The organism is Paenibacillus sp. P2(2022) (assembly GCF_029522175.1).
Lineage (GTDB): Bacteria > Bacillota > Bacilli > Paenibacillales > Paenibacillaceae > Paenibacillus > Paenibacillus polymyxa.
This window is the reverse complement of record NZ_JAKWFI010000001.1, coordinates 403,700-519,042: the sequence shown is the minus strand read 5'-3', so window position 1 is coordinate 519,042 and position 115,343 is coordinate 403,700. Positions and strand designations below refer to the sequence as shown.

The following is a 115,343-nucleotide window of genomic DNA, read 5'->3' as shown; positions in this document are numbered from 1 at the left end:
ATGCTTGCGTTTCTTCACCTCAGCCAATACGCCATCCTTAGCAATGGAGCGTTTAAAGCGACGAAGTGCAGCATCAATTGTCTCGTTTTTGCGAACTTTAGTTTCAGACACCAGTTTTCCCTCCCTCCGACCAGACCGTCCAAGAGCAATAACACGGTTCATCAAATTTTATTATAGGTGAAACGGAAACCAGGTGTCAACCTATAAGAAAAAATGAGTACATAGAAGGAACTTTTTTTCCCGTCACTTCCGCATTACTGAAAAGACTAGCTCTGTCATTTTTAAGAATGCGAGTCCGAAATACCTGTCAGGGCACCTAATTTGGCGCCGCCCAGCAAGTGATAATGCAGATGGCCTACCGCTTGTCCACTATCCGGTCCACAGTTGTTAATCAACCGATAACCAGACTCAGCGATTCCCAACTTTTTCGCAACCTCAACCGCAACACGATGAATCTCCGCGATAAGAGGAAGATCCTCCTCCGTTACAGCATTCATTGAAGGAATGTATTTTTTTGGAATAATGAGCACGTGTACTGGCGCCGCAGGCTGGATGTCATGAAATGCGAGCACATTGTCGGTTTCCAACACCTTTTTGCTGGGGATGCTTCCATCCACAATTTTCAAAAACAGATCGTCCATTCAAAACCCTCCTTTGGCAGTGAGCCGATCATAAGCAATTAAACATCAGCAGTCCTTGCTCTCGGCATTCAAAGTTATGTATTTTCCACACCAAACAGAAACATAACCAATCATGATTGGTTATGCCTTTGTTTCTATATGTATCATAACGGAAAATGGGGCTTAATACCAGTTTCCCTTACTAACTTCCTCTACTATAGATTTAACTCCTTTATCAATTAGATCCGGCTGTGCACGCGAAATACTTATGCGCAAAAATTTTTCTTGTTCCCTGTAGCTTGATAAATAAAAGCCTTTTCCAGCTACAACTTGGATGCTTCTCGCGTTAAGACTGTGTACCAAACGTTCCAAATTCACCGTCCTCGGCAGCTTAAACTGCGTATAAACACCTGAGGTTGCAGCTGGAGTTTGAATGTACCCGGACTGATTGTATCGTTCCACCGCCTTGTTCAGAATACGAACGCGCTCCGAATACAGTTTGGATATCGTGTGTTTATGGCGTTCATACATTCCATTTTTAATATAGATATCAAGTGCTGCCTGAGACAAAATGGATGTGTCAACATATCTTTTATAGGTACTGAACGTCTTTAATAAGTTTTCTGGCAGTACCGCAACCCCTAATCGCAAGCCAGGGAAAATGATTTTTGAGAAGCTTTTCAAGTAAATAGTGTGCTCTGTCTGATCGTATGCATAAATAGGATCAACAAGATGATCAACTCCCAAATCAGCCATATAGTCATCTTCTACGATGTACACATCATATTTCGCAGCCAAGGCAGCTATCGTTTTTCGTTCCTCCGTGTTATATGAGATACCAAGAGGATTATGATGCCTTGACATGGTATAAAAAAATTTGATGTTACCCTGCTTAAATTGGTTCTCCAACTCATAAAAATCTAGACCTTCCGCTGTCCGTGCAATCGCATTGACGGGTATGCTCTCTTCCTCCAAAAAACGCAAATAAATATCGTAGCTGGGCTGCTCGACCAAAATCTTTTCTTTGCCATTGGGAAACGGCATTTTCGCGAGTATTTCTAATGCTTGTTGAACACCTGAAGTAACGATAATCCGATCTGTTTTTGCAAACACCTGAGTATCAGCCAAATGAGAGACGAGCGTATGTCGCAATGTTTCCAATCCTTGCGAATCCCCATATGTGAACAGATGATATTTGTAAGTGTCAATAGCCTGATTTAGACAATGCTGAAAATCTAGATATGGAAATACATTTAAATCCGGGGATGCTGAAGCAAAATCAACGTAGTCGGAAATATGGCTATGGTGTACGTCACTGGGGTTTTCCACTACATAGTATCCGCTTTGCGGTATGGAATAAATGGCATGCTTCCTTTCAAGTTCAGCATAGGCTCGCAGAATTGTGCTTTTGCTGCACTTGTATAGCTCCGAAGCATCACGGACCGATGGCAGCTTGTAACCAGATCTATATTGTCCCTCGCGAATTTTAAGCTCTATATCTAATAAAACCGAAACATATTTTTTCACGATATCCTCCTGCCTGTTCAGTACATCCTCTTTATATGCTTATTCCTTCTTATGTTTCTGTACACGCTTGATGTTAACATGGTTTTTAATTAAACAGGATACCTCTTTTCACTAAACTGTACCCATACAGTCTCCATTCATAAATCATTGTAACCTCGATAAAGGCAGTAAGCGTTATAGCTCATTAACATATTGAGACGGTAGATGTGAAAAAGAGGCTGTTTCTTCATGCTGGAAGAAACAGCCTTACTTAGTGATGATGTATGGATACGCCTATATAGCCACTTATACTGTACAAGGGCTGTAGGCGGGAGAGAGTAGAACGATGGTCAGGCAACGAAGAAGATCGGATTAGTAGTAAGGCAGTAAACTAATCGCTGTCAACGCAGCAAGTGGCAGAATCAAGCGATTAAAGCGGCGACGGCCGTATGGGAATCCATACGCATAGGCGGGTACTGGGACCGGGTAAGGGTACGGATAAGGGTACGGAGGATAAGATGCATAGCCACTATAAGCACGGGAGCCGCATCCACAATTGTTGGGCGGATAGGGGAGATTAACATTCTCCATTTCTTCTCCACCCATAGGAACGGCTAAGTATATCTTTTCATCATCCACATGCTCTACAATTCCGTCATACATTGTCCCGTCCTTCACCCATACGCATACATAACGATGCATATGCTGTTGACATAGTGTTTTAGCATCCATCTGTTGCGATGCTGTAACATTTTCGGTTATCATGCTTTTTTCCATGGTTGTTTCCTCCTAGACTCTTGCATGTATACCGTATGTTATTCAAAAACGGGCTATGTGCTACATCAAATTGGGCGAATTCCGGCTACAAAAAAAAGAAGCACCCCGGGAGCTCTTGGCAGAGCCCCTCTGAACGGACGTATGACGGGAAGACTTCTTCCGCAGCATACGTCCGCCGGGGTGCTGTATGATTAACTTGTCGGCTTAGCTGTATTATAACAACAGTTTGAAACTGTATCTGTGATCCGTATCACATTGTTTCAAAATGTTTCCATAACTACACGAGAGCCTCCACCAGCCTGCTCTGCGGGAAGAACAACCAGCTTGCGTGGGAGCCGGGCCCGCAATTCAGGCACATGGCTAATCACACCAACAGATAATTGATCGTGATGCAGCTTTTCTAGCGAGGTAATTACTGTGTCAAGCAGTTCGGGGTCCAACGTTCCAAATCCTTCATCCAGAAAGAAAAATTGTAGAGGGTATTGGCCCCGCAATTGAATTTGAGCCGACAGCGCAAGCGCAAGCGACAAAGAGGTCAGGAACGTTTCGCCGCCGGACAAGGTCGATACCGGACGTTTGACCCCACCGTTGGCATCATCACTAATAACAAAACCACCGCTGGAATCTACTTCTAGCGCATAACGCTGCTTAGTCAGAAAACGCAGGCGGCGTGAAGCGGATTGGCTGACCTGCATGAGCTGCTCTTCGGCAATATATTCAACGAAGGCATTGCCTCGAAAAACAGACTGGAGCTTGGACATTTTTTCCGCCTCGCTACGCAGATGTAAACGATTGGACTCCAGCTCCATCCAGCGGACGTGCCGACGCTGCAAGTCCTCTAAATCACGTTCAGCCTTGGCGCGATTCTGAAGCGCCTCTTCGTCGCGTGCACGGCAATCACGCAGCCTCGCAGTGGTCGTTTCCCACTGTTCCTCTGTTACTGTTGCTCCATTCAACTGCTCTTCGACATGTTTTAAGCGGGAAGACAGCTCCTTCTCCCGTTCTCGGTGCAAATTCACTTCACGCTCATAGCGTGTGGCTTCTTCCGGTCCCAAGCAGCATTCCAAGACCTCTGCTTCCGTAGCAAAAGAGGAAGCTTCCAGACGGATGCCCCAACGGGATGCTGCCGTCTGCCGTCTTTCTTCTGCCGAGTCGGAGGCCTGCCGCGCTATCAGTGAAGCATGAACAGCCTGCTGCTTGCGTTCTTCCGCTTCGGTACGGCGGCGGGCAGCGGCTTCGGCTCCGTTTTTCAGTCCCAACAAGCGTGAGGTCGCTTCTTCCAGCAATGAGGCTGCTTGGCCTTCTCCAACCCACTTTCGGAGCTGTTCTTGCTTTTCACGCAGCAAATCATCTTTACTTTGCAGCCCTGTACGACGGGCAATAATGATTTTGTCCTCCTCGATGATGCTTTGCTGTATCTGCTGTACACGCGCTGCCTTTTCTTCGAGGAAAGTCACGCTCGTCTCCAGTCGGGATCGCAGCTCCTCCGCACGCCGGTCGCGCTCCTGCATGGCGCGATAACGCTCCGCAGCTTGGTCGGGGCCGACATCCGGCAGCTGCGCTGCCCATTCGGCGCGCAGCCCCTCGCTGCGCGTGGTACATGCCTCGCGCTTGCTCCGCGCCTGCGCCAGGGCTGCAACCGCCGCTTCCTGCTCGGCGGCTGCACGGATACGCCGCTGCTGTCCGGCGGCGTCCGCCTCACGCAGTGCCTGTGCCTCGGCAGGCAGCGTATGCGCACGCGCTGCCAGCTCAGCCGCTGTACGCTCCAGCGCTGCACAGCGCTCCGCCCATACGGCGACACCACGAGGCACAGCAGCCGCAGGCGTAAAAGGCTCGCCCGTGGCGGCAGCGCCGCTGTCTGCGGCGGCGGGCTGCGTCAGCAGGCTGCGCTGCTCGTGCAACTGCTGGCGCAGTGTGAGACGCAGCTCCTGTAAGCCGAGCCGCAGGCGGTGCAGCTCATCCGGCGCAGCGGAATCCGCGCCATGGGCCGCAACAGCGGCAGGCGCGGGGTGATGCAGAGAGCCACACACTGCGCATGGCTCTCCTTCGCGCAGCTCGGCAGCGAGATGTTGCGCGAGACGCGCTAGCTCCTCGGCACGGAGCTCGTGACGCAGCTGCTCCTCCTCGGTAACCAGTGCCGACACATCGGCTGTAATTTCCGCATCCAGCGCCAGCAACGCCTCAATGCCTTCAGCCACCTGTGCAGCAAGGACAGAACGCCGTGCCTCCGTCTCCTGTGTCTCCTGCTCCATTAGCTTTAGACGTTCGTCTGCTAGTGTAAGCCGTTTCTCCTGAGCTAAATACTCCTGTTCAGCTTCACGCCATTGCTCATGCGCTGTCTCCAGCTGTTGTAGCCGCTGCACAGCCTCTTGCAGCATACGCCGCTCATCTGCCCGCACTTCATTTTGCTTCAACTCCTGCTGAAGCTCCTGCTGCCGCTTTAAACCTCGTGTCTGTAACTCTTGTTCCTTTGCGAGACCTGCAGCATGCTCCGCAAGGGTTTGTTCGCTATGCACCAATTCGGCTGCCAAACGTTCTCTTTCGGTCCGCAGCACCTCCGTATCACGTTCCAGTTGAAGCGCCTGCTCCAGTTGGTCGATCCGAAGCAATAGCTTTGGTTCTTCGGCACTGAGTGCTTGCCGCGCCTGCTCATCTGCTTGCACAGATACAAGCGCCGCCTCCGCTGCGGAGGCAGCCTGGACTGCCATCTGTTCAGCATTCTTTTGCCGTTTTTCTGCTTCGGCAACGGCTTCCTTCCAATCTGTCAGTGCAGGCAGCAACGCCTCCGCTGCAGATGCTTGTCGCAGCTTGCGCTCCAGCAAAGCAATGCCTGGTTCCTGCCTTGCCATATCCTCCAGCTCATTCACTCTTTGGCTAAGCTCGATGACCAGTTCCCGTGTTTTGTTCAGCGCCTCCGCTTCCCGTGAAACACGCTCTAGTTCGCGGCGTGAAGCCTCTGCATGGTCAATCGCTTCTTTGAGGCGCAGCTTTACAAGCTCAAGCGCTTCAGCACTCGCATCCCCCAGCCCTTGCTGCTCCGCTTCCAACGACTTCAAGGCGATGTCGTTATCCTTCACACGACGGCTCAGCTTCTGAGCAAGTTGATCTCCGTACTTCTCCAGATGGAACAAACGCTGAAGCATCTGTCTACGTTCACTGCCCTTTAAGGATAAAAATTCCGCAAACTTCCCCTGCGGTAATACGACAGCGCGCGTAAAATCGTCCATTTTCAGGCCGATGTACTCCTCCACACAGCGTGTCACATCCTGTACTTTGTCAGCAAGTACTTCCTCGCCGTCTTCTGTATATGCAATAAAACGGCTAAGCGTATTATTAACCGATACGCCTCCTGCACGTTTGAAACGTCGTTCTACACGGTAACGGCGAGGTCCTTGAGCTGACATTAATTCAAATGTAAATGCTACAGACAGCGTATCCTCGGCATGATTCATGATGCCTTGTGTACCATTCACCGCCCGCTCCACTTTACCGTACATGGCCAACGTAATGGCATCCAGCAATGTTGATTTACCACTACCCGTTGGACCAAAAATTCCGAACAGCCCCGTTTCGGTCAAATCGTCAAAGCGAATTTCCTGGGACTCCCGGTAGCTTTGCAACCCCGCCAGTTTCAGAAGGATCGGTTTCATACTTCATCCTCCTCAGCGTGGTCTCTTGCATCATCCTGTTCTACCAGTTCCAGAAACAACTGTACTAATCCGTCATCCGGCTGTGCTCCGCCCGTCTGTCGTTGATAGAACGCCCGGAACAGCTCATGAACCGGCAATTCTGAACGTTGCTGTTCCAACTGTGCCGCAGCCATTTCTGGGTACACGGGGCGAATATGAATGATGCCTTCACGGCTTTTGCGCAACCGTTGAATATCTCCCATTGACATTGCTTCATCCAGCGTAATTTCCAGGTCAATAAAGGCATCAGCATCCAGTCCTTCATCCAGCCAGCGATATACTTCCTCCAGACCTCCCCGTGCTCGCCACCTCACTAATGGGCGTCCACTGGTAATATACAGTTCCTCAACCTGTGCTGGCTTGCCGGCAATCACGTCAATTAACGTAACTGATTTGGCTTGTCCAGCTTCGGAAAAGCTATAAGCCAGCGGAGAACCACTGTAACGCATCAGCCCATCGCCCTTCACATATTGGGGACGATGCAAATGCCCCAGAGCCGTATACTGCGCTCCAATGCTCAAAGCAGACGGATCTACGGTATAGGCTCCCCCGACCTGAATCGGACGTTCCGAATCCGACTCCAGCCCGCCAAGCACATATATATGGCTCATCGACAAATTAACAGTATCGGGCCGAAACGCTGTACCCAGCTGTGACATCAGCATCCCTACACGACGGCTATATGCCTCGCGTAATATGGTTTCATCCCCGTCTTCAGACAATAGCTCATTCAGACGAGACTCAGACGGATATGGCAAGGCCGCAATACATGCCATTTCGCCCGTTCGCGGTGTACGAACGTGCACTGCTTCCCCATGAGGCAGTCCCAGCAATGTAATTCCACGCCCGCTCACCAGCGGGGTGACCGAGGATACTCTTTCCGGCTGATCATGATTGCCGGCAATGACGACTAGCGGTCTTCCTCCAGCCGTAAGACGAGCAGATGCTTCATAAAACAATTGCTCTGCGGCGGCCGAAGGATTGACTGAGTCGTACACATCCCCAGCCATCATAATCAAATCAGCCTGCTGGTCGTCAGCCATTTTCACCAATTCTTCCAAAAACGCCTCCTGCTCCTTCAGACGGCTTCGACCTTCCAACGTGCGACCCAAATGCCAATCCCCTGTATGCAAAATCCGCATGCTATTCCCCCTCTCCCTATCTATATCACTACAGCCGCACACTCTCTCCAGCTTCTATAAAATACAACCATTTCTCAGCAACCTTTTTGCCTGTAATCTCTTCAATCACACGGGCATACAGCTCCAATTGAAAACGATATTGGTCTGTTAAATGTGACAGCGTACGATATTCGGTTATCCGGTCTGTTTTATAATCCAGCAGCACAAGCCCTTCGGGAGTTTCAAACAAACAGTCAATGATCCCGTTCATCAGCACTTTATCGTCCTGCCCGCTTTCCGTAACTGTCTTCTGTTCTGGCAACACCGCAGGTAAACTGTGGTTCCAGTAATCGGTTGCCCGCATGGTATAAGTAAACGGAAGCTCACGCTGAATACAGGATGAACCCAGCATTCTCTCCCCTAGCTCACTAGAGAAAAACCGTAATATTTTATTCGTATCCAGCGCCTTTGCATGAACATCCAGTAAGATACGTTGATTCAGCAAACGAGCTTTGGTTTCCTCAATAACCTCAGCGCTCATGACTCCATCTAGGGGCACATGCAGCATCAACGTATGATAGACCGTCCCTCGTTCTGTAGGAGTCAGTCGCTGATTTCCCATAAACTTAGGTCTGCGCAAGTGTAATTGACTGCCCCTAGTGTCAGAATCTTCGCGATCCTCTGGTAAGTCTGCTTGTTGGGAGATAGAAGATAGATTCAGCCAATCATCAGATCCTATCTCCTGCATCTCCAGCCATCTTTTCATCTCTGTGACCGATGTATTCGCTGCTGTCTTGCCCGCCCGTTCATACGGGTAGGTCCAGGAAAGAGCCGCAGCAATATCCGTTTCACTTTCTTCGTCTAATTCGATTAGCTCAACATTTCTCAGTGCTTCTGTTTTCTTTTGGCGTTCTTCGGCCGATACCTCTTCTCCACGATCCGAGTTCACACGAGAGCCAGAAAGTGTTTCTGAGGCTACGATTTTAAATAACCAGTCTGCCCCCGGCATGTGTTCCAGTCTGTGATAGTACCCCTCCTGATCCCCTGCCGCTTCCCTCAGCGAAGTTGCAGAAGGATGCCGAATCAATGCAGGACCTACCCAGTCCAGATAGCTGCGACCTGCCGCCAGCATATAGTCTGGTAGTACTGTTTCCGCATGTTCCTTGGCACGTGCCCAACCTGCTGCGCGGGAAGCGAGATCCTTCACGGTTCCGGTCATAATCAGCTTTTCACGCGGACGCGTAAGCGCTACGTATAGCACACGCATTTCTTCAGCCAAAAGCTCCAGCTGTGAGCGTCGACGGATCGCTAAATTAGGCAGCGTAGGGTAGCTAACGCGGTTTTGTTCCTCCACATATTTAGGACCAAATCCCAACTCCTTGTGCATAAGAAACGGCGCATTCAGATCCTGCTGATTGAACATTTTTGCCGTCCCGGCAATAAACACGACAGGAAATTCAAGTCCTTTACTTTTATGAATAGTCATAATGCGGACAGCTTGATCGGGTTCAGTCCCCCCGCTGATGGATCCTAAATCACCGCCTCGCTCCCGCAGACGGGAAATAAAGGTCAGGAATCGAAACAAGCCTCGGTTGGACGTAGAAGTCTCATACTGTCTCGCTCGGTCATATAAAGCCCGTAGGTTGCTTTGACGCTGTGAGCCGCCAGGGAGTCCACCCACCCAATCCAGATATCCTGTTTCCTCCAGCACATTCCAAATCAATACACTTAAGCTACCTTGTCTGGCTTCCTGCCGCCATGCGTCCAAATTACGCAAAAATGAACGTAGTCGGGTAGACAACGTATTCCCGTCATTCCTATGGACTGGGTCAGGTGGAGATAGCGGGTCCTCAGTGAAAAGATCCATCTCCATAACATCAGCAGAGGTCTCTTTTAAACTCTCCTCAACTTGTTCAGTCTGTGCCGCCGCCAGCAATGCATCATAAAACATTCCATCCGGCTTCTCTAGACGAATTTGTGCCAGTTCATCTTCGGTCAAGCCGACAATTGGCGAACGAAGCACGGATGCAAGCGGGATGTCCTGCTGCGGATTATCAATAATGTGCAGCAGGGACAACATTACCTCAACTTCCGTTGCTTTAAAAAAGCCTGTCGTCTGCTCTCCAGAGGCTGGGATGCCCTCAAGCCGCAATTCTTCCACAATTAAGGGAGCCCATACGCTTGATGAACGAAGCAATATGACAATATCACCGTAGACTGCTGGACGCATCGCTTTTAATCCCCTGTCATAAATCAACAGTGGCTGTCCAGTATCTCCAGTCAGCTCCTTAATCCGTTGAGCGATTACACGAGCCTCCAACTGAGCCGTTTCAAGCTCCGCAAGCTCGGCCAGCTCACTTTCCTGTAAAGCCGATTCGTCCCCCGTTTCATACAACTCCGAAACCTCAGAAAGACCACGCCCGCCTTTATCAACTAACAGCAGTTCAGGCGCGTATGCAGAAGCAGCGTCCTCCTCTGTCTTCTCTGGATAGGACGCGCCGTGTACGAGCCAGGCTCGTTCATCGTACTCAATTTCCGCCACATCCACACTCATAATCTGGCGGAACACCAAATTAACCGCATCGACAACTTCCTCCCGACTGCGGAAATTACGCGCCAGATCAATCAAAAAGCCATCTTCCTGCTCCTGTATGCCGTACCGTTGATACTTATTCAAAAACAGCCCTGGCTCTGCCAGCCGAAACCGATAAATACTCTGTTTCACGTCTCCCACCATAAAACGGTTACCCGGTTCCTCGCGCGATACCAGTCTAACGATATCTTCCTGTACGGTATTCGTATCTTGATACTCATCCAGCAGCACCTCGTCGAACTGCGCCTTGTATTCAAGTGCAGCATCGGAAGGTAACAGCTTGTACGGAGTAGAGTCGGGGTGTCTTAATATTTTCAAACAATAATGCTCCAAATCCCCGAAATCCACCAGTCCTTTTGACTGCTTGTGCTGTTGAAATCGTTCCCCGAAAGCAATCACAGTCTCCACCAGTTCGTCCATCAGAGGAGCGGTCGCATGCAGTTCCTCCAAATAAGCTTCTGCTCTCCGACCGAACAGGGAAGCCTTCATATCCGTAATCATTTTTTTGGCAGCCTCGCGCAGCGTCTTAACCCGTTCCTGCAATGCAGGCTCGGTTTGATCTTTTTTGACTGGCTTGAGCTTGCCAAAGGATGCTGCCTGAAATTGATCATACAAGGATGCCCACGGCTGTGTCTCGAGCTCTTGCAGTAATTCCTTCACCATCGCCGTATCCTCTTGCAATGTCATGGCATAGGGTGCAGGACCGCCAGGCTGCATAGCTGTCTCATGCGCCTGTTCCAGCAAACTCGCTGCTCCGCGCAACGAAAGGGCAGCATCCGTCAAAATACTACGAACCCAAGGAGTCTCCCCCAAAGCTGCTACATCCTGTACACGAAATGCTGCTGCCGTCTCGCGCAGCCAATGCTCCGGCCAAGGATGACTTTGAGAAAAATCATACAAACGCTGAACAAGCACATACATGGCATCATCGGTGCGTTCTCCACTAAACCAGTCGACCAGTCTGCGGAATGTGCTGCCTTCATCATGAAGCTCATATTTCTCCTCAAACAGTTCTTCTAAAAGCTCTTGGCGCAGCAATTCTGTTTCATGCTCATTCATAATCCGAAAGCCGGGATCAAGAGGAATGGCCTGATAATGCCTGCGGATGACCTCCATACAAAAAGAGTGAAGCGTCGTAATCGAGGCTCGATTCAACAACGATAGCTGGCGACGTACATGTTCACTTTCCGGTTCCTGTTCCAGCACACGTTCCAGCGCTTCGCGTATCCGTTGACGCATTTCTGCGGCTGCAGCCTTCGTAAAGGTCGCCACCAGTAACCGATCTACACTGAAGCCGAGCTGAGGATCAACAATTTTGCGAATAATACGCTCTACGAGCACCGCTGTTTTACCAGACCCCGCCGCTGCCGCAACCAGCATGTTGTTACCGGATTCCGAAATGGCACGCCACTGATCATCGCTCCACATGCTTCCTTCCGGCTTCGGCAAGCCTTTAGCATTTGACGTGCTTATCATTGCTTCATTCCTCCTTTCCCTTCCTGTGTATGACCCAGCAGATCCCAGACCTGATCCTTGCCCGGTTTCCCCCATTGGTTGTAACCACTGCCTTCCAGACTGTCGTCAAATTGACAAACAGGCTTAAAAGAACAGAAGGTACATGCCGTTTCTTGCTGGATGCGATAAGGTTCAATGGCAACATCGCCTTCCGTCATCCGTGTGCCAATCGTCCGAATATTGTTGCGCACCGACGCTAACAGGCTATCCCACTGTTCAGGCGAAGCAACGGAAGCACTGCTATAAAAACTGCCGTCTGCTTTCACTGCAACAGGTAAAATAGAGGAATATCCTTTGTCCAATGCTGTATCCATTTGCCCAACTACATCCCGATCCGCGAGCAATAATCCCTTCATCTTAAAACGTTTCAAGAGCTCCTGACGCGCCTGTTCTGCGCTAAGACCGTTAGGCGATTGCAGCATCGGATTGTGGACGTGAAAATACAGTGTACCCGCCGGATAAGCAGTCTCGCCCAACCATTCCTCCGCCGCATTCAGCAGCACGTCCAGGTAGGTGAGCATTTGCAGGGATAAGCCATAATACACCTCATGCAGCTTAAGATCCTTTTGGCTAGACTTATAATCAATGACACGCAAAAGCAATCCTTTTTCTCCTTCTGCCACATCCACACGGTCAATCCGTCCGACAATTTCCATCACCACGCCGTTATCTAACCGGAAGCTTAAGGGAGGAAGCGGCTGACCCGGTCCGAAGTCCAACTCCAGCCCAATCGGCTCAAAGCTACCTCTCCGTGCATGTTCACCCAAAATTAATGAAGCACGGCTCACAATGTCTTTTAACTTGCGCAAAATATAGCCATACCGCTTGGAGCTCATTAAAATCTCGCCTTGCAGGCGAGGAGCAAGACGCTCCACCGTACTTTCCGCCTCTTGGCGACATTCCTCGGTAGTGAGGCTTCCCCAACTGACATTACGTTCACGCAGATTGATCGCCATCTCACCAAGCGCTGCATGGAATAATTGTCCGATATCCGGAGCCTTCAGACGATACATTTGACGTTCCTTCAAACGAAGACCATGAGAGGCAAAGTGAGAAAATGGACATGCGACAAAACGTTCCATCCGAGATACACTGGTACGCAGCTTGCTGCCATACAGACGGCGGCTCGTTTCCTTCTGCATTTCGGCATGATTCTCGTAAAAAATTGAGGTCAACAGCTGACGCAACTTGTCCTTCTCACGTCCCTGCTGGCTGGCATACCAGTTATATACCTCCCACCAGGGAGATAAAATATCACCGCCACGCCGCCAATGCCGTAATTGCGCAATGAGCTGCGGCAATGCCTCAGACGGATGGGAAGCATACTCCCATTGCGTCGTCCAAGCGTCTTCAGGCAGAGGGTATCCAGCCAGTGGACGTTCGTTCAGGCCAGGAAACAGTTGCCGCACATGTCGCACTAACTCTGACGGCAGCAATGGCTTGCCTTCTTCATCAGTCACTGCATAGCTCATCCACAGGCTTTTACCAGCAGAGGTCAGGGCTGTATAAGCGAGAAACCGTTCGTCCAACAGACGTCTTGTCATATCTGGCGCCAGCTCTACGCCTTGTTCGTTTAATGCTGTACGTTCCTGCTCATTGAGCACCCCATCCTCATGGAACACAGCCGGCATTACTCCTTCGTTCACCCCTAGCACAAAGGCATGTTGAATGCCGGATACACGTGTACGGTCCGTATTTCCGACCAGCACCTGATCCAGAGCCGGTGGAACAAGCCCCATACGGAACTCAGCTAATCCCGTTTCCAGCACTCCCGCAAACAAAGCAGTATCCAGTCTCTCATCACCCATCATTTCGACGATTTGATCAAGCAGTTCAAGCACCGCATCCCATACCTGACGGTGCTCCTTCGCCTGCTCGGGATTTCCAGCTTCTTCTGCCTGATGAATGAAGGCGTCCAGCTTGTGACCGATTTCTGCATCCTCCAGCAACAGATATACGGCTTCGCTCTTCTCAAGCGCCGTTCGTGCCTTACCTATACGCTTCTCAAACGCATGCAAAGGCGTCACAATCACATCTCGGCACAACTCCATCAAATCCAGCGTTTCATCCCGTTGACGGTTCCGTTCCTGTTCCTCCAGCTCCAGCGACAAACTGGGCACAGCCTGCCATGCCCGGCCATCTGTCCAACGGCTACCTTGTATGCCGCAGGCCAGCACATAGTTTTCCAGACGGTCCATCTGCTCGCGGCTCACTCGACCGTCCAGCGGCAATAGAAGGTCTGTTTTGACCGCACGAAATACATCCTCGTATCGCCAGCGTCGCTGCACGATATCCAGTGAAGCCCGAATCAATTCCACCAAGGGATGATGAAGTATACTTCTCCGCTGATCCAAAAATACCGGAACTTCATATTGCTTGAATATCGGTTCCACCCACGGCTCATAATCTTCAATATGACGCACAAACAGAGCCATCTCCCGATAACGCGCGCCCTCTTCGCGGGCCAGGCGGCGCATTTCGCGTACGGCTCCTTCCAGCTCGGCGCGGCGATTTGCCGCAGCATACAGTTTTATGCCCTCCGGTTGTGTATCTGTCCATTGTTCTCGCAGTTGCTGTAGCCGCAACCGTTGTTCCTGATTCCGCAGCCCTGTGCGATGTTCGAAATAAGCCTCCAAATACGCCAACGCTGGACGTTCTTTAAACCTAGGCATTGGATCGGGGCGTAATAACTGTGTCTGCGTTTCAATCATCAGCTCCTCTGCCATTCCTTTAAGCTTGACGTAGGTAGCCGCTGAAGGATGAAACAAATCCAGCTCATGCGGAAGCTGTCCACTTTCGTAGCTGCGGTTACAGGTCAGCGCCACTGTCAACGAAGAGGCGTGCAGCATAAGCTGCTCCACCACCTTGTATTCATGTGGTGTAAACCTCCGGTAGCCATCCATCCAAATGTCTGCTCCGCGCACGAGGGAAGACTGTGCAATCTGTTCTGTCAGCATGCGAAGCGTATCTTCACCATCGATATATTTAAGCGTCAGCTCCCGTTCAAAATCCTCATAGATTAGACTGATATCCTTGAGCTTGCCTCTTAATATCGGAGTGGACTCCCCCGCAGCATGCATTCTATCCAGTTGCTCCGGTACAGACCGAGCATCATTTCCGTACTGCTTTAGCTCTGTGAACAACGTATTCAACCGATCCACAAAACCGAGTTGGTCTCCCGAATCTTTAAATAAACTCAGTTCATCCTTGCGACGACGAATAATTTTATATAAAAGCATCTTCTTGCCTTCTTCTGTTACAGGCACCAGTGCTGAACCCCCTGTTTCCTGCATGACTAAATAGGCAAGACGATGGAATCCCATCACTTGGGCGCGCACCGACCCCTGAATACCGTTTCCGACTTCGGTGAGCAACGCATGCTCTGAAGCAAATGACGATTGCTCAGGCACAAGTAACAGCATAGGCTTACCTAGCGGCTCCTCGCGTAACATAGAGGTCATTTCATTACGGATTAACGTGCTTTTACCACTACCAGAGCGGCCAATCAATAAGCGGACCGACATGATGCCGCCTCCTTTCTAACCAACAACATTCTATTAAACAGTATAGCATATCAGGCAAAGGAGAAAAGAACGTACGTTTGCCATGTTGTAGCAATTGGGCTCTTCTCAAAAACAAACAGTCCCGCAGGATGGCTTGGTGCAAGCCTTCTCTACAGGACTGATTTATACTAAAAATGAGTTTGTTTTCACCTATTTATCTTTATCGCCTAATAGTAGTTTAACTTTGACAAGGGTATGAAATCTACAGCTGTGTCCGGCTGCGCACCTCAAAGATGGCAAATTTCAAATAATGACCTTCCTCCACACCTAAAATTTGGGGATGGTCCTTCCCTGCCGCTCTCCAATCTACCAGTCGGAGGATTTTGCCAGCATCTGCAGCCGCTTCCTTAATCGTGTCCAAAAACAGCTCCGGCCGCATATGGAACGAACAACTCGCTGTTACCAAATAACCGCCCTCATTGACGAGCTTCATTCCGTGAAGGTTGATATCTTTATATCCACGTGTAGCTCCTTTGACAGCACTCTTCGTTTTGGCAAAAGCCGGCGGATCCAGAATAACTACGTCAAAGGTACGTCCGCCACCCGCAGTCAGCGGCTTAGATGTATCTCCTTTGCCGCCCGCTCGCGCGGTGCGTTCCTCTACACCTTTAACCTGATTACGTAAATATTGAAAAGCATCGTCGACGACAAACTCGACGCGATCCTCAAAACCGTTCAGCTTCACATTATCCCGAGCACTTTCAATCGCATGTTCAGAAATATCCAGACAAGTTACTTTTTTCGCACCATGTTTACACGCATTGAGCGTAAAGCTACCTGTATGTGAAAAACATTCCAATACAGTTGCACCGTCCCAGAATGGGAATTCAACAACCTTACCACTTTTATTCACAGGCTTTATGACCGTTGTGCCGTCATCCCCTGGGTTTGCAGCTACTTCTTGCAACGTAATTCCGCTACGCGCTCCCCAACCTGTCATCAACGGCGCGATGGCCGCACGATTTTCACGCTGGTCAAAGAAATACCCCGTCTTTTGTCCCTCTTCGATATCGACCTTGATTTGTAAGCCATTTTCCGTCACCACCACATGGCGCGGGCAATCGCCGTACAAAGGACCCTTCGTCTGTTCCAACCCTTCCAGCTCACGGATGGATACATCACTACGCTCATATATACCAACTGGTCCCATTACTTCAACAAGTGCATCTCTGATTTCTTCCCTGCGCCGATCCATGCCAAGCGTTAACAGCTGAACGACCAATACATCACCAAAACGGTCTACAATCAGCCCAGGCAAAAAATCAGCCTCGCCGTACACCAAACGATAAGCGTTTCCTCCGGTCACAAAGCGTTCACGGTGCTCCAAGCAATTGCGGAAACGTTGGGCAAAGAAGCTTTGGTCCATCACTTCTAGCGGCTCATAGGACATCACACGCACTGTAATTTGTGAAGCAGGATTATAGTAACCTGTCGCCAAATAACGCCCCTGATGGTTCAGGATGCTGACCAAATCACCGGCTTCTGGATCACCCTCAATCTTGGCTATTTCATTTTTAAACACCCAAGGGTGTGCTTGCTCCAGCCTTTTTTTACGGCTACGCTCTAATATTACTGAAGGCAAAATCCTTCACTCCTATTCTTGGATTACTCAAAGTGTTAAAACATTTTGTTCGATAGGGGCGCGGCTCCGCCGATTCATTTGGTCTTACGATCGCTGGCGCTTCTCCAGCTTCAAATGAACCGCTTCGCTACTGCCCGCCTGTATGTCGACGTCACGCTTTAAAAGCTTGTGAAGATACTACAAAATGTTCGTTCCATAAAAAACTGCTCGGCCATGCTTGTCATGGCTGTCCTAGGTAGATCATAGGCTGTTACATAAGTATTCTCATTTTCGCCTAGAAAAGGGGGGGCTAAAGCCGTGTTTATACATGTTATATTGCCGCTGTGCGGTGGGCTGCTTATTTTTTTAGGTGGAATGAAGCTGATGGAAGCTGCCCTCCGGCATTTGGCCGGCCCCTTCCTTACTCGCTGGCTAAACCGGGCTACGGTTTCCCCTTGGCGGGGTATGTTGTTTAGCTCAGGCATTACCGCCCTACTGCAAAGCAGCACCGCCGTAACGGTGCTGACGATCGGACTGGTCAATGCCGGGCTGTTGACCTACGGCCGCACGCTCGGCATCATTCTTGGTACCAATATTGGTACCTGCCTGACGACCGAGCTGATGGGCCTCCAGCTCGGCAAGCTGGCTGCTCCACTGCTATGTGGATCACTGCTATGCTGGGGCACTGCTGTTCTGCGGGGGGAAACGGTCACTGGCCGTCAGTATGCAGCTGCCGGAGCTTCAGCCACCTCCAATGGGCTTAGCCGCCCACAGGCTGTACAATTTATCAGCCTCGTCTTCGCCGGATTTTCGCTGATTCTCGCAGGTATCCGCGTGATGCAAGCCGTTGGCCCCTGGATTGAGCAGGCCGGACTATTCCGCTGGTTTCTTGATCATGCTGCAGCCAACATGTGGTGGGCCTTCGCTGCTGGAGCCTGCCTAACCGCGCTGGTTCACAGCAGCGCAGCTGTCATTGGTATGGCGATTAGCCTGGCTGCTGCGGGTGCCTTGCCAGTTGATGTAGGAATCGCCATCGTCATCGGCTCCAATGTGGGCACCTGCGTGACTGCCCTGATTGCCGCTGTTGGCGGCAGCGTGTCTGGCAAATTTGTGGCCTGGTCCCACGTGCTGCTGAACGTAGGCGGGGCATTGCTCTTTATGCCGTTAATCCCCGGGCTGGATATGGCCGCTTCTTGGATATCTACTGAGCCCGGAGCCCAGGTAGCGCATGCCCAAACCCTGTTTAACGTCATCAGTTCTCTGCTTGCCTTGCCCCTCTGCTATTTACCTGCATGGACTCGTATAGAGGAGCAAGTGTCTTCCCATAGGGTTAAACGTTAATTCCTAGCATAGACAGCGCCTTGCTCAGAATGACATCATTGTTGTCATATCCACCCTGACGCTGGAGACGCCATGCTTCTTCGGGCGTATGCCACGCGACGCCTTTGATTTCTTCTATCTGTGCCTGCAAATTCCCATCCAGTGCCTCTACGAGATAATAATGAACTTCCTTGTCCACTTCCCCATATTCAGGGTGCTGGTACGTATAAGCAATCATATCCACATGCTGAATAATCCGCCCGTTCAGCCCTGTTTCCTCACGAATTTCACGTAGAGCAGTTTGTTCGATTGTTTCACCTGGCTCCATTTTGCCTTTAGCCAGAGATGTCTTGCCATATCGGTCGGTGATCAGCTGAATTTCAAGCTGCTCCCCCTGTTTGCGAAACACTACGCCACCTGCGGAAATTTCCTTTTTTGCTGCCATCCTGTAATCTCCTTTCCTTGCGCAACAAGGATTCCGTCCTTTCTGTAGGGAAAGGCGAAATCCTTGTTGGCCATCGCTATTGCCTGTTCAGGCTCTTTTTATTTTACAAAGCTGTTTGCAGCCCGTTCTCCAATACGCGGACCAATTGGCCTTCACTTTCATTAACGCCCGCCTTCGTCAGCTTCACGCGGCACACCTTGCCAACCAGATCCTTATTACCTTCAAACACCAGTTGAATGTAATTGTCACTATAACCATAAAGTATACCGCTATCTTCCGTCCCTTTAGGGGCTACTTCAGGAATAACCTCCAGCACCTGACCAACAAACTTTTCAGCATATGCCAGCTGCATTTGCTCTGACAATGCAATCAGGTCACGCACACGCGCATTTTTCACGTCCTCGTCCACCTGATCCTCCATACGTGCCGCAGGCGTGCCAGTACGCTTGGAATACGGAAACACGTGCATTTCCGAGAAGCCGATTTTTTTCATCAGCTCATAGCCATTACGGAACATTTCGTCCGTTTCTCCAGGGAAGCCGACAATTACGTCTGTTGTAATTGCTACATCTGGCATCGCTTTACGAATCATGAGCATTTTGTTATAAAACTCTTCTGTCGTGTACTTGCGGCGCATCCGTTTCAGCACGGTATCGTCCCCTGCTTGAAGCGGTATGTGGAAATGGCGAACCAGCTTATTGGAGCGTTTCAGTACATCCAGCATTTTTTCATCAATCTGACTGGCTTCAATCGAGCTGATACGGATACGTTCCAGCCCTTCCACTTTCTCCAGATCCCACAGCAGATCGGACAGGTCATAATTATCCATATCGTCGCCATAACCACCAGTATGGATACCCGTGAGTACGATTTCCTTGTAGCCTGCGTGCACCAGTTGACGCGCCTGTGTAATAATGCTCGCGGCATCACGGCTGCGGGATAAGCCCCGCGACCACGGGATAATGCAGAAGGTACAGAAGTTATTGCAGCCATCCTGAATTTTTAGAAACGCACGGGTATGATGAGCAAAATCAGGCACATCCATTTCCTCAAACACACGGGTCTTCATTATATTACGCACAGCGTTTACAGGTTGACGCGACTCTTGGATCTCCTTCACAAACGGAATAATCTTATCTCGATCCTGCGTACCAATAACAAGATCAACACCTGGAATATCCATAATTTCGGCCGGAGAAGTTTGAGCGTAACAGCCCGTCACTGCCACAATGGCATCTGGATTTCGGCGAATCGCACGACGAATGATCTGACGGCTCTTCTTATCACCGGTATTCGTAACCGTACATGTATTAATTAAATAGACATCAGCAGTCTGCTCGTCAAAATCCACCTGCTCATAACCTTCTTTTTTGAACAGCTGCCAGATCGCTTCTGTATCATAAAAGTTTACTTTACAACCTAATGTGTAAAATGCCACTGATGGCATATTAAACCCCTCCCATTTCTCCTGTCTCATATAAAATGCATGCCAATGCAACCATACCTGCGGTTTCCGCACGTAAAATACGTCTTCCCAGTCCTGTAGACTGTGCCCCGGCCTGCTCAGCCTCTAGGCTTTCCGCTTCAGTAAAGCCGCCTTCCGGGCCCACCACCACCAGCACACGCGGCTTGTCTGTGGACACCCATTGTCCTGCGAAAGGCTGGATTACATCCCGTAGCTGCCGCCCCTGCTCTTTTTCATAACAATAACATATCAAATCATACCCAGCAAAAGAAGCCAGAAGTTCTTTCCACGTCAGGGGTGCGCTAATTTCCGGAATCCGATTGCGATGGCTTTGCTCAGCCGCTTCCTTCACAATCTTGCGCCAACGCTCCAGTCGCTTGCCTTCCTTTTTGGCATCATACTGTACGACCGTACGCTCGGATAAAAACGGTACGAACCCGGTGGCTCCGATTTCCGTACATTTTTGCATCACCGTCTCCATCTTGTCCCCTTTAGGAAGACTCTGCGCGATGGTGATCTGAACATGCGGTTCAGAGGTCATCTCCAGCGGTTCGATAATCGTCGCCTTCACATGGTCCTGCTCAATCGTATCCAATGCAGCTAGCGCTTCCCTGGATACCCCGTCACTGACTATAATTTTGTCACCACTACGGCCTCGCATGACTTTGGCGATATGTCGTGCGTCCTCACCCGTAACAATTGCGTGATCTTCTAGAAATTGCTCTGCCGGAATAAAATAACGCTGCATTCTCTCACACCTATTCTAAAAATAACTATTATCCACTAACGTTCCGTACAAAATCCGATGAAATCACCAAGCACCATCATATCATCTTTTGCGCCTGTATGACCAGTCTGTTCCCTTTTCCGTTTATGTTATACCAATTCTCGTAAAAAAAAGGAGCCCTTAGGCTCCAAACAATCCGGTAATGTAAAAAGAGAACTGTAAAAACTGTATATAAATCATCTGAGACAGCGTGTAAAGAGGTTCAATCGTTACAGCTCGTACTTGCGGAATTACCAGTATAAGCAGAAAAATAAAGATCGACCATTGCTCAAAGTGCTGAAGCTTGCGGCGCACAGGAGTCGGAGCCACGTCCTCCACAATCCGGTAGCCATCGAGTGGAGGCAGTGGGATCAGATTAAAGATAAACAAAAACAAATTTAAATTGATTAGCGCATTGATAAACAAATAGATTGCCTGAGCCACCCGCTGGTTCTCCATTCCCGGCAATACTTGAAAATGAAGAAGCACAGCATAGATCAGTGTAGTCACAAATGCAAGCAGCAGATTGCTCAGCGGACCAGCAGCCGATACAATAATGCCCATAAGGCGCGGGCGGCTAAAATTGTCACGATTGACCGGGACTGGCTTGGCCCAACCAAAGCCTCCGATCAACAGTAACAGCGTACCCAGCAGATCAATATGCACTGCCGGATTTAAAGTCACGCGCCCCAGTAGCTTGGCCGTAGGGTCGCCAAATTTATTGGCATAATACGCATGCGCAAATTCATGCACCGTAAACGATATGATCACAGCCAACAAGTAAAATGGAAGGACATTTAAATTTACACGAAAAATACTTTGTAAAAAATCCATGCTTACCTCTTTCTCGCCACAAACGCCAGCCAATCTTCATCCCGGTTGATTTCGGTAATCTCAAAGCCAGCAGCTTTCAATGCGGTTTCGACAGCCTCTTCTTTGTTCTTCCAAATTCCTGATGCAATATAAATACCGCCTGGCTGTAGGGCATTATATACATCATCAATGAACAACAAAATGATCTCGGCTAAAATATTAGCTACCACCAGCTTGACTGGCAGTTGAATACCCAGCGTTGGATCGCTTGCATTAAGCACGGAGAGCAAATCGCTTTCTTTAATGGTGATGCGCTCCTCCAGTTCGTTCAAACGCGTATTTTCACGCGCACTGGATACCGCTACCGGGTCAAGATCCAAGGCAAGTACATGCTTTGCTCCCAGCTTTACAGCTCCAATCGCTAAGATACCAGAGCCCGTACCAACATCAATCACTTCTTCTCCACCCTGAATCACGGATTCCAGCGTTCTCAGACAAAGGGACGTCGTCGGATGTGTTCCAGTGCCGAAGGCCATACCCGGATCAAGCTCAATAATTTTTTCATCTTCACTCGCAGGCTCATACTCTTCCCAAGTCGGTTTGATGGTCAAACGATCCGATACACGTAAAGGCTTAAAATATTGCTTCCAGGCATTAGCCCAGTCATCCTCGTGGACCGTTTTCAGCTCATACCGAACCTCGCCAGGGTCAATATCAAAAGTTCTCAATTGTTCAACCCGCGGCTCAATTTGTGCACGCACGCTGTCCATGTCTACTTCTTCGGCAAAATAGCCCTTGATGATCGCTTGTCCTTCAGGGATGTCGTTCAAAGGACGATCGTACCATTGTCCATAAGACGTGTCCCGGGGCTTATTAAGCGAACCGGATTCTTCAATGGAAACCCCTCCCGCACCTGCTTCGTGCAGAAAATTCGAAATCATTTCGATGGCTTCTTCACTTGTATGTATTGTAATTTCATTCCACAACATGGTTTACATTTCCTCCTCATTTCACATGCATACATTACATTGTACTATATACTCGCATAGGAGTTCAAAAAAGCCAGTATGACAAAGACAATATTAGATTATAATGCTAGTTATTGTTACGGCTATCATCTGGTATAAATCTACTAATGAATAGCACAAAGGAGAAACATAAATAAGACGGGCTATCCCACAAATCACCTTTTTAGGTGGGATACCCGCCTTATTGTATTCTACTCGTTGTCGTTTATGATCCGTTGCTGACGGCGGTCAGCTACTTCACTACGTCGGATCGCTTCCAGATCCTCAGCATCTGCCTGCTCTGCCGAGAACTCAACATCTTCGTTTTTGGCAGATTGCATGCGTTTGATTTTCTCGGTTTTGGTCAGCACTTTATCGAACCGTTTGTTTTTAGACATCGGTCATTGCTCCTTCCAAACTTGTCACAGCATTCCACCCGCTTGTTCCACAATCGACATCGCCTGATGATGGATGGATTCATCTACCACCGCAGTCAACAAAATATCGCGGCCTGTCGGTCCACCTTGTCCTCCATCACTCATGCCACTGGCAGCAGGATCAGCCGCAGCCAGTATCGCTGGAGAAGCATCTGTAAAATCCACGCCCTGTGTGAGTGAGGACAAGCTGCTAATCTGTCCTGAAAACACAGGCAGTCCGGCGTTGCCTGTAGACTGCCGCGGATACCGGCTAAAACGATCTATCGACATATCCGTTACCCGAAGAGCTTCCAGTTTTCTCGCGGCTCCCTGTGCTTCCTCAGGACTTTTGAAATACGCCAAAATATTTTTTTCGCCCATCCCAAAATCTCCCTGTGTAGTATTGAGCGCAACTCGTGTTTGAGAACATAGATCGTTACGCTTTGTTATATCCTGCTCATTGGCAAGACTTTATATTCTCCACGAAAGCTTAACGGATACAGACATTGCATTGTCATGAACAGCAGGACAAGACGGTGAACTAAAGTTTGTGAAGAACATAACTTTTACGGACGTAAAGTAGCAGCCGGAGCTTCACCTGACATGGCTACTCCTGTCTCCCAGGCTGCGTGAATAACAGCATCCCGTACCTTTTGCACCACCTTTGGATTAAAAACATCCGGTATGATATAAGTTTCACTTAGCTCCTCAGGGCAAATTGCATCAGCGATGGCAAGCCCGGCAGCCAGTTTCATCTCCTCGTTAATCGTCTTCGCATGGCAATCCAGAGCGCCCCGGAAAATTCCCGGAAAGCACAACACGTTATTAATCTGATTAGGAAAATCGGAGCGACCGGTAGCAAGCACACGTACATAAGGTGAAGCTATTGCCGGATCAATTTCTGGCTTCGGATTCGCCATGGCGAACACTATAGGATCAGTTGCCATGCTCTGTATGTCTTCCACAGTCAGTATATCTGGACCCGACACACCGATGAACACATCAGCTCCCACAATTACCTCAGATAAGCTACCACTTAGATTATGCGGGTTAGTCATGTTCGCATACTCTGTCCAATGTGGGTTACTGTATTCCACATCGCGGTGAATGGCTCCTTGCCGATCGACCCCAATCAGATTACGTACCCCTGCCTTGAGCAGCATGCGCGAGCAAGCCATACCCGCCGCACCGATACCGGCAAAAACTACTTTGACATCTTCCATTTTTTTGCCGCATACCTTTAATGCATTGACCAAACCCGCTAATACCACGACTGCCGTACCATGCTGATCATCATGAAATACTGGAATGTCGAGTTCCTGCTTCAACCGTCTCTCGATCTCAAAACAGCGTGGTGAAGATATATCTTCCAAGTTAATGCCGCCAAAGGCAGGAGCGATCATTTTGACAATTTGAACAATCTCATCTGGGTCCTTCGTATTGAGACAGATTGGGAATGCGTCGACACCTGCAAATTGTTTGAACAGTACTGCCTTCCCCTCCATCACAGGCATAGCTGCCTCCGGCCCGATATCTCCTAATCCAAGTACCGCTGTTCCATCTGAAACGACTGCTACTGTATTTTTTTTGATCGTTAATTGAAACGCTTTGGCTGGATCATTGGCAATTTCCATGCAAATTTGAGCCACACCTGGCGTATAAACTTTGGACAACCCCTCCATCGTTTCAATTCGCTTCTTGGGTAAGGTCTCCATTTTGCCACCTTCGTGTAATTCTCTGATTTCATCTCTTAAACTGCCCATATATTTCTCCATCCTTTCATGACTGTATATGATATGAATTTTATAGCTTGGTCTAAAACTCATCAGCTCCATAATTGTAGTAACAAGGTGGCTAAAATGACGGTGCCTGCTCCACCAATCCGTGTTGCAATTTGGGCAAAAGGCATCAGTTCCATCCGATTGGATGCAGACAGAATGGCTACATCGCCCGTGCCCCCCAATCCGCCGCGACAACTGGTCACCAAGGCAGCTTCTACGGGATACATATGAATCCATTTTCCTGTGAAGTATCCAGTAATAATCAATGCAACCACTACAGATGCACAGGTGATCGCATAAGGAACCGTTAGAATCCCAACTACACTATTTAATGGCACATACAAAATGCCTAACCCCACCATCAAGGGCCACGTCAAACTAGCAGTTATACATTTGTACAAATGAAAAGCTCCCTGCTCCAATGTGTTCGGCATGATCTGAATACACTTTATTAATGCGGCCGCCAGAATCATGAGAATCGGCCCTGGAATATGGAGATAAGGCTCTAGCAGCTTACCCACAATAAAGAAAGTACAGGCCAACAGCAGACCACCACCCATTAATGGAAAAGAAACGGATTGTCCCAAGTTTACCGGAGCTAGCTCCCCTTTGCTTTTTTCTAGTTTTAACAACCTTCCGTTACCAGAAGTTTTTGGTTTTTTCTCCGCTAATCTCTTCAAGACGCCTGCACCTATAATTGCAACAATGTTACCGATAATGGCAGCCGGGATAAACTGGGATACGAATTCCGCAGAATCCTTGCCCAGTACCATTCCATACGAAATGGACAACGGTAAAATACCTTCTCCAATCCCACCGGAAATAATCGGAATGATGATGAAAAAAAATGTATGATAAGCACTGTAGCCCAAAGCCATACCCACCACCATACCGACAGCAACAGCAGCAATAGATCCTATGATAATGGGGGCAAAAATTTTGACAATTCCATTCATCAGCATTTTGCGATCCATGCCAAGAATGCTTCCTGTTACTAGACATGCGATGTAAAAATAAAGAAAATTCGAGGTTTTCATAAGCGTGTGCACAGCCCCCATTGCAGATGGACTGAACATATTCCAAAATACCATTAACGATGGAACCATAAGGGATAAAATGGCTGGCCCGCCTATATGTTTGAGCAGTGGAAGTTTGGCCCCCAGATCACTGAGCAGTATACCCAAAATCATGATGACGGCAAACCCGCCCAATAGATCGTTCGGAAGTCTTTCTGTAATTGCAGCCGCATAAACAATTAGCGCAATCACGGCATATAGCGGAAGAGGAATAACTCCCACCTTTATCCTGCCCAGCATCCTAAACCCATCTACAGTATTTTTACTCCATCTTTGCCCCTTTTGCATGACAGGCTGGTTCGTAGCATTTTCCATAAATCTCCCTCCATAAAGTGAAGAATGATGATCATGTTCCCATTCTACACCTTGGAAAACGCTTTATTTGGTTTTAAAACTAAGAACTAACTTTAGTAACTAAAGTAATCAGAAATAGGGCTAAATATAACTATTCATGATTCCTTCTGCCTGCGGCAACACCTGGTATTGGTAAACAGGACGTCCAATGGTACCATATATAGTTTCCATAGAAAGCACTTCAATCTCTGTCATAAAAGCCAGATACTTGCGCATAGACACCCTGGAGATCCCTGCACTCTCCGCAATATCCTCGGTGGAAAACAGAACCTTATGATGCTGCTGGATACAATTCCATATCATAGCCAGCGTGGATTTCGTTATCCCCTTAGGCAACCGTGCCAAGTCTTTAGTCAAGCTTTTATGATAAATCAGTCGGTCCAGCTCCTCCTGCGACAGTAGACTACACTCACGAACAATACTAATGTGTTCTCGGTACCCGGTAAGGGCCTCTAAAAAACGGTTAAAGTGGAAAGGCTTGATTAAATAATCCACCGCGCCAAAGTTCATCGCTTTTTTGATGCTACTCATGTCACTTGCAGCTGAGATGACAATAACGTCCACATTCACTCCAGCCTCCCGTATAAATGACAGTAAATCAAGGCCATTACTTTCTTGCATATACACATCCAGCAATATCAGATCAATGGCTTGTTCAGCTATATATTTCTTAGCCTCTTCCACCGAAGAAGCCCAACCACCACATTGGAAACCCTCTACCTGCTCCGTATATTTGCGGTTGAATTCCGCAACCATCGGATCATCTTCTACAATCAGGACATTAATCAAGTTCATCATTCCCCGCTATAATGTATGGAATCTTAATCTGAAAACAGCACCCCTGCTCGACTGGGATCAACTTTACACTACCTTGTAGCCTTTTCACACTTTGCGACACTAGGTAAAGTCCCATCCCTCGCGACTCTCCCTTGGTCGAAAAACCTTTTTCAAAAATGGCCTTCCCAAGGCCCTCCGGTATACCTGGACCATTGTCGCACATGATACAGGTCAGACAGCCATTTTTCTGGTTTTCTTCATAATAAAGTGAAAGGGTAATCCGCTTGTGCTCCAGAGATTCCATCGCCTCCACTGCATTATCAAACAGATTGCCAAGAATAGTAATCAGTTCATGAGTCGTTTGAGTTTGACTGGATTCAGGCAAGTAACTACCCGGAGTCAGTTCAAAATTTACCCCTGCCTCTCTGGCCCGGCTTAATTTCCCTAACACAAACCCCGCCATCACTGGGTCCTTAAGCTGCCGAGTAATGGAGCCAATCTCTACTTGATGATGCTCGACAGCATCCATAATATAGTGCTCCAGTTTATCATACATTCGCAAATGCACCATCCCCATAATGACATGCAACTTGTTCATAAATTCATGAGCCTGCGCGCGTAGTGCTTCCGTGTACAGAGAAACTCCTGTCAAACGTTCAGCAAGCTGTTTCATCTCCGTCTTATCCCGAAAGGTTACAATGGCTCCGACAATTTTTCCTTTGACCCGTATCGGAACACTGGTGGTCAGCAAGGTGATCCCACCCAGCTCCATTTCCTCATCCATCAGTGGAGTGCTTACTTCCAAGACCTCTTGTAATCGGAAAGCAGATAAATAAACAGTAATTTCCTGTCCAGAGAATGAGAAATCTTCAATCCCCGCTTGCCTCAGTAGACGGATCGCTTCTGCATTCATCAGCATGATACGACCGCATTCATCCACCGCAATGACGCCTTCCTTGATGGACTGTAACATCGCGCTGCGTTCCTCCAGCAAACGTGCGATTTCCGGCGGCTCCAGACCGACCAGCATATTTTTGATTTTACGAGCCAGCACAACCGCTCCTCCTGTGCCAATCAACATTCCGATCCCAATGGCGATAGCAATAAGACGGGTGTTGCCTTCCTGGGCCCGCTGTACATCCTGCATGGATATACCGACAACAATTGCACCTACCTGTTTTCCCGTCCCACTAAAGACGGGGGAGAAGGCCCGCATGGACATGCCCAATGTCCCCTTTGCAACGGACACGCTCTCCTGACCATGAAGTGCAGTATACTCGTCCCCTCCGACAAAGGCTTTGCCGATCCTCCTAGCATCCGGGTGGGTTTTACGAATTCCCTTCATATCCATAACCACGACAAATTGGATATGATTCGCCGTTGAGACCTTCTTCACATACTCCTGCATGGAAGGAGAAGAACCTGTCTGTTGCAATTGCTCAATAATAAGCGGTGTATGGGCTAGTGTACGCGCAATGGACATTGCCTTTTCCTCGAGTCCCTTCTCCGTTTCATGCTCAACTCTCTCGGCAAATAACAGTGTTACTGGCAGGAGCACAAGTGCCATAACCAGACATACGAGCAGCGTTATTAGACCTCTAAGCTTTAATAGCGGCTTACCTCGACGCAGACTTGCCCGTATTTTTTCGATGGAACTCACCCCTTTCTAGTTGATAGAAGCTCAATTGTTAACTCTGGTTATACAAAAATGGCTATGTATGTGTTTACGTGAATATAAAAAAAGGGACTATCCCGCAATTGCGGAATAGTCCCTCGGATTCATAATTGAAGCTCCGCGATTTCGACTTTGGCTTAGTCGCCTCGGAAAGCCCGCTTCACACGGTCAAAAAAGGACTGCTCATTCTCATGTGTCTGCTCTCCACTAAGCGAAGAGAACTGACGCAGCAAATCCTTCTGTTCCTCACTCAGCTTGCTAGGCGTTACCACGACTACTTTAATATGCTGGTCACCTTGACCTACGCCGCGCAGTTTTGGCACACCCTTTCCTTTAAGACGGAAATAAGTCCCTGTTTGCGTGCCTGCTGGAACTTTCAGCTTCACTTTCTCGGTCAACGTCGGGATCTCCACCTCATCTCCCAACGCTGCCTGTGAGAACGTCAGCGGAATTTCACAGTAGATATCGTCTCCTTCACGCTCAAAGAAGTCGTGCGACTTCACGCGGAATACGACGTACAGGTCACCTGCCGGTCCTCCGTTGACACCGCCTTCGCCTTCACCGTTGATACGCATTTGTGCGCCGTCATCCACACCCGCCGGAATGCGAATATGAATTTTACGTTTCTTGCGGACACGGCCTGATCCGCTACAAGTCGTACATTTTTCTTTGATGATTTTACCGGAACCGCCGCAATTGGAGCAGGCGCGTCGGTTAACCATGCGGCCAAACGGTGTATTCTGCACCACTTCTTCCTGTCCACTGCCGTGGCAGACGGAACAGGTCTGTGGTTGAGTGCCCGCTTTGGCTCCTGTACCATGACACGTATCACATGTTTCCGTACGTTCAATTTGAATGTCGGTTTCTTTACCAAACACCGCTTCTTTGAATTCGATTGTCATCGTATATTGAAGATCGTTCCCTCGTTGCGGTGCATTCGGGTCACGTCGACCATTACCGCCACCAAAGAACATATCAAAAATATCACCAAATCCGCCACCGAAGTCGGCACCACCGAAGCCGCCTCCCATGCCCTGATTCGGGTCTACATGACCGTATTGGTCGTATCTTGCCCGCTTCTGACCATCACTGAGGACATCGTAAGCTTCTTTAACTTCTTTGAATTTAGTTTCTGCGTCCGCAGCCTTGTTCACGTCCGGATGATACTGACGCGCAAGCTTACGGTAAGCCTTTTTGACTTCTTCATCCGAAGCGCCTTTTGCGACACCCAGCACTTCATAATAATCACGCTTATCAGCCAATGTTCCACCCCCATGCCTACAACGTGTCTGCACTACATATAAAAGGAAAGCCAAAGGCGCGGGATGACCCGGCTTTGACCTTCCCATCATTTCAAGGCAGTACAACCCGTAATATGCTTATTTATCTTGGAAATAACAGTTACCCTTAGGCTAATTGTTATTTATCAAGGCAGCTACGCTGCTAATTATTGTTCAGTATATCATAACGTACCGGTATACCGTAAAGTTGCCACTACCCGATTCGTTGCTTAGTCTTTCTTCTGATCTTCGTCAACAACTTCATAGTCCGCATCAACTACATTGTCACGGCCTTTGCTGTCTGCTGCTCCGTCTTGAGCTTGCGCTGCTTGAGCAGCTTGCTCATACAATTTCACAGACAATTGCTGAACAATCTCAGTCAGCTCTTCAGTAGCTTTTTTGATGTCTTCCAGGTTGTCAGTTTCCAGTGCTTTTTGCAGATTTTCTTTAGCTGCATTTGCTTTTTCGACTTCACCTGCATCCGCTTTTTCGCCCAGATCTTTAATCGTTTTGTCTACGGAGTAGATCAGTTGGTCTGCAGCGTTTTTCGCTTCTACCAACTCTTTACGTTTCTTATCTTCTTCCGCATGCAACTCGGCATCCTTCATCATACGTTCTACTTCTTCGTCACTCAAGCCGCTAGAAGAAGTGATCGTAATTTTTTGGCTTTTACCTGTGCCTTTATCTGTAGCAGATACGTTCACGATACCGTTCGCATCCAGATCGAAAGTAACTTCGATTTGCGGTACACCACGTGGTGCTGGAGGGATATCTCCCAATTGGAAACGGCCCAGTGTTTTGTTGCCTGCTGCCATTTCGCGTTCACCTTGCAGCACGTGAATTTCTACGCTAGGCTGATTGTCGGCATACGTCGAGAATACCTGCGATTTGCTCGTAGGGATTGTCGTGTTACGATCAATCATTTTAGTGAATACGCCACCTGCGGTTTCAATACCGAGGGACAGTGGAGTTACGTCAAGGAGAACGACGTCTTTCACATCACCTGTCAATACACCTGCTTGAACTGCCGCGCCCAAAGCTACCACTTCATCAGGGTTTACGCCTTTGTGAGGCTCTTTACCTGTCAGTTTTTTGATTGCTTCTTGTACAGCTGGAATACGTGTGGAGCCGCCGACCAGAACGATTTTATCGATGTCGCTAGCACTCATGCCTGCATCTTTCATCGCTTGACGAGTAGGTCCCAAAGTACGTTCTACGAGACCTGCGGACAATTCTTCAAACTTCGCACGAGTCAGGTTCAACTCCAAATGCTGTGGAACGCCATCAGCTACTGTGATAAACGGCAAGGAAATTGTCGTTGTCAGCACGCCGGACAGTTCTTTTTTCGCTTTTTCTGCTGCATCTTTCAGACGTTGTACAGCTGCTTTATCTTTGCTCAGGTCAATACCTTGATCTTTCTTGAACTCATTTACGAGGTAATCAATAATCACTTGGTCAAAGTCATCGCCACCCAGCTTGTTGTCGCCGCTTGTTGCTTTAACTTCGAAGAAACCATCGCCCAGTTCCAAAATGGATACGTCGAATGTACCGCCGCCCAAGTCATATACGAGGATGGTTTGGTCTTCGGATTTTTCCATACCATATGCTAATGCAGCTGCTGTTGGCTCATTGACAATCCGCAGAACTTCCAGACCGGCAATTTTACCTGCGTCCTTAGTTGCTTGACGTTGACCATCATTGAAGTAAGCTGGAACAGTGATAACCGCTTGAGAAACCGTTTGGCCCAGGTAAGCTTCAGCGTCAGCTTTCAGCTTTTGCAAAATCATAGCGGAAATTTCCTGTGCGGAATATTCCTTACCGTCAATGTTTTCTTTATGATTAGTACCCATGTGGCGCTTGATGGACATGATTGTACGATCCGGGTTCGTAATTGCTTGGCGTTTTGCCGTTTCCCCTACAGTACGCTCCCCATCTTTTTTGAAACCGACAACGGAAGGGGTTGTGCGCGCGCCTTCCGGATTTGGAATAACGACGGCTTCGCCGCCCTCCATAACAGCCACACAAGAGTTGGTTGTACCTAAGTCAATACCGATTACTTTGCTCATCGGACAATTCCTCCTTCTGTATATACGAGGCCCTCAGGCCAGAATGGTTGAATCAAAATGATGTAATTCTAATGTATATAGAAAAAGTTACATGCTAACTTTTACCATCGCTGGACGAAGCACCTTGTCCTTCAGCATGTATCCTTTTTGTACCTCTTCAACGACGATGCCTTCATCATGCTCTTCGCTCTCCACCTGCATAATAGCCTGATGGAAATCAGGATTAAACGGTTGTCCCACTGCATTCATGGCCGTCACTCCCTCTGCCTGAAGCACACTCTCAAACTGGCGGAAAATCATTTCCACGCCTTTGGTGAATGACTCAGACTCCGCTCCTTGCGATGCTGTTGCTAGCGCTCGCTCGAAGTTATCCAGAACAGGCACCAACTCGGTAACAAGCTTCATAGACGCATATTTAGCAAGGTCTTCCTTTTCTTTCAGCGTACGGCGGCGAAAATTATCAAAATCCGCCTGTGCGCGCAAAAACCGTTGCTGATGCTCCTCAGCCTCTGCACGAAGTTTTGCCACCTCTGTGTTTTCTTCCTCGGCTTCCAGTGCTGCCGCTTCATTCACCAGCTCGTCCTGCTGGCTCGTTTCGGCGGCTTCCTCTGTGCTTACATTTTGTTGTTTGTCATCTTGGAACGCTTGTTCTTCCTTCAAAATGTTTCACCTCCTTCAAGTTGTAACTCCCCTTATAAAAGCACGCAACAATGCACCCGCGCAGGATACAAACCGTATCCCAGCGCGGAACATGTAGGACCGCAACCTATGCGATCTTATTTTATTTAAACCGTTGCGTTAGCATTGCGGTCAAATCCTTAGACAGGATACCCAAAATATTAATAACTCTCGCATACTCCATCCGCGTCGGACCCAATATACCTATAGTACCCAACGCTTCTCCGTCTACTGCATATGTAGCAGTAATCAGGCTGCAATTGGCAAATGCTTCATGATCATTTTCTGTGCCGATGCGGACTTGAATTTCAGGTGCTCCGGCTACAGGAGTCATCAGTTTAAGTAGCGTTGGTGTTTCCTCCAGCAGATCGAGAATATGTTTAACCTTTTCTACATCTTTAAATTCAGGCTGATTCAGCATGTTCGTCGCACCGCTTAAATATAGGCGCTGATCTGATTCATTATCGAGTGCTTTATCCAGCACCTTCATAGCGTCCTCAAAATGAGATACATGCTTCTCCATTTCCTGACCCAGCGCGGTGTAAAGGCGCGATTTAAGCTGATAAATCGGTACACCGACCAGCTTGCTGTTCAGTAAATTCACAACCTTTTCCATCTCGGAGATTGAAATTCCAGGCGGAATATCCACCGTTTTATTCTCCACCTGACCGGTATTGGTCACGATAATCGCCACAGCCGTCGTTTCGTTGAGCGGCAACAGCTGAAAATGACGCAACGAAGTATGAAAAACCTCCGGCCCAAGCAGGATGGAAGTATAATTGGTCATATGGGACAAAATGCCTGATGCATGCTGGATCACTTGCTCCATTACATTCAGCTTTTCGGCGTAAAAGGCTTTTAGTTCCCGCATTTCCATAGGCTTCAGTGTATTTAGCGGCACCAAATGGTCCACATAATAACGATAGCCTTTATGAGACGGGATGCGTCCCGCAGAAGTATGGGGTTGCTCCAGATAGCCCTGTTCCTCCAAATCCGACATTTCATTACGGATTGTGGCTGGGCTGAATCCGACATCCTGCCTTTTGGATATGCTGCGGGAACCCACTGGCTCAGCCGAACGAATGTAGTCATCAATAATCGCATTCAAAATGAGTCTCTGACGTTCGGTTAACAAGCGAATCCCCCCTTGTCATTTATCCATAATAGCATGATTGTTAAATGGAATCATTAGCACTCGTTCGCGATGAGTGCTAACTGATAATACAAAAATACCAAACCGACCTGATCATTGTCAAGTCAGATCAGTATTTTCAATAAACCAGATTTATTACATCCATTTGGATGACTACAATGAAACAGACTATTTGCACTTTTTCACGGAAAACCTCATTATTCATCATATCCAAACCGTATTTATGTATAGGCAACAGAAAACTGAAAAATTTGAGACTGTGTCTACAAACTGTATAACTTTATTGCCTTTAAGGAGGAATGGGATCTGAGAAGCAAGCGCCGCAACCTTTTATACGCATTAATCGCTCTTTTACCTACAATTTGTATGTTTTACATTTTAATCGAATTGTTTCCGTACACAGGACTAGGAAGAATACTTGCTTTGCCACTAGTTTTTATTCTGAACGCTGCCCTTATCATTTCGGTGATCCACTTAATTCGTAAATTAAGACCCCTATGGTGTGCCTTAATTTTGGTCCCTACAATTCTGTTAAGCATGTGGAATACCATTTTATTTTACCCACAAGAATTCAGTCCAAGCATTCCCAAGCAAATCAAATATAGTGTGGCAGCTATACTGCATTATGATGATGTAACACCAGCCGACTGGGAAGGATACACATATCGTCCAAGCCGAACCGGAGAGTCTGAAAAATATGTTGTCGCCTTGTATAAATACAAACGTCAGGTTCCGTTAGATGGCACTACATACTTTTATAATGATACGGATTACCATAAGGACCATCCCATAAGAAGCTTGAATGATATACCTTCGGAACTGGAGCCTCATCATCAATTCATTTGGTGGTTACTCCAAACATTTGAGAAATAAACAGGGGCACAATAATGTAAGCCGTAACACATACACACGGCTACGTCCTGATAAAAAAACACTGAACTGACCTCATTATTGACAGGTCAGTTCAGTACTTTCAACACTGCGATTTCATCACAATTGTTTTGCTTACTGCAGTGAATGCAGTCGGTCCATACCTTCTCAGGAAAAATCTCTTTGCTAACTACATCAAAACCGTTTTTTATAAAAAAGGATACCTCATAAGTCAGTGCCATAATTTTAGGAATACGTTGCCGCCGTGCTTCTATAATAAGGCCTTCCACAAGCTTGGAGCCTATTCCCATTCCTTTATGCCCCTCAGAGATGCCAAGGGAGCGAATCTCTACCAAATCAGCCCCCAATTTGCATAAAGAACCACAGCCAACGACTTGGCCGTCCACCTCTGCAACAATAAACAGCTCCAGTTGGCGCGTAAGCACTTCCCTTGAACGTGGCAGCATAATCCCCCGCTCTGCATAGCCACTAATCATTTGATATAAAGGCTCCACATCCTCAGGAACCGCACTTCTGCACAATACATCTTTACACACTGAAGCCATCTTGCTCTCCTCCTGCCGCTTGCCGCATATAATGAATAAATATACAACATAACGCATAGAATCGCAATACTCCATTTACCCTGCTGTGGCAGAATGGTGTAATAAAATGATAGCCCAGCTTACGATGTCAAAATGTATTGTATTGAAACCTGCAACTTATGAATTTACCGTGATAGAACCGATGAACTCTGCAAATACGTCATTTCCGAATAAAATACCGCGTTCGCTCAAACGATACCCATCCTCGATTGATTCAATTAATCCCGCATTCAGCATTTTTCTGAGAGGAACTGTAAACGTGTCTTCCAATGTCTGACCAAATTGAGCCTCAAAGCGGGATTTAGACACACCTTCCAGCATTCTCAAACCGACCATGAGGAAATCCTCCATGGCTTCCGCCGTCGGCACCTCAAAACTGTCCAAACGTGGTAAACCATTCCGAGTAGCCTCCACATAAGGGTTAATGCCCTTAATGTTCATATGACGCTCTCTGCCAACATAACCATGTGCCCCAGCGCCAAGACCGTAATAATCCTCATTACGCCAATAAGTCATATTGTGCTTACTTCCCAAACCTGGTTTTGCGAAATTGCTAATTTCATACTGTTCATAACCCGCTTCTTTCATGCGACGCATGAGGAGCAAATACATTTCCAGCTCGTCATCTTCATGTGGAAGCGGCAGCTGATTTTTCTGGTACAACGTATGGAAGAGCGTATTCTCTTCAACCTTCAAACTGTAGATAGAGTAATGAGGAAGTCCCAACTCTAGGGCTCTACTGACGCTTTCATCCAGCATGTCCACCGTTTGGTTCGGCAAACCGAACATCAGGTCAATCGACAGATTGTCCAAGCCGGCCTTACGTGCGTTTTCCAAACTACGATAGACGTCATCTGTACTATGAATACGACCTATGCCTGTAAGCAGCTCATTCTGGAAAGCCTGCACACCAAAGCTGAGTCGATTGACGCCGCCTTCTTTCATCACAGAAAGTTTTTCAAAATCAGTTGTGCCTGGATTGGCTTCCATGGAAAACTCAATATCTTCCGCCCAATTTGGAAAATAGGTACGAACGCTCTTCAGAAAGTATTCCATTTCCTTCGGATTGAGGGTTGTTGGTGTGCCGCCCCCGACAAAAATGGTTTTTATCTGTCCTGGCGGGTGAAGTTTGATCGTATGTTCCATCTCCCGTTCCAAGGCATACAGATATTCCATAACAGGCTGATCCTTGAGCACATAAGAGTTAAAGTCACAGTAAAAGCATTTATTCGTGCAAAAAGGTATATGCAGATAAACCGCTTGAGGCGCGGATGAATATTCATGTTTTTGTATGGATGCGGTCATACCGATCCTCCTTGTCGATTCAGGGTTTAGTGAGAAAATGAGCCGAGGTCGAGACCAACCGCTTCGTGTTCCATTTGATCTTCTGATCGCTGTTACTCCCCAATTTCCCATTATATAAGCACTCTTAGGGATAAAATTGGGGAGTAAAGGCGAACGCTACGCTTCTCCAGATTCAAATGGCCCCCTCCGCTGCTGCCCACCACGAGTCGGCCCATTTTTGTGGTGTAGGTGTTGCAGTAAAAGAGACACTGCTTTAAGAATTACTCTAAAGTTTTAATGATACTATGCTTTGTTACGCTGATTGTAACTTGAACGAGCTCTCTGTCCTGAATAGCTTGCTCAAATAAAGAACGTCCATTCTCCATGCATGGCAAATGCCCCATGAAAGAATGGACGAATACTTCAAACTGCTTTACTCATCTATCTTCAGTACCGCCATAAATGCTTCCTGTGGTACTTCTACGTTACCGACCTGCTTCATACGCTTCTTGCCTTCTTTTTGCTTCTCAAGCAGCTTCCGTTTACGGGAAATATCGCCGCCATAACATTTGGCCAAGACGTTTTTACGCATAGCCTTAACGGTTTCACGCGCAACAACCTTTGTTCCTACAGATGCCTGGATTGGCACCTCGAACATTTGCCGCGGGATCAACTCGCGCAGCTTCTCACAAATGATACGGCCGCGGTGGTAAGCTCGATCTCTATGCACGATGAACGATAGCGCATCGACCTGCTCACCATTCAACAGAATATCCATCTTCACCAGATTAGATTGGCGATAGCCTGAAATCTCATAGTCAAAGGAAGCATAGCCTTTGGTGCTGGATTTAAGCTGATCAAAGAAATCATATACGATTTCAGACAAAGGAATCTGGTACGTAATTGTTACCCGTGTTGTATCTAGGTACTCCATGTTCACGTACTCACCACGCTTGTTCTGACAAAGCTCCATAACCGTACCTACGTAATCATTGGGCACGATGATGCCTGCCTTAACATATGGCTCTTGTACATGTTCAATACGTCCCACTTCCGGGTAGTTGGATGGGTTATCGATTTCGATCGTTTCCCCATTAGTCAATTGTACACGGTAAATTACGCTTGGTGCCGTTGTAATCAACGGAATATTGAATTCACGTTCAATACGTTCCTGAATAACGTCCATATGCAGCAGACCAAGGAAACCGCAACGGAAACCGAAGCCCAGCGCACTGGATGTTTCCGGTTCAAAGCTGAGCGAAGCATCGTTCAGCTGCAGCTTTTCAAGCGCCTCACGCAGATCGTTGTATTCCGATGTTTCAATCGGATACAGACCGCAATACACCATCGGATTAATTTTCCGATAGCCTGGCATCGGTTCTGGTGTTGGATTTTTGGCATCCGTTACCGTATCCCCGACACGAGTGTCGCCCACATGCTTGATTCCGGCCACGATAAAACCAACATCACCGATATTTAGCTCATCCACGATCGTCATACGTGGCATGAAAGCTCCAACCTCGATAACCTCAAACGTTTTGTCAGTCGCCATCATTTTAATTTTCGAACCCGCACGGATACTGCCGTCCACAACACGTACATATACGATTACGCCTTTATAAGGATCATAATGCGAATCGAAAATAAGCGCCTTAAGCGGATTATCCGGATTTCCTTGCGGAGCAGGCACACTTCTGACCACCTGTTCCAAAATTTCCTTGATACCGATTCCAGCTTTGGCTGAAGCATGTACAGTTTCACTCGTGTCCAAACCGATAACATCCTCGATTTCCTGCTTTACCCGTTCAGGATCAGCACTTGGCAAATCAATCTTGTTAAGCACTGGCAAAATCTCCAGATTGTTGTCGAGCGCCAAATAAACGTTAGCCAATGTCTGCGCCTCAATCCCCTGCGCTGCGTCTACTACCAGCAAAGCACCTTCGCAGGCTGCCAAACTACGAGATACCTCATAGGTAAAATCGACGTGTCCCGGTGTATCAATCAAATTCAAAATGTACTCTTCGCCGTCATCGGCCTTATAGGTGAGTCGCACTGCCTGGAGCTTAATTGTAATCCCGCGCTCCCGCTCCAGTTCCATCTGGTCAAGCACTTGCTCCTGCATTTCGCGGGAAGTGAGTGCACCGGTGTACTCCAAGATCCGGTCAGCCAGCGTGGATTTACCATGGTCTATATGTGCAATGATACTAAAGTTCCGAATTTTACGTTGTCTTGCCAAAATGTCAGTCATGCCTTACCCCCACACAATGCCTAGTATCAATCAGCTTATTATAGCAGTTGTAAGGGGGGGCAGCAATATTTCTATTCTGTTACCCCGTCAAATACAGATACAACCCAGCGAATACCTTGTCTTGACAGGTTTTGAAGCAGCCCAGCCGTTTTATCGGCCATGGTATCCACCGAAGCCTGCTGCGCCTTTACGGCTAGCAGCTCACGAGGCGTCTCTAGGCCCTGCCGAATATTGTCATTCTGAGCAGTCTTCGTATCCCATTCATGTGTCCAGCGTGCGGTCTGCTCCTCACTTCGTTCGTTTGTTTTTCCTTCATTCGTGTCCGTTTGTGGCTCAAACTCGACCTTTCCACTTGTATTATACGTACGATTATACGCTCGGGCATTAGCTGCCGGGGTATCTTCAATCACCGTCTGCTCATAATCAACTTTCTGTTGATTCACCGATGAAACTGGATTCTCGTCCCATTCCGGGCCATAGACTGAGCGCAGGCCAGAGCCTGCCAGCTGCATGCCAAGTAATACGCCTGCTCCGATCAGAAGCACAAATCCAAGCGCTTTTTTACGAAAATGTCCAGTCATTATATCCCCCCCTAACTGCTACCTTATTTAATTACCGCTGTTGTTCTTTTTGGTGTCAGATACGTTGGTACCCGCCTTCTGTGCTTTCTGATCCTCCCAATACACTTCACTGATCATGTCCGCCAAAACGTCAGAAGTTCGTTTTAACTCCTCCTCGGTGTTGTCAATCCCTCCGATTTCGATCAAAATGCTATGAGAAGACAAGCTTTGATTGTATTCACCATTGTTTCCTTTGCCGCCATCTTTTCCCCATACACCGCGCGATACGCCGTGATATGATTTTTCCAGCTTTTCATGAATGCGAGCAGCAAAAGCTTCATTTTTGCGCCAATTTTTGTTGTCATGTCCGATAATAAAATACACTTTGGCATAAGAAAGTCCATTAATCGTGGCTGTTGTTTTTCCATGACGTTGGGAATCACGATGAATATCGAGCAGATAAGTTAAACCTTTATTTTGAGCCAAAGCCTCCTTGACTGTTGTGCGTGAATATTTATAGGAGTAGTTCCAATTGTAATTTTGAACTGTGGTGGCATAATCCTTGTTTACATGCAGTGTAGATATCCCTTGCTTTTCCAGTCTCTTCTTTACAAAGTCTCCTACCCTTGATACATTAGCTGACTTAGAGCCTGAATTGGGGTTGGAACTGGTTTTGCTCAGTAATGGGTTATATGCTTCTCTGGGATGAGAATGGTAGATTAATATACGCTTCTCCCCTTTGACGGAATCACCTGGATCATCCCCACGTGCAGGGTCTGTTTCCGGTGTTGTCGGAATATCCGGCGTAGTAGACGGCGGGTTCTCAGCTGCGTTTGAGATCCCAGGGGTATCTGTCGTTCCCTGATCAGGCTGATAATCCGTAGGACCCTCTACCTTGATGTTCCCCGAACCCTTGCGCAGCATGACAGGCGCTCCAGCAGCCATGCCAGGAATTTCACGAGAAATGAGACTTTTGGGATCTTGCGGATTAATACCTGTAAGCATCTGAAAAACAAATGGCGACCATTGTTCACCCGACAACGAAGAATGCTGTTTCTTTTGTGCCAAATGAGGTACCTCCATACCTAGCATATCCGCGAAAAAACCACTGGACACCGAGCCTGCCAATCCTTTCATCGAAGAAACAGGAGAAGTTTGCAAACGATTTTCTGCCAGCCCCCCTAGTCCCAAAACGACAAATAAAAGCGCCGAGCCCATGATGAGCAGCACAAGCGTATGTCCCATTGCCAAAATTTCGATACCTTTTCTTCTCCATCTTCCGACGTTCCAGGTCTGAATCTTTTTCATGTGAGCCTTGTCCTCCTTCGTCCCGTCGAAACCCGCTTATTACATTCAGAACACAGGGTTCCTATCTGTTTCGGAAATCTCTTATACTTCAACTCTATGAACGGAGAACAATTACTAGAACACAAAAATCTCTATCTACAGGACAAGCCCATCCCTTTTTGAAAGAGATAGGCTACCTGTTAAATAGAGATTTTCTGTCGTGTCTTAGAAAGATGGTTTTGCTAGCCTTTCATTAATGCGTATAAGCGGCGACATTGTCGGGATCAACAGCCTCATGTAGAGCTGCGTTCAAACCGGTCGCAATGATATTCGCGATATCTTCAATAAATTCATCGATCTCTTTTGGAGTCACAATCAAATCATGCCCCAGCGGTTGAAGTACCTCTCTCACCAGCCCGAGTCTCTCAGGTTCTGAAATATCATCCAACATTCCCAGAATTACTTTGGTAGAAGCCTTTTCTTTGGTAAAATGCGTTTTCATCAGTTCGATTACATTATTGACGATGGTCGAAGCATAGCATACCGTTGGAACGCCGATAGCAATACACGGAACCCCCATAATATCCTTGGTGATACCGCGGCGCTTGTTGCCAATACCTGAACCCGGATGTATTCCGATATCCGCTACCTGGATGGTCGTATTGACACGCTCCAGTGAACGTGACGCCAAAGCATCAATAGCAATAATCAGCTCTGGTTTTGTGCGGTCCACAATACCTTGAACGATCTCACTGGATTCGATTCCCGTGATACCAAGAACACCCGGCGCAATCGCACTCACATCCCGATATCCAGGGTTGATCTGATCAGGTGTCAGTTCAAAATATTGACGGGTGACCATTAAATTTTCAACGACAAGCGGACCCAGCGAATCAGGAGTAACGTTCCAATTCCCCAGCCCTACCACCAGCACCCTTGCCACCTTAGAGATCCCTATTTTTTGTATAAAATGCTCCATTTCTTTTGCAAAGGCAATGGCTACCCGTTGTTGGAGTCCAGTGTCGCCTTCACGCAAGCCAGGTACTTCGAGCGTAACGTAATGCCCTTGTACCCGCCCAATACGGTTGGCTCCTTCCTCATTTAATACATCCAGCCGCGTAATTTTAATCCCGTTATCTTCCTCCACATTCTCATTTATACCCGTCAGCGGGACAGGCTGATTCCGTTCTGCCAGCTCTCTTGCCTCTAATGCCAAATCCGTGCGTACCGCATACTTCTGCAAATCCAGATCCATCTTTTAAACCTCCTTATATACCATCTCTGGTTATAGTGTGCGAGACACCCAACAGGTTTATGCACATCCATTTTCATCCTGTAATTTGCATCGTCTCAGAATGTTTTCTTATTGCAATTTGAGGTGTGGCATGCTAAAATATTTTAAGTTGTGAAACGTTTGTGTTCATAAGTAATGCCTTTACAGGAGGTGAATGTAATGCCAAACATCAAATCCGCTATCAAACGCGTTAAAACTAGCGACAAACGCCGTGCGTTGAACGCTTCCCAAAAATCCGCGCTTCGTACAGCAGTTAAAGCTGCCGATACAGCGTTGGTAGGTAACGAAGCTGAAGCTGCTGCTGCTGCTTTCAAAGTGGCTTCCCAAAAGCTGGACAAGGCTGTAACTAAAGGTCTGATCCACAAAAATGCAGCTGCTCGCAAGAAGTCCCGCTTGGCGAAAAAACTTAACGCTCTTACAGCTCAAGCGTAAGCACGAGCTACTTTTATACGTTAATGAAAAAATCCTGACCAGCCTTGGCTGATCAGGATTTTTTAGTTTATAACTTTATGAGATTAGATTGAAGCGCCTGCCCCCATTTTCATTAAAAACAGTTCCAGTCCCAGCACCTTGTCAACGACACCTGTCTTCATATGATAGTCCAGTTCGCCCAGTTCATAGAGAAGCTGGCGCAGCTGCTCAGAACGGAAGCGTCGTGCTTGATCCCCTGCAACTTTCACCCCATAAGGATGCAAGCTGAGCTGACTCGCAATTTGTTGCTGAGAATAGCTTTGACCTGCCAGCTCTTTGACCTGCAACATAATACGAAACTGCCGTGTGATCAAAGCTGCTATCTTGATGGGTTCTTCTTTTTGCTTAAGCAATTCATAAAAAATACTGAGCGCCTTATCCAGCCGCAAATTAGCCAGATCCTCGACCATCGCAAATACGTTCTGCTCTGTATTACGAGGCACAAGGGATTCAATGTCAGCGGATGAGATCGTTCCCTGCGCTCCTGCGTACAAGCACAGCTTATCTATCTCGGCTGCCAAGGATTGAAGCCCGACACCCGTGTATTGAATGAGTCTCTCAGCCGCTCCTGCTGCCAACTGCACTTCTCTTTCTGCTGCACGCTTATGGACCCAACCCACAAGATCATCTCCACCCATAGGGGCGAAAGCAATAACTGAGGCATCACTTTTCAGTTTCTTGACGATCTTTTTCCGTTCATCCAACTTTTCAGCCTGAACCGTAAAAACGATGACGCTATAGTCAGTCGGGTTATCCATGTAAGTCAACAGCGTCTCAAGACGGTGCTCTATTTTGCCGTTATCTTTGCCTGCTGCAAATACACTGGTATCCCGTACAATAATTAGCTTCTTTGGCACCAGAAAAGGCGCTGTTTCTGCGTCCTCTACAACCACCTCAATTGGCGTCTCGGTTAAATCATAAGAACTAATGGCGAAGTCACGATGCTCCTCCTCGACCACCTTCTCTTTTAGCATCTCAACAAACTGCTTCATTTGATATTTTTCATTGCCATATAACAGATACACTGGCGAAATATCACCTTTACGAATAGCCTTAGAGGCTGTTTTTACATCCATTTTCCGTTCCCCCCACCCACTGATCGTACCTGACATCCGACCGGAAGGCAAGTCATGACACAAACAAAGGGACCCCACCTTTAGGCAGAATCCCTTCACCACCATCTATATCAACACGGCAGCAGAAAGCTCTAGAAACTTTCGGCCGTCGGGATACGACGTCGGTTCATATAGTTTATTCTCTGTTTCTAAAAAGTGTGCCACTTACGAAAACTATTTTCCAGTGCCACGCGGAACGGTGTACGTATATTTACTTGCAGTCCCATCCTGCTCTGTCTCATACATAAAGGTCTGGCTGTCATCTGACCAGCTTCCTTTGACCCAAGCACCCTTCAGGGTACGGACTTCCAGTGTTGTTCGGTCTACACCGTTATCGGAAAGCTTATACACTTTCAGCTTTTTGCCCTCAATAGCCACCGCATAGCTACCATCAGGCGAGTTGAACTGATCTGTAGAGGCCGACTGGGCACCATAGGTGGAAGCATTATTACTGTCCGGAGAGACCAGCGAATTAGATACAAAGCCTTCTCTACGAACCGGGTCTTGTGACACCGATGATTGCTGATCATTAGAATCGGCATTGCTGCTATCCGCCCCTAAAGAGTTCCCCGCATCCTTGGTGACACTTTTGGATGTCGCATCTTTCGACGTTTCATTTGAGGCAATTCGACTCTGTACCTTTAATTCCTGGCTAAGCGACGAAGATGCATCATTTGTACTTGTATCATCGCTATTATCCTCCTGAGCGGTACTCGTACCCGCTAAAGGTGCCTTTTCCATTTTCGGATCCAGCTGTTCATCAGGAGCAATCGTGGGTTGATCAGATTTTTTCTGTCTTAGCTGTTTGTCATCGGATGTAGGAGCATCTGCAGGCGAGTCATCCTTTGTCGCCTGACGATCGACGTTCGGCTGTCCCTGCTTTTCATCCTGATGGGATGAATGCTTAGTCGGTGCAGACTTTGTTGAAGGTTCCTCGCCAGCTTGCTGGTCATCGACCTTCCCAGCATCCTGTTTGGAAGGATTCTTTTCGCTATCTGAACTGTCTGTTCCCTGGTTGCCCAGGTCAGGTTCCTTATCTGCAGGTGTCAGAGAGGAATCAGCACCTTGTCCCTGTTCAGATGGCTGCTTGGTCGATTCCGCTCCAATGGCTGCATCACGTCCTCCACTCCCATTGGTCGTACCTGGAATTTCCGTCTGAGTCTGCTGGCTTGTCACCTCGGGTGACTGGGATGTAAGTATACCTTCCGCATCCTGCACTGTTTTAGGCTCAAAGTTGAATACTACAATCCCCAGTACAACGGCAGCGGCAGCCACGCCCATGGCAGCACGCCCTCCCACCCTGTTCCACCAAGGTATAGGCTGAGTACGTTGTCTAGGCCCTGCTCCAGACTCTGGATCAGCAGCTACAGGCTGCATTTCCTGAAGCGCGCTTCCCTGCTCTTCACGTGCGCGGTCAATGGCATCAAGCTGAGGCATGATGGAATCCACCAGGCTGAACGCCGGGGAAACCGCAGGCAATTCCTCCAGCTCGCGAGAGAGTGTCTGAAGAATATGGAATTTTTCCGCACAGTCCGGGCAAGTCGCAATATGGTTCATTAATTGGGACGTCTCTTCTTCGCCCAGTTCATGATCCACATAACGCTGCATCCAATCCATCACCTCTTCTCCACACTTCATCCTGATACACCACCTTTCTGATATTCCTGAAGTAGCCCTTGCAATTGCTGTCTTGCACGATACAAGTATGACTTGACCGTATTTAGCGGCAAATCCAGAGAATCGGCAATCTCGTTATAAGAGAAATCCTGCAAATATCTCAGGACAATTACCGTCCGGTGGTGTTCCGGGAGCTGTTGTATAGCCTCACGAACATCCTGTGCCATGTAAGAGGTTAACACCTCAACCTCCACGTTTTGGGGGTCGTTAAATATCATGTCATGCTCGTCAATGGAAACCGAAGGCTTTGTTCTTCTGAATTTGTCGATGCATATGTTCGTTACAATGCGCTGGACCCAGGTTTTAAACTGTGCTTTTTCCTCATAAGAGTTAATTTTGGAATATATTCGTATGAGGGCTTCTTGTGAAGCATCCATGGCGTCCTGCTCATTATTTAGAATGTAATATGCCGTACGGTACACATGCTGTTCTATCTCTCTTAATAGGGTAATGAGAGCGTCGCGATCGCCCGATTGAGCGGCTCGGATGAGTCCCTGCTCTACCACAAAGGATCCCCCTCTCCCTGCAATATTACAGACGTATCCCTTTTGCAAATTGTTGCAGGATAGACGTCTGACGCTAATTTTATTTTTTTAATAAAAAAAATTATAACAAAATGCCCAGAATCCCCATTGTATCCTCCCTTAGAATAACAGAAAAAGGGAAGGTAGTCACCTTCCCTCAGCCCCTACATACATCTAAATACTAGACCTATTAAACTGCATGAAACATTTTGTCACTTCTTAGAAATCAGAAAATCAGATATGAGTTGTAATCGATAAGATAGAGCAATCGGATCTTGAAAATAAAAATCGTCGATTAAGAATTGATATACCTTATCTGATTTAACGGCAGGCAGGTTCTTGGCTGTTACAAGCCTGCTTTTTTGTAGTTGAAGATGATTTTAACAAAATCATTTTGAATTCGTCTGTTCACGTCTGCGTTGATACCGAACACTCAGCTTACCTTGCTGCGCACGAATCTGCACCTCTCCCATTGTATCTGTTCGATATATGGCAGAATCAACCTCCGCCAAACGTTCCAATACTGCTTGATTCGGATGTCCATAAGTGTTGCTTGCACCAACTGAAATGACGGATACTTTCGGCTGCCAATAGGACAACCACTCTTCCGAGGTGGAATACTTACTTCCGTGATGTGCCACTTTCATAACGTCTACAGCTTTCCTTGCAGCTCCTATTGCTCCCTGAGCTTTCACATGGGATGAAGAATGGGTTAATTCAGAAATCAACAGCGACTCTGCGGCATCATCCATATCTCCTGTGAATAAAAACGAGACCCCCTCCATCTCTAAAATCATGGCAACGGAATAATGATTCTGTTCCTTCATAACAGGCAACTGCCCAGATTCGTTCTCCTCCAGCTTAAACGGATAGAGAAAGCGAATTGTCGTATCCCGGTCTGGTTCCCACTCCATGCTATGATGTGCACCGTACAGCTTGATCTGCTTGTTCAAAGCCGTGTTTAACAACTTTCGAAATGGAGCTTTGTCTGTTAGGGTACCATTAAAAAACAAGGTGGTTACGGGAATCTGGTCAAATATAGCCTGTAGTCCTCCGGCATGATCATGGTCTCCATGCGTTAAAATGACAGCGTCCAGCCGATGCACCCCACGTTGCTTTAGCAAAGGGACAATCGTATCCGCGCCAACCTCGTAGGGATCTATACGCTTGCGCCAAGCATTTTTCCCTGTTGCAAAGTCCATCGTACCCCCGCCATCTACCAAAATATGTTTTCCTCCCGGCGTTGTAATTAAAATGCTATCACCTTGGCCCACATCCAGATATTGAACAACTCCCGTGTTTCTTTCACTAGGAGATTGGTACCCTATACATAGTATGCCAAGCCAGGCAATACCACTTAAAGCCAGTGCCACATGACGATATCCATCCCACTGTCGATGCGCAAATTTCCCTGCACCCTTCGGTTCATGATCCGTTTGCAAAATAGCCGCCCACTCGGCAGAAGCCGCTAGTCCTGTATGCACAGGTGAAGCTATGGGATTAGATTTCACATCGGAAATGTCGCCTGTTTGCCTTCGAGATATCAACCATGTTTTGAGCCAGTACAGAACGCTGTACAAAGCTGCGTAATATGCCAGAACCCACAGAATAGAAGAAGACGGCCAAATACTCACATAAGCATCATCCACATTCATCCATTTCACAAGCGAAAAGGTTAGATCGTTTAATTGCTCCGCTGGCCACGCAAGGATGCGAGCCCCCTCCCCCCATAAAAAGGCCATTCCCATTGCCACCGTACCTAGTGGAAGCACGATATATGTAATTAGGGGGACAAGTAAAAAATTAGCCGCAAATGATAATATCGAAAATTGATTAAAGTAGAACACCGTCATTGGAAACGAAACAAGCTGTGCCGTAATTGTGATCGCAACTTCACCACCGATCAGGAGGGGCCATTTGGCGAAAAACGGCTTCATAAGCGGCATATATATGAGCAACCCACCTGTCACCAAAAAGGAAAGCTGAAAGCTGACGCTAAGCAGGTAGTATGGATTCCATAGCAGCATAAGCAACGCAGATACACTTAAAATATTAAGTCCGTCTTTGAGCAACCCTCGCCGAGCTGCAAACAAGCCGATCATCGCCATAATCCCTGCTCTTACAACAGAGGGAGAAGCACCTGTCAGCAGCACATAAGCCGGAATCAGTACCATCACAATCGTAAGGGAGGTTTCACGGCTAACTCGTAACAGCTTGAGTAAATATAATAATGTGGCCGCATATACCGCCACATGCATACCTGATATCGCCAAAATATGCGTTAAACCAAGCTGCGTAAATTCATTATACGTTGCTGGGTCCAGCTCATCTGTAACCCCAAGTATCAGACCTTTCATATATCCTGCGTGAAGAAGTGATGTAAAAGCAGATTCCATTTTCTGACCTAACTGCTCTCTAAGCTGATCATTCCATCTCAATAATGTGTAGCGGTTCCACAGTGAAGCCTTCTGCCTCTGTAACGAGGCGGCTCCAGCCCCCTTGATAAGCCAGTGAATTTCCTGCGTGTGCAGGTACTCACTGTAATCAAAGCTACCAAAGTTCCCCGCTTTTGCTGGTGCCTTTAAGCTGCCACGCAGCAGGATTGCATCCCCACGCTGCCATGCTGCCGCAAGTTGCTGTTCCTGCTTCGCAGCCAACTTGATATGAACAATGGCCTGTTCAGAAATAGACCCCCGATGTTCATCCTTATTGGAATGACTGGCAAAGTGATGAATTGAAGTAACTCTCATCTCAAACTGCGCGCGATCACCATCAATCTCAACTTCTGAAGCAATAAACCCTGCTGCTTGAACAGGCATGTCTTCTATGACAGAAGAAGATACATGAAGTGCACCAGGAATACTGCTCACGTTATGCGTATCATGCCAAAACCAATGAAATCCACCACCACTCAATGCAATCCATAGCAATACCATATGTCGGATAGGAATTTTCATCAATAAAGCTATAAGCGGGAAAACCAGAGTAATTCCCGCCCACAGCACCAAAAGTATACGTCCCGAATACAGACACGCTCCCGCACTTCCTATAATCCAACAAACAGTGAGGCTTAATATAGGCCTAGCAAACACAAGTTGGGCTTGAATACAATCACCTTCCCATTAGCAAACATTGCTTTCTGTCAACACACAAAACAAAAAAAGAACCCCTGACAAAATAACATTGTCAGAGGTTCTTCCTCGTTATTATTTAATCCTTAACATCCATCAGCGTTTCCTGCGGTGGATGATAAGTCTCCAGCATGCGAAAGGCGATTCCCTTTTCCTCCATCATAGCTCGAACCTTGTCGGCATCTTTTGGATAAGGTCGGTGATATACAATCTCCACAATGCCGCTGTTCGCCAGCATATTGGCACACGTCCAGCACGGCTGGTCGGTGACATATACTGAGGAGCCTTCACGGTCAATCCGGTCAGTAAACAGCAGCAGGTTCTGCTCCGCATGAATAGTGCGAATACAACGCTGCTTCTTAACCATTTCCTCCCGTCCATCACGGTGAACGACCTCATATTCCTCCGAGATCATACAGCCTGCCTCAGAACAGTCAGGCACCCCGGATGGTGCTCCATTATAGGCCGTCCCCAATAGCTTCTTACCTTGCACAAGTACGGCTCCAACATGACGCCGCGAGCAGCGCGAACGGGTGGATACCATATAAGCGATATCCATGAAATAGGTGTCCCAGTCCTTGCGTACATCTGCACTCATTTCCATCTCTCCCGTATAAACAAGTTAAACGTAAAACATATCCGTTACAGCCACTCTCAAAGCCTACACCGTAAACTTAAATAAGTTATAAGCTAACATACGGCTTCATTTTCGCTAACATTTTAGCTCCGATTCCCTTTACATGATCCAAATCGTTCACACGTTTGAACAGCCCGTGCTGATTACGATAGTTCAAAATAGCCTCGGCCTTTTTAGCCCCAACTCCCGGCAGCTCCATTAACTCGGCAGCAGTCGCTGTGTTAATGTTCACCTTTTTTTCACCGGAAACGGATGGAGTAGCCGAATCATTCACCGTATTTGTCCTACTCGTCGTTGCAGCATTCGAACTGGCAACAGCTGTGTCTGATCTCGAATCCGCAACATCTGACTGCTTTACGGTACTTGAATTCCCCGCCATGGAGTGTTCAGAGTTTTCACTTAAATCAGCAGATATACCCGTAGAACTCTGCTTAGTATTATGCTTCACATTGTCAACAGCTTCGTCATTCGCACTGCGTTCAGCTTGGTCTGAAGCCTCTTTTACAGCATGCTTTCCTTCGGCATACTCACTGCTGCGCTGTGACTCAATTGGCTGCGACTCTATCGCCAAAGCCTGCTCCACCTTATGGTTAAGCAAACTCCACTCTTCTTGTGGCTCAGTTCGCTGCCCTCCAGCAAACAAAATAAGTCCACTCCCGATTACAGCAAGCGTTATTGCCGTTCCTGTCCATACGCGTTTCATTTTTCGTATCGTCCCCTACTCCACATGGATTTCGAGAATTTTGAGCCGACTGAAAACACCGTCTCAATTAAACAGAGCAAGTCTGTTCAATTCCCGTCAAACCGGAGGTTGTAAACACCTCCATACGGTATCGCTGTGAGTATTTATACACAAGGGTGGTACGACCCCAGGCACGATCTAATGTGCTCAGACATAAAATTCGTCATGTCGGCCAAGACCAAGTGCATACACTAAGAAGAATGACAGCACAGCGTCTATACCGCAAAGTATGAAAGGAGGACGTTGAACAATGAAAGTTGGATTTATCGGGACTGGCAGCATGGGAAGTCTGCTAATCGAATCTTTTATTCATTCGGACGCACTCAAACCGCAGCAAATATTAGCAAGCAACCGAACGTATTCCAAGGTAACCGAGCTAGCCCGTCGTTATCCAGGTTTGCATGCAGCCCAAAGCAACCGTGAGACGGCAGCGGAAAGCGATATCCTATTTATCTGCGTGAAGCCGCTGGAATCAAAAACCGTAACGGATGAAATACGCAATGTCATTACAGAAGAGCAGATCGTCGTTTCTATCACAAGTCCAGTACAGATCCGTATTTTGGAGCATGCACTGAAAGCCAAGGTGTCCAAAATTATTCCGAGTATCACTCACCAGATTGGAAGCGGAGCCTCACTGTGCATCCATGGAAACCGGATTACAGAGGAGGATCGCTCCCTTCTGGAAGAGCTTATGTCCCACATCAGCAGGCCAATTCGGGTTAAAGAGTCTCACACACGGATCACATCGGATTTTTCGAGCTGCGGCCCTGCTTTCTTGGCCTTTTTTATGGACCAGTGGATTCAAGCCGCAGTTCAAGCTACGGGTATAGACCGTACAGAACTATGCGCATTGGCCGGTGAAATGATCATCGGCACTGGAAAGCTGCTCACGGAAGGCGGGATGACACCAGCCGAGTTACAAGCAAGAGTAGCGGTTCCCGGAGGTATAACCGCTGAAGCTCTTGCGTTGTTAGACATCAGCCTGCATAGTGTCTTCCCTGAGCTAATACGGGTCACGCACAACAAGTATGAAGAGGACATGCAAAAGATAGATGCCTCCTTCGGCTTAAAGCCGATTAACCGGCAACAATATTAACCAGCTTACCCGGAACAGCAATTACCTTGCGAACCGTTTTACCAGCCAGTGCTTCCTGAACGCTGTCCAGCGACAATGCAAAAGTTTCCATCGCTTTGGCATCAAGATCTTTGGCAATCGTTGCACGCTGTACGATTTTACCATTCATCTGAATGACAATTTCCACTTCAGCGTCTACCGTCCATGCTTCATCATAGGCAGGCCAAGCCGCGTAGGTAATGCTCTCGTTGTGTCCCAGCAGCTGCCACAGTTCCTCGGCTAGATGCGGTGCAAGCGGCGACAGCATTTGCACGAAGTTTTCCATCGCTGCACGCGGCAGAAGGTCTGCTTTGTATGCATCATTGGTGAAGATCATCAGCTGGCTGATCGCTGTATTGAAACGCAATGCATCCAGGTCCTCGGTTACCTTTTTCAGCGTTTTATGCCAGGTCCGTTTGAACTCGTCGCTACCGCCGTCATTTTTAATTTTTCCGTTCAGGCTACCATCCTCGGAAACAAACAGGCGCCATACGCGGGACAGAAAACGATGCGCTCCCTCTACCCCATTCTCATTCCATGGCTTGGTCGCTTCCAGCGGCCCCATAAACATCTCATAAATACGCAGCGTATCGGCGCCAAACGTATTTACAATATCGTCAGGATTGATGACATTACCGCGTGATTTACTCATTTTTTCATTATTGTTGCCCAGAATCATACCCTGGTTGACCAACTTATAGAAAGGCTCTTTAGTTTCCACTACGCCGATATCATACAGCACCTTGTGCCAGAAACGGGCATACAGCAAGTGAAGAACCGCATGTTCCGCTCCGCCAATATACAGGTCAACAGGCATCCATTCGCGCTGTTTCTCTTTGGACACAAGCTCTTTATCATTTTTTGGATCAATAAAGCGCAGGTAGTACCAGCAGCTTCCTGCCCATTGCGGCATCGTATTTGTCTCGCGACGTGCTTTCATACCTGTTTCAGGATCAACGGTTTCTACCCAATCTGTCGCATTCGCCAGTGGGGATTCACCTGTACCTGAAGGCTTGATATTGTCCATCTCTGGCAGTACGAGCGGCAGTTGATCCTCAGGAACTGTTTTAATCGTTCCATCTTCTAGATGAATTACTGGAATCGGCTCGCCCCAATAACGTTGGCGGCTGAACAGCCAGTCACGCAGACGATAGGTTACTTTGCCCTGCCCCTTACCCTCAGCTTCGAGCCATTCAATCATTTTCGGAATAGCTTCCTCATTGGTAAGTCCATTCAGCAGGCCTGAATTGACATGCGGACCATCCTCGGTGTATGGCTCTTTGTCCACGTCTCCACCTTGAACGACCTCAGTGATTTTCAATCCGAACTTCTTGGCAAATTCCCAGTCACGTGTATCATGGCCCGGTACTGCCATAATTGCACCTGTTCCGTAGCCTGCAAGTACATAGTCGGCAATCCAGATTGGCAGCTTTTCGCCGTTCACCGGATTCACTGCATAAGCTCCTGTGAATACGCCTGTTTTATCTTTGGCCAGATCCGTACGCTCCAGGTCACTTTTCCGAGCAGCTTGTTCACGATACTGTTGTACAGCGTCCTTTTGCTCAGGTGTAGTGATCATATCCACCAATTCCTGCTCTGGGGCCAGCACACAGTAGCTTGCACCGAACAATGTATCTGGACGGGTTGTAAATACTGTGAGTTGTTCGTCATAGCCTTCAATTGGAAAATGAACCTCTGCCCCGGTAGACTTACCAATCCAGTTCCGCTGCATATCCTTAATGCTTTCGGACCAGTCCAGTTCCTCCAGATCGTCAAGCAAACGATCGGCGTATTCCGTAATTTTCAGCATCCATTGACGCATGGGTTTGCGGATAACCGGATGACCGCCACGCTCACTCTTACCATCAATTACTTCTTCATTCGCCAGTACCGTTCCCAGTGCTGGGCACCAGTTCACGGGCACTTCAGCTACATAAGCGAGGCCACGCTTGTACAGCTGGATGAAAATCCACTGTGTCCATTTGTAATAATCAGGATCAGTTGTGCTGATTTCACGATCCCAGTCATATGAAAAGCCTAGTGATTTGATTTGACGGCGGAAGTTATTTACGTTCTTCACCGTAATTTCGCGTGGGTGCTCGCCTGTATCCAGCGCATGCTGTTCGGCAGGCAGACCAAAGGCGTCCCAACCCATCGGATGCAGTACGTTGTAGCCACGCATTCTTTTATAACGTGAAACAATATCTGTAGCTGTATATCCCTCCGGGTGGCCTACATGCAGACCAGCTCCAGACGGATACGGAAACATATCCAAAGCATAAAACTTCGGTTTACCCGGTTCTTCCCCAGTGCGGAACGTTTTGTTCTCATCCCAATATTTCTGCCATTTTGGTTCAATACTTTGCGGTTGATAGCCGTGCTTCGGCTGTGTGTCTGTCATTGTCTTTTCCTCCTCAAACGGTATGCAACAAAAAACCTCTGCATCCCGTAGCGTGTCAGCGCTAGGGACGAGAGGTTATATTCCCGTGGTACCACCCTAGTTAGCAGAAAGCGTTCTTCGCATTCTACTCCCTTTGCACCTGATAACGGAGGTGATCCGATGCGTATTAATAACAGGACACTGACACCTATATAGGTGCTTTCCTGCGTTGGACGCATATCTCCGAGGCGAGTTCGCTTTGCACTGTCAACCGGCTTGCACCACCCGCCGGCTCTCTACATGTCCAGACAAAACTACTATTCCTCATCAGCGATTATTTAACCGTTAATAATGGCACTATTATATTGAAAACCGCGAAAAAAGTCAAATAAGGACTACATTTGATACGAAGCGCCATCTTCATACTAGTTGTCCATGACACATGAATACGAATGTTTTATAATAACTCCAAGTTGCAATGGTTCAAGTTGAGATGAGATAAGAAAGGTGAGTGGAGACATGGCACAGATTAAAATTTTCGGGACAAAAGAAAAGCTAAATCCGATCAAAAAGCAACTTTCAGAGGTGATTCACTCTGCCGTGGTGGATGCGTTCAATTATCCTCCAGAAAAGAGGTTTCATCGTTTTTTTCCTATGAATCATGAAGATTTTATATATGCAGATGGTCGCTCCGACGCATACACCATTATTGAAATCAGTATCTTCGAAGGCAGAACGACAGAAGCTAAGAAGCAACTCATCAACCTGTTATTTCAAAGAATTAACGATCTTTTGGGTATTTCTCCACAGGATCTTGAAATTACTATATTTGAAACCCCGAAACAGAATTGGGGCATTCGGGGTGTACCGGGTGATGAACTTCAGCTGAACTATAAAGTGAATATATGAGAGCAAAAAGACGCCCTTCATGACTTCATGAAAAGCGTCTTTCTTTTTCTATATTAGCTCAATGAATCCTAGCTATTTTACAGCGACATAAAAAAGTCTCGCCGCGTCATCTGCTGCTTCTACCCATTCAAAATCTGCATATACCTTCACATCACGAAAACCCGCTTTGGACAATTCTGCCTTCATCCAGTCTGGATCATAAGCACGCTGTACATGAATTTCCTCAAAACGCTGGTACAGATCGCGTCCTTCATGTTCTGCTTTCGCAAAGATACTGAGATGATGCTCAATTTCACAACGGGGAGTGTCCAATGCGCATGTCCAGATATACGAAATAGAGCGTTCATCCAGTACGAATGGTTGTTCTTCATCATAACGCAAAAATGTCTGGGGATGATGTACATCAAACAGAAAGGTTCCACCAGGCTTCAGACCAGCATACGTTCTGCGAAAAGTAGAAATGATATCTTCTTCCTCAAGTAAATAATTCAGGCAATCGCAAAAAGAAATGACAGAATCCACGGGCTCCGGTAAAATCCATTCTCGCATATCCTGCTGTATCCAGCGAACGCTCCCCTCACGAAACAATCGCTGCCCTTGAGGAGTAGTTTCCATTTTGCGACGGGCTACTGCCAGCATGTCAGAGGACAAATCGATGCCAGCCACCTCGAAGCCTGAGTTAACCAGTGGAATCGTAATTGAGCCCGTTCCGCAGCCCAGCTCGGCCACTGTATGTGGCATACCGTATCGATCCCAAGCCTGCCGTGCAAAGCGCAACCAGTCCGGGTACGGCATGTCCTGCATTAGCTCATCATACACATAGGCAAACTTGCGGTAAGAAGCCATCTTTATTCCCCATTCCCGTCCTTCGGTTTAGGCATCTTCTCCACCAGGTAGGTCCAGTTTTCTTTTTGTGTAACCAGCCCTTCCTTCATCAGCTTGCCCATCGCACGCTTGAAGGCGGATTTACTGATACCAAACCGTTGCTTGATAATATCCGGCGGCGTTGCGTCAGAATATGGCATACCGCCACCCGGACGTTCCTTCAGAAATGCAATCAACCGATCCGCATCCTCATCACGGCCTACTTCCTTGCGTGGCGACATCGCCAGATTGACCCGACCGTCTTCACGAACAAGCGTGACCCGTACCTTAACCTCCTCGCCCAAGCGAAGCATGCGGTTACGTTCCGACGAATGAATCATTCCTATTGCACCAAAACCAAGCACACCCCCGTCCACCAGGACGAATGTTCCCATCTGAAGCGGCTTGTACACCGTCGCCTGCACCCATGTATTAAGCCACGAACTAGGAGCATGGAAACACAATGGAGCCAGTTCCTGCTCCCCTGCCAGCTTAGCTCGCAGTCTGCCTTGTTTGTCATGCTCCATAATGGCATACACGTAGTCACCCACCCGAGGATGCAGATCACGGTTTTCTGGCAACTCACGAATCGGCAGCAAAAGTTGGCGCCCCAATCCCATCTCCAGGAAGCATCCCAACCGCGGATGCACATCGGCCACCTCAAGCTTGGCCATTTCTCCCAGAGACAAGAACGGCTTTTTCATAGTTGCAGCCAAACGGTCCTCTGTATCGTGGAAGATAAATACCTCCAGCCGTTCACCCACCTCGATTTCACGAGTCAGCTCCGTATAATGCAGCAGAACATCCTGCTCACCGACGGTAAGAAAGTAGCCGAAAGGAGATACCTCACGATCCACCATAATGGTGACATAAGTACCAGCGATCAAACTCATACCTTCTCCACAACCTTAGCATCCGACCAAAGCCGTTCAATGTTATAATATTCGCGTTCGTCGCGATGGAAGACATGCACTACAACATCTCCCAAATCCATTAGAACCCAGCGAGCAGAATCCATTCCTTCGATTCCTTTGATGGTTACACCTTCATCATGAGCGCGTTTGCGAATTTCTGTTACAATCGCCTGTACTTGTGTATCCGAATTACCGTGGCAGATTACAAAATAATCCGCAACTAGCGATACTCCACGCAAATCCAGTGCGACAATATTCATTGCCTTTTTATCATTAGCGGCCTCAACCGCCGTTTGCATTAATTTCTCATTCGTTAGGGTCATTCATGAACCTCCGTTTTTTTCTGTTTTAGCTGTCGAATCAAGTCATTGCGCGACAAAACCGTCAGCGGAAAAATAACCTTTTGCTTTTCCAGCAACAATGAAATCGTAGAATCAAATCCAGCGATAAGGCCCTGCTCCAAACTTTTCTTTGCCTGTTTACGGATATGTTCAACCCCGGGAAAATCCCGCCCCGGTTCGATGTAATCAGCCAGACACACGACTTTATCCAGCAGGCTCATACCTACGCGGCCTGACGTATGCCAGCGGATCGCATTCCTTATTTCCGGATCATCCACTCCGTAATCTCTTGCCGCTACGCAGTACCCTACCTCTGAATGCCAGAGCTGCTTGTCATGCTCCAATAGCTCCTGATCACATTCGGGATAGTTACGAATCACTTCCTCCATCTGCTGAACAGGCCAATATTTCGCTACATCATGCAAAATAGCCGCCAGTTCTGCCTTATCCGGGTCTGCTCCATAACGCTTCGCAAGCTCCACAGAGGTATGCATAACACCCAGCGTGTGCTTCCAGCGTTTTTCAGGCATCTGGCCAGATACGACTTCCATTAGCTGCTCACGGCTGTACTTCATACAAACCGCCCCTTGTAATATAGTCATGAACACGATCAGGCACAAGATAACGAATAGTGCGGCCTTCTGCCACACGCTCTCGTATATCCGTCGAAGAAATGTCCACCACTGGCATATCCGCCAGCAGTACCTTGTCCTGCAAATAATATGGCAACTCATCCAACGCAAGCTCGAAGCCCGGTCGCCGCACCCCAATAAAACAAATCCGATGCGCCAATTCCTCAATCCCCTGCCAATGAGGCAAGTAGTTCACCATATCTGCACCAATAATAAAATAAAAATCTACAGCAGGATGCAGCTCCTGAAGCTTCTTGATCGTGTCAATGGTATAGGATACCCCCCCGCGAAGCACTTCAATATCCAGCACTTCAAAAGCAGGATGACCCGCCACCGCTTCACTCGTCATCTCCAGACGCTCCTTGCCGCTTGCCCCCGCTTGATGCTTGTGCGGAGGAATATGAGAAGGCATAAACCATACTTGATCCAGCCCATAGGCATCTCTTGCCGCTTCTCCAGCCAGCAGATGTCCAATATGAATGGGATCAAATGTACCACCCATAATACCGATTTTCATAATTTTCTCCCCGCGTATTATCCTCTAGGCAACTCGATTTGCTTATGATCACGAGATTCCTTGTACAAAATAATGGTGCTCCCAATAAGCTGTACAAGCTCGGAACCCGTCTCTGCTGCCAGTTCTTCCGCAATTTCATGTTTGTCGTCTAAACAGTTGTTCAAAATTTGTACTTTCATCAGCTCACGCTTTTCAATCGCATCATTGATGTGACGCATAAGATGCTCATTCGTACCGTTTTTACCTACTTGAAAAACTGGGTCCAAATGATGCGCCATGGAGCGCAGATATCTTTTTTGTTTACCTGTTAACATGTATATTTAACCCCTTCGTCGCCACATATACAATGCGGCATTTCCATAATTTTAATGTATATCCGACTTACGTTAGGCTTCTCAGCACAGCCGCTCTCATTTGGTCTACTGCAGGGGCCACTCCCGTAAAATACTCAAAAGCCACTGCCCCTTGGTACACAAACATGCCTAAACCTCCATGTACAGTGCAGCCACGCTGATCACGACTTTCGCGTAAAAGCCTCGTTTCCAGCGGGTTGTAGATCAAATCGCTCACAATGATTCCCTGCGGAATCAGATTCGTTTCCAGTGGAAGCTCATCAGATAAAGGAGACATTCCCACCGAGGTTGTATTAATCAATACATCCACTGTCGTGAGTACATTCTTGGCTTCCTCGTTGGAATAGCCCATTACTGGAATTGCTTCTGTCGTCCACTCCAATGCCAGTTGTTCAGCTTTGTCACGTGTTCGGTTCAGAATAATGACCGATTCAGGTCGCTCCTCCAACAAAGCATGAATCACGCCCCGAGCAGCCCCACCGGCTCCTAGAACAGCAATTCTTGCACCCTTTAACTCAACTGAAGTCTCTTCTTTAAGGGAACGCACATAGCCAATTCCGTCCGTATTATAGCCCTTGAGCCGTCCATTGTCATTCACTATCGTATTGACAGCGCCGATGAGCCGGGCCCCTTCATCAATCTCATCCAGATATTTCATAACCTCAACCTTATGGGGAATCGTCACATTGACTCCGCGGAAATGCAAAGCCCGAATCCCCTTCACAGCATCCTCCAGCTGATCCGGTGTGACATGAAGAGGTACAAAATCTCCCTCAATCCCCGCTGCCTGTAAAGCTATTTTATGCATAAGAGGCGATTTGGAGTGCTTGATCGGATCACCCAATACGCCCAATAGTACAAGATCTCGTTCGGTCGCTCCAGACTCCCCGCTGTTCATCGTTGCTCTCCCCCATATTGCAAAATATTAGGCCGCTCAAATACATGAATGGCGGCAGGAACCCGTATGTGTTCCTTGCCGCCCTATAGCTTGGTTACAGCATTGTTAGATCAACGCAGGCCGCAAAAGCACACGGACTCCCCGAGGAGCATGAACCGCTACCAGAGCTCCGTTCTCACTATTCACCCTAATCCATCCCAAACCGGATATATAGATGTCCGATGGAGATTTGCGTGGAACGCGGAACTCATGTCTGGTCCATTCTGACATCTCTGCCAATTGATCGCGTGTTGGTGGAGACAATAGCTCCCCGGCATGATCAGCGAACAACTGATCAGCTCGCTCCAGCTTCGTGCGATGTATTTTAAGACCACCGTTAATGTAGCAGGTAAAAGATTGGTGCTGACCGTCTACAAAATCAAATCGGGCCATACCGCCGAAAAACAATGTTTGTCCGGCATCAAGCTGATATGCAGCAGGCTTCAGCGGCTTGTCCGGCATAATAGCACTCAAGTCCTGACGGGAGACAATTTCACTGAACCGCCAAGGGTACACAATACCCGGAGTATCAATAATGTGCTTGCCGTCGTCGAGCGGAATATTCACCATATCGAGTGTAGTTCCTGGATAACGGGATGTTGTGAGTTCCTGCTCCATATCGCTATAATCACGAATCAAGCGGTTAATGAGCGTGGATTTACCCACATTTGTGGCTCCGACTACATATACATCACGGTTACCACGTAGTTCAGATACCACATCCAGCAGACGGTCAAAGCCCTGATTTTTTTTAGCAGAGCACAGTACGATTTCTTCCGTGCGTAGCCCTTGCTCCTTCGCTTGCTTTTGTACCCAGTTACGTACCTTGTTCCAGTTTGTGACCTTAGGCAACAAATCAGTCTTATTGACTGCCAGTACAACCGGATTCGAACCTACAAAACGCTGTAGGCCGGAAATCAAGCTACCTTCAAAATCAAAAATATCTACAATGTGGATGACGAGCGCATCCTTGTCCCCAATCTGACTAAGCAGCTTCAAGAATTCATCTTGATCTACCGTCACCGAAGAGGTTTCATTATAGTTTTTGATCCGGAAGCAACGCTGACAGATGACCGGTTCACGAGTTAATAATTTTTCCGGAATATATCCCGGAAGGTCCGGGCTAGTGGTCTGCATGGCGATACCGCAACCACTACATTTGACGGCAGTTCCGCCGTCAGGTCTTTCAGTCATTCTTCTTTTCCTCCTCAAGCCATAAGCCTTTCTTACGTAACCTTGTGAGCGCGATTCGCTCCAACCGTCGATTAAATCGGGTCATGACTCCTTCATCATGAATGGATATCGGCAGCACCAAAACGGTATGCAAACCCATTCGGTTGCCTCCCAATACGTCCGTCAACATTTGATCCCCGACCATAATAGTCTCTTCCGGAGTAAGCCCCATCATACGAATGGCTCTACGAAAGGACGAGTTGGATGGCTTCCGGGCGGCATGTATAAATTCAATGTCCAAAGGCGTAGCAAACACGGATACACGGTCCATATTGTTATTAGACACGATGACAAGCTTAAAACCCGCCTGTTTGACCTTTTCAAACCAGGCCACCAGCTCGGGAGTTGCGTTCGGCGCTTTTGCACCGACCAGCGTGTTATCCAGATCCGTAATAATGCCGCGATATCCTTGAGCATACAAGCCTTCAAGATCAATATCAAAGACGGTATTCACCCGTAATTTGGGCATCAGCATTTCAAACAACGTCGGTCACCTCAGTTTCATACGACAAACTATACCATATTACTATGGCTTAGTAAAAAGCTATCCGCAACAAACGGACAGCTTTTTACTAAACATATAGATTAAGATTAAAAATTGCGACACCAAACCTAGTAAAAATGACTAGCCTTCATCCTTCTGGTCAGACTTGGCTCTTCGCCCAGCCCATCGTTTTATCCATGGTTCCTTTTGCAACAGGGAAGCTTGCTGGCGAACACTGCGCCAATCCTCGGCGGTTACCGACGAAGGACTATAACGCGCTTGTTCAAAGCGTCCTAGTAACTGATGTAAAATCACAGCGCGTTCCGGTGCTTCTTGTGACCATCTGTCGACTGATTCCCTCAGTGTCTCATGGCTTGCGCGGACATAGCCTTTCCTTCGCATGTACCGTAACCAGTGTTCCGTTTCGACGATCACCTTTTCATCTGGGGTCAGCGGTTTACCTGTGCGTAAACGCAGCAGGTAAAAGTGAATGTCTGCCCGATTACGCCAAATGATATAAGCAGCCCACAGCAGAAGAATGGCAACAGCAGAGCCTATGATTACAGGATGAATCTCTAAGCCTTCCCCTGGATCCGTCTGCGGAGTCTGCTCAGGCTGCTCTGATTCTGGCTGATCCTTGACCTCTGGGGCGGCTGGAGTCTTTGAATCCTCCTGCTCTGTAAGCAGCGGCATATCAAAGCCAGGCGTAGCTTCTACCGGAACCCAGCCATATTCGCCTAAATATACCTCTGCCCAGGAATGAGCGTCCGCGTTTGTCACGGAATAAGAGGACATGTTTTCGTCACCATCGCCCGTGGTTGCATCATCTGAAAACGTCTGCTGGCCAGGAGCATACCCTTTGACCCAACGGGCTGGAACCCCAACGGAGCGAGCCATCATGACTAATGAAGTGGAATAATAATCGCAATAGCCCTCCCGAATCTCAAACAGAAAGGCATCCACGAAATCCCTGCTTCTTTTCCGTGAGAGATCCGGATTGTTCGTATATGCATAATTTTGCTGTAGATACTGCTGTAGCAATCCGACTTTTTCATACGGCGTTTTGGCCGTCGCCGTAACATTGCGAGCCAAATCGCGAACCCGCTGTGGCAATTCCTCTGGAATTTGTAAGTAGGCTTCCTGTTTATTTTTTCCATACAACTCATTAAAACTTTTTCTACGCAGCTCTTTCTCAGGGATCACTGGAACATGCGATACCAAAGTATACGTTTTAGGATAAGCAGTTCTTCGAGATGCTGGATTCCAAAGCAGTTCTGCCTGTTCCGGATTCCAACGCAACCCGCTTGCCCGTGAATCTCTGTCCACCGATTGAACACGATGCACCGAATAGGCGCCAAACAGAACGGGATAGCTCTGATCATTTTGCATGGTAACGGTCTGCACGACCTGCTCAGTAGAGTGTCTCGTTTCTTGTGCGTTTTCAAGCTCTGCGGTCATCGACACCTCATTTGGTGCTGGATCATCGTTGCCCACGTCAACCCAGCCTGTACCGGAATAGGTTCGTTTCGTTTCTCCTCGCCAATAGCTTCGCTGATTAGTTGTGATGGTCATGACAGGCGAATAATCAAAATTAAAACCTCCCCCCAATCGATTATCCTGGCGACTATAACCAGATGCGGTGTTCATGCGCTGATTCAGTGCCCCAGATCCATTGGTGGTTCCGGCGGTGGTTGAGCTAATGCGCTGGGTCCACGCTGTATAGGGGTCCGTCAAAGCTGGCTGTACCTCGGGCATATTCACACCCGCCATAATAATAAGTGCAAAAATGACAGCAATATTGGCCGCAATTTTATATGGATAACGCCGAATATGTTTCCATCCTTGAGGATAATGCTGACGAAAATACTGCAGATGCTGTGTCACTAGCCATCCCATACCAGCAAAGACGATCCAGGCAACCTCCTCCCACAGCACAGTTGGTGTGAAGGAATCAAGCACCGCCAGAGCTGCAACGTTGATGCCCACAAAAACTAGAATCCGCTGCTTCGTGGTAACGATGAGCGGCACCATTTCAATGACTAGCCAAGCAATGAGGGAAAACCAAACATAAGGAGACATATTAGATATAAACTGATCCAGACGATTGGCTGCCCCGCCAAAGGGGATAATGATGGAGTAAGACACTAATGTCCGATACAAAATAAAGAACAGCGTTACCGCCTTAACGACAAATTCAATCCATGGACGGAATGGTAGTAAAATCTTCACCAGCGCCAGCATTGTAATGGTCATCAGTACAAGTGCCCTCGTCTCTTCCAGCCATAATTCAGAAGCAAAAGACACCCATTGCATAGCAATAATAATAATCCACAAGAACGTAAAGGCGGGAGCCCAGGAGCTCTTTAACGATTGTAACCAGCTTTTCATTGTGTCCCTCCCCCCATTACAGCCGGGAGCTCTTTGAGGCTCTCAACATCGTAGCCCTTAATTCCCCTTGCACGAAGCATACTCATCCACTTTTCAGCTTCTCCCTCGGCAGAGCCTTCGCCGATATAGACATGGCACGGAGTCATCCCCCGGGTATCGGCCCAGCGAAGAAGTTCCAGCGCCTGATGATCCTTCAGCGGACTAATCAGTATAAAATAACAGCCTTGCGGAAACTGGCGCACACAGCTTTCTACAGCAGTCATCAAGCTGCCTTGCGAAGTGGTGTGGATGTCTACCAAGTGATGCATCATTCGTTGTCGTTCCATCATCTGCTCACTTGGCTGAAAAACAGTCCCCTTCTCTCCAGCTGTACACAGTCCGACCCCCATCCGCTCCCGTCCACCGTATTCCAGTAATGAAGCGGTAGAAGATACAGCTAGCTCAAACTGATCGGGGTTTACATAATGCTTTGTTTGCACGTCCAGCACAAGCATCGTTTTGGGAACCGTTTCATGTTCAAATTCCTTGGATTTCCAGCTACCTGTACGAGCTGTCGCATTCCAGTGGATGCGTGAAAACCGATCTCCATATACATAATCCCGTACACCGTTAATTTGCGTCGTTTCACGACGCGTTCGAGTTTGAACGGTCTGCGGTCCAGAGATCCTTGAGCGGCGATCATTGATCTGCCAATATGGAATGAATGCCGTGCGAGGAAGCACCCGAAATTCACCGCGTGCGTTCAACCTGCCCTTGTGCTCCAACAGGCCAAAGATGTCCTCACTCACACATTCGGTTTCCTCAAAATAGTAGCTTCCTCGTTCTAAAGCAGGGGTTTGAAATGTAAGCTGGCCGCCACCTTTCATACTAGGGATAACACTGTCTTCAAACGACCAGGATTCCCCCGTATGTCGCTTGAGCACCTCGCGAACAATGACATAGGGTAACGGAAGAAAGCCAGGAATGCTCAGACTGAGCTTTACGTGTACCTGATCTCCCGCATGCAGCAGCTCGCCAAACTCCGAGCCTTGCGAAAGCTGACGATGGCCCTGGACGCGACGAACTCCACTCAGACCAACCATCCATAAATAAACGATTAACAACGTAACCATAGAAAACAGCATGACCGATGTCTTTCCACCCTGAAACAACAAATAAAGCAGGCACACTACCCATATACATAGCATAAGCCAGATGCGACTTGATAGCCGGGGAAGCCTGCGCTTCCTTTTAACCATGTTCATTCCTTAAGAACGCTCCATTCGTACGGGTACATGAACCTGTCGGAGCACGAACTGCAGCACGGACTGGGCGTTGGAGCTATCGAGGCGTGCTTCGGGACGCAGCAGCAAACGGTGCATCAGCACATAAGGTGCCAGCGCCTTCACATCATCAGGCAACACATAGTCACGGTTATCCTGAAAAGCGAATGCCTTGGCAGCCATGACAAAAGCAAGTGCAGCCCGTGGACTAGCTCCCAGTAGCACAGATGGATGTTCTCTTGTCGCACGCACGATATCGAGTAAATAGGACGTCACCGCTTCGTCCATATAGATATCTCTGATTTCCTGCTGGATGTCAGCAATCTGTTCCATATGCGCTACAGCCTCCAGACGATCTGCTGGCTGGCCCGTCTGATGATGAAGCAGCATGTTGCGCTCTGTCTCCAAATCAGGATAGCCCAGGCTGATTTTGAGCATAAAACGATCTAATTGTGCTTCCGGCAGCATATAAGTACCTTCAAAATCAATCGGGTTTTGAGTGGCACACAACATAAAAGGATGAGGCAACATATGAGTGTCCCCATCCACCGTCACACTTCGTTCCTCCATAACCTCCAGCAGAGCTGACTGGGTTTTCGTCGTCGCTCGGTTAATTTCGTCTGCCAGTAAAATGTTAGTCATAACCGGACCCGGACGGAAATAAAAACGCTCATCCCGTGGATGAAATATAGATACCCCTGTAATATCACTCGGTAGAATATCAGGATTACATTGAACACGGCGATAATCACCACGCATGGATTTTGCAAGAGCCTTGATCATTTGCGTTTTCCCCGTACCCGGAACGTCTTCGATCAGAATGTGTCCACCCGCCAGCATAGCCGTAAGCAATAATTTTATTTCAAAGGATTTCCCTAATATGCAGGATTCCAGATTAGAACGGATTGCAGATACAATCTGCACAGATTCTTGACGCACGGGCATAACTCTGTAAACCTCCTAGATAGCAACATGTTTCCTATTATTGTACATGAAGGTGGACATAGAGTACACTTAACTCCTTGCCCATATTATTCAAGCTCCATCTTCTCTTATAGGTACATGTTTTTCGGGACAGTCAAAAACCCTTCGGTTATCAAATCCGAAGGGTTCACGTATACAATTTATTTTACTTTTTATCCTATTTAAAGCACCCTGCTTTATATACTTCCTTTTGGACGAACAAACAAGCATGCCAGAAAAGAGAAAATAATCGCCGAGGAAATCCCTGCGCTTGTCAGACTAAAGATCCCTGTAATAACACCAAGCCATCCGTCCTTTTCCAATTCGGTTAGTGCACCATGTACGAGTGAGTTACCAAAGCTGGTAATTGGAATCGTCGCACCCGCTCCAGCAAATTTGATAAGGGGATCATATATTCCGACAGCGTCGGCAATTGCACCTGCTACCACCAACGTACTCATTGTGTGTGCCGGGGTCAATTTGATTACATCCATCATCAACTGACCCACGACACAAATGGCACCGCCCACTAAAAAAGCCCATAGAAATATCATACTTTTCCTCCCGCTTCAAAAGCTACAGCATGTGCAACACATGGAATGCTTTCACCCTGCTGTGTAGTCAAAGGAGACAATAACGCTCCGGTCGCCACGACCAGCACCTTTTGTAGTTCTCCCTTTTCGATCCGCTTTAACAGATGTCCATAGGTTACAACAGCTGAGCATCCGCAACCACTTCCACCTGCAATGACCTTCTTTTGCTTATTGATGTCGTAAATCAGTAAACCGCAATCATTAAATTCCGTTTGATTCATATCGAATCCATCTTTTTTAAGCAGCTCCTTGGCAATCGGCAGCCCTACGGAGGCTAAATCCCCTGTTACAATAAGATCATAGTAGCCTGGGTCCCTGCCTGTATCTCGAAAATGAGACAAAAGCGTGTCCGCCGCCGCTGGAGCCATGGCCCCGCCCATATTAAAGGGATCTTTAATGCCCATATCCATTACACGCCCAATAGTGGCACAATCTACCACCGTACCTGACTTCGCATGTCCCACAATGGCCGCACCGGAACCGGTAACAGTATACTGAGCTGTGGGGGGCTTCTGTGCTCCGTATTCATTAGGATAGCGGAATTGTTTTTCCACAGTACAGTTATGGCTGGTTGTACCCGCCATCACGTAGTCGCCCGCCTCTGAATCCACAATAAGTGCTGCTAAAGCCAAGCTTTCCATCGACGTTGAGCAGGCTCCGAAAACACCTAAATAAGGAATAGCAAGCTTGCTAGCCGAAAATGAGCTGCTGATAATCTGATTCATCAGATCACCACTTATGAAAAATTGCACTTCCTCTTTGTTTAAATTTGAATTAATTAACGCAAGCTCTGTAGAATGCTCAATTAATCTTCGTTCCGCTTTTTCCCATGTTTTCTCGTTTATTTCGATATTGTCATAAATATAATCGAAATCTGTGGACAACGGTCCCTCTCCTTCATCCGGGCCTACAACAGTTGCACTCCCAATGATGCGCGGTCTCGACTCGAACTTCCAGGTTTGTCCTCCCTGTCTTCTCATAAGTGATTGCCCCCCACACCGAGGATTGCGTATATAACGCCCACGATAAATGCGGCCACAACACCAAATACAACAACGGAGCCTGCCAGCTTGAACATATTTGCACCAACTCCAAGTACCAATCCCTCGGAACGATACTCCAATGCAGCTGAACACATTGAGTTCGCAAAACCTGTGATGGGTACAGCGGTTCCCGCTCCTGCCCATTGGGCAATCTTATCGTAGACCCCGATGCAGGTTAATATAACAGACAAGAGGATCATCATGGATGCAGTTGGTGCCGCAGCTTCTTTGGCTGGAATATGCATCCCTGCCATAAAGGCTTCCTGAATCGCCTGCCCAATCACACAGATGACGCCACCAACCAGAAAAGCACGCACACAATTGGCAAATACTTTTCTGGAAGGTTCATGCTTTTGGGAAACACTTTGATAGTCTTTCTCATTTATGGACAACGGCGACGAATTGGTACGAAAACCGCGCTGTCCTGACTTAGCTGGCATCATTCACCACCCCTTATTCAAAAGTTCCGCGCTTGGCGGTTCAGATTGCTTGGCTCCTTAACATTATGAGCTTTTTGGGGAAATGTTATGTCAGGAAAATGATATCGTGGACATTCCGTACAAATCCATTCATACTGAATACATGACGACCACTGGTTAATTAATAAGGAGTGAGATAACATCATGGAAGCAAAAACATTGGAATTGTTTAAAACCTTAACAGAGTTCCCTTCCATTTCTGGACATGAGCGAGATCTGCGGGCATGGGTTAAAGAACGAATATCCGGTTATACGGATGAAATCGTTCAGGACCGTTTGGGCAGTCTTTTTGGTGTACTGCGCGGGCAAGAAAGTGGCCCACGTGTAATGGTGGCAGGACATCTGGATGAAGTTGGTTTTATTGTGAATGGCATTACGGAAAATGGAATGATTCGTTTTCAGCCGGTTGGAGGCTGGTGGAGCCAAGCCATCATGTCACAACGTCTTCAAGTATTGACCCCAAATGGCCCAATCATTGGTGTAGTTGGATCTGTCTCACCACATTTGCTTGATGAAGCGCAACGCAGCAAACCGATGGACATCAAGCATATGTACCTGGATATCGGCGTAGACAGCAAACAGGAGGCGCAAAATCTGGGGATTGTACCCGGAACGGCGATCGCTCCGATCTGTGATTTCACTCCACTTGCGAATCCAAAAAAAATCATGGCTAAAGCATGGGACAATCGATATGGTGTTGGCCTGGCCATTGAGCTGTTGGAGGCATTACATAAGGAAAAGGACCAGCTTCCAAATACATTGTATGCAGGAGCTACGGTTCAGGAGGAAGTGGGACTGCGCGGTGCACGCACAGCTGCCAATCTGATTCAGCCGGATATTTTCTTTGCACTGGATTGCAGTGCTGCCAACGATATGGGTGGGGATCCGAACGCATACGGACAGCTTGGTAAAGGCGCACTGTTGCGGGTTTTTGATCCAGGTATGATTACACACCGCGGAATTGTGGAGTATGTGCAGGACATGGCGGAAACTCACAAAATTAAGTACCAATATTTTATCTCCACTGGGGGAACGGATGCTGGTCAAGTGCACTTGAGCGGAATTGGTGTGCCATCTACCGTCATCGGCATATGTGGACGATACATCCACACTTCCTCGTCCATTATTCACACCGATGATTATGATGCGGCCAAGGAACTGATCATTAAGTTGGTTCAAAATCTGGATCGCACAACACTGAATACCATTATTGAACGAGCTTAAGAAGTAACAGAGAATAAGAATCTATAAAAAAACAGTCAAGACACATACGTGTGCTTGACTGTTTTTTAATTTAATAGAAGAAAAAATAGAAGTTCTCAAATTAAATGCTTGTACCGAAGCAAAGCAATCACTACAAGTACAGCTGTTAAGGTGATACAGATATTTTCTACCTTTGCTCCCTTCCGGGTTCCGGTGCTCATTAATCTAAATCTTAGCTTCCATTTGAATGGCGGCAAAGGCTTAATTCCGTTATTCGTCAAGGAATCTGCCAATAAATGTAGCAAGTACGCTATACCTCCAGCCAGCCATATACTGTCGCCATGCAAACGTGTCGTGCCGTAAAGCAGCGCGGTCCATGCTACTGTCCCATATACCGTATGCGTCAATCCTCGGTGCGGAACAAGCGTACATATGATCAGCAGACACCCGGCGATATAATTCCACGGTGCATATGATTCCCCATACCAGGCAAGGCCGATACCAATTAAAAAAATGATAACTTTACGCATAGACCGTGACGGCATAAAAGAAGCGCTGATCATCAGCAAAGCCAAAACAAGATTCCAGGGTGGCGGAGCCAAACGGGTGAAAAACACCCAACCCGCAGCCCCAATCATTAGAAGCTGTATGAGCCTAAGCATTTTGTTCGGTAACGCACGGCTCACAAGCATGGAGTTAGGCTCGTCAATATCCGGCAGCAATGAACCAACCACAGCGGCTGCCACGGCAGCCGGAGTCACTTCGAATCCACTTAAGGCTAATACCGATAGGGAGACCCCGGTTCCAATAATTAAATGGGCTCTTCCCATCATGATGCATAACATCCTTTCTTGCAGTATACACAGAGTCGACATTACTCTATTTGAATCAGCATGATTCGATTGTATACGACAATCAAAACGAGAACAATAGTTCGCTTATTCTATTTAAAAGACTTCATCCAAAAGTCCTAGTTTCGCCCTCCATTACTTGACCCTCCCCTTATTCTTTATCTGTACAGCCATTTCTCAAAAAACACGCCATATGACCTATGGGTATGTTGACAAATATCTTCAACATTTTCTTTTTGCCTCAAAGTCCTATTGTACAATTTGGAATATTAGGTAATATAGTGTTTATATTTACTATATAAATCTATTAAATGAACAAGGAGGAAATGATTATGCAAGAAAAATCTCTGTTCCGAAAGTTCAAAACGATTGGTCTGACGTCGTTGCTAAGTGTCGTATTGTTCGCACTTCCCGCTTCAGCTGCTTGGAATGATACATACACGGGGTACGCCACATATACAGGATCAGGTTACTCTGGAGGAGCATTACTGCTTGATCCTATCCCTTCTGATGCCAAAATTACAGCGCTTAACCCCACACAATTGAATTATAACGGAATTAAAGCCGCATTAGCTGGAGCCTATTTAGAAGTTCAAGGCCCCAAAGGAAAAACAACCGTCTATGTAACAGATTTATACCCTGAGGGTCCGAGTGGCGCACTTGATCTGTCTCCGAATGCCTTCAACCTGATTGGCAATCAAAAGGATGGAAAAATCAATATTTCATGGAAAGTTGTCAAAGCTCCGGTTAGTGGTAATGTCTCCTACCGCATTAAAGAAGGCAGCAGCCAATGGTGGGCAGCCATTCAAGTACGCAATCATAAATATCCAGTCTTAAAAATGGAGGTCCAACAAAACGGGCAATGGCTCAATCTCGAAAAACAGGATTACAACCACTTTCTGGGTACTAACTTAGGAAAACAGCCTCTGAAAATACGGATTACGGACATTCGCGGTGTCGTACTGAATGATACCATCCCAGCTCTAGCGGAAAATGGCACAGGCCAAGCCTATATTGTTAAAGGTAATGTTCAATTTCCTGACTAATTGAAATGCCGCCTCATCTTTGCTTCTTTTCATTTGAACCAATAAAACAGGCCGGGAACCGACGCAATCTAGTTTGCGTATCCGTGTTCCCGGTCTTTTTACGAAAAAATCATTATTTTTCACAAAGAATCGGTTTGTTCACTGTCCTGTTCATAAAATCATACGTATAATGAATACATAAATAGGGTGTACTTTACAGCTACGTTCACACAGACAGGAGGCCTGTTCATATGAGCAATTTCAAAAAGCATCACAAGCTACACAGCAAATTGCTGGTCAGCATTACGTTATGTATAACACTAACGTTGCTGGTATCCACCACTGTATATTATTTCTACTATATTCGCGTGGAAAAGGAGCAGGCGTTCGAAGCCAATCACAATAGCTTAACGTTGAGAAGCAAAGAGGTCATCAACATGACATCTATTGCTCAATCGTTGGCATTTCAAATGTATCGCAGCAGTACCCTATCCAAGCTGTTGTATTATCCCAAGCCCAATGTATATGATGTAACCGCTGCCATGACCGAATTAAATAATTATCTTAACTCCATGCCTTATATTGAATCCATCTACGTGTATAACCCTAAAAGTGACACCTTCTACATTGCGTCCTCACAAGGCCAAAACGGGTTATTCAGCAAGCATGAACTGGCTGATACAGACATCATTCGCGTGCTGGATCATTATCAGGACTACAAACCCTTTACGCCTATTCCACGCACGTATCCGTTGCTGTCTGCCTCAGACCCCGAAGCTGGCGTAGAGCAAGCAAGCCCAGACATCGCAGCCTATACGTATTTATGTTATGACGCAATCAACTCGAACGAAGCGATAAATTCGGCTGTGATTGTGAACGTGTCAGCGGCCTGGATGAACAAGGAAATGGCGTCGACCCCCATCTCAGGTGGGACTGCTTATATTTTAGACGATCAAGGCAGATTGTTATCTGGTACAACGTTGACAGACGAAGCTTTGAACGAAAAAGAACAGCTATGGCTGCACACTAGAGTCAAAAAACAGGAAACAGGCTATTTTGTAGAAGACTTTCATGGTAAAAGATCACTGATTTCCTATACTTCCCCGGATGGACTAGGTTGGCAGTATATTAGTGTCACACCTTATGAAAGCGTTATCAAAATGGCGAGTGTTATTCGTAATGCCATGGTACTGATCGCGGCCATCATCGGAATGGCAGGATTTGTAGCTTCCTGGCTGCTGTCCAAAATGCTGTATACGCCTATTGGTCAAATTGTTGTGCATATGAATTCACTGGAATCGGAGAAACGCAACAGTATGTACACAATCCGGCAAAACATTTTACGGAATGTGATTCGCGGCATCCGAAATCTTCCTGCCGGTGAAGAACCGGAAAGACTGCGTGAGCTTGGGATTACATTCCAGTTCGATAAAGATTATCGGCTTGTACTCCTGCGCATAGATGAATATGCCCGCTGGCAAAGCGAGCGCGGACCTGATCTGCTACCCTACAAGTTTGCCATCATGAATATCGCTTCCGAAATATGCGGGCAGACATACCGGGTGGAAACCGTTGATATGGATGAGGATAGCGTCCTGTTGATGCTCAACATTTTAGACCCTGCAGAACATACAGACACGGTACTACTGGAAACCCTATTACGCCAAATACGCGAAGCTTGTTTCGAATATTTGAAGCTAAGTGTATCACTAACCTACAGCGTAATTACAAGTCAACCAGAACGGCTGCATTTGCTGTACCGCCAGGTAGACAACGCATCTATGCACCGTTTTTTTCAGGGACATGGCTGTATTATTAATGCGCGAAGCACTACAGATGAAGATGTCCAAAATACTTATATATTTCCATCGGATAAAGAAAAAAAATTGCTGGATACGCTGCTATCTGGTCATACGGAGGATGCACACCGGATGTTCCAAGATCTGTTGATGGATATGGAGAAATATCCGTTTTCCTCTGTCCGGGTGGCAATATCCCGGCTCATTATGAGTGTGAATAATGCCGTTCGGCATATAAGTGAGCTCAATGGATTTGCTATCGAATCTAAACCTGAATTACCATCCGCAGATCGATTAGAGACCGCCGAGGATCTTATTGCTCATTACCAATTGGTCTTTGAACAGGTTCGCTCCAATCTGGCGGAAAAACGAAATACAAAGCAAGAACGATTGGTACAACAAATCAACGAACGAATGGAGCAAGCTTATACGGACCCTAATTTCTGTCTCAATCAGATTGCGGAAGAGCTGGATATGTCGCCAATCTATGTCAGCAGGCTTTATAAGCAACAAACCATGTCCACCATCGTAGACGTCATCCAGCAGCTTCGTATTCGCAAGGCCTGTGATCTGCTGGAACAGACCGACTGGTCGGTGGCTGACGTGGCAGAACAAACCGGGTTTGCGAGTAGCTCTTATTTCCACCGTATGTTTAAACGCAGTTTGGGCGTGACACCCACAGATTTTCGCCGTTCTAAAGCGAATGCGCAATAGGCGATATCAAAAAAGCAAGCCTCCAACTTTCTGGAGACTTGCTTTTACTTTAGATCACAGCTCTTAACGTTTTACTTGATCCCCTTCTCCTTCACATAGGCTTCCCATTGTTTTGTATATTCGGTTTGAATCTTCTCCAAACCAGCTTGGTTCGCCTTTTGCATGAAAGTCTCAAGACCTTGATCAACATTGTCGATCAGTCCAGCTTGAAGTGGGTACAGGTATTGCTTCTCGACCTGTTCCAATGCCGCTTTTTCTGCTTGGTAGGTCGTATAGTCCTCTGCAAAGCCAGTAAACAGGTCAGGCTTCTGGATTTTATCCAGCTCCGCAAAAATCTTCTTCACACGGTCAAAGCCTGAATCAAACAGCATGTATTCCGGGTTACGCCAAGCCCAGCTGTTCATTCCTTCCCGTGAAAATCCATTCGTACTGCCGCTACCTATCATATGATAGTAACCATCTTTGACTTCGTAGTTTTTGCCTTCGATACCATATTGCGTAAGCAGGTTATAGCGTTTGTCCGTTACAAGCTTTTCATAAAAGGCCAGCGCGCGGGCTGGGTTCGGGCTGCTTTTTGGAATTGCAAAGCCATTATGAATCGGATGCACCGGAGTTGCATAGCCCGTTGTCAGCGGGAATGGATAGTACTCAAGCTTCCAGTCCGGGTGGGATGCTTTGAGCTTAATGACCATATCATTAAACCGGGTTGGGTTGTCGCCAAAAATACTCGCTGCTTTACCAGAAGTGACTTGATCCTGAAGCGTATCTTTTACGTTTAATACGTTTTTGGGAATAAACCCTTTATCAGCCCAGCGTTTGTAAGTATTCAGCTCTTCTTTTTGTTCATCTGAGCCCCAATACTTATATACCTCTGTTGGTTTTTCATATTTGATACCAATGCCATAAGGCAAAGCACCTACACTCTTCGTTACTAATTCGGTATAACGATCATGCAGATTTCCCTTGATATCACTGTTCAAAGATACCGTTTTCATACTAGGCTCATGCTGACGTATCCCGTCCATGTAAGCCTCGTAACTTTTGATGTCTGTTGGTTTAGGCAAATTGTACTTTTCGCGTAAATCCTCACGCCATACAAAACCGTTTGTGACATATTCTTTATACGTGCCAGGCACGGTATAAATTTTGCCTCCGATTTTAACCCCATCCCACATGTCCTGAGGCACGAATTTTTGCAAGGCAGGTGCGGCCTTAGGCAGCAGATCGTCTAGCGGCAGGAATGCCCCCTTCTTGGCATAGGCCTGATACTGCGTCCAATCTGCAGTGAAGATCAGGTCGATAGGCTGACCCGAAGACAATAACAGCTTATATTTTTGATCCCAGTCTGTCCACGTCGTATAGTTAAATTTGACGGTGGCATTCAGATCTTTTTCTGCCAACTTATTAATCTCTGCCTCAATGGTAGACAGATCCTTAGGAGCATCACCCAGCATATAAAATTGCAGCTGTACTTTCTGGGCTTTATCATCCTCTCCATTTGCTTTTTGTGCGCTGTTTCCGCTACCGCCCCCACATCCGGCTAAGAGCGCCATGATAACCATTACTGCAATCAGGATGGACATGCGTTGTTTTCTTTTCTTTGTGAATGTCATGTGAATCCTCCCTTTGAAATGGTAGTCCGTTTAAATAAAACGCTTACAAAAAGTGCTGCTTGGATGGCACAATGTCAGCACATTATGCCATCTCAGCCTTTAGTGCCGCTTATCCTTTTACCGCACCAATCGTCAGCCCCTTGACAAAGTAACGCTGAATGAACGGGTACAGGAGTAAAATGGGACCCGTAACCACGATCGCCATTGCCATTTTGGTCGACTCTGTCGGCATATCGTTGGACAGGGACACGCCGGTACCTGCACCCATTTGAGCAATAAATTGCATGGAGTTAATGACATTATACAGATAGTATTGCAACTGGTATTTATGCGGGTCATTAATAAAGAGTGAGGATGAAAACCAGTCATTCCAGTAAGCCAAAGCCAGAAACAGCCCCACAGTGGCAATACCCGGTGTAGATAAAGGCAGTACAATTCGGTAGTAAATTTTAAAATCACCCGCACCGTCTATTTTAGCGGACTCGAACAGTTCTTCCGGCATGGAGGAACGAATGAAGTTTTTCATCAAAATGATTAGAAATGGAGTCATTAATCCCGGGAAAATAAGCACTGTATACGTATCTAGCAGCCCCAAATACTTCGTGAGCATAATGTACCAAGGTACTAATCCGCCTCCAAACAACGTCGTAAAGTAAATATAGAATGAAAACGCGTTGCGGTATTTAAAATCTTTGCGTGCCAGCACATATCCGGCCATCGTCATCAGGAACAGGCCCAGCGTCGTACCTACAACCGTGGTAAAAATCGTCACCCCATATGCCCGCAACACCTCTTCAGGAAAGGTGAACACCGTCCGGTATCCTTCCAGCGAGAATTGCTGTGGAATGAAGTGATAGCCATCCCTGATAATCGATTCATTACTGGTTAGTGAAGCCGAAATAATAAGTAGGAACGGGAGTAAACAAGCAATGGATGCCACAATGATAATCACATAAGAGATAATTTTAAAAAGTCGAGTGTATACATCCTCTTTGATCGCCATCCGTTTCGGTCCTCCTTTCTAGAATAAGGCATATTCGTCGTTCAGCTTGCGAATGATATAGTTCACGGTCATGATCAGTACAAATCCGAACAGGGATTGATACACGCCTGCGGCCGAAGCCATACCCACATCAAAAGTTACTTTCAAGGAACGATATACATAAGTGTCCAAAATATCCGTCGTATTGTACAGCACACCGTTGTTACCGATTAACTGATAGAACAGATCAAATTGTCCTTTCATAATACTACCCAGTGCAAATAACAGCAGCACAACGAATGTTGACTTGAGCATAGGAACGGTAATGTACCAAATTCGTTGAAAAATGTTGGCTCCGTCTATTTTAGCTGCCTCATAATACTCGTCACTGATCCCTGTGATCGCTGCCAGGTAGATCACCATACTGTAGCCGAGATTTTTCCACAAATAGAACAGGATAATCAGGAAAATCCACACCCATGGTTTGTTATACACATCCACGCGTTCACCACCGAATTGCACAAGCAACGTGTTCAGAAAACCATTATCATAATTAAATATGTTATACACGATGACACTTAGAATGACGAAGGAAACAAAATATGGAAGAAACATCACAGATTGAGTGATCTTTTTAAAGTAGCGGCCTCGCAACTCATTCAGTAAAATAGCGAGGACAATCGCTAACACGTTGCCGAGTAAAATAAACGCCGCGTTATATCCAACCGTGTTCAATGTCAATTTGGTCAGCGTACCAGATTGCCATAGAAAGCGAAAATTCTGGAGTCCGACGAACTGGGCCTCAAAAAGGCTGGTATTAAAGTCAAACTGGGTAAATGCATAATAAATGCCGACCATAGGAATGTACGAATTTATGAAGAAAAAGATTAAAGTGGGCAACAACATCAGAAATAATACTCGATTGCGGATCAGTTCATAGAAAAAACCGTGTTTCTTGCCTGTTCCCAGCCTACCGTTCAAGCGGGAATCCGTCGTAAGCATTGCAGAATTTTTGGGCATAGGCTGATTCAATGTGAGTCACTCCCCCTCTATATACATACCGACTGCAAGGTTTGTAGCATCGCCGCCGTATAACTATATATTATGTAAGCGCATTCAAAATGAAAAGTGAAGCCTCTCATGCTTCATGAACAAAGGAGTGTCCAGAGGAGTGAACAATTCGGATATTTGTGAAGTTTTATGTGATATGAGGCGCCTGATCGACGCCTTCAGCCCATTCGCAAGCATATTTGGACGATCTGCTCTATTCCTTTTGCCCACCCTGAAAAATGGTTTCATCCTGTTTTACTCGAAATCCGTTTTTCTTGGCCTGCTCCAGCAGCTCAGCGGCATTATCCTGCGGCTTATATCCGATTAGTTCTTCCAAGTAACCAATGTCATAATAATTATCCGTATTGGCTGACGTACCGTACAAATTAAGATAACTCATCTCCGAAGGGGCCTCGATACAGCAGACGGTCAGATGGATCATATCGCGCTCGGAGATCCATATATGAGCAGCACGCTCCGAATGCGGCCGATCATCCCCAGGAAAATTACCGATGCGGATATTCATTGAAGATATTTTGCCCTGATCGGCATACAGCCGTCCCAACAGTTCAATATAGCACTTACTCAATCCATAAAAGCTATCCGGTCGGTAGGGATCTTCTACATCTATGGCTTCGCCTACTTTATAAAACCCTGTGGCATGATTGGAACTGGCGAAAATAATGCGCTTCACCCCATTTTTGACCGCAGCTTCATATAGCTTATAGGCTCCGCTTACATTGCCAGACAGCACTTTGCCGAGGAAATCCCCTTCATCCTTAATCCATGCAAAATGCAGTACCGTATCCACTCGATGTGTAAGCTCAGCCAATCTTGCAGCATCATGTATATCCAGTTCGACAATCCCTGCTTCTTCATCCCTCATTACATCGGCGGCGGTTATTTCATATTTCCCTTCCGCTTTTAGCCCTTCGTAGAGTACTTTTCCAATTGTGCCCGCCGCCCCTGTTATCAATAATTTCCGTGCCATCGTCCGCATCTCCCTTCTTTATGTGACAGTGTGCTGTCATCCATAGCTTAACCAACTCCCTAAAGAGGGAACCTTGATACCATCATTCGCTGCATTCTGTCAGCTATAAAAAAGGACTCTGCTACCTGAGCAGAGTCCTTACTTGTTGCTATTATTAAGTTATTAATTTCAAGCTTGCCGTACTACCCTCACTCTGCGATTAACCAGATAAATGCTAAAGCCGATTAATACCAGACCGATCAGCAGAAAAGCCGTAATCGATTCGTGAAGCAGCATAGAACTGACAAATACCGAAATCACCGGCACCAAAAACGTATAGGAAGCGACCTTACTAGCATCTCCCGAATTGACCAGCGTGAAATACAGCAGCCAGGATAGTGAAATTCCCAGCACAGTCCCGAACACCAGTCCTGACACATATGGAACATTCCATACGATGTCTGACCAGCTTTCCGTTACCGATCCAGCCCCTGTCAACACGATGCCTCCAAGTGTACATTGAAATGCGACCAGCCACAACGAATCCACACGCTTGTTAACCTTTTTCACATACACGGTTCCTAACGCCCAGCTCACCGCTGTAATAATGGCAATAATTACACCTGCAACAGCCACATGTCCTGAAAAGCCTCCGACACTGACAGCTGCCACGCCAAGAAATCCAATGACCAATCCAATCACTTTGAGCTTGGACATTGCTTCTCCCAGCCACATCCATGCAAAAATGCCAACCAACACAGGCTGAAGATATACCAGCACAGAGAACAGACCTGATGGAACGTACATGAGCCCCACGGTTTGCAAGCCATAAAACAGAACTACGTTAAAAATACCTGAAATAGCATACACCCGCCAATTTTCTTTCCAGCAAATGCGATTCCATCTCGGTGCTAAAATCGCTCCCAATAGCAGGCCACCCAACAGTGTGCGTAGTCCTGCAAACAAAAGGGGAGGTGTGAATTCCAGTGCAACTTTATAGATGGGCCAAGAAATGCCCCACAATACGACCAGTAGCGCGATCATCATTATCCGTTTGGCTGTCGTTAACTCTCCCATGATGCACTCGCTCCTCTATGAAAAAAATCACTAGACTTTATATATTACGCCTATGGGACAACTTTATCAAACAAAAATATATAGGGAAAAGCTCCGCTTCTCCAGTGCGTTTGTTCATAGGATAGGTTTTCGAACAGAGGAATCCAGTCTTTGGCCTATGTTACAATGTACCCAATAGATAAAGCTTATTAGGATAGGAGGTTGTCTGCACTTGATTTATTTCATCAAATTTCTATACAGCTTTGTGCTTCCTCCCGGTTTGTTCATCCTCGTGATGGCAGGGCTTGTAATCTGGCTATGGAAACGGGCGCGTAAACCTGCTGTCGTACTGCTCCTTGTTACATTGCTGCTGTATGTTTCATCGACCAATTTGGCTGGAGATTTGTTAATCCGTAGTCTGGAAAAGCAGTATCCACAGCCCCGTACCGTTCAAGGTGATGTTATTATCGTACTTGGGGGCGGAGCTACAGAGGGAACTCCCGACATCAACGGGCAAGGTAATATGCTAGGGTCTGCAGCCAACCGACTGCTCACTGCGGCCAGACTGCATGAAGCAACAGGTCTACCTATCCTTTTTTCCGGTGGACAAGTGTTTGGAGACAGTGGTAATGAAGCGAATATTGCGCAGAGGCAGCTAATAGGACTCGGTATTCCGGCAAAGGACATCTTCATCGAAAACCGTTCCTTAAATACACAGCAAAATGCCGTATATACCTCCCAAATTTTAAAACAGCACCAGCTCACAAAACCTATTCTGGTGACCTCAGCATTCCATATGCCCCGTGCTGCACTGGAATTTCAGCGTGCAGGTATGCAAGCCACAGCTTATCCAACCGACTATCTGGCAAGTGAAAAGCTGTCACTATATGCTGCCAAGCTCTCACCGTCTGCTGGAGCCATATCTACAATCGGGACAGCCCTCAAGGAGTATTTGGGGATTTTGGCATTAAAGCTCAAATAATGTGATACACAGGTGTAAAAGGAACACAGCACAAACAAGCGTCTTGCGCTTACCGCTATAAGCCAGTAAGCGATTAAGACGCTTGTTTTATCATTACATATTCTCATGCAAGAAAATTTCCGATATTTGTTCTTCTGATATGACCTTAAAGCCCTCCCTTTTTAACAAGGCGGAGGTTACCCCATTGCCTGCAATTTTACGGTTTTCGAATGCCCCACTATAGATCGCTGCCGATCCGCAGGACGGACTGTTTTCTTTTAAAACAATAAGTGACGCGTTAACCTCTCTGGCTATATGTAAAGCTTCGTGCGCACCTCTAATGTACATATCACTGACATCATTGCCTGAATACTCGATCACCTTGGCGGTGCCAGTCAGCACATCCTCCCCTGTCCCTCCAACAATCTCAGCAGGGTCTCTCGGCGTCGTAAAGCCCCCAAGTAGCTCAGGGCAGATCGTCATTGCCTTTTTTTCCTCTACCAACTTCTGAATATGTACATCCAGGCTATCCGTCCCGTTATATCGCACCTTCATGCCTGCCAAACATGAACTTACCAGAATCATTAGTTCACCTCATATCCATTGCTTTCATATTAAGTAATTAAAGTATAAACAAATTTTCTCAAAGAGTCATCGTGCGAAAATTTAGACTCGCCACTACGTCCGCGCTCCGTCAGGATATTCGTCCAGCTGATGACATAATCATAATCCTGTATTCAAATCTCGTTGCCTTCCTTTCAGTCCCTATAGGATCATGGAGTGATACGTATTTGCGTGTTTTTTTCAGAGATTGCAAATGCATCAGGATCTCATTTTCTATACAACGAGCTGCAAATATTGCTAACTTGGTGCCTTTCCCATTCTGAAAGCTTTTAATGACCTTGATCAGTCCGATGGTACCGATGGATATAAGATCCTTCAAATCTTCGCCGGTGTTATCGAATTTAAGGAAGGCGGAACGTTTAACTCATCCAAAATAATCTGATAAAAACAAGCCTGAGGCGCATATTGGGCAGCACTCCGGCTTATTTTTATATGTTGAGGTTCATCCTGCTCGTAAATAAAATAAATTCACTCTTGCTATAAGTCGTAATTTTAGATATATTATTAATTAAATAATTAATCATTTAATTAATGAAAGTTTAGTTTAAAGAAAGGGGAATACATTTGGCAAGACCCATCAATGAAGAAAAAAGACTGGAGCGGCGTAAACGTATCCTAGAAGAAGCTGTTGTCCTGTTCGCAGAAAGTGGATATTCTAATACCACAATGGCTATCATTGCTCAGAGTGTGGGAGTGACTCCTGGAACCATTTTTCAATATTTTCCTAGCAAAGAAGCTTTATTCTACGCCGCAGTCCTTGAGCCGCTTGCTGATATTCAGGTGAAATCGCTTGCTTGTCTAAAAAAAGGAGGGACACCAGGCGTATTGATTAAGAGCATGGTGGCAGAACAATTCAACCATATCTACTCCTATATAAATGAATTGCGGCTTGTTCAATCTGTCTTAGGACAACGAATAAGATTCCCTGAACTTACACAGAAGGTCCTTGAAAGTGTAAAGGTAATGACAGATGCGATCGAATGCATCTATGCCAAGGGACAGTTAATGGGAGAATTCAACAAATGCTTTTCTCCAGCAATGATCTCTCGTGCCTATATCTCTTTCTTAAATGGAGTGGGCTTAACTCTTGGAGAAAGTATTATTCAGCATCCGGAGTGGGAAAATCTGAAGGAGCATGCCTTTTATTTGTTCGCACCCATACAACCTAAAGAAAAACCGGAGGAGTCTGAATGAGTCAAACATCATTACAACCCGATCTGACATTTAACGTTCGTGTGAAAAAACGGAAGAAAATTTTATGGAGCCTAGGAATCGTGCTTCTGCTTGTAATGGCTCTTGTATTTTTTATATCTTATAAAGTAGTAGACACCCTGTTGCACCATCCTAGAGACACTAATGTCAGCTACGAATTGAATATCGATAAAACACCCTACGAAGAGATCGAGTTCAAGAGTTTGAAAAATGATAATACGATTAGAGGTACTTTCTTTCCTGCAAATGGTCTTTCTGGTAAACCAAGTGATAAGACGATTGTTGTCGTCCATGGATATACGAGCAATCGTTTAGTCAAAGGGCGGACCCAAAAGTTAGTAGAGCATTTCGTTCCGAAAGGCTACAATGTATTGGCATTTGACCTCAGCTCGCAAGGTAAATCCGATGGTGACTTGATTACACTGGGCCTCAATGAAAAATACGATTTGCTAGGAGCTGTAAGCTACTTAAAATCCAGAGACCATACGGGTGATAACATTGGAGTTATCGGCTTTTCAATGGGTGCTGCTACTTCTCTGCTAGCCGCAAGTGAAAGTGATGACATCAAAGCCGTAATTGCGGATAGTCCTTTTCGTAATGCTGGTCTATTTCTGAGAGAGGGTTTGCCCTACTTTTCAGGTCTACCTGCATTTCCATTCAGTTATACATCGACATGGATGGCAAATTGGGTCTTTAAGGTTGATCTTGATTCCATATCTCCTATGAATGCGGTAAAAAAGATGCAAGACAAGCCAGTTATGCTCATTCATGGTACTGGAGATCAGCAAATCAGTTATAAAAATACAGAAATTATTTACGAGTCCTTAAAAGATAACCCAAAAGCAGAAGTATGGTACCCGCAAAATACGGAGCACATCGATGCCATCAACCATTACCCCACTGAATATTTCAAAACAGTAGATCGCTTTTTGGATGAGTATGTAGGAAAATAAATTCACTCCAAGAGAGCCGACTAGCGAAAAAGCTTGTCCTGACGAAGTAAAAATACCCAATAATATCAAGCATTTTTAGCCTGTAGTGCAGAAAACCACTACAGGCTTTTATTTGCGTTTTAAATGAAAATACATAGCAAAATAGCTATTATTTAAGCGAAAAAAACGGTAGTACGAGTACAGAGCATGTTGATAAAGACAAAAGACAAGTGTATGCTGTTTGCTGGTCAGGAGAAGATCCTTTTTGGAGATCATTTGAATAAAGACTCGGAATTGAATAAATGAACTAGAAAACAACGCGTTCTCTACAAGAGCAACGCGGCTTCAAATATCTCCTTATCCATTATCCCTTCTGCTTGTAAAATTCATGGTACAACTTCATCAGCGCGCGCTTTTCAATTCGTGACACATACGAGCGTGAAATTCCCAGTTCTCGTGCAATTTCCCTCTGTGTTCGTTCTTCTCCTCCAGCTTCCAGACCAAATCGGCCAATCACCACTTCTTTTTCACGGTCATCTAAAATATCCAGATTGCGATAGATTTTGCTCTTCTCGATTTTGAGCTGTACCTTATCTACAATATCGTCCGCCTCGGAACCAAGGATATCAATTAAAGTAATCTCGTTTCCTTCCTTGTCAGTCCCTATAGGATCGTGGAGAGATACGTCTTTGCGTGTCTTTTTCAGGGACCTTAAATGCATCAGAATCTCATTTTCTATACAACGGGCTGCAAATGTTGCCAGTTTTGTTCCTTTTCCGGTCTGAAAGCTTTCAATAGCTTTGATCAGTCCAATGGTGCCGATGGATATAAGATCCTCCAAATCTTCGCCGGTGTTATCGAATTTTTTTACAATATGGGCCACCAGCCTTAGGTTATGTTCAATAAGTGTGTTACGGGAATGTGCGTTGCCTTCGGCAAACAGCTTTAGGTGTCGAGCTTCCTCTTTTTCAGTCAATGGCTGCGGAAAGGCGTTGTTTTTCACATAGGAAACGAGTAGCGTCAATTCCTTGATGAACAGAGCGATAGCACTAAATAGTCCGGGCACGGATGACACCTCCTGAGGTAGTTGCGAACTTACCGGCCTTTGTTACTTACCGGGCTTGCGGTCTGTTTATTGTATGTAGGCAGGTGCCCATCCGTGCCTGTACTCCGAAAACTGCTCCGTAACAATTTGCCGGATATCTTTCTGGAGCAATCTCCAATACTTAATTTGAAACTTAGAGATCTCTTCGACAAATCAACGCACTCCTATAGCCAGAGGGAAACACGGGATAGCTTTACATTATTCATCACTTGATTTCCCCATTTTCTTTCAGTAGAGTATTAACTTTTTTCTAAATATGACATCGGAAGTGGGGAATAGACTATCGTATCTCCATCTTCATCTCGTTTTAAAATAATAGCGAACTCAGCACCATTACTCTCATCGCCTCTTGGCAACGGGAAGATCATTGCGGGACAACGCAACTCATAATTATGAGGAAATTCTTTTTGAAAATCCTCTAAAGCATAATTCAGAATTGCATCTATTTTATCGGTAAGCACATGAAATCCACCTATTACAAAATCATTGGACTCTTGGGAAGCGGTATACTTCTCAAATAACTGGGTCTTGTATTCCTCAACAGTGCTAAAACAAACTTCCCAATCCAAAGGGAATACGCCATTTGCCAAATAATAAGTGTATATTTTCATATTCTATACATCTCCTTCTCGCAGCTAAAATAGTTATTTATATTGTTTCTCTCAATCTTTTTCGATATAAATTAGCCTAGCCTTTAGAATGAGCTTGTTAAAGACCCGAAAATAGCACCCTTTTCTTATTTCCTCCTATATCGTTTGAATTTTTTAATTACGTAGGTTCTTATCCCGTCCATTGCTAGTATAGTCATGAAATAACTGGTTGCTATTATAATGCTTGGCCACTCATTTATGATTATGCCTTTTTTAATTAAGGAATACATTCATTGAGAGTTTCATACAAAATCCAGATAGTTATTCGTTTTCCATGGAACCTGTCGTTATAGCTGAAGATAACGTTTCAACGAATGGAGATACCAAAAATACTTTTCCGAAAAATGTTTTGATCGATAATAATCTTTATTGGGAGAGCAGCTTAAGTGGTAAAGGTGGGGAAATCATCTTCAAATTAGATACGGGAAAAACGATCAATGATATCCTCTTAGCCCAGCCACCTTCTCGCGCTTTTATACTTTCGTTTTCGTTTCATGGCTCGAGTGACGGAGAAAACTGGTATAGGTTAGGACAAGTCGAGGCTGTACCAAGCACTGCAAAAATAACCTATCAGTTTAGTAATGAAATTCCTTTTTCATATTATAAAATAGCTGTACTTTCCTCTGGATTGAATAATACAACCACCTATTATGGTATCCGATACATTCAACTAAGAACCGCGCTAATCAATGGCGTTCCTGCCTACAGAGCGTCCAATATAAATCCCGCTATTGCGGAATAAGCCAGTACAAAATACAAAAAAGGGGGCTGGACAACGCCCCTATGAGTAAAGGCTATACTTGAGACAAAAGTTATTCTTACATTCCTAAAATTTCTAGTTATAAGTGATACTTTCTTGCTTTATAACTGAGACTTATCCTCCAACAATAACATAATCACACCCTAATATGATCACTCGTCATTCTATAACTGTGAAGAGAAATGAGAACCAGTAGATTCCTTTTAGCTACTGGTTCTACCTGAACCGCAACAGCGACACAACATCCGTTTGAGTAAACTGTAGGCGATCTGCCCGGCTAAAAAAGTCTCAGACATATACCAAAAAAAGTATAGCCAAATTCGTCTCATGTATTACCGTAACTCATACCTGCGTCAATATGCCGGAAGTGTATTCAATAAGATATCCTTTTTCACGAGCATATTTGATTGTGTTTCTAATCCGACGCTGAAACTCCATTGGTGATTTAACCTTTCCGATATGAATTTCTATCGTATTATCCCACCGAAAATAGCCGTAAATATTCGTCCCTTTACCAGGAACTCGTAGCCACCGGACTATTCGTGTTAAAGCTAAGCAATCCAAGAAGAATGCCATAATGTCGATTGACAACCATGAAACCTGGTGCATGACCTAAATACAAGAATAATCCAACGAGAAAACTAAATATAAAACTTATGCAAACAGTTTCAAGCGAACGCCCTTGATAAAGCCTGAAGCAAAATTTGAATCTCTTAAACATTTCATCCCACCAATCCTTAAATCTCTGCAGTTGTCTCCATGCCGTGGATTTTCCACCATTTGATCACAGTAACCGCTGACTCCCCAAGATCCTGTAAGTCAGTAACGTGTACAGCATGACAACATTCAAGCTTTTACCCGGACTAGATGCCCCTCATGGATCGAAATCCATTCGTGCCGAGAGGAGTGAATTCTAATCGGGCTACTTTCTCAAATGACCACTCGTATCTCCCTGGTATCCAGCCGCCCCCAAATTTAACCTCCATGTAGCTACCCGCTTGGATCGGCTTACCGGCAACAAAATGCCGCAGGCCATTGCTGCTGCCTTTGTGTCCAAGTGTAATCAGATCTTCAATCATTCCATTTTTTTTCGGCTGCGGAGTCATCGGGTCCTTCTCCCCAACCCACTTCCTGACTTTCAGTTCCAGCCCAGGGATCGGTTCTATCCAATCCGCATCCTAATAATATGTTCCGGTGTGATTCCGAAGTTATCCGCTGTAAATAGTATTCTAAGCTGACTAAAAGAGGGCACTGTCACAATTTCCTCTCCTACTTCGGGGTACCGTCGTAAGATTAAATCGGACCACATTTCAGATACAAATTCATCGTTGCTTTTCAATTCAAATCGTGGCAGATGACTAATAAACTCGGATCGCTTTTTGCCAACTGCCTCTGCATCTTCTTCTTGCTTCCGGGATGCGTAAGGGTAGAGCAGATACATACCAAAATGATATAGATGAATATCTATCTTATTGTCCATGAGCTCGTCCACCAGGTACTTGAGCATTACGAGACAGTCAGGCTTCTTTTCGGCATTCAAAAAGATATCATATCTGTGTCTCAGGTTTCGAAAGAATCTTTCCGGGTATTGGTATACATATAAAAAATCCCCTTTTCAAGTCCTCAATTATTGGCATACATATCGACCTGCACCCGGCTGCAGGCTAGCCACTTCTCCAATCGATCAAAAACCTTAATTTCAAATCCCGATTCATTTCTCAATACTTCAAACCGGATGTTCTCCTCTACCGCCGGCCCTCCAATTGTAACTTGATCTCCTATCAGCATACCTTCAAGATTAGCTTTTCGACTTAGGCTTAGTTTCATAAAACTCATTCTTTCCTTATTAATTAAGTCCAACTGATCGACTCCACAGCCCGTAGCAGTTGTTCAATCAATCTTTACTTGTTGCAGGTGTAAGGCTTTTGCCGAAGCCCAACCGCCGATGACAAATTGACATCGGACAATTTGTCCGATATAATGAAAACAAAACGGACAAACTGTCCGAATCTATAATCTGAAGGGTGAAACTGGGATGTATATCAAAAAGTTGTATTTTTTACCCGTAGGTGAATGTTTCCTAGATCAATCGGCAGTTAATCGAACCCTTGCCCCCGGGAAATTAGTCGGAATGCCTGTGTGGTCTTTTCTATTGGAAACGACCAGCGGGCCGATACTCATCGATACGGGAATGCCCGACGCTTTTATCAACAATCCCGATTACTACAAGGGGACTAGACGTGAAGGGCGCGTCGTCCCCAGCATGTCTGACGGCGACTCGATCGTAAATGTGTTAAAGCGTGTCGGTTATCGACCTGACGATATTCAAATGGTCATTAGCTCCCATTTACACTTGGATCATTCTGGGGGAAACGGGCATTTCCGCAATACGCCGATCCTTATTCAAAGGGCAGAGTATGATGCGGCCATAAACAATGAGGATTACTCTCCATTAGAGTGCAGGCTGCCCGATTTACAATATCAAATCATTGAGGGTGACCATGAATTAATTCCGGGGGTTCAAATTTTATTCACTCCGGGTCATTCCCCTGGCCATCAATCAGTCCTTGTCACAACGGAAAAGTCGGGCCCAGTGCTACTGACATTTGATGTTGCTTATACTAGGGAGAACTTTGAGAATAGCGTACCGTTCTTGACATTCGATCAAGAGATGGCTGCCAAATCGATTACTCGCATGCAGGAGTTAATTCAGGATGTTAGGCCGTCCTATGTTTTCTTGGGACACGATAGAGATCAGGCGCAAAAATGCCGCACCTTTCCTGACTTCCTGTAATGGAGGGACAGGCTATGGATACTCAATCAATGGCTTTATCCGGCAATGAGCGGAAATTAATGGGGACACTTTGCTTGCTCATTATTTTCGGAAACATCAATATGACCATGTTTAATTTGTCTATACCTTCGATTTCCGCTGACTTTGCCCTGACCTCCTCGCAGGTGAGCTGGGTTATGGTCGGTTACAGCATTTTGATGGCTATCGGCGCCGGTACTTACGGCAAGTTAACGGAGTCCTTTTCCTTTCGCCAGCTGTATGTCATTGGTTTAATCCTTTTAGCTTTCGGCTCTATGATCGGCTTTTTTGCAGCTTCATACTTGCAAGTCATCATTGGAAGACTGCTGCAGGCAGCAGGGGCCTCATCCATCTCTCCCCTGTCTTATGCGGCAGTAACCCTGTATTTTAAGCCTACAGTCAAGGGACGGGTGCTGGGAACCTTATCCGCCACAATTGCCTTTGCTTCCGGCTTCGGGCCTGTGTTCGGCGGTTTCGTGGAGCAATACTTTGGCTGGCGTGCTTTGTTCATCGTGTCCAGTCTGAGCCTATTTGTTATCCCTTTGATATTCAAGTATGTTCCTGACAAGAAACACGACCGCGGTTCATTCGATTTTCTCGGAGCTGTTTTGTTCTCCGCGGGACTGGCGTTGGTGTTGCTAGGGGTTACGAACTATTGGTTTATGCTCATTGCAGGAGCAGCAGTTCTTCTATGGTTCGGTACTCATATTCAGAAAAAAGAACATCCATTTATCGATGCATCTTTCATGAAAAATGCTCCTTACCGACGAATTCTAGGGATTGGATTCCTTACCTTCGTATGCAACACGGGGTTAACCTTTACTCTTCCTGTCATGATGAAGAATTCCTTTCATTTACCAACTAGTAAAATCGGTCTGCTGATGCTTCCCGGTGCCGCCTGTGCAGCCTTGCTCGGATCCCGGATCAGAGGTTGGACAGATCGTTTCGGAAGCTCCCGCGTGCTTGTCATATCGCAAAGTCTCGTCATCAGCGGATTTATACTACTGGGGGTATCTGTACATTTGCCGCCATGGATCGACGCTTTATTGATCATTATCCTTATGATTGGATTCAACGGTGTCCTCACCTCTAGCAGCAATTTAGTTTCGACGACACTCCGTTCGGCTGAGCTGGGTGTGGGGATGGGTATTTTCACACTGGCCTATCTCCTAGGCGGAGCATTCGGCCCTGCGCTGGTCGGCCGACTGATTGATCTAAAGATGCCTTTTTTTGTTGTTTATTTTACCATTTCCCTGTTGGCAATCCTGACATACTTATTCGCAAGAAAAGCAAATCCTAGCGGAAGCTATGGTAATTAGTTTGGTAGACTTACGACATGTCCGAAAGATATGGAGGATGAATAGATGAGTAAATTAAATTTCCAACTGTCCTTTGCTGCTATTCATGAGCTGGCCGAGGGGATCCGAACAAGGAAAATATCCCCCGTAGAGATTACAGAACATGCGCTTCACCGCATCGAACGTTTGAATCCGAAACTGAACGTTTTCGTTACCCAAACGTCCGAACTGGCGATTGAACAAGCGAAGCAATCGGAACGCGATATTATGCATGGTCGGTACAAAGGGCCCCTTCACGGGATTCCCATCGTTCATAAGGATCTATATTACACTAAAGGGATCCGAACAACTGCCGGTTCAAAAATATTGAGCAGCTTCGTCCCCGATTACGATTCGACGGTTGCAGCTAAGCTACATGAGGCTGGAACAGTTCTGCTAGGCAAAGTACAGACTCACGAGTTCGCTGCGGGATTGACAACAACTAGCCCGCACTTTGGTCCTTGCCTCAATCCGTGGAACACTGAACTTGTAGCGGGAGGTTCAAGCGGCGGTTCGGCTTCTGCTTTAGCGGCTGGACTTACTTATCTGGGAACAGGCTCGGATACCGGAGGTTCGATCCGCATACCCGCTGCTTTGTGCGGTGTCGTAGGGATGAAGCCGACGTACGGTCGGGTCAGTCGTTATGGTATCATTCCAATGGCCTGGTCATTGGACCACTCGGGTCCGTTGACCCGCTGTGTCATGGATGCGTCCCTGTGCTTGGATGTGATGTCTGGCTTCGATCCAAAGGATGAATCGACTGTCGATCTGCCTGCGCCAGGTATCAAGATGTATCCGAATGGTCTCAGAGGTGTGCGTATCGGATTGCCGACAAGCTACTATTATGAGGATTTGATGCCGGAAGTGGAAGCTGCGATGAAGGCCGCTATCAATAAATTCCGAGAACTGGGAGCAGAAATCATCGAAGTTAGCCTGCCCCTGATCAAACATGTTAGAAGTGCGACGATGGCCATTATGATGACGGAAATGTACTCGTACCACGAGAAGTGGCTTGAGACAGAATTGGAACAGTATGGACCGGACGTCCGAATGTTTCTTGAAAGCAGTAGAGATATTCCGGCTTCCATTTACCTTCAGTCTCAGCGGGCCCGGCAACTAATTGTCAATGATTTTTTGAATGCATTGTCCGGAATCGACATCTTGTTGACGCCGGCAACACCGATCACTGCGCCGCGTGCAGATGATGATGCTAGTGTATTCAGATTGAACTCATTTACGCTTCCGACCAATTTGACTGGCTTGCCTAGCCTGAGCATGCCTTGCGGCTTCTCACCTTCCGGTCTGCCGATTAATATGCAATTGATTGGCCGCCCCTTCGAAGAAGCGACAGTACTAGGTATCGGCAATACTTATGAAATGAATACAGACTGGCACAAGAGACATCCGGATTTGTAAGCCTGACTATATTTGATGGAGGGTAATCTATGGATCAAAAGCAACTTAACTCTGAAGTTAGCAGGAAAGCATCAACCGTAACCGGAACAGATACGACGAGCGACAAGAAAAAAGCATACGAGCAGTTTATTCATACGATCGCAAGTTTAAAGGAACTGGACCTATCGGGCATTGAACCGCATTTGCCTCCAATTTACAAAAAGCACTATACCAAGAAATTAAAAAAAGCTCATCGGTCACCCAAATGAATGTATTTTTAATTTTTCACGAAATGTATTATAATTATGAAGACGGACAACATGTCCTATACACGAAAAACGGACATATTGTCCGTTTTTCGTGTTAAATAACAGTTAAATTAATGATGAGGGGAGATATTTATGGTAAATTCAGAATCGCAATCTGTCTCTCTGAAAATTCCCAGAGAGGAGTTAAACCGAAGACGAATTTTGGCGGCGGCTAGAGAACTTTTCATCAAAAACGGTGTTTACAATGTCAATATGCATCAGATTGCGAAGACTGCTGGAGTAGGACAAGCAAGCCTATACCGCCGCTACTCGGATAAGGGCGACATATGTCAGGAGATCGCGTATGAAGAATACCAACCTTTGTTTGATGAAGTTCAAGCATTTCTTGATCAATCCCCAGAAACCGCTGCCTTGGACCGGCTTTACCATGTAATCGTAAGATATGTCTCTTTTTTAGAGGCGAAAGTTCCTTGGCTCTGTGAGGTCAGCCGGGCCTCAACCGGGCATCGTCCGTTACAATCTCCGTTATGTCAATGGATGCGCAATATAAGCAGAAATCTGCTAAATGAGGCCGTTGAACAGGGAGACGTATCCGGGGTGGACATTTCATATACTATTGAAGCCCTGCTGGCCGTGCTTCACAATATCGATTACCATCTCCAAGATGAAGGCTTTACAAGCCAACGAGTTCTTGATGGATTACACCGCATATTTATTGAAGGTTTAAGAGCTAATAGACATTAATTGAGGGGCTGGCCACAAAGCCACATAACATGGATGAGGGATAGTCCTGCGTAACTCCTCTTTTTATCTCATAATGGTATATTGAATGTACAAAGAAACCATATCCTTTCAAATGGTCGGGTGGTACCTCCATTTTACCCAGGAACGGTTTCTTATTGTTTTACAATTGGAGAATAGGACGTCCCTAGTCATTTTTATGACTTATGGGACAACCCTTTTTTTCTGCCTATGGCTGCTATGCGAGTTGAAGAGATTTGTACAGCACTTGGGGATTTTATTAAAATTTAGTCTATCTTTCTCCTTACGGATATACAGTAATACTTCGTGCATAGATTTATATAAAGTATGGTAAGATACCCCCGTGTATTCTAATACTGTACAAACTGTTATCCGGCCGGCTTTTTGGAGCAAATCGGAAATCACGAAGTCTACATCAGCCTTATATTTATTGATTCTTTCCTGTCTTAGTTTCTCTTTAGTTTCTTCTATTTTTGAAGTTATTTTATTGTTTAATTCGTTATAATTCGTGATTATATTGCTATAAGACATCCCTAAAAATGTGACTACATCCCTTAATGTAATTTGTTCATGATCGTGTGTTTTGATGTACTCATTTGCAAGTGACCAAAGGTATTTTTCCTTTAACTTTTTCTTGTTGTGGTTTTGCTTTCTAATTGCTTTAGAGATTCTATTACCCAGTCCGTGCTCCCAAGGCAGAAAATGGAATTTTTAGATATCGAGCAATTGCCTTATGAGATATTTTAAGATTTTCATACACAAATGTTTGAAGAGCTTTCTCCAATTGATCTACAAGTTCAGCACTGTTATAATTCTGACGTTCTATTGTTTTCCTTTGATAATGTTCTTTATCAAATAGGGCATTAAATATAAAATACCGTTGCACAGCAGGATCAAATAAATAATAGTAGAACGTTAATATTCCAACCTAAAATCGCTCTTGAGTTCTGAAGTAATCCGAGTTTACCCTTCCAATTTAAAAGCCCTCTAAAAATCTGTACCAAATCACTACTACATGTTCTGGTTGGACCGAATTTTTTAGATAACTCCCTTGACAAAAGCTTATTTTTATTTAAATATCCCATGATCTTGTACACAGTATTATTGGACCTTTCTAGTCGACGTGCTATTTCACTCACCGATTGTGTATTCTTTAGAATCTCCCGTGTTCTCTCAATCATACCAACCCAGTCATTAATTGATTTCCACATGTTATCTGAGGTATCAATCCCGTATTCCATCCAACATACTGTACAGATGGAATGCCTATTATATTTCTGACCTTGTACCATATGTTAGCATATATAGAATATATATAGTAAATAGAAACACAAAAAAACCAATAGAAACAAGGGGTTTTGTTTCTATTGGTTTAAAAATGTCTCAAACATATACCCAAAAATGTCTCAGTTATCAACCATATCAGTCTCAATTATTACCGTTACTCACAGCCCCCCTCCCTTATTTTGGCTACTTCATTTGAAGCATATTATAAATCATCTCAGCCGCTTCCGCACGCGTAACTTCCTGTTTGGCACGAAAGCTGCCGTCTGGATATCCTTGTACTAAATTAATCTCAGTTAGACCAAGTACATCCTTTCTGGCCCACTCTACAATTTGAGAGGAATCTGAGTATACACTGCTTTCTTGCTGTGGTGTAGCCTTGATAATGTTATTCACCATTTTAGCGGCCTGCTCCCGATTTATGACCCGATCTGGACCGAAGGCTTTGCTACTAAAACCTCGAGCAACTTGATCCTTAATTGCTGTTTTGAGCAGATCAACATACCATGCAGATAGATCAATATCCTCGAAGTCTAGAGTCACATCTGTTTCGAGCGGTAATTTAAGAGAACGAACAAGCATCGAAGTAAATTCCATACGTGTTACGGGTCTATTCGGTTCAAAAAGTGTGCTGGATGTTCCTTTAACTATACCCAAATTAGCAAGCGTATTTATCTTCTCTCTATTAAATACCCGATCAATGTCGCTAAAATGATTTGGCTTTGTCTCGATTGTTGAGCCTTGAAAGAACTCTGTTTTTGTTTCTATCGGCTCCTCTACAACAGTCTGAATCGGTTTTACACCCCCCGCGCCTCCTGCTCCAACACCTGTGTCCACAGCATTCCCTGTAGTTTTACCACTCGCTTCTTTTGCCTCTGTGCGTTTTCCTTGACTATTTTCTGCCCAAAGTTGAACGGTATACAATTGCTTTTCTTTCAGCTGTCTCCAGATAAAAGCTCGATCCTTACCACGATATAGGACTACTCCTTCACTAGCGAGAACAAAAATATCATTTTCATGCTCTGACTCCCAATGGATGATAAATTCACTATTGGTTGTTTCTGTCTTCGAAAACGCAAATGCTGAAGACGGTAACGTCTCAACCTGACCTTCTGATTGCTTACCTTCACCGCTTGTGTTCACTGGCTTAACAGTAATACGATACAATGTAGAACTATCTAATCCGTCTACTTTAAACTCTTGAGTAGTCGTATGGCCGATAAGCATCTCGTTTTTGTAGACATTGTAAGCATCCGCACCCGGAGCTTCTGGCCATGTAATAAGCAAATCGGTATCCGTTACGCTTTTCACAACCAACCTATGATTTGGTATTTGACCTGGCAATGTACGATACGTAAAGGGAGCAACGTCGCCTTCTCCCGTAGTATTCATCGCCTGTATACCAAACGAGTAAATTATACCAGGCTGGATATCTGAAAGTATGATGCAAGCTTCTCTAGTGTCAAAAACTTCCCCTGTATCTTTGCGGATTACTGCATATTGGGAAGCACTCTTGATTTCATTCCATGTCAGCGAAATCTGTCCATTCCCAAGTTCCGTAACTTTTACATTTTGTACTTGAGGCGGGAGTGTCAGCAGTTCACCCAACGCTGGCGGGCTGTAACCACTGCTGTTCCCACTACTCACTTGAAAAGTGTAGTTTTTCCCACCTGTTAAACCAGATACAACTACCCGTGGTTCCGTACTATAATAATTTTGACCGTTGATTGTTACCTTATATTGAGTTACCCCGTCAACCGGAGCCCATATCAATGTGGCATCGTGCTCGCGAACATCTACAGCTGCAAGTTGTAAGGCCGAATTAGGTAGCGTTAATGCATTGATAGAAGCATCCAAACCTGTACCACTTCGATTGTAAGCCCGAATTTTTATATTGGCAGATCTACCTGCTGGCAAACCTTCAAAAGTATAAGAATGGATACCACGCGGAATTTGCACCTTTGGTTCATCGTTAACATTCAAAATGTACCCTTCAGCCCCCTGCACATCTTGCCACGCTACACCAACAGAATATACATCCTTCGTTACACTTGAAAGTGTAGTTACCCGTTCTGGTAATGTCATAACGCCGAGATGAGCATAGTCTCCAAATCCTGTTTCATTTTCAGCAGATATACGATAGTTATACTCCGTTCCCGCCTGAAGCTCAGTATCGGTGAATTCTGTATACACATCGTTATAAACCGAGACCTTATCTCGCTCTAGAGCATAGTAGGTGGCAGTGATTACAGAATTCCACTTCAAGTCGATTCCATCTTCTCTTACAGTTACATTCCGGAATCCGCTTGGGCTGTCTGGTAGACTTAAAAAAGATACATGCTTTGCTGCCCCCTCTCCCATGGCGTTTATAGCGGATACAGAAACTTCATAATACTTACCAGGCTCCATCCCCTTAATCGGATTATACACATCTTGTGTAACCGTATCCTTAAATATGATTTCTCCCGTGCTTGCGTCCGCTGCTGTAATAATATATTTATTAGCTGAAAAAACTGGCGTAAAGTCGGCCATGATTTCTGCTGAATGACGAGAGACCGGTCGCAACAGAACATGCTCAGGGGCATCAGGTAACGTTAATACACGGACTCGATTAGAATATGCATTGCCTCCTACATGATTACTGCAACGCAGTTCATACTCATATTCATGTCCTCCCAATAGCCCTGTATCTGTAAAAGAATTTGTCGGATGGTTAACATCCCAAACCTCATTTGTTGTTAGATTTCGGACTGTATAGACATAACCATCATCAAGACCGGAGGGGAGAGTCCATTGCAAATCAACCTCTGTGTTGCGTACAGATGTTACCGAAAGCTCAACCGGCTTCGGTTGCTTTTGAAGGCGAAGTGCACTGCTGACCGTTTCATACATGTTTCCTGCCTGGTCTTTCACCTTCGCATGGACATACCATTCGCCTTCATTTGAGAGATCCAGCTGGACTATAGGATCGGCTGCAGCCTCCCAGTTTTCGGGTGAATCGGAGCTGTTCGTGATTTTATACTGCCTTGTCGATGGATCAATCTCCGAGTGCTGGTCAGTATATTGTATGTTCACATGAATATTAGTATCTTTCCATTCACGCATATTGGGTGTCAGTTGAATGCTCGGCGGCTCCAAATCGATATAAGACATTGCGTTCACCGGAACGCTTCGATTTCCAGCTGCATCTACAGCTTGAGCAGTCACTTTTACAATTCCCGAACTATTTAATATTCCCGATGAACCAGGCACATAAGTGCCAGAACCCAATTGATATTCATAATGCACTGCTGTAGTATCCGTTGCACCCGAGAGTGTAAACTGTACTGGTTTATTGATATATCGGTTAGGATTCGTTACCTCAGAAAACATAACTTTCGGAGGGGTGGGTTGGGTACGATCAATCATGACCGATTGAGTCACAATGGGACTAGACACATCAAGATTATTGATCGTCCGCGCTGATAGTTCGTAACTCCCTTCTGCATTTAATGTAAAAATGCCGTTATATGTCAGCCAATCCCCAGTTGGACTCAAACGATACTGTGTCTTCTTAATTCCATTTGTAGAGTCACTTCCCGACTCAATGGCAATGTCCACATCACGGTTCGTTGGACCCGTTTCGCTAGCCCGTATAACAGGAGCCGTTGGCCCCTTTTTATCAACGGTGACTTCTTTGCTTACCTCCAGGCTCACATTACCGACATTATCAATGGAACGAGCATAAATCGTGCTTTTGCCATCTTGGTTCACATGAAACACTCCACCATAATCCTGCCAAGCCTGATTCACAACACCGGACAATCGAAATTGAGTATGGGCTAGTCCAGAATAATCGTCTGCGCCCGGTTGTAATGAAATGGTATATTCATTACTGTTTCCTGTTGCATCTATAATGGGAGGAGTTGGTGGCATCCTGTCTATTCGGACATTGGCGGAAGAAAGACCACTATACTGGTTATTGACGTCCACTGTTCGGGCATAAATTGTATTTACACCATGATCATTGACAGTGAAGGGACCAATATATTGCTGAAATGCTCCTCCATTCAGGCTATATTCATAGTACTTTAATCCTTCAGGAGCCACATCCCCATCAATCCACACGGTTACAGGCTCTTTGGTCCACCCTGTAACAGCCTGTCCCTCTGCACCAGCATGAATCTGGGGTGGTTTAGGCATCAAGTCTGATTTGGGAATAATACGAATTCCAAACTTGGATATTTCATCACTTGTCTGTTGACTAGTTCCCATCGCTCTGAAATATCGTACATCCCTTAATGTAATAGAGTCGGTGATATCTATCCATTTTCCCTGGTAATAGCTATTGGCATAGAATTTCGTTACATTAGTCCATGTATATAAATTCGTTCCGTTGGGTCTCCAGCTGTCGCCTGCGGCGGCATTAGATGTATATATATCTGTATGATAAGACCCCTCAATGTAAACAAAAATCCTGTAATCCGAAGTCTTAATAGATCTTCCAATATCAACAAAACGATTTGTCGGCTGTTTAGTTCCATCACACGTATACCTTGCCGACCCCATGCCAGTGTATACTTCCGTTGCTCCTACTCCACTTCCTGACCAAGAGCCCCAACTATCGCCCCCACCTGGCAAATTATTTTGGCAAAAAGGACCTCCGATGATTTCTTGGGTAGCAGCCGATACCCTTTCCGGAAATATGGGAATGGTCATTAATAAGAGGAGTAAAGCCAGTACTCCATACACCCATTTATTGTGCTTCCTAACCTTTCGTTTATTTTTTCGATACATACACTTCTCCTTACTTTATTTTATTTTCAAAGAGTTCTACGTACTCGCTAAAATAGAAAAAGCACCTCAAACGAAGGCAATAATGCCTAGGTTCGAGGTGCTTCCTCAAGTTCACGAGTATGTTTTGAAGCTATTATACTTCGTTTCAAACAGGATGTAAACAGAACAGCAAAATGAACTGTAATAAATTTTCGAAACACTCATCCCAGAGACCCTTTTGAAACTTTAATTGGCCTGAACACCCAAGTTCCGAAAAAATCCCCGCATATTCTGCATGTAAGAATCCTCAGGAGCAGAAGATTCCTTAAGAAGATTTTGCATACTATTCATAAACGCGGAAGCTGAGGATGTATCCGCTTTGTCAAACCTATTCGTTAACTGTGGTTTATTTAACAGCTCTTCAGTCTGTTCTGTACGTTCCTTGTATTTATTAATCCAATCGGGGTTTTTAGGAACCTTTTGTGCAAAACTCAACAGCTGGCTTAATCCATTTCCTCCACCCTTAATGTCATTCATGAACGCAGTATATTTTTGAGGATCGACCTGTTTCATCACTTCCGACAGCTTGACGTAGTCCTCAGGGGCACCTATCGGACGATCTGTAGGAGTCGTGTAGCTAATATCTCCGGTCTCTGAATCAATGGTTCGTGTCAAGGCAATACCAGCTATCTGGTTCATGGTTTGCATAAATTCCTTAGCTTTATCGCCTTCCATGTAATGATCCGCAATATACTTGGACTGGGAAACTCCCATCTCCAGCAATACCGCGCGCTGCTTCTCATCCGTTACCGTTCCATCGACGATAAAATTGGATTGAATCATATTGTACACAGCATCGGATACTTCTTCCGGTTGGCCCTCCAAAACCCGGTTTAATGCATCGTTGATCTGAGTTGTGCCAAAATACTTGGCAGCATGTGACACGATATCCCCCTCAGCCAGCTTTCTGCCAGCTTCACTAATCTCCACGGTGTCCTGAACGACGAACCTGGACACTTTTTCTTCATGTAGCTGGGGGGACGGAACTTGCTTGCTTGTCGGATTGATCCGTAAGCTACCAGAGCTAAGAACCGCTTGTTGTGCTTTAAGAGGTTCAAAATTCATTCTACTTCCTCCTGTCATGTTTGTAACAGGCAATCTAAGGCGTATGTACGATGTAATGTAACCCTGTTGCTATATATATCGGACAAAGCATATATGGAATGAATATATGCTTTGTCCTAAAAATGAACAATTTTTGAAGTAAGATCCTGACTCTGAATATAAATTGTTAAAATAAACAATCTGACGTTGTCATTGCTTTATAGACAGTACATCAACCACCATAAATGCTATAAGCAAAGTGATATACAATATCTGTAGCTGTAAGTGAAGTACCTGACACCTGGGCAGCTACACCTGAAAGATCATAGTAATGTGTAAAGCTTATGGGACCAGACAAGTATTCTGCAATACTTCCCGTAGAATGCGGCAGGGAAAGGGTCACACTAAAGGCTCCATTTTGATCCGTATAACCAGTACCTGTACGAGTTCGATTCCCGCTGCTTTCAGTCCAGTTCTGGTTCAACCATGTCACATTAACTGGTGCATTTGCTACTGGATAATTATCCGTTGTAGTAACAACACCCTTTACAGTCAGGCTGGTGTTTCCATTAACCCGATAATGGCGACCGTAAGAGTAGGATGGATAGTCATTCGGACCGTTTTTAGAGTCATAACCGTTAATTACAATTTTTCCAGCCCGAAGTACTGGTTTAAGTGTGAGTGCATATAAATGGTCGGGTGAATACTGGTTTGTGGTGTATACTCGCACATAGTAGGTTCCCGTATTCAAAGTGACATTATGATTGGTTTGCGGCAGAAGCACCATTTGGTTGCCACTAAGAGCCCCATAAACTTCCGCTTTGTAACCGTAGCTTTCCGAAGTGCTGTCCAGTTTGACATTCAAACCATCATAATTGCGATTCGCAGGAATTGTGATTTGATACCAATCGTTGTCAATTCCTGAATGAATGGAGCGTGAATTCAGGGTAGAGCCCCCTGTACTAAATGTAAAGTTATAGGCATGAAAAGCACTCTCATCCGGTTCATAGGCATCATATTGAGAGCTTATATCCACAGTTAAATAGAAAGGGTCATTTATGCTTGATCCCTTTTTGGAATGGACTGCAATTGCGTAAGCTTTCTCAGATCCGGTAGCATTGCGGCTTACTACGTTTTCAGGAAGTGATGCAGACCCATGTTCATACTTGTTAAAATAGGTTCCATAAGTGGAGGCATCAATAGCATTGGGGTTAATATCCCCTGTCGTCATATCAAATTCGTATAAATATAAGTCATAGTCAAGCTGTTCTGAAAATGGACCATCCAATTGTGCCTGCAACAATTCACCTGGCTTCACATAAATCGGATATAAAAACTGTGTGCCTCCCTCTTCCGTAATTGTACCTGAATACGTAGCAGAAGAAGCTGTGGCTGCCGTTGGACTAGCTTTCAGGGAAGGAAGGGTCTCCCTTTTCAAAGAGAATGTCTCTGGTGCTTTAAAATTGATATTTTCCTGCATGTTATAAACGGAGGATGTAATACCTTCAGGCTTGTCCACCTGGGTTAAACGCTCAATAACATCTTCATTGTTCGTTGTTAGCTGAAAATTGGAATCAGCTTCAACAGCTTGTTTTTCCTTGTTCATCTCTGTGCCTTGACTCGCGTTTGCAGTCATCCCAAAAGCAAACAGGAGCATCAAGCTTAGCATAACTGAAATAGCCTTTCTGAACCTCTTCATACTGAAATCCCCTCTCAAATGGTTTAAGGAATTCCCGCTATTCCCTGGAGAATCAGGGTATCTTCTAGGCTGTTGTCTCTATCATAAAACATTCTTGGTTCTAATGGAATATATTGTAGTAAATATTTTTAGTCGTCATTTCCTAAAATAGAAAGCTCTAGAATCCATAGATTAAATGATAATACTAGGATAATAGACTTACTTTAGACACCTTTTTACCATAAAAATCCTACCATTCTCTTATTCATACGATATAATAAACTGATATGGGTAGTTCTTTTAGACTAAGTAATATATCTAATTACCCATAAACATACATAGAAAAAGGGGAATACAGATGAAAAAACTTAGTATATTTATTTTAGTATTGTGTTGCTTTTCAATTTTGGCAGCTTGCTCTACCGATCCGGTAAAAAAAGATTTAATTACCTATGTGAATGATGGAATGCTTCCGTTAACACAAGATGAAAAAGCAGTAACTGAAAAATATGAATCTGTGACCGGGGATAACTTCACAGATGATGAAACACTATATAATACGTTACGAGATGATATTATCCCAGAATACACCAAATACCTCGATAAAGTTGAAGCAGTAAAGACGGAAACTCCTGAGGTACGGGCCGTCCACGAAACCTACATCAAGGCGGTTAGCACTCAAAAAGAAGCACTCATTACGATGATCGATGCGTTGGAAAAAGGAGATCTAAACTTAATTAATGAAAGTAACACCAAGCTTAGCGAGGGTAAAAAGCTCTTCAGAGATTTTGGTGAACAGGTTAACACACTGGCTAAAGAGCACGATGTGAAGATCAATAAGAAATAAATTTTAAAGCTCCCATCTCGGGAGCTTTTTCTATATCCTAGGAATACTCGAAGCAAATTACCGCTTTCCTTATTTCTCTATCATAAAATAAGTATACCTTATCGGCTCCAAACGCTTGAAAATAATATCCGGTGAAAGAACCGATATAGGTAAATGTCTCACCATTGGCACGTTTAGGCACATGAAGCAGATTGGTTTGCTCGAACTGGAGCATTTCTTCCAAGGATTCGTCATATTCCTTGATGTAGCTTTGGGCCTCATCAGACTGAAATGCGATGTCATCCAGAATACCGTTGACTTCGGGAAAGCTTAGCCCCCAACCACTGGATTGTTTTTCCTCAAAATCGTGAGTGAGCTCTTCCACAGACTTTTTGGCCTCTCCAAAGGAGGAATATGGATAAATTTTATGGTTTTCCAGGAAAAATGCTTTGCGAGCTTCGTAGTCTTGTTCATTAGCTATGTACACCTGTTCCAGTCCGTCCAGTGCCATGACTTCTCTCTTCATACGTAGGTACGCTTTATCTCCGGTAGATTTCAGCGCTTCATAGGTAGCCTCCAACTGCGCTTTCTGATGAAGACTAAAATAATTCCAGTCTGCTTCAAATTTGTATTTGCCGTCAATTACATCGAATCCCAGCATATCTTCCTTGGTATATAAGGTATGAAATTGCTGAGTATTTTCACCCACACAGCCTTCGTGGATTTCTTTTACGGAAACAAAATGAAGCCACTCGTCCTGCTCTGGAAATAATAACTGGAGATTAATCGAGCAGATTGGCAGAAAGTGCTTGCGGTAATGTTCAAGATCGCTGGCAAATACGTCCTCGTATGCTGGAAAACGTTTGATAAATCTCTCTGGTATGTTCATGGATGCTCCTCCTAAATTGTACGGTTCTATGGTTGCTTTTCGATCCGAAACGTCCCTTCACTCGAAATCACGCTGTAAATTTCATCAAATCCTTCTTCGTAACTTGGGACCTCTAGTTTACTCATTACACTTTTAATACCAATCTCAGGAATATACTCTTTGCCTGTGCGCTGCTCATTACGCTTAATAGATTCTGCATAATCAGGTTCAAAATAGTAGCCAATGATTCTGAATCCCTTATTTTTACAAGCATCTATATATTTCTTTCGTTCTTCAACTGTTGGATTGGTATTGTCCACTACAAAACGCTGCATCGTTTCGATGGAGGTCTGAAGGTACATATTTTCCCTATTCCGTGTTTTAAGCATATCAAGATTTATTCGCATATGTGTTTTGAAGAATCGTTCTTTATAAAAAGTCGATTTGCCCGAAGCCTGAATTCCTATAAAAATGACACACTCCAAACCTCACACATCCTTGTCCAGGTATACATATTGGTTAATATAATCTCTATTTTGTGAAAAGATTGGCGTGTCATGATCAACATCCCACTTGCTTCTGACGGCTTCTCCTTTGTTATACTGTTGTTTGGTAATACAGATTCCCCGCTTTTGCCAGACCGGAAGGTCATTCCAGTTCAGTCCTTTTTCCACAAAAAGCTTGTCTTGAAGCTGATTTCCGTTCAATCCTTGTAGGTCTGAATGCCTGAAATGAGCTTGAGCTACCATAGAAATGCTGTTTTTAGTAGCATCTTGTTGTCTCCATAGAAAGTAGTTTGCAACCTCATCGTGAGGCAAAACCCATGCTCTTGCATCAAAAGTAGCTAGAGGCTTATCCGGATAAACTTTCTGGATTTCTTCATTAAATTTGGCAGTAGCCAGAGAGGCAGATATAGACACCATCTTTTGAAGATTATTTTCAAACCATGATTGTGTCGTTAATTTGTCGTAATTCGTAAGAAGCAGAGAGATTTCATCACTCTGATGGTACACCAGTTTACATCCCATAATATTATAGGCCAGATATTTGCACGTCTCCCATAACGCAAAGATTAGCTTCTCATCAAAAGGTTTCGTCATCCCACGTGTAAAGGTATGAAAATGAGCACCATCGATTCTGATAATTACGGGTAAACGGCGGGGTAAACTTAATCTATAAGTATTTTCATATTCCTTCATTCTATTTCCAAAATCATCTTTTTTCATAAACTATGTAGCTCCTTCGCTTTTCATAGTATCTATTAATCAAAGGTGCTGCTGAACTCCCCAACAATATACAATCCAATGTCGGTTTCACCTTCTCTTTTTATTTCAGAGCAATATTATCCTCAAATACAAAAACGGAGATGGCTATATCTTCTTCCACTTTAATATCTGAAAAGAGATGCAGTAAGCGGGAATCCATATAATCCTCCAGTTCTTTATTGAACTGTACAGGATAGATTTTTTGTACCATTTTGGTTCGAGCTGCATGCACCATCTCTCTTCCTGCATCCTCTTGCGCAAGAAACTTTTCAGATGGAGTTAAATTACCGTATAGCATTGTGATGGCCATATTATCTACAAAGGTTGTATGTATGCGTTCCGGGCCTTTTCCAAATAGCTCTTTACGTACTTTTCGAATAATTTCGTTAAAACCCGTTTCCTTTCTCATATCGCACCGCTCTCCTAAATCTACTAAAATCCTTGTTACTATTTCCATCATAACCGATTCCTATCATATAAAACAGAGATGAAGCGAAAGTGATTCTTGGAACATGCTTACCATTGAACGTCATAGAAAAGAAAACGCAGCCCGCCCGATCGGACAGACTGCGTATATTATTAAATCCAAACGGACTAGTCCTTCACCAGTCGATTCGATAGCATCAACATGATAAAAGAGAATAGGATAATGACGGCTACCCAGCTCCAGGAGAGTGTCATATTTCCGACCTCGGACGCGGTGTAAATCGCCGTAGGCAGGGTTTGAGTCTGTTCAGGAATATTACCCGCAAGCATCAGTGTAGCACCAAATTCCCCTAACCCTCGGGCAAATCCGAGAATGTACCCTGAAATAAGCGGTCGGTAGGCAAGGGGCATCGTAATATGGCGAAACACTTGCCATTCGTTGGCACCTTGCGCACGTGCAGCCTGCTCTACTTCGGGTTCTACAGCTTCAAAACCTGCTTTGATCGTCCGATAAGCCAGTGGAAAAGCAACAACTACCGCCGCCACCACTGCGGCTCCCCATGTAAATACAATCGTCTGCTGGAACAGGCTTTCAAAGGCAGCGCCAATCCAACTTTTCCTTCCCAGCAAGATGAGCAATATAAAGCCGACAACAGTGGGAGGCAAAACAAGTGGAAGAAGTAGAACGGTCTCAATCACACTGATTCCTCTCCGCAGCTTGCAGTTCGCCATCATCCGAGCTACCACAGTTGCTAATAAAAAGACAATGATACTGGCAACGACAGCGACTTTAACAGATACGATAACCGGAGGAAGAAAAGCCGACCAATCCAACGGGACCCCCTCCTTTATCTGTGAATTCTATTTCCCGGTTGTTTCTGCTGGAGCTGAAAATCCATCTTTACTAAATACGCTCATGGCTTCATCTGTACGCAGAAAATCAACAAACTCGCCTGCTTCCTTGCTGTGCTTGGTTGCCTTTACGATGCCTTCTGGATACAGGATAGGTGCGTGCAATTCCTCAGGTACTTCTAGCGCTACGACCGTTTTATCGGATGATTTGGCATCTGTCAAATAAACGAGTCCAGCATCGGCATTGCCTGTTTCAACATAATTTAATACCTGTCTTACGTCTTTGGCGAATACCATTTTCGGTTCCAGCTTGTCCCATAATCCGGCCTTTGTCAGCGATTCTTTGGAATACTGTCCGGCCGGAACAGTAGTAGGTTCCCCAACGGCAAGCTTCATGTAAGAAGGACTTGTCAGATCATTGAGCGTAATACCCTTGTTGTCTGTGCTCTTGGCTTTATCTTGCGGAACAACCACAACCAGTTTATTTTGAAGCAGTACGCTATTTTTTTCCACTAATGATGCATCGGTTAAAGCCTTCATTTGCTTCATACCTGCCGAAATAAATACGTCAGCGGGTGCACCCTGCTCAATTTGTTTTTGTAAAGTACCGGATGACGCATAGTTAAAGGTAAGCTTGATATCTGGGTGCTGCTTTTCATACTGTTCCTTGAGCGTATTCAGACTATCTTGAAGACTCGCAGCGGCAGATACGATCAACTCTGTTTTGGCTGCAGGCGCTGTCGACTGTACAGCAGCTTGAGACGAGCATCCAGCCAGAACCCATGCCAACAATCCAACGAATGTGAATATGTACCCGAATTTCTTTTTCAACTTGTTCTTCCCCTGTCCTCTAAATTCCGTAATGAGGTGACAGTGCGCAGCTCATTAAGGTCTGAATCTACTGGGTTAACCCAAATATTTGTGATAAATAGACCTCGCCTCGGCGATATCCTTGGTGCCATGGATCAGAACGCGTCCATCCTGAAAAAGAACCAACCGATGCGCTCCAATGACAACGGACACTAGATATGGATTATGCTCCACTTGGCCCCCCTGACGGGATAGCAGACGGGCCGCTTCGTTCAGATTGCGTACAGCGCCCGTGACCGGTCGGATCTGAACCGTATCACGTCCGCACAGTACAGCCGTTTTAGCCTGATGCTCCAATTGTAGAAATGGATACACCGGATGCTCTCCACACGTCGGGCAATCCGTTTTTTTCATGGCGCTGATTTGGATCGCCTGATGTTGATTATTCCATAGATCGAAGGAAATCAGCTTGCCCTGCAAGGCTGAATTGTCCCCAGTGAGCAGCTTCAATGCTTCGGCACTTTGGTAAGCTGCCACCATCTGTACAGCCGGGCTGATCACACCGACCGTATCACAGGTTGCGCCGCCGAGCGGTACGGTTCCGAGCAGGCAATGCAGACAGGGTGTCTGTCCTGGAACGATCGTAAAGGTTGTTCCGTAACTACCTACACACGCTCCATAAATCCAGGGGATTTGGTGCTTGACGGCGTAATCGTTAATAAGCAGACGTGTATCGAAATTGTCAGTGGCATCTACGATGAGGTCCACTCCTGCTGCAATGTCGCCGATTTCCTCTAGTGATACATCTTGGACTAGCGCACGGATGTCCACGTCCGAATTGATTTGCTGCAATCGCCTCTGGGCGGCCACTGCCTTGGGTATCTGTTCACGAGCATCTGCTTCGTCGTAGAGCTGCTGGCGTTGTAGGTTGCTCCAGTCTACATAATCTCGGTCTACCAACGTCAACCGTCCGATGCCCGCTCGCACCAGCATGTCCGCGTTCGCAGTTCCCAGTGCTCCAGCACCTACCATTAATACATGCTTGCTGCGGATATTTTGTTGTCCTGTCGGCCCGATTTTTCCGAATAATTCCTGCCTTGAATATCTGGCGTGGGACGCCTGCGTGTGTGCTTCTGCATCCGCATCCGTTTTTGGGTCCTTTTTCATTTCAGACATCGTTATTACGCCCCCATACTTCTAATCCATTAATTGCTGCAAGTCGATCAGACAAGATAAAAGTTCAGATGTCCCGCCTAACTCAAAAGTTATGGGGTGTTATGTGGATTCCAGCCACCCAACTGGTGCCCCTTCCACTCGGAGCCATCCTCCCACACTTCCTTTTTCCAAATTGGTACGATTTGCTTCAAGCGTTCAATAGCATGGCGACTGGCCTCGTAGCAAGTATCACGGTGTGCAGCAGAAACAGCAATCACGACACTGGTCTCTCCAATCCTTACCGTACCAAGCCGATGTGTAATGGCAGTGCGCGTTGACGGCCAGCGATCAGCAATTTCGTCACCAATTTGCTTCATCGTGTTCATCGCCATCGGCACATATGCTTCATATTCAAGCAGCACCGTTCGCTGACCTTGTGTAAATTCCCGAGTCGTGCCATTAAAGGTCAATGAAGCCCCATGCGAAGGGTCGAGTACCTTTGAGGTTACCTCATTGGCATCAATCGGGTCGTAGGTAATAGCATATAATCCGCATTTAGAAACGACCGTCTCCATTCCGGGAGCTGACTGATGAAGAGCAATTGCGTCTGTTGGAAGCACAAGTTCATCTGGAGAAGCCAACTTTTGATGATGGGTAAAAAAACAACTAGACAGTTGTGAAGCTATCTCCGGGTACAACTCATTCAGCCTTGTTCGAATGTCTGCAATGGTCACCGTTTCCTGTGAAAGTTCCACAGTGAGCACGTCACCAAATTGCTCCGCCAAACCTGCGAATAATTGAATATGGTATTGCAAATGCATCTGACCCCCTTTGTTCCCTTATCTATCGAATTCACCGAGCCTGTTACTGGAGCTTATCCTCCTGAAACCGGAGGAATAATCGCAATTTCATCATGTATACTAACCAGATCCTCAGGAGCGGCATAGGCTTGATTTCTGGCAACAAAAGCTCCCTGCAACTGGGCCGCTGCTTCAGGGAAATATTGGGACAACAAGTCTTTTAATGCGTTGACGGTCATCGTCTCCTGATCAGCAGGCACCGTAATCATAGGCCTTCCCATCAGTTCTGCAAGTCCGGCAAATACTTGAATATGATAGTTCATTAAGTAGGTTCCCCCCTTTCAGTACAAGGACTAACCATCGCATATACACCAAGAAAAACCAACATGAACTAATACCTCGAAAGGTTTTATTCCATGCTGGTTAACTATGATGGTCTACATTGATATTTTTATATTATATTTTAGATTCAACCAGTTCATCAATCCGCTCCGTGTGCGTATACACATTCAAAGAACGACTTCGTATAAAACCGATGGTAGTAATCCCCAGATCCTCTGCCAATTCAAGTGCAAGCTCTGTGGGAGCTGACTTGGACAAAACAACCTCGCAACCAATTTTCGCAACCTTCAACAAGATTTCAGACGAGATGCGACCACTGAATACGATGATTTTATCTTGTAATATAATATCATGCTTTAGGCAGTGCCCATAGATTTTATCAAGCGCATTGTGGCGGCCGATATCCATTCTGGACAGGATTATTCCGTCTTTGTCACACAGCGCAGCATTGTGAACGCCACCCGTCTCCTGAAACGTATGTGCCGAGGTTTGCATCAAATTCATCAGGCGGAAACAGTCATCAAAAGACACCGTAACATGGGCATCATTCATTCTTTTTGCCACTTTAGCATCATTTATAAAGTAAAATCCCTGTCTACTTTTTCCGCAGCAGGAGGTAATGTATCGTTTGGAATGAAAGTTTTGATAAAACTCATTCATCCGACGGGTTTTAATATGAACAAAACCTTCTTTTTCCTGAACCCAAATATCTTCGATATCATCATACCGTTGAATGACGCCTTCAGAGGCCAAAAAGCCTACTACCATATCCTCTACATACTCTGGTGTACAAACCATGGTGGCAAATTCCTGCTGATTGATTTTAATGGTCACTGGATACTCCGTCACCACTGTGTCTTCAAAACGCTTGATCTGACCGTCCCGATAACGTAGGATCTCGCGTTTTACCTCAGCCGGCTTTTCCATGTGCTCAACTCCCTTGTTTCTGACAGGCTGGCTCTTCGGTCACCCGCCGATATGTGACATTTCAATTTTGGACGATGCTTGCTTCGTATGAGTCAATCGTTCCTCTGAATAGCGGTCGGTACGTCCTCTCCAAACACGCTCAATGTAAGATCTAATCTCATCATCGGATTGCTCGGACCGCAGCATCGTGCGAAGCTTGTACCCTTTAGACGCAAACAGGCATGTGTACAAGGAGCCCTCAGCAGAAATTCTCGCCCGTGTACATGTGGAGCAGAAAGCGTCCGTAACAGATGAAATGATGCCGATTTCCCCCTCTCTGTCCAGATACCTGTAGCGCGTCGCCACCTCACCTTTGTATTGGGGTGGAACAGGTTCTAACGGCATGTGCTCATGGATGGTTTCGATGATCTGCTGCTTGGAAACAACCTGATCCAATTTCCAGCCATTGGTGTTACCTACATCCATAAACTCAACAAAGCGCAAAATATGCTTTTTCTTCTGAAAATAGTCAGCCATAGGCACAATATCCTGATCGTTAAAGCCCTTTTGCACGACCATATTTATTTTTACCTGCATTCCCGCTTGAGCTGCAGCTTCAATACCTTCCAGCACTGCCTTTACACTGCTTCTCCCCCCGTTCATGCGGCGGAATCGACCGTCATCCAACGAATCCAGACTAACCGTCACTCTCTTCAGCCCCGCCTCCCGTAGTGACGCTGCATATTTAGGCAAAAATACACCGTTCGTCGTCATAGCAATATCTTCAACCCCATCGAGTTGAGTTAACGAATGAATGAGTGAGGACAAATCTCTTCTCAGCAACGGCTCACCCCCAGTAATACGCAGCTTTGTAACGCCCAGCGAGACAAAGATACGCGAGAGGCGGGTAATTTCCGCAAAGGTCAATATTTTTTCTTTTGGCAAAAAAGGATAGTCATGGCCAAATATTTCTTCAGGCATACAATATCGGCACCGAAAATTACATCGGTCTATGACGGATATTCTCAAGTCCCGTAACGGACGATTCCATTGATCGTCGCTGCGGTTAGCCATCCCGTTCACCTCAATCCGTCTTCATTAATAAATCTCTTTTAACTGTAAACTGAACCAAAAAACCGGCATCACAACAACTTCTTCGCTTATGAATATCGAAGAATCTGCTAAATGCCGGTTAATTTATCTACATCAGGATTTTACGAATCCTCACATCATGTGATATAGAAAAATCAAACTAACAAGCGCTGCGCCAAATAAAATATACGCGATTCCCACGTACACTCCATTCACGAATGCTCTCAAATAGATACATTCCTATTGTTAGCAATCCTGGAACGTTTGTCAATGATTTTTCGCTTTCTCAATTGATAATCATTATCAATTAAAAATTTTAATAAATCACCGTTGAACTATCTTAAATTTTACGCTATAGTTACACCAGATGACATGCAGAAAATGACATATTCAATTTATTGATATACAGGCGGTGCGTACTGTCTGGTATTAATACATACTCCAATGGCGGATTGGCCTCCAGGACCTAGAGCTTGGTCACTACTCCACCATAAACACAAGTGCTTAAACACGAGCACTTGTGTTTATGGTGGAGTTTTTTTGTTCCCAATTTTAAAATTCAAAATCTGAAAGGAGCCTGAACCGTGGCGGATAATACGATCAAAATTACATTAAACGGACAGGAACTGAAAACAAATAGCAGCGCAACCATTCTTGAAGTGATCAACGAAAACAATATTGCACACCCCCAACTGTGTTACGTTCCCGAAGTGGATCCAATCCGCACCTGTGACACATGTATTGTGGAAGTGGACGGAAAGCTTATGCGTTCCTGCTCAACGATTGCTACAAATGGAATGGATATTCATTTACATTCAGATCGCGCAAAAGCGGCACAAACCGAGGCTATGGACCGTTTGCTGGAGAATCACCTCCTCTACTGCACGGTGTGCGATAACAACAACGGTAATTGTAAACTGCATAACACCGCAGAGCTTATGGAAATTGAACATCAAAAATATCCATATCGACCGAAGGTTGATCCCACAGAAGTGGATATGTCCCACCCTTTTTACCGCTATGATCCCAATCAATGTATTGCATGCGGCCAATGCGTAGAGGTATGTCAGAACCTGCAGGTCAATGAAACACTGTCCCTCGACTGGGAGGCTGAACGCCCTCGCGTGATCTGGGATGATGGAGTTGCCATTAACGATTCCTCCTGCGTCAGCTGCGGTCAGTGTGTAACGGTCTGTCCATGTAACGCCTTGATGGAAAAGTCCATGCTGGGAGAGGCCGGCTTCATGAGCGGCATAAATAAGGATTTATTAAATCCAATGGTTGATCTAATTAAGGAAGTGGAGCCAGGCTACAGCGGTATTTTTGCCATTTCGGAAGCTGAAGCAGCGATGCGTGAAACACGTACGAAAAAAACTAAAACCGTCTGCACGTTTTGCGGTGTAGGTTGCAGCTTTGAGGTTTGGACCAAAGGCCGCAAAATTTTGAAGGTACAGCCTACCTCTGAGGGGCCTGTTAACGGCATTTCGACATGCGTCAAAGGGAAATTCGGCTGGGATTTTGTGAATAGCGATCAACGTTTGACCTCGCCTTTAATTCGTCAAGGAGACGAATTCGTGGAAGCAACCTGGGAAGAAGCCTTGAGCCTGATGGCCAGCAAAATGGGAGCTATCAAAGAAACCTACGGAGGCGAGGCACTCGGTTTTATTTCTTCATCCAAATTTACCAACGAAGAAAATTATCTGATGCAAAAGCTGGCTCGTCAGGTGTTCCAAACGAATAACGTTGATAACTGCTCACGGTATTGCCAATCTCCTGCATCATGGGGGCTACAATATACCGGAGGCATCGGCGGCGACAGTGGCACGATTAAAGACATTGCCTCTTCAGGTTTGGTCATACTAGTCGGCTGTGCGCCGGGAGAAGGACATCCTGTGCTGGCTACCCGCATCAAACGTGCGCATAAGCTGCATGGTCAAAAGTTGATCTCCGTCGACCTGCGCAAGCATGAAATGGCAGAACGCGCAGATTTGTTCATGCGTCCGAAGCAAGGTACTGATTATGTATGGTTATCCGCTGTAGCCAAATACATCATTGAGCAAAACTGGCATGATGCTAAATTCATTGAGAAACATGTAAATTTCTATCCTGAATATTTGAAATTGCTGGAGAACTTCACCCTGGAATTCGCTGAGCAGGAAACTGGTATTTCCCAAGAGACGCTCATTCAGGTAGCGACCATGATTCACGAAGCCGATGGCACGGCCATTTGCTGGGGCATGGGCGTGACGCAAAACATCGCAGGCTCTTACACTTCGATCGCGATTGCCAACCTGCTGCTGGTGACTGGCAACTTTATGCGTCCAGGTGCAGGCGCATATCCGCTTCGAGGACATAACAATGTTCAGGGTGCTGCCGATATGGGTACCATGCCAGATATTTTTCCTGGCTATCAGCCCGTAACGAACGATGCCATTCGGTCCAAGTTCGAAGCGGCCTACGGCGTACAAATTCCAAGCCAGCGCGGACTGGACAACATTCAAATGCTGGAAGCCATTGAGACGGGTAAGCTCAAAGGTATGTATATCGCTGGAGAAGAAATGGCATGGGTGGATGCAGACTCCAATCATACCCAAGAAATGCTGGCGAATTTGGATTTCCTTGTCGTTCAGGATGTATTTCTGAGCAAGACAGCTGAATTCGCTGATGTCATTTTGCCAGCTGTACCTTCACTCGAAAAGGACGGTACCTTTACGAACACCGAACGTCGTGTACAGCGTTTATATGAGGCCCTCCGCCCTGTAGGAGACAGCAAACCGGATTGGTGGATTTTCAGCCAATTTGCCAAGCACATGGGATTTGATTGGGATTACAGTCATCCGAGTGAAATTTTTGAGGAAATGGCGACGCTCACTCCATTTTTCTCCCAATGTAATTATGACGTATTGGAAGGCTGGAACAGCTTCCATTGGGGATCGCCGGATGGTAGCAACACTCCGCTTCTGCATACCAACGGCTTTAACTTTCCAGATAAAAAAGCACGCTTGGGACTCTTCGAATATGTACCACCAAAAGAGTATCCCGCTGAATTCGATCTGACCTTAAATAATGGCCGACTGCTCGAACAGTTTCACGAAGGGAATATGACGACAAAGTCAACAGGCCTTCAGCTCAAACTCCCAAAAGTATTTGTGGAAGTGTCCCCTGAGTTGGCAGAGGAGCGCGGAGTTACAGACGGATCGCTGGTTCGACTGGAATCTCCCTATGGGGCGGTCAAGCTGCATGTTCTGGTGACGGACCGGGTACAAGGAACAGAAATTTATGTACCGATGCACTCTACCAGTCATGAGGGTGCTGTCAATCTATTAACTGGTGGAGCATTTGATGTAGTCACCCGTACACCTGCCTATAAACAAACCAAAGTACGGATGCAAGTTTTGGAATTCGATGGTCAAAATCCACTCCCACATATCAATCCACGTTATAAAAAGCGGCATCCGCAAAATGGGGTTGAAGTGAACCGTAAGTGGAATCGTCCCGGTTACATCGATTTGGTAGATCAAAAATAAGGAGGTCGAACCATGGCTAAGCCTATTTCAATTGTGAGAAAACGTATATTGACAGCAGAAGAACGGCAAAAACAATCGCTGGATCAACTTACTGCCGACCTGGCAGACAATGGGGCAGCATTGCAGAAGACGCTTGAAATTGTACGTGAACTGCATGACAGTGGTCTTCTCGAAGCAGCTCAGTCTATGCTAAAAGCCAAAGAAACCATTGCCAAAATCGCTGTAGGACAAGCGACGCGCAAGCCTGTGACGAACATCATCAATAATCTGATGGGTGCAGCAGGGATGCTGTCCGAGGTAGACCCTGAGCTGATGAAAAAACTGGCAAGCAGCGTCACTACGGGCCTGAATGAAGCCGAAGAGCACCTAAAGCAGAATAAAAAGACGCGGCTGCGTGATCTTATGAAGGCAATGAATGATCCAGATGTAAACCGGGCAATGGGGTTCGGTATTCATTTTCTCAAGGGCGTGGGAAAAGGTTTGTCTGATAAATAGCTTAATAGATATGAAAGTGGAAGGCTACTAACCACAGATAATAAAAAGAGCTGGCTCCGAAAAAAACGGGGCAGCTCTTTTTATTTATTTTTTATCCACCTGCAACAAGGTCACTGTTTTAAGAGAAACGGCATCTTTTATTTGCTCCTCCGCGATAACCTTAAGTTTTAGCAAGCTGGAAATTTTTGAAGTGTCCGGCTTGGAAAACAAACGCCATAATTGAGGATCAGGCAATGAATCATACAATTTCGCATGATCGTATTCCTTGCGGTGCTGCTGTACAATCCTGACTCGGTAGTTGCCAATTTCCCAATCGGATACTTCCTGCTCTGCACAATGGGCGGTAATGTCATTGCGCAAATCAGCCAGTTCGTCTTCAATTTCTTTTTGCTTTTGCTTTAACTGGTAATAGCGACGCACCTTGTCTTCCAATTCCATCACGCTCCTCTGCTTACATATGTATGTTGGCAGATGCGTTTTAGGACAAGTTTTATCATGTTAGGATGGAAGGTGTATCTATAACTGTAACAGCATTTCCCGGGTAATGGTAACGTCGACCAATTGAGTCCTCATTACTTAAATTTTATTTCAGGATTTTTGCAAAGTCCTCATTTAGGTACATTCGCCCCTGGAGTTACAGGCCCCGCTCCTTTTGACTTCCCCTTGCGCTTCATATAATTGGCCCAGTATGCCGTCAGAATTGGCACCAAAATGGAGGTCACTATGACCGAAGCGGCTACTAATGCCGTTGCAGATTGGGCAACAGGTAAAAATTCAGGCTTGATATTGGCAACAATGACTGGATTCGCTACTGCTGCACCTGCGGTGCTGGAAGCTGCAATCCCTGCCGTACCGTTGCCACCCCCAATATATTTGTCCGCCAGAATCAATGGAATACCTGTAAAGATAATTACAAAAACACCCAACAAAATACCTAACACACCTGTCTGGACAATAACACTCAGGTCAATGGAACACCCCAACGCAAACCCAAAAAATGGAATAAGTGCTTGTGTCGCGTTTCCAAAATATTTACGGAAATCATGATCCAGATTGCCCAACATAAAGCCGACCAAAAACGGTAATACGGCCCCGACAAATGTTTGCGGTTCAAAAACGGCCAGCCCGGTACTCCCTAGAATAAGCATAGTCACCAGTGGACCTGATTCCAGTGACATCAGCACGAATGCTCCTGCCTCTTCCTTGGA

General features: G+C 46.0%; 100 protein-coding genes, 1 pseudogene and 1 other annotated feature (2 of these 102 running past the window's edge). Of the genes and pseudogenes, 20 read left to right on the top strand and 81 right to left on the bottom strand.

Annotation, left to right across the window (positions count from 1 at the left end; genetic code table 11):
* From rpsU to MMB75_RS02220, 9 genes are all read right to left on the bottom strand, one after another.
* Positions 1–111 carry the 5' portion of a 30S ribosomal protein S21 gene (gene rpsU, locus MMB75_RS02260; protein WP_005547957.1) on the bottom strand. 63 nt of this gene lie to the left of the window's left edge, so 111 of the gene's 174 nt are visible here — the first part of the coding sequence; the start codon lies at positions 109–111; its stop codon lies off the left edge, out of view.
* 170 nt (positions 112–281) lie between these two features.
* Entirely contained in the window at positions 282–641 is a 360-nt protein-coding gene (locus tag MMB75_RS02255; RefSeq protein WP_013372152.1) for a histidine triad nucleotide-binding protein, read from the bottom strand.
* A gap of 162 nt (positions 642–803) precedes the next feature.
* Entirely contained in the window at positions 804–2,147 is a 1,344-nt protein-coding gene (locus MMB75_RS02250; RefSeq protein ID WP_016821596.1) for an aminotransferase-like domain-containing protein, read from the bottom strand.
* Between the two features lie 351 nt (positions 2,148–2,498).
* On the bottom strand, positions 2,499–2,903 hold the full coding sequence (locus MMB75_RS02245; RefSeq protein ID WP_031461802.1) for a hypothetical protein: 405 nt from the start codon (positions 2,901–2,903) through the stop codon (positions 2,499–2,501).
* A 260-nt stretch (positions 2,904–3,163) separates the two neighbouring features.
* Positions 3,164–6,553 (bottom strand): AAA family ATPase, encoded by a 3,390-nt coding sequence (locus tag MMB75_RS02240; RefSeq protein WP_031461803.1) that lies wholly within the window; start codon positions 6,551–6,553, stop codon positions 3,164–3,166.
* Complete coding sequence (locus tag MMB75_RS02235; protein ID WP_045244386.1) at positions 6,550–7,734, bottom strand: exonuclease SbcCD subunit D; 1,185 nt, start codon at positions 7,732–7,734, stop codon at positions 6,550–6,552. The genes MMB75_RS02240 and MMB75_RS02235 overlap by 4 nt, the downstream gene beginning before the upstream one ends.
* Before the next feature lie 28 nt (positions 7,735–7,762).
* Positions 7,763–11,782 carry a helicase-exonuclease AddAB subunit AddA gene (gene addA, locus MMB75_RS02230; RefSeq protein WP_045244385.1) on the bottom strand — a complete coding sequence of 1,340 codons (4,020 nt, stop codon included), beginning with the start codon at positions 11,780–11,782 and terminating at the stop codon, positions 7,763–7,765.
* Positions 11,779–15,345: a helicase-exonuclease AddAB subunit AddB gene (gene addB / locus MMB75_RS02225; protein ID WP_045244384.1), complete on the bottom strand. Its 3,567-nt coding sequence runs from the start codon at positions 15,343–15,345 to the stop codon at positions 11,779–11,781. Before addB ends, addA begins: the two co-directional genes overlap by 4 nt.
* 241 nt (positions 15,346–15,586) lie before the next feature.
* Positions 15,587–16,966 carry a class I SAM-dependent rRNA methyltransferase gene (locus MMB75_RS02220; RefSeq protein WP_016821602.1) on the bottom strand — a complete coding sequence of 460 codons (1,380 nt, stop codon included), beginning with the start codon at positions 16,964–16,966 and terminating at the stop codon, positions 15,587–15,589.
* Between the two features lie 297 nt (positions 16,967–17,263).
* Between MMB75_RS02220 and MMB75_RS02215 the strand changes: the two genes are divergently transcribed.
* On the top strand, positions 17,264–18,286 hold the full coding sequence (locus MMB75_RS02215) for a Na/Pi cotransporter family protein (RefSeq protein WP_045244383.1): 1,023 nt from the start codon (positions 17,264–17,266) through the stop codon (positions 18,284–18,286).
* On the opposite strand, the gene MMB75_RS02210 is transcribed toward MMB75_RS02215, so the two are convergent.
* From MMB75_RS02210 to hrcA, 15 genes are all read right to left on the bottom strand, one after another.
* Positions 18,276–18,710, bottom strand: coding sequence for an NUDIX hydrolase (locus MMB75_RS02210; RefSeq protein WP_016821604.1), 435 nt, complete (start codon positions 18,708–18,710; stop codon positions 18,276–18,278). The two genes, MMB75_RS02215 and MMB75_RS02210, sit on opposite strands and share 11 nt — an antisense overlap.
* 103 nt (positions 18,711–18,813) lie before the next feature.
* Positions 18,814–20,157, bottom strand: a complete 1,344-nt coding sequence (mtaB, locus tag MMB75_RS02205) for a tRNA (N(6)-L-threonylcarbamoyladenosine(37)-C(2))-methylthiotransferase MtaB (protein WP_016821605.1) — start codon at positions 20,155–20,157, stop codon at positions 18,814–18,816.
* A 1-nt stretch (position 20,158) separates the two neighbouring features.
* A complete protein-coding gene (locus MMB75_RS02200) occupies positions 20,159–20,923 on the bottom strand; it encodes a 16S rRNA (uracil(1498)-N(3))-methyltransferase (RefSeq protein WP_017428169.1) in 765 nt (254 codons plus the stop codon).
* A 159-nt stretch (positions 20,924–21,082) separates the two neighbouring features.
* Complete coding sequence (locus MMB75_RS02195; protein WP_016821607.1) at positions 21,083–21,775, bottom strand: site-2 protease family protein; 693 nt, start codon at positions 21,773–21,775, stop codon at positions 21,083–21,085.
* A 2-nt stretch (positions 21,776–21,777) separates the two neighbouring features.
* A complete protein-coding gene (gene prmA, locus MMB75_RS02190) occupies positions 21,778–22,743 on the bottom strand; it encodes a 50S ribosomal protein L11 methyltransferase (protein ID WP_045244382.1) in 966 nt (321 codons plus the stop codon).
* A 230-nt stretch (positions 22,744–22,973) separates the two neighbouring features.
* Positions 22,974–23,159 carry a YfhD family protein gene (locus tag MMB75_RS02185; protein WP_016821609.1) on the bottom strand — a complete coding sequence of 62 codons (186 nt, stop codon included), beginning with the start codon at positions 23,157–23,159 and terminating at the stop codon, positions 22,974–22,976.
* Positions 23,160–23,183: 24 nt separating this feature from the next.
* A complete protein-coding gene (locus MMB75_RS02180) occupies positions 23,184–23,558 on the bottom strand; it encodes a hypothetical protein (RefSeq protein ID WP_016821610.1) in 375 nt (124 codons plus the stop codon).
* A gap of 185 nt (positions 23,559–23,743) precedes the next feature.
* Entirely contained in the window at positions 23,744–24,940 is a 1,197-nt protein-coding gene (locus MMB75_RS02175) for an NAD(P)-dependent malic enzyme (RefSeq protein ID WP_019688067.1), read from the bottom strand.
* Between the two features lie 62 nt (positions 24,941–25,002).
* Positions 25,003–26,349, bottom strand: coding sequence for a 2-hydroxycarboxylate transporter family protein (locus MMB75_RS02170; RefSeq protein ID WP_045244381.1), 1,347 nt, complete (start codon positions 26,347–26,349; stop codon positions 25,003–25,005).
* A gap of 120 nt (positions 26,350–26,469) precedes the next feature.
* On the bottom strand, positions 26,470–27,177 hold the full coding sequence (gene dcuR / locus MMB75_RS02165) for a two-component system response regulator DcuR (RefSeq protein WP_045244380.1): 708 nt from the start codon (positions 27,175–27,177) through the stop codon (positions 26,470–26,472).
* Positions 27,170–28,825, bottom strand: a complete 1,656-nt coding sequence (gene dcuS, locus MMB75_RS02160) for a DcuS/MalK family sensor histidine kinase (protein WP_080942672.1) — start codon at positions 28,823–28,825, stop codon at positions 27,170–27,172. Before dcuS ends, dcuR begins: the two co-directional genes overlap by 8 nt.
* A 152-nt stretch (positions 28,826–28,977) precedes the next feature.
* Entirely contained in the window at positions 28,978–30,102 is a 1,125-nt protein-coding gene (gene dnaJ, locus MMB75_RS02155) for a molecular chaperone DnaJ (RefSeq protein ID WP_016821615.1), read from the bottom strand.
* A 248-nt stretch (positions 30,103–30,350) separates the two neighbouring features.
* Positions 30,351–32,186, bottom strand: a complete 1,836-nt coding sequence (gene dnaK, locus MMB75_RS02150; protein WP_090889428.1) for a molecular chaperone DnaK — start codon at positions 32,184–32,186, stop codon at positions 30,351–30,353.
* 87 nt (positions 32,187–32,273) lie between these two features.
* Positions 32,274–32,846: a nucleotide exchange factor GrpE gene (grpE, locus tag MMB75_RS02145; RefSeq protein WP_019688072.1), complete on the bottom strand. Its 573-nt coding sequence runs from the start codon at positions 32,844–32,846 to the stop codon at positions 32,274–32,276.
* Positions 32,847–32,967: 121 nt separating this feature from the next.
* Positions 32,968–33,999: a heat-inducible transcriptional repressor HrcA gene (gene hrcA / locus MMB75_RS02140; RefSeq protein WP_013372178.1), complete on the bottom strand. Its 1,032-nt coding sequence runs from the start codon at positions 33,997–33,999 to the stop codon at positions 32,968–32,970.
* A 441-nt stretch (positions 34,000–34,440) separates the two neighbouring features.
* On the opposite strand from hrcA, the gene MMB75_RS02135 reads away from it, so the two are divergent.
* Positions 34,441–34,890 carry a hypothetical protein gene (locus MMB75_RS02135; protein ID WP_017428175.1) on the top strand — a complete coding sequence of 150 codons (450 nt, stop codon included), beginning with the start codon at positions 34,441–34,443 and terminating at the stop codon, positions 34,888–34,890.
* Between the two features lie 86 nt (positions 34,891–34,976).
* Here MMB75_RS02135 and MMB75_RS02130 read toward each other — a convergent pair whose 3' ends face one another.
* From MMB75_RS02130 to gpr, 6 genes are all read right to left on the bottom strand, one after another.
* Positions 34,977–35,453, bottom strand: coding sequence for an N-acetyltransferase (locus MMB75_RS02130; RefSeq protein ID WP_017428176.1), 477 nt, complete (start codon positions 35,451–35,453; stop codon positions 34,977–34,979).
* Between the two features lie 156 nt (positions 35,454–35,609).
* Positions 35,610–36,797, bottom strand: a complete 1,188-nt coding sequence (gene hemW, locus MMB75_RS02125; RefSeq protein WP_126665845.1) for a radical SAM family heme chaperone HemW — start codon at positions 36,795–36,797, stop codon at positions 35,610–35,612.
* Positions 36,798–37,209: 412 nt separating this feature from the next.
* On the bottom strand, positions 37,210–39,024 hold the full coding sequence (gene lepA, locus MMB75_RS02120) for a translation elongation factor 4 (RefSeq protein WP_016821621.1): 1,815 nt from the start codon (positions 39,022–39,024) through the stop codon (positions 37,210–37,212).
* Between the two features lie 71 nt (positions 39,025–39,095).
* Positions 39,096–39,605, bottom strand: coding sequence for a hypothetical protein (locus tag MMB75_RS02115; protein WP_016821622.1), 510 nt, complete (start codon positions 39,603–39,605; stop codon positions 39,096–39,098).
* A 27-nt stretch (positions 39,606–39,632) separates the two neighbouring features.
* Positions 39,633–40,892: a stage II sporulation protein P gene (locus MMB75_RS02110; protein ID WP_016821623.1), complete on the bottom strand. Its 1,260-nt coding sequence runs from the start codon at positions 40,890–40,892 to the stop codon at positions 39,633–39,635.
* Between the two features lie 232 nt (positions 40,893–41,124).
* Positions 41,125–42,126, bottom strand: coding sequence for a GPR endopeptidase (gene gpr / locus MMB75_RS02105; protein ID WP_016821624.1), 1,002 nt, complete (start codon positions 42,124–42,126; stop codon positions 41,125–41,127).
* A gap of 198 nt (positions 42,127–42,324) precedes the next feature.
* Between gpr and rpsT the strand changes: the two genes are divergently transcribed.
* Positions 42,325–42,597, top strand: a complete 273-nt coding sequence (gene rpsT / locus MMB75_RS02100) for a 30S ribosomal protein S20 (protein WP_013372187.1) — start codon at positions 42,325–42,327, stop codon at positions 42,595–42,597.
* 83 nt (positions 42,598–42,680) lie between these two features.
* Here the strand turns inward: rpsT and holA are convergent, their stop codons facing one another.
* The 6 genes from holA to MMB75_RS02070 form a co-directional block, all read right to left on the bottom strand.
* On the bottom strand, positions 42,681–43,712 hold the full coding sequence (gene holA, locus MMB75_RS02095; protein WP_193189783.1) for a DNA polymerase III subunit delta: 1,032 nt from the start codon (positions 43,710–43,712) through the stop codon (positions 42,681–42,683).
* 213 nt (positions 43,713–43,925) lie between these two features.
* Positions 43,926–45,389 carry an anti-sigma factor gene (locus MMB75_RS02090; protein ID WP_017428181.1) on the bottom strand — a complete coding sequence of 488 codons (1,464 nt, stop codon included), beginning with the start codon at positions 45,387–45,389 and terminating at the stop codon, positions 43,926–43,928.
* A complete protein-coding gene (locus MMB75_RS02085) occupies positions 45,386–45,934 on the bottom strand; it encodes an RNA polymerase sigma factor (protein WP_013311184.1) in 549 nt (182 codons plus the stop codon). Before MMB75_RS02085 ends, MMB75_RS02090 begins: the two co-directional genes overlap by 4 nt.
* Positions 45,935–46,341: 407 nt before the next feature.
* Positions 46,342–48,960 (bottom strand): ComEC/Rec2 family competence protein, encoded by a 2,619-nt coding sequence (locus MMB75_RS02080; RefSeq protein ID WP_123797415.1) that lies wholly within the window; start codon positions 48,958–48,960, stop codon positions 46,342–46,344.
* A 202-nt stretch (positions 48,961–49,162) separates the two neighbouring features.
* Positions 49,163–49,681 carry a deoxycytidylate deaminase gene (locus MMB75_RS02075; RefSeq protein ID WP_016821629.1) on the bottom strand — a complete coding sequence of 173 codons (519 nt, stop codon included), beginning with the start codon at positions 49,679–49,681 and terminating at the stop codon, positions 49,163–49,165.
* A gap of 85 nt (positions 49,682–49,766) precedes the next feature.
* Positions 49,767–50,423 carry a ComEA family DNA-binding protein gene (locus MMB75_RS02070; RefSeq protein ID WP_016821630.1) on the bottom strand — a complete coding sequence of 219 codons (657 nt, stop codon included), beginning with the start codon at positions 50,421–50,423 and terminating at the stop codon, positions 49,767–49,769.
* Between the two features lie 289 nt (positions 50,424–50,712).
* Here MMB75_RS02070 and comER point away from each other — a divergent pair, with 289 nt between their 5' ends.
* Positions 50,713–51,558 (top strand): late competence protein ComER, encoded by an 846-nt coding sequence (gene comER / locus MMB75_RS02065; RefSeq protein ID WP_016821631.1) that lies wholly within the window; start codon positions 50,713–50,715, stop codon positions 51,556–51,558.
* On the opposite strand, the gene leuS is transcribed toward comER, so the two are convergent.
* Entirely contained in the window at positions 51,539–53,977 is a 2,439-nt protein-coding gene (gene leuS / locus MMB75_RS02060) for a leucine--tRNA ligase (protein WP_193189785.1), read from the bottom strand. The two genes, comER and leuS, sit on opposite strands and share 20 nt — an antisense overlap.
* A 60-nt stretch (positions 53,978–54,037) precedes the next feature.
* Positions 54,038–54,296 (bottom strand) — a binding site (T-box leader).
* Between the two features lie 179 nt (positions 54,297–54,475).
* Here leuS and MMB75_RS02055 point away from each other — a divergent pair.
* On the top strand, positions 54,476–54,865 hold the full coding sequence (locus tag MMB75_RS02055; protein ID WP_019688081.1) for a tautomerase family protein: 390 nt from the start codon (positions 54,476–54,478) through the stop codon (positions 54,863–54,865).
* A gap of 72 nt (positions 54,866–54,937) precedes the next feature.
* Here MMB75_RS02055 and MMB75_RS02050 read toward each other — a convergent pair whose 3' ends face one another.
* From MMB75_RS02050 to spoVAC, 15 genes are all read right to left on the bottom strand, one after another.
* Positions 54,938–55,711: a class I SAM-dependent DNA methyltransferase gene (locus MMB75_RS02050; protein ID WP_016821634.1), complete on the bottom strand. Its 774-nt coding sequence runs from the start codon at positions 55,709–55,711 to the stop codon at positions 54,938–54,940.
* 2 nt (positions 55,712–55,713) lie between these two features.
* Complete coding sequence (locus MMB75_RS02045) at positions 55,714–56,622, bottom strand: CvfB family protein (protein WP_016821635.1); 909 nt, start codon at positions 56,620–56,622, stop codon at positions 55,714–55,716.
* A complete protein-coding gene (gene rsfS, locus MMB75_RS02040) occupies positions 56,619–56,966 on the bottom strand; it encodes a ribosome silencing factor (protein ID WP_017428187.1) in 348 nt (115 codons plus the stop codon). The genes MMB75_RS02045 and rsfS overlap by 4 nt, the downstream gene beginning before the upstream one ends.
* Positions 56,963–57,559: a bis(5'-nucleosyl)-tetraphosphatase (symmetrical) YqeK gene (yqeK, locus tag MMB75_RS02035; protein ID WP_045244371.1), complete on the bottom strand. Its 597-nt coding sequence runs from the start codon at positions 57,557–57,559 to the stop codon at positions 56,963–56,965. Before yqeK ends, rsfS begins: the two co-directional genes overlap by 4 nt.
* Positions 57,543–58,133 carry a nicotinate-nucleotide adenylyltransferase gene (gene nadD / locus MMB75_RS02030; protein WP_045244370.1) on the bottom strand — a complete coding sequence of 197 codons (591 nt, stop codon included), beginning with the start codon at positions 58,131–58,133 and terminating at the stop codon, positions 57,543–57,545. The genes yqeK and nadD overlap by 17 nt, the downstream gene beginning before the upstream one ends.
* Before the next feature lie 17 nt (positions 58,134–58,150).
* On the bottom strand, positions 58,151–58,447 hold the full coding sequence (gene yhbY, locus MMB75_RS02025; RefSeq protein ID WP_013372202.1) for a ribosome assembly RNA-binding protein YhbY: 297 nt from the start codon (positions 58,445–58,447) through the stop codon (positions 58,151–58,153).
* A 67-nt stretch (positions 58,448–58,514) separates the two neighbouring features.
* The gene (aroE, locus tag MMB75_RS02020) at positions 58,515–59,384 is read right to left on the bottom strand and encodes a shikimate dehydrogenase (protein WP_277506863.1); all 870 of its coding nucleotides are present in this window, start codon (positions 59,382–59,384) and stop codon (positions 58,515–58,517) included.
* A gap of 105 nt (positions 59,385–59,489) precedes the next feature.
* A complete protein-coding gene (gene yqeH, locus MMB75_RS02015) occupies positions 59,490–60,617 on the bottom strand; it encodes a ribosome biogenesis GTPase YqeH (protein ID WP_045244369.1) in 1,128 nt (375 codons plus the stop codon).
* Positions 60,610–61,140 carry a YqeG family HAD IIIA-type phosphatase gene (locus MMB75_RS02010; RefSeq protein WP_013372205.1) on the bottom strand — a complete coding sequence of 177 codons (531 nt, stop codon included), beginning with the start codon at positions 61,138–61,140 and terminating at the stop codon, positions 60,610–60,612. The genes yqeH and MMB75_RS02010 overlap by 8 nt, the downstream gene beginning before the upstream one ends.
* A gap of 141 nt (positions 61,141–61,281) precedes the next feature.
* Entirely contained in the window at positions 61,282–63,528 is a 2,247-nt protein-coding gene (locus tag MMB75_RS02005) for a transglutaminase TgpA family protein (protein ID WP_045244368.1), read from the bottom strand.
* Positions 63,525–64,772, bottom strand: a complete 1,248-nt coding sequence (locus MMB75_RS02000; protein WP_045244367.1) for a DUF58 domain-containing protein — start codon at positions 64,770–64,772, stop codon at positions 63,525–63,527. The genes MMB75_RS02005 and MMB75_RS02000 overlap by 4 nt, the downstream gene beginning before the upstream one ends.
* A gap of 3 nt (positions 64,773–64,775) precedes the next feature.
* Positions 64,776–65,735 carry an AAA family ATPase gene (locus MMB75_RS01995; protein WP_045244366.1) on the bottom strand — a complete coding sequence of 320 codons (960 nt, stop codon included), beginning with the start codon at positions 65,733–65,735 and terminating at the stop codon, positions 64,776–64,778.
* A 215-nt stretch (positions 65,736–65,950) separates the two neighbouring features.
* The gene (gene spoVAE, locus MMB75_RS01990) at positions 65,951–66,307 is read right to left on the bottom strand and encodes a stage V sporulation protein AE (RefSeq protein ID WP_016821644.1); all 357 of its coding nucleotides are present in this window, start codon (positions 66,305–66,307) and stop codon (positions 65,951–65,953) included.
* Complete coding sequence (spoVAD, locus tag MMB75_RS01985) at positions 66,304–67,326, bottom strand: stage V sporulation protein AD (protein WP_016821645.1); 1,023 nt, start codon at positions 67,324–67,326, stop codon at positions 66,304–66,306. The genes spoVAE and spoVAD overlap by 4 nt, the downstream gene beginning before the upstream one ends.
* Positions 67,323–67,829, bottom strand: coding sequence for a stage V sporulation protein AC (gene spoVAC, locus MMB75_RS01980; protein ID WP_016821646.1), 507 nt, complete (start codon positions 67,827–67,829; stop codon positions 67,323–67,325). The genes spoVAD and spoVAC overlap by 4 nt, the downstream gene beginning before the upstream one ends.
* A 183-nt stretch (positions 67,830–68,012) precedes the next feature.
* Here spoVAC and MMB75_RS01975 point away from each other — a divergent pair, with 183 nt between their 5' ends.
* Positions 68,013–69,092, top strand: a complete 1,080-nt coding sequence (locus MMB75_RS01975) for a M42 family metallopeptidase (protein WP_019688087.1) — start codon at positions 68,013–68,015, stop codon at positions 69,090–69,092.
* Between the two features lie 95 nt (positions 69,093–69,187).
* On the opposite strand, the gene MMB75_RS01970 is transcribed toward MMB75_RS01975, so the two are convergent.
* A complete protein-coding gene (locus tag MMB75_RS01970; RefSeq protein ID WP_016821648.1) occupies positions 69,188–69,904 on the bottom strand; it encodes a metal-dependent hydrolase in 717 nt (238 codons plus the stop codon).
* 350 nt (positions 69,905–70,254) lie between these two features.
* On the opposite strand from MMB75_RS01970, the gene exlX reads away from it, so the two are divergent.
* Entirely contained in the window at positions 70,255–70,968 is a 714-nt protein-coding gene (exlX, locus tag MMB75_RS01965; protein ID WP_016821649.1) for an expansin ExlX, read from the top strand.
* Positions 70,969–71,198: 230 nt separating this feature from the next.
* On the top strand, positions 71,199–73,460 hold the full coding sequence (locus MMB75_RS01960) for an AraC family transcriptional regulator (protein ID WP_045244365.1): 2,262 nt from the start codon (positions 71,199–71,201) through the stop codon (positions 73,458–73,460).
* 71 nt (positions 73,461–73,531) lie between these two features.
* Here MMB75_RS01960 and MMB75_RS01955 read toward each other — a convergent pair whose 3' ends face one another.
* From MMB75_RS01955 to MMB75_RS01935, 5 genes are all read right to left on the bottom strand, one after another.
* Positions 73,532–75,073, bottom strand: coding sequence for an extracellular solute-binding protein (locus tag MMB75_RS01955; RefSeq protein ID WP_123797417.1), 1,542 nt, complete (start codon positions 75,071–75,073; stop codon positions 73,532–73,534).
* 109 nt (positions 75,074–75,182) lie between these two features.
* Positions 75,183–76,076: a carbohydrate ABC transporter permease gene (locus MMB75_RS01950; protein WP_016821652.1), complete on the bottom strand. Its 894-nt coding sequence runs from the start codon at positions 76,074–76,076 to the stop codon at positions 75,183–75,185.
* A gap of 18 nt (positions 76,077–76,094) precedes the next feature.
* Positions 76,095–77,087, bottom strand: a complete 993-nt coding sequence (locus tag MMB75_RS01945; protein WP_016821653.1) for an ABC transporter permease — start codon at positions 77,085–77,087, stop codon at positions 76,095–76,097.
* 232 nt (positions 77,088–77,319) lie between these two features.
* Complete coding sequence (locus MMB75_RS01940; RefSeq protein ID WP_031461828.1) at positions 77,320–78,096, bottom strand: NAD-dependent epimerase/dehydratase family protein; 777 nt, start codon at positions 78,094–78,096, stop codon at positions 77,320–77,322.
* 168 nt (positions 78,097–78,264) lie between these two features.
* Complete coding sequence (locus MMB75_RS01935; protein ID WP_277506856.1) at positions 78,265–79,152, bottom strand: DMT family transporter; 888 nt, start codon at positions 79,150–79,152, stop codon at positions 78,265–78,267.
* Positions 79,153–79,363: 211 nt separating this feature from the next.
* On the opposite strand from MMB75_RS01935, the gene MMB75_RS01930 reads away from it, so the two are divergent.
* Positions 79,364–80,113: a YdcF family protein gene (locus MMB75_RS01930; protein ID WP_277506855.1), complete on the top strand. Its 750-nt coding sequence runs from the start codon at positions 79,364–79,366 to the stop codon at positions 80,111–80,113.
* A 93-nt stretch (positions 80,114–80,206) separates the two neighbouring features.
* On the opposite strand, the gene MMB75_RS01925 is transcribed toward MMB75_RS01930, so the two are convergent.
* On the bottom strand, positions 80,207–80,677 hold the full coding sequence (locus MMB75_RS01925; protein ID WP_123797421.1) for a 2-thiouracil desulfurase family protein: 471 nt from the start codon (positions 80,675–80,677) through the stop codon (positions 80,207–80,209).
* A 155-nt stretch (positions 80,678–80,832) separates the two neighbouring features.
* Positions 80,833–81,059, bottom strand: a pseudogene (locus tag MMB75_RS01920) (sigma factor); the annotation flags it as partial.
* Positions 81,060–81,280: 221 nt separating this feature from the next.
* On the opposite strand from MMB75_RS01920, the gene MMB75_RS01915 reads away from it, so the two are divergent.
* Together MMB75_RS01915 and MMB75_RS01910 are read left to right on the top strand one after the other, a co-directional pair.
* Entirely contained in the window at positions 81,281–81,910 is a 630-nt protein-coding gene (locus tag MMB75_RS01915) for a TetR/AcrR family transcriptional regulator (protein ID WP_025365392.1), read from the top strand.
* Complete coding sequence (locus MMB75_RS01910; protein ID WP_025365393.1) at positions 81,907–82,881, top strand: alpha/beta hydrolase; 975 nt, start codon at positions 81,907–81,909, stop codon at positions 82,879–82,881. Before MMB75_RS01915 ends, MMB75_RS01910 begins: the two co-directional genes overlap by 4 nt.
* Positions 82,882–83,224: 343 nt before the next feature.
* Here the strand turns inward: MMB75_RS01910 and sigK are convergent, their stop codons facing one another.
* Complete coding sequence (gene sigK / locus MMB75_RS01905; RefSeq protein ID WP_025365394.1) at positions 83,225–83,926, bottom strand: RNA polymerase sporulation sigma factor SigK; 702 nt, start codon at positions 83,924–83,926, stop codon at positions 83,225–83,227.
* A gap of 278 nt (positions 83,927–84,204) precedes the next feature.
* A complete protein-coding gene (locus tag MMB75_RS01900) occupies positions 84,205–84,576 on the bottom strand; it encodes a hypothetical protein (RefSeq protein ID WP_123797422.1) in 372 nt (123 codons plus the stop codon).
* Positions 84,577–84,889: 313 nt separating this feature from the next.
* Here MMB75_RS01900 and MMB75_RS01895 point away from each other — a divergent pair, with 313 nt between their 5' ends.
* Positions 84,890–85,357 carry a discoidin domain-containing protein gene (locus MMB75_RS01895; RefSeq protein WP_225164785.1) on the top strand — a complete coding sequence of 156 codons (468 nt, stop codon included), beginning with the start codon at positions 84,890–84,892 and terminating at the stop codon, positions 85,355–85,357.
* 881 nt (positions 85,358–86,238) lie between these two features.
* Here the strand turns inward: MMB75_RS01895 and MMB75_RS01890 are convergent.
* The 3 genes from MMB75_RS01890 to MMB75_RS01880 all read right to left on the bottom strand — a co-directional run bounded on the left by MMB75_RS01890 (position 86,239) and on the right by MMB75_RS01880 (position 87,235).
* Complete coding sequence (locus MMB75_RS01890; RefSeq protein WP_167440709.1) at positions 86,239–86,481, bottom strand: hypothetical protein; 243 nt, start codon at positions 86,479–86,481, stop codon at positions 86,239–86,241.
* A gap of 56 nt (positions 86,482–86,537) precedes the next feature.
* On the bottom strand, positions 86,538–86,855 hold the full coding sequence (locus MMB75_RS01885) for a hypothetical protein (protein WP_225164786.1): 318 nt from the start codon (positions 86,853–86,855) through the stop codon (positions 86,538–86,540).
* A 143-nt stretch (positions 86,856–86,998) separates the two neighbouring features.
* Positions 86,999–87,235, bottom strand: a complete 237-nt coding sequence (locus MMB75_RS01880) for a hypothetical protein (protein ID WP_238797211.1) — start codon at positions 87,233–87,235, stop codon at positions 86,999–87,001.
* Between the two features lie 175 nt (positions 87,236–87,410).
* On the opposite strand from MMB75_RS01880, the gene aiiA reads away from it, so the two are divergent.
* The 5 genes from aiiA to MMB75_RS01855 all read left to right on the top strand — a co-directional run bounded on the left by aiiA (position 87,411) and on the right by MMB75_RS01855 (position 91,932).
* Positions 87,411–88,169 carry a quorum-quenching N-acyl homoserine lactonase AiiA gene (gene aiiA, locus MMB75_RS01875; RefSeq protein ID WP_123797423.1) on the top strand — a complete coding sequence of 253 codons (759 nt, stop codon included), beginning with the start codon at positions 87,411–87,413 and terminating at the stop codon, positions 88,167–88,169.
* 14 nt (positions 88,170–88,183) lie between these two features.
* Positions 88,184–89,506: an MFS transporter gene (locus MMB75_RS01870; RefSeq protein ID WP_123797424.1), complete on the top strand. Its 1,323-nt coding sequence runs from the start codon at positions 88,184–88,186 to the stop codon at positions 89,504–89,506.
* A 45-nt stretch (positions 89,507–89,551) separates the two neighbouring features.
* Positions 89,552–90,940: an amidase gene (locus MMB75_RS01865; protein WP_123797425.1), complete on the top strand. Its 1,389-nt coding sequence runs from the start codon at positions 89,552–89,554 to the stop codon at positions 90,938–90,940.
* Between the two features lie 29 nt (positions 90,941–90,969).
* Entirely contained in the window at positions 90,970–91,188 is a 219-nt protein-coding gene (locus tag MMB75_RS01860; RefSeq protein WP_039276151.1) for a hypothetical protein, read from the top strand.
* Positions 91,189–91,320: 132 nt separating this feature from the next.
* A complete protein-coding gene (locus MMB75_RS01855; RefSeq protein ID WP_013372237.1) occupies positions 91,321–91,932 on the top strand; it encodes a TetR/AcrR family transcriptional regulator in 612 nt (203 codons plus the stop codon).
* Positions 91,933–93,420: 1,488 nt separating this feature from the next.
* Here the strand turns inward: MMB75_RS01855 and MMB75_RS01850 are convergent.
* The 3 genes from MMB75_RS01850 to MMB75_RS01840 all read right to left on the bottom strand — a co-directional run bounded on the left by MMB75_RS01850 (position 93,421) and on the right by MMB75_RS01840 (position 100,792).
* Entirely contained in the window at positions 93,421–98,010 is a 4,590-nt protein-coding gene (locus MMB75_RS01850; protein ID WP_277506846.1) for a fibronectin type III domain-containing protein, read from the bottom strand.
* 225 nt (positions 98,011–98,235) lie between these two features.
* Positions 98,236–99,114, bottom strand: coding sequence for a hypothetical protein (locus MMB75_RS01845; protein ID WP_016821662.1), 879 nt, complete (start codon positions 99,112–99,114; stop codon positions 98,236–98,238).
* A gap of 211 nt (positions 99,115–99,325) precedes the next feature.
* A complete protein-coding gene (locus MMB75_RS01840; protein WP_277506845.1) occupies positions 99,326–100,792 on the bottom strand; it encodes an Ig-like domain-containing protein in 1,467 nt (488 codons plus the stop codon).
* A gap of 337 nt (positions 100,793–101,129) precedes the next feature.
* Between MMB75_RS01840 and MMB75_RS01835 the strand changes: the two genes are divergently transcribed.
* On the top strand, positions 101,130–101,618 hold the full coding sequence (locus MMB75_RS01835; RefSeq protein WP_277506843.1) for a hypothetical protein: 489 nt from the start codon (positions 101,130–101,132) through the stop codon (positions 101,616–101,618).
* A gap of 37 nt (positions 101,619–101,655) precedes the next feature.
* Here MMB75_RS01835 and MMB75_RS01830 read toward each other — a convergent pair whose 3' ends face one another.
* The 11 genes from MMB75_RS01830 to moaA all read right to left on the bottom strand — a co-directional run bounded on the left by MMB75_RS01830 (position 101,656) and on the right by moaA (position 110,095).
* Positions 101,656–102,486, bottom strand: a complete 831-nt coding sequence (locus MMB75_RS01830; protein ID WP_016821665.1) for a hypothetical protein — start codon at positions 102,484–102,486, stop codon at positions 101,656–101,658.
* A 26-nt stretch (positions 102,487–102,512) separates the two neighbouring features.
* Complete coding sequence (locus MMB75_RS01825) at positions 102,513–102,950, bottom strand: AAA family ATPase (protein WP_016821666.1); 438 nt, start codon at positions 102,948–102,950, stop codon at positions 102,513–102,515.
* Positions 102,951–102,953: 3 nt separating this feature from the next.
* On the bottom strand, positions 102,954–103,691 hold the full coding sequence (locus MMB75_RS01820) for a tRNA(His) guanylyltransferase Thg1 family protein (protein ID WP_102998853.1): 738 nt from the start codon (positions 103,689–103,691) through the stop codon (positions 102,954–102,956).
* Positions 103,692–103,791: 100 nt separating this feature from the next.
* Positions 103,792–104,139: a Na-translocating system protein MpsC family protein gene (locus MMB75_RS01815; protein ID WP_277507285.1), complete on the bottom strand. Its 348-nt coding sequence runs from the start codon at positions 104,137–104,139 to the stop codon at positions 103,792–103,794.
* Between the two features lie 185 nt (positions 104,140–104,324).
* Positions 104,325–104,990, bottom strand: coding sequence for a molybdate ABC transporter permease subunit (gene modB, locus MMB75_RS01810; RefSeq protein ID WP_016821669.1), 666 nt, complete (start codon positions 104,988–104,990; stop codon positions 104,325–104,327).
* A 27-nt stretch (positions 104,991–105,017) separates the two neighbouring features.
* Entirely contained in the window at positions 105,018–105,839 is an 822-nt protein-coding gene (modA, locus tag MMB75_RS01805) for a molybdate ABC transporter substrate-binding protein (protein WP_016821670.1), read from the bottom strand.
* A 75-nt stretch (positions 105,840–105,914) separates the two neighbouring features.
* Positions 105,915–106,994, bottom strand: coding sequence for a thiazole biosynthesis adenylyltransferase ThiF (locus tag MMB75_RS01800; RefSeq protein WP_481857082.1), 1,080 nt, complete (start codon positions 106,992–106,994; stop codon positions 105,915–105,917).
* An 89-nt stretch (positions 106,995–107,083) separates the two neighbouring features.
* Entirely contained in the window at positions 107,084–107,788 is a 705-nt protein-coding gene (locus tag MMB75_RS01795) for a molybdenum cofactor biosynthesis protein (protein ID WP_277506840.1), read from the bottom strand.
* Between the two features lie 59 nt (positions 107,789–107,847).
* A complete protein-coding gene (locus MMB75_RS01790) occupies positions 107,848–108,096 on the bottom strand; it encodes a MoaD/ThiS family protein (RefSeq protein ID WP_044788042.1) in 249 nt (82 codons plus the stop codon).
* Between the two features lie 133 nt (positions 108,097–108,229).
* Positions 108,230–109,042 (bottom strand): formate dehydrogenase accessory sulfurtransferase FdhD, encoded by an 813-nt coding sequence (gene fdhD / locus MMB75_RS01785; protein ID WP_016821674.1) that lies wholly within the window; start codon positions 109,040–109,042, stop codon positions 108,230–108,232.
* A gap of 39 nt (positions 109,043–109,081) precedes the next feature.
* Positions 109,082–110,095, bottom strand: a complete 1,014-nt coding sequence (moaA, locus tag MMB75_RS01780; protein ID WP_277506835.1) for a GTP 3',8-cyclase MoaA — start codon at positions 110,093–110,095, stop codon at positions 109,082–109,084.
* Positions 110,096–110,697: 602 nt separating this feature from the next.
* On the opposite strand from moaA, the gene fdhF reads away from it, so the two are divergent.
* Positions 110,698–113,640: a formate dehydrogenase subunit alpha gene (fdhF, locus tag MMB75_RS01775; protein WP_257126109.1), complete on the top strand. Its 2,943-nt coding sequence runs from the start codon at positions 110,698–110,700 to the stop codon at positions 113,638–113,640.
* Positions 113,641–113,652: 12 nt separating this feature from the next.
* The gene (locus MMB75_RS01770) at positions 113,653–114,135 is read left to right on the top strand and encodes a helical membrane plugin domain-containing protein (RefSeq protein WP_016821677.1); all 483 of its coding nucleotides are present in this window, start codon (positions 113,653–113,655) and stop codon (positions 114,133–114,135) included.
* Positions 114,136–114,219: 84 nt separating this feature from the next.
* On the opposite strand, the gene MMB75_RS01765 is transcribed toward MMB75_RS01770, so the two are convergent.
* Together MMB75_RS01765 and kdgT are read right to left on the bottom strand one after the other, a co-directional pair.
* A complete protein-coding gene (locus tag MMB75_RS01765) occupies positions 114,220–114,573 on the bottom strand; it encodes a hypothetical protein (protein WP_031461854.1) in 354 nt (117 codons plus the stop codon).
* 170 nt (positions 114,574–114,743) lie between these two features.
* Positions 114,744–115,343, bottom strand: partial view of a 2-keto-3-deoxygluconate transporter gene (gene kdgT, locus MMB75_RS01760; protein ID WP_193189802.1) — the 3' portion only. It continues 402 nt past the right edge of the window; only the last 600 of its 1,002 coding nucleotides appear in the window; the start codon falls outside the window, past its right edge; it ends in the stop codon at positions 114,744–114,746.

What these genes read in the sequence shown, in the direction of transcription:
- MMB75_RS02255 (WP_013372152.1), bottom strand. Translation starts at nt 641, where the DNA reads ATGGACGATCTGTTTTTGAAAATTGTGGATGGAAGCATCCCCAGCAAA.
- MMB75_RS02245 (WP_031461802.1), bottom strand. Translation starts at nt 2,903, where the DNA reads ATGGAAAAAAGCATGATAACCGAAAATGTTACAGCATCGCAACAGATG.
- MMB75_RS02240 (WP_031461803.1), bottom strand. Translation starts at nt 6,553, where the DNA reads ATGAAACCGATCCTTCTGAAACTGGCGGGGTTGCAAAGCTACCGGGAG.
- MMB75_RS02235 (WP_045244386.1), bottom strand. Translation starts at nt 7,734, where the DNA reads ATGCGGATTTTGCATACAGGGGATTGGCATTTGGGTCGCACGTTGGAA.
- addA (WP_045244385.1), bottom strand. Translation starts at nt 11,782, where the DNA reads ATGATAAGCACGTCAAATGCTAAAGGCTTGCCGAAGCCGGAAGGAAGC.
- addB (WP_045244384.1), bottom strand. Translation starts at nt 15,345, where the DNA reads ATGTCGGTCCGCTTATTGATTGGCCGCTCTGGTAGTGGTAAAAGCACG.
- MMB75_RS02210 (WP_016821604.1), bottom strand. Translation starts at nt 18,710, where the DNA reads ATGGCAGCAAAAAAGGAAATTTCCGCAGGTGGCGTAGTGTTTCGCAAA.
- mtaB (WP_016821605.1), bottom strand. Translation starts at nt 20,157, where the DNA reads ATGCCATCAGTGGCATTTTACACATTAGGTTGTAAAGTAAACTTTTAT.
- MMB75_RS02200 (WP_017428169.1), bottom strand. Translation starts at nt 20,923, where the DNA reads ATGCAGCGTTATTTTATTCCGGCAGAGCAATTTCTAGAAGATCACGCA.
- MMB75_RS02195 (WP_016821607.1), bottom strand. Translation starts at nt 21,775, where the DNA reads ATGGATTTTTTACAAAGTATTTTTCGTGTAAATTTAAATGTCCTTCCA.
- prmA (WP_045244382.1), bottom strand. Translation starts at nt 22,743, where the DNA reads ATGTTGTGGAATGAAATTACAATACATACAAGTGAAGAAGCCATCGAA.
- MMB75_RS02185 (WP_016821609.1), bottom strand. Translation starts at nt 23,159, where the DNA reads ATGTCTAAAAACAAACGGTTCGATAAAGTGCTGACCAAAACCGAGAAA.
- MMB75_RS02180 (WP_016821610.1), bottom strand. Translation starts at nt 23,558, where the DNA reads ATGGGCGAAAAAAATATTTTGGCGTATTTCAAAAGTCCTGAGGAAGCA.
- MMB75_RS02175 (WP_019688067.1), bottom strand. Translation starts at nt 24,940, where the DNA reads ATGGGCAGTTTAAGAGATGAAATCAGAGAATTACACGAAGGTGGCAAA.
- MMB75_RS02170 (WP_045244381.1), bottom strand. Translation starts at nt 26,349, where the DNA reads ATGGAAAATGCTACGAACCAGCCTGTCATGCAAAAGGGGCAAAGATGG.
- dnaK (WP_090889428.1), bottom strand. Translation starts at nt 32,186, where the DNA reads ATGAGCAAAGTAATCGGTATTGACTTAGGTACAACCAACTCTTGTGTG.
- MMB75_RS02130 (WP_017428176.1), bottom strand. Translation starts at nt 35,453, where the DNA reads ATGGCTTCAGTGTGTAAAGATGTATTGTGCAGAAGTGCGGTTCCTGAG.
- hemW (WP_126665845.1), bottom strand. Translation starts at nt 36,797, where the DNA reads ATGACCGCATCCATACAAAAACATGAATATTCATCCGCGCCTCAAGCG.
- lepA (WP_016821621.1), bottom strand. Translation starts at nt 39,024, where the DNA reads ATGACTGACATTTTGGCAAGACAACGTAAAATTCGGAACTTTAGTATC.
- MMB75_RS02115 (WP_016821622.1), bottom strand. Translation starts at nt 39,605, where the DNA reads ATGACTGGACATTTTCGTAAAAAAGCGCTTGGATTTGTGCTTCTGATC.
- MMB75_RS02110 (WP_016821623.1), bottom strand. Translation starts at nt 40,892, where the DNA reads ATGAAAAAGATTCAGACCTGGAACGTCGGAAGATGGAGAAGAAAAGGT.
- gpr (WP_016821624.1), bottom strand. Translation starts at nt 42,126, where the DNA reads ATGGATCTGGATTTGCAGAAGTATGCGGTACGCACGGATTTGGCATTA.
- rpsT (WP_013372187.1), top strand. Translation starts at nt 42,325, where the DNA reads ATGCCAAACATCAAATCCGCTATCAAACGCGTTAAAACTAGCGACAAA.
- holA (WP_193189783.1), bottom strand. Translation starts at nt 43,712, where the DNA reads ATGGATGTAAAAACAGCCTCTAAGGCTATTCGTAAAGGTGATATTTCG.
- MMB75_RS02090 (WP_017428181.1), bottom strand. Translation starts at nt 45,389, where the DNA reads ATGAAGTGTGGAGAAGAGGTGATGGATTGGATGCAGCGTTATGTGGAT.
- MMB75_RS02075 (WP_016821629.1), bottom strand. Translation starts at nt 49,681, where the DNA reads ATGAGTGCAGATGTACGCAAGGACTGGGACACCTATTTCATGGATATC.
- MMB75_RS02070 (WP_016821630.1), bottom strand. Translation starts at nt 50,423, where the DNA reads ATGAAACGCGTATGGACAGGAACGGCAATAACGCTTGCTGTAATCGGG.
- comER (WP_016821631.1), top strand. Translation starts at nt 50,713, where the DNA reads ATGAAAGTTGGATTTATCGGGACTGGCAGCATGGGAAGTCTGCTAATC.
- leuS (WP_193189785.1), bottom strand. Translation starts at nt 53,977, where the DNA reads ATGACAGACACACAGCCGAAGCACGGCTATCAACCGCAAAGTATTGAA.
- MMB75_RS02055 (WP_019688081.1), top strand. Translation starts at nt 54,476, where the DNA reads ATGGCACAGATTAAAATTTTCGGGACAAAAGAAAAGCTAAATCCGATC.
- MMB75_RS02050 (WP_016821634.1), bottom strand. Translation starts at nt 55,711, where the DNA reads ATGGCTTCTTACCGCAAGTTTGCCTATGTGTATGATGAGCTAATGCAG.
- MMB75_RS02045 (WP_016821635.1), bottom strand. Translation starts at nt 56,622, where the DNA reads ATGAGTTTGATCGCTGGTACTTATGTCACCATTATGGTGGATCGTGAG.
- rsfS (WP_017428187.1), bottom strand. Translation starts at nt 56,966, where the DNA reads ATGACCCTAACGAATGAGAAATTAATGCAAACGGCGGTTGAGGCCGCT.
- yqeK (WP_045244371.1), bottom strand. Translation starts at nt 57,559, where the DNA reads ATGAAGTACAGCCGTGAGCAGCTAATGGAAGTCGTATCTGGCCAGATG.
- nadD (WP_045244370.1), bottom strand. Translation starts at nt 58,133, where the DNA reads ATGAAAATCGGTATTATGGGTGGTACATTTGATCCCATTCATATTGGA.
- yhbY (WP_013372202.1), bottom strand. Translation starts at nt 58,447, where the DNA reads ATGTTAACAGGTAAACAAAAAAGATATCTGCGCTCCATGGCGCATCAT.
- aroE (WP_277506863.1), bottom strand. Translation starts at nt 59,384, where the DNA reads ATGAACAGCGGGGAGTCTGGAGCGACCGAACGAGATCTTGTACTATTG.
- yqeH (WP_045244369.1), bottom strand. Translation starts at nt 60,617, where the DNA reads ATGACTGAAAGACCTGACGGCGGAACTGCCGTCAAATGTAGTGGTTGC.
- MMB75_RS02005 (WP_045244368.1), bottom strand. Translation starts at nt 63,528, where the DNA reads ATGAAAAGCTGGTTACAATCGTTAAAGAGCTCCTGGGCTCCCGCCTTT.
- MMB75_RS02000 (WP_045244367.1), bottom strand. Translation starts at nt 64,772, where the DNA reads ATGAACATGGTTAAAAGGAAGCGCAGGCTTCCCCGGCTATCAAGTCGC.
- MMB75_RS01995 (WP_045244366.1), bottom strand. Translation starts at nt 65,735, where the DNA reads ATGCCCGTGCGTCAAGAATCTGTGCAGATTGTATCTGCAATCCGTTCT.
- spoVAE (WP_016821644.1), bottom strand. Translation starts at nt 66,307, where the DNA reads ATGATATTTCTATGGGCTTTTTTAGTGGGCGGTGCCATTTGTGTCGTG.
- spoVAD (WP_016821645.1), bottom strand. Translation starts at nt 67,326, where the DNA reads ATGAGAAGACAGGGAGGACAAACCTGGAAGTTCGAGTCGAGACCGCGC.
- spoVAC (WP_016821646.1), bottom strand. Translation starts at nt 67,829, where the DNA reads ATGCCAGCTAAGTCAGGACAGCGCGGTTTTCGTACCAATTCGTCGCCG.
- MMB75_RS01975 (WP_019688087.1), top strand. Translation starts at nt 68,013, where the DNA reads ATGGAAGCAAAAACATTGGAATTGTTTAAAACCTTAACAGAGTTCCCT.
- MMB75_RS01970 (WP_016821648.1), bottom strand. Translation starts at nt 69,904, where the DNA reads ATGATGGGAAGAGCCCATTTAATTATTGGAACCGGGGTCTCCCTATCG.
- exlX (WP_016821649.1), top strand. Translation starts at nt 70,255, where the DNA reads ATGCAAGAAAAATCTCTGTTCCGAAAGTTCAAAACGATTGGTCTGACG.
- MMB75_RS01960 (WP_045244365.1), top strand. Translation starts at nt 71,199, where the DNA reads ATGAGCAATTTCAAAAAGCATCACAAGCTACACAGCAAATTGCTGGTC.
- MMB75_RS01955 (WP_123797417.1), bottom strand. Translation starts at nt 75,073, where the DNA reads ATGACATTCACAAAGAAAAGAAAACAACGCATGTCCATCCTGATTGCA.
- MMB75_RS01950 (WP_016821652.1), bottom strand. Translation starts at nt 76,076, where the DNA reads ATGGCGATCAAAGAGGATGTATACACTCGACTTTTTAAAATTATCTCT.
- MMB75_RS01940 (WP_031461828.1), bottom strand. Translation starts at nt 78,096, where the DNA reads ATGGCACGGAAATTATTGATAACAGGGGCGGCGGGCACAATTGGAAAA.
- MMB75_RS01935 (WP_277506856.1), bottom strand. Translation starts at nt 79,152, where the DNA reads ATGGGAGAGTTAACGACAGCCAAACGGATAATGATGATCGCGCTACTG.
- MMB75_RS01925 (WP_123797421.1), bottom strand. Translation starts at nt 80,677, where the DNA reads ATGATTCTGGTAAGTTCATGTTTGGCAGGCATGAAGGTGCGATATAAC.
- MMB75_RS01910 (WP_025365393.1), top strand. Translation starts at nt 81,907, where the DNA reads ATGAGTCAAACATCATTACAACCCGATCTGACATTTAACGTTCGTGTG.
- MMB75_RS01900 (WP_123797422.1), bottom strand. Translation starts at nt 84,576, where the DNA reads ATGAAAATATACACTTATTATTTGGCAAATGGCGTATTCCCTTTGGAT.
- MMB75_RS01895 (WP_225164785.1), top strand. Translation starts at nt 84,890, where the DNA reads ATGGAACCTGTCGTTATAGCTGAAGATAACGTTTCAACGAATGGAGAT.
- MMB75_RS01890 (WP_167440709.1), bottom strand. Translation starts at nt 86,481, where the DNA reads ATGACTCCGCAGCCGAAAAAAAATGGAATGATTGAAGATCTGATTACA.
- MMB75_RS01885 (WP_225164786.1), bottom strand. Translation starts at nt 86,855, where the DNA reads ATGGACAATAAGATAGATATTCATCTATATCATTTTGGTATGTATCTG.
- aiiA (WP_123797423.1), top strand. Translation starts at nt 87,411, where the DNA reads ATGTATATCAAAAAGTTGTATTTTTTACCCGTAGGTGAATGTTTCCTA.
- MMB75_RS01870 (WP_123797424.1), top strand. Translation starts at nt 88,184, where the DNA reads ATGGATACTCAATCAATGGCTTTATCCGGCAATGAGCGGAAATTAATG.
- MMB75_RS01865 (WP_123797425.1), top strand. Translation starts at nt 89,552, where the DNA reads ATGAGTAAATTAAATTTCCAACTGTCCTTTGCTGCTATTCATGAGCTG.
- MMB75_RS01860 (WP_039276151.1), top strand. Translation starts at nt 90,970, where the DNA reads ATGGATCAAAAGCAACTTAACTCTGAAGTTAGCAGGAAAGCATCAACC.
- MMB75_RS01855 (WP_013372237.1), top strand. Translation starts at nt 91,321, where the DNA reads ATGGTAAATTCAGAATCGCAATCTGTCTCTCTGAAAATTCCCAGAGAG.
- MMB75_RS01850 (WP_277506846.1), bottom strand. Translation starts at nt 98,010, where the DNA reads ATGTATCGAAAAAATAAACGAAAGGTTAGGAAGCACAATAAATGGGTG.
- MMB75_RS01845 (WP_016821662.1), bottom strand. Translation starts at nt 99,114, where the DNA reads ATGAATTTTGAACCTCTTAAAGCACAACAAGCGGTTCTTAGCTCTGGT.
- MMB75_RS01840 (WP_277506845.1), bottom strand. Translation starts at nt 100,792, where the DNA reads ATGAAGAGGTTCAGAAAGGCTATTTCAGTTATGCTAAGCTTGATGCTC.
- MMB75_RS01835 (WP_277506843.1), top strand. Translation starts at nt 101,130, where the DNA reads ATGAAAAAACTTAGTATATTTATTTTAGTATTGTGTTGCTTTTCAATT.
- MMB75_RS01830 (WP_016821665.1), bottom strand. Translation starts at nt 102,486, where the DNA reads ATGAACATACCAGAGAGATTTATCAAACGTTTTCCAGCATACGAGGAC.
- MMB75_RS01820 (WP_102998853.1), bottom strand. Translation starts at nt 103,691, where the DNA reads ATGAAAAAAGATGATTTTGGAAATAGAATGAAGGAATATGAAAATACT.
- MMB75_RS01815 (WP_277507285.1), bottom strand. Translation starts at nt 104,139, where the DNA reads ATGAGAAAGGAAACGGGTTTTAACGAAATTATTCGAAAAGTACGTAAA.
- MMB75_RS01800 (WP_481857082.1), bottom strand. Translation starts at nt 106,994, where the DNA reads ATGTCTGAAATGAAAAAGGACCCAAAAACGGATGCGGATGCAGAAGCA.
- MMB75_RS01790 (WP_044788042.1), bottom strand. Translation starts at nt 108,096, where the DNA reads ATGAACTATCATATTCAAGTATTTGCCGGACTTGCAGAACTGATGGGA.
- fdhD (WP_016821674.1), bottom strand. Translation starts at nt 109,042, where the DNA reads ATGGAAAAGCCGGCTGAGGTAAAACGCGAGATCCTACGTTATCGGGAC.
- moaA (WP_277506835.1), bottom strand. Translation starts at nt 110,095, where the DNA reads ATGGCTAACCGCAGCGACGATCAATGGAATCGTCCGTTACGGGACTTG.
- MMB75_RS01770 (WP_016821677.1), top strand. Translation starts at nt 113,653, where the DNA reads ATGGCTAAGCCTATTTCAATTGTGAGAAAACGTATATTGACAGCAGAA.
- MMB75_RS01765 (WP_031461854.1), bottom strand. Translation starts at nt 114,573, where the DNA reads ATGGAATTGGAAGACAAGGTGCGTCGCTATTACCAGTTAAAGCAAAAG.